109 protein-coding genes, 2 tRNA genes and 1 pseudogene (2 of these 112 only partly in view) are annotated in these 112,975 nt (G+C 61.8%); 46 read left to right on the top strand and 66 right to left on the bottom strand.

What is annotated here, in order from left to right:
• Positions 1-53: the beginning of a LacI family DNA-binding transcriptional regulator gene (locus EN852_RS01705; protein ID WP_127874668.1), read on the bottom strand. Its footprint begins 991 nt before the window's first position; 53 of the gene's 1,044 nt are visible here — the first part of the coding sequence; its start codon is at positions 51-53; its stop codon lies off the left edge, out of view.
• Between the two features lie 241 nt (positions 54-294).
• Here EN852_RS01705 and EN852_RS01700 point away from each other — a divergent pair, with 241 nt between their 5' ends.
• From EN852_RS01700 to EN852_RS01670, 7 genes are all read left to right on the top strand, one after another.
• Positions 295-1,449, top strand: a complete 1,155-nt coding sequence (locus EN852_RS01700; RefSeq protein ID WP_127874667.1) for a dihydrodipicolinate synthase family protein — start codon at positions 295-297, stop codon at positions 1,447-1,449.
• A gap of 99 nt (positions 1,450-1,548) precedes the next feature.
• Positions 1,549-2,517: a GDP-L-fucose synthase gene (locus tag EN852_RS01695; protein ID WP_281407768.1), complete on the top strand. Its 969-nt coding sequence runs from the start codon at positions 1,549-1,551 to the stop codon at positions 2,515-2,517.
• On the top strand, positions 2,504-3,934 hold the full coding sequence (locus EN852_RS01690) for a hypothetical protein (RefSeq protein ID WP_246694141.1): 1,431 nt from the start codon (positions 2,504-2,506) through the stop codon (positions 3,932-3,934). Before EN852_RS01695 ends, EN852_RS01690 begins: the two co-directional genes overlap by 14 nt.
• Before the next feature lie 133 nt (positions 3,935-4,067).
• Positions 4,068-4,265, top strand: a complete 198-nt coding sequence (locus EN852_RS01685) for an SDR family oxidoreductase (RefSeq protein ID WP_127874665.1) — start codon at positions 4,068-4,070, stop codon at positions 4,263-4,265.
• Between the two features lie 28 nt (positions 4,266-4,293).
• Positions 4,294-4,587 carry a DUF1330 domain-containing protein gene (locus tag EN852_RS01680; RefSeq protein WP_189545655.1) on the top strand — a complete coding sequence of 98 codons (294 nt, stop codon included), beginning with the start codon at positions 4,294-4,296 and terminating at the stop codon, positions 4,585-4,587.
• Positions 4,588-4,848: 261 nt separating this feature from the next.
• Positions 4,849-6,057, top strand: a complete 1,209-nt coding sequence (locus EN852_RS01675; protein WP_246694163.1) for a site-specific integrase — start codon at positions 4,849-4,851, stop codon at positions 6,055-6,057.
• Between the two features lie 168 nt (positions 6,058-6,225).
• Positions 6,226-6,828 (top strand): hypothetical protein, encoded by a 603-nt coding sequence (locus EN852_RS01670; protein ID WP_127874662.1) that lies wholly within the window; start codon positions 6,226-6,228, stop codon positions 6,826-6,828.
• A gap of 25 nt (positions 6,829-6,853) precedes the next feature.
• Here the strand turns inward: EN852_RS01670 and EN852_RS01665 are convergent, their stop codons facing one another.
• Positions 6,854-8,533 (bottom strand): DUF262 domain-containing protein, encoded by a 1,680-nt coding sequence (locus tag EN852_RS01665; protein WP_210238216.1) that lies wholly within the window; start codon positions 8,531-8,533, stop codon positions 6,854-6,856.
• A 605-nt stretch (positions 8,534-9,138) separates the two neighbouring features.
• Here EN852_RS01665 and EN852_RS01660 point away from each other — a divergent pair.
• Together EN852_RS01660 and EN852_RS01655 are read left to right on the top strand one after the other, a co-directional pair.
• The gene (locus EN852_RS01660; RefSeq protein WP_127874660.1) at positions 9,139-9,753 is read left to right on the top strand and encodes a hypothetical protein; all 615 of its coding nucleotides are present in this window, start codon (positions 9,139-9,141) and stop codon (positions 9,751-9,753) included.
• A gap of 74 nt (positions 9,754-9,827) precedes the next feature.
• Complete coding sequence (locus tag EN852_RS01655; RefSeq protein ID WP_210238215.1) at positions 9,828-10,190, top strand: DUF3768 domain-containing protein; 363 nt, start codon at positions 9,828-9,830, stop codon at positions 10,188-10,190.
• A gap of 44 nt (positions 10,191-10,234) precedes the next feature.
• On the opposite strand, the gene EN852_RS01650 is transcribed toward EN852_RS01655, so the two are convergent.
• Positions 10,235-10,501, bottom strand: a complete 267-nt coding sequence (locus EN852_RS01650; RefSeq protein WP_127874659.1) for a helix-turn-helix transcriptional regulator — start codon at positions 10,499-10,501, stop codon at positions 10,235-10,237.
• Positions 10,502-10,607: 106 nt separating this feature from the next.
• Here EN852_RS01650 and EN852_RS01645 point away from each other — a divergent pair, with 106 nt between their 5' ends.
• Together EN852_RS01645 and EN852_RS01640 are read left to right on the top strand one after the other, a co-directional pair.
• Positions 10,608-10,970, top strand: coding sequence for a hypothetical protein (locus EN852_RS01645; RefSeq protein ID WP_127874658.1), 363 nt, complete (start codon positions 10,608-10,610; stop codon positions 10,968-10,970).
• Complete coding sequence (locus tag EN852_RS01640) at positions 10,967-11,587, top strand: hypothetical protein (protein ID WP_127874657.1); 621 nt, start codon at positions 10,967-10,969, stop codon at positions 11,585-11,587. The genes EN852_RS01645 and EN852_RS01640 overlap by 4 nt, the downstream gene beginning before the upstream one ends.
• A 71-nt stretch (positions 11,588-11,658) precedes the next feature.
• On the opposite strand, the gene EN852_RS01635 is transcribed toward EN852_RS01640, so the two are convergent.
• From EN852_RS01635 to EN852_RS40700, 4 genes are all read right to left on the bottom strand, one after another.
• Positions 11,659-11,904: a hypothetical protein gene (locus EN852_RS01635; protein ID WP_246694140.1), complete on the bottom strand. Its 246-nt coding sequence runs from the start codon at positions 11,902-11,904 to the stop codon at positions 11,659-11,661.
• 23 nt (positions 11,905-11,927) lie between these two features.
• On the bottom strand, positions 11,928-12,113 hold the full coding sequence (locus EN852_RS01630; RefSeq protein ID WP_127874656.1) for a hypothetical protein: 186 nt from the start codon (positions 12,111-12,113) through the stop codon (positions 11,928-11,930).
• A 35-nt stretch (positions 12,114-12,148) separates the two neighbouring features.
• Positions 12,149-12,331 carry a hypothetical protein gene (locus EN852_RS01625; RefSeq protein WP_127874655.1) on the bottom strand — a complete coding sequence of 61 codons (183 nt, stop codon included), beginning with the start codon at positions 12,329-12,331 and terminating at the stop codon, positions 12,149-12,151.
• Positions 12,332-12,475: 144 nt separating this feature from the next.
• Positions 12,476-12,775 carry a hypothetical protein gene (locus tag EN852_RS40700; protein WP_189545653.1) on the bottom strand — a complete coding sequence of 100 codons (300 nt, stop codon included), beginning with the start codon at positions 12,773-12,775 and terminating at the stop codon, positions 12,476-12,478.
• Between the two features lie 38 nt (positions 12,776-12,813).
• Here EN852_RS40700 and EN852_RS01615 point away from each other — a divergent pair, with 38 nt between their 5' ends.
• Positions 12,814-13,662, top strand: a complete 849-nt coding sequence (locus EN852_RS01615) for a hypothetical protein (RefSeq protein ID WP_127874653.1) — start codon at positions 12,814-12,816, stop codon at positions 13,660-13,662.
• Positions 13,663-13,680: 18 nt separating this feature from the next.
• On the opposite strand, the gene EN852_RS01610 is transcribed toward EN852_RS01615, so the two are convergent.
• Positions 13,681-14,382: an SOS response-associated peptidase gene (locus EN852_RS01610; RefSeq protein ID WP_127874652.1), complete on the bottom strand. Its 702-nt coding sequence runs from the start codon at positions 14,380-14,382 to the stop codon at positions 13,681-13,683.
• Between the two features lie 80 nt (positions 14,383-14,462).
• Between EN852_RS01610 and EN852_RS01605 the strand changes: the two genes are divergently transcribed.
• Positions 14,463-15,242 (top strand): hypothetical protein, encoded by a 780-nt coding sequence (locus EN852_RS01605; protein WP_127874651.1) that lies wholly within the window; start codon positions 14,463-14,465, stop codon positions 15,240-15,242.
• 24 nt (positions 15,243-15,266) lie between these two features.
• Positions 15,267-15,848 (top strand): GIY-YIG nuclease family protein, encoded by a 582-nt coding sequence (locus tag EN852_RS01600; protein ID WP_127874650.1) that lies wholly within the window; start codon positions 15,267-15,269, stop codon positions 15,846-15,848.
• Here the strand turns inward: EN852_RS01600 and EN852_RS01595 are convergent.
• Both EN852_RS01595 and EN852_RS01590 read right to left on the bottom strand, forming a co-directional pair.
• Positions 15,842-16,396: a hypothetical protein gene (locus EN852_RS01595; RefSeq protein WP_127874649.1), complete on the bottom strand. Its 555-nt coding sequence runs from the start codon at positions 16,394-16,396 to the stop codon at positions 15,842-15,844. The genes EN852_RS01600 and EN852_RS01595 overlap by 7 nt on opposite strands.
• A 33-nt stretch (positions 16,397-16,429) precedes the next feature.
• Positions 16,430-16,996 (bottom strand): hypothetical protein, encoded by a 567-nt coding sequence (locus EN852_RS01590; protein ID WP_127874648.1) that lies wholly within the window; start codon positions 16,994-16,996, stop codon positions 16,430-16,432.
• A 480-nt stretch (positions 16,997-17,476) separates the two neighbouring features.
• On the opposite strand from EN852_RS01590, the gene EN852_RS01585 reads away from it, so the two are divergent.
• From EN852_RS01585 to EN852_RS01565, 5 genes are all read left to right on the top strand, one after another.
• Entirely contained in the window at positions 17,477-17,944 is a 468-nt protein-coding gene (locus tag EN852_RS01585; RefSeq protein WP_127874647.1) for a MucR family transcriptional regulator, read from the top strand.
• Between the two features lie 15 nt (positions 17,945-17,959).
• Positions 17,960-18,241 carry a hypothetical protein gene (locus EN852_RS01580; RefSeq protein ID WP_127874646.1) on the top strand — a complete coding sequence of 94 codons (282 nt, stop codon included), beginning with the start codon at positions 17,960-17,962 and terminating at the stop codon, positions 18,239-18,241.
• A 148-nt stretch (positions 18,242-18,389) separates the two neighbouring features.
• On the top strand, positions 18,390-18,674 hold the full coding sequence (locus EN852_RS42130) for a hypothetical protein (RefSeq protein ID WP_348643421.1): 285 nt from the start codon (positions 18,390-18,392) through the stop codon (positions 18,672-18,674).
• Positions 18,675-18,770: 96 nt separating this feature from the next.
• Entirely contained in the window at positions 18,771-19,478 is a 708-nt protein-coding gene (locus EN852_RS01570) for a TIGR02594 family protein (protein WP_127874644.1), read from the top strand.
• A gap of 81 nt (positions 19,479-19,559) precedes the next feature.
• The gene (locus tag EN852_RS01565) at positions 19,560-22,100 is read left to right on the top strand and encodes a caspase family protein (protein ID WP_127874643.1); all 2,541 of its coding nucleotides are present in this window, start codon (positions 19,560-19,562) and stop codon (positions 22,098-22,100) included.
• A gap of 46 nt (positions 22,101-22,146) precedes the next feature.
• Here the strand turns inward: EN852_RS01565 and EN852_RS01560 are convergent, their stop codons facing one another.
• The 6 genes from EN852_RS01560 to EN852_RS01535 all read right to left on the bottom strand — a co-directional run bounded on the left by EN852_RS01560 (position 22,147) and on the right by EN852_RS01535 (position 30,435).
• Positions 22,147-22,722, bottom strand: coding sequence for a recombinase family protein (locus EN852_RS01560; RefSeq protein WP_127874642.1), 576 nt, complete (start codon positions 22,720-22,722; stop codon positions 22,147-22,149).
• 159 nt (positions 22,723-22,881) lie between these two features.
• The gene (locus tag EN852_RS01555; RefSeq protein WP_127874641.1) at positions 22,882-24,846 is read right to left on the bottom strand and encodes an AAA family ATPase; all 1,965 of its coding nucleotides are present in this window, start codon (positions 24,844-24,846) and stop codon (positions 22,882-22,884) included.
• 535 nt (positions 24,847-25,381) lie between these two features.
• A complete protein-coding gene (gene hxsC, locus EN852_RS01550) occupies positions 25,382-26,542 on the bottom strand; it encodes a His-Xaa-Ser system radical SAM maturase HxsC (protein ID WP_127874640.1) in 1,161 nt (386 codons plus the stop codon).
• A gap of 1 nt (position 26,543) precedes the next feature.
• Complete coding sequence (hxsB, locus tag EN852_RS01545; RefSeq protein ID WP_210238214.1) at positions 26,544-27,962, bottom strand: His-Xaa-Ser system radical SAM maturase HxsB; 1,419 nt, start codon at positions 27,960-27,962, stop codon at positions 26,544-26,546.
• A 363-nt stretch (positions 27,963-28,325) separates the two neighbouring features.
• The gene (locus EN852_RS01540; RefSeq protein WP_127874638.1) at positions 28,326-28,586 is read right to left on the bottom strand and encodes a hypothetical protein; all 261 of its coding nucleotides are present in this window, start codon (positions 28,584-28,586) and stop codon (positions 28,326-28,328) included.
• A 145-nt stretch (positions 28,587-28,731) separates the two neighbouring features.
• A complete protein-coding gene (locus tag EN852_RS01535) occupies positions 28,732-30,435 on the bottom strand; it encodes a RecQ family ATP-dependent DNA helicase (protein WP_246694139.1) in 1,704 nt (567 codons plus the stop codon).
• 142 nt (positions 30,436-30,577) lie between these two features.
• Here EN852_RS01535 and EN852_RS01530 point away from each other — a divergent pair, with 142 nt between their 5' ends.
• Positions 30,578-31,060 (top strand): hypothetical protein, encoded by a 483-nt coding sequence (locus EN852_RS01530; RefSeq protein WP_127874637.1) that lies wholly within the window; start codon positions 30,578-30,580, stop codon positions 31,058-31,060.
• A 44-nt stretch (positions 31,061-31,104) separates the two neighbouring features.
• On the opposite strand, the gene EN852_RS01525 is transcribed toward EN852_RS01530, so the two are convergent.
• The 6 genes from EN852_RS01525 to EN852_RS01500 form a co-directional block, all read right to left on the bottom strand.
• On the bottom strand, positions 31,105-32,142 hold the full coding sequence (locus EN852_RS01525; protein WP_210238213.1) for an HNH endonuclease: 1,038 nt from the start codon (positions 32,140-32,142) through the stop codon (positions 31,105-31,107).
• A 151-nt stretch (positions 32,143-32,293) separates the two neighbouring features.
• The gene (locus EN852_RS01520) at positions 32,294-33,916 is read right to left on the bottom strand and encodes a DUF927 domain-containing protein (protein WP_127874636.1); all 1,623 of its coding nucleotides are present in this window, start codon (positions 33,914-33,916) and stop codon (positions 32,294-32,296) included.
• Between the two features lie 113 nt (positions 33,917-34,029).
• Positions 34,030-34,938 carry a hypothetical protein gene (locus EN852_RS01515; protein ID WP_127874635.1) on the bottom strand — a complete coding sequence of 303 codons (909 nt, stop codon included), beginning with the start codon at positions 34,936-34,938 and terminating at the stop codon, positions 34,030-34,032.
• Positions 34,935-35,273: a helix-turn-helix domain-containing protein gene (locus EN852_RS01510; RefSeq protein ID WP_246694138.1), complete on the bottom strand. Its 339-nt coding sequence runs from the start codon at positions 35,271-35,273 to the stop codon at positions 34,935-34,937. Before EN852_RS01510 ends, EN852_RS01515 begins: the two co-directional genes overlap by 4 nt.
• 361 nt (positions 35,274-35,634) lie before the next feature.
• Positions 35,635-35,709, bottom strand: a tRNA-Val gene (locus EN852_RS01505).
• Between the two features lie 231 nt (positions 35,710-35,940).
• Positions 35,941-36,303, bottom strand: a complete 363-nt coding sequence (locus EN852_RS01500; RefSeq protein WP_006199474.1) for a response regulator — start codon at positions 36,301-36,303, stop codon at positions 35,941-35,943.
• Between the two features lie 150 nt (positions 36,304-36,453).
• Here EN852_RS01500 and EN852_RS01495 point away from each other — a divergent pair, with 150 nt between their 5' ends.
• Together EN852_RS01495 and hisN are read left to right on the top strand one after the other, a co-directional pair.
• The gene (locus EN852_RS01495; RefSeq protein ID WP_127874634.1) at positions 36,454-37,410 is read left to right on the top strand and encodes an N-formylglutamate amidohydrolase; all 957 of its coding nucleotides are present in this window, start codon (positions 36,454-36,456) and stop codon (positions 37,408-37,410) included.
• Between the two features lie 357 nt (positions 37,411-37,767).
• On the top strand, positions 37,768-38,541 hold the full coding sequence (gene hisN / locus EN852_RS01490) for a histidinol-phosphatase (protein ID WP_127874633.1): 774 nt from the start codon (positions 37,768-37,770) through the stop codon (positions 38,539-38,541).
• A gap of 27 nt (positions 38,542-38,568) precedes the next feature.
• Here hisN and EN852_RS01485 read toward each other — a convergent pair whose 3' ends face one another.
• A complete protein-coding gene (locus tag EN852_RS01485) occupies positions 38,569-39,525 on the bottom strand; it encodes an alpha/beta hydrolase (protein ID WP_127874632.1) in 957 nt (318 codons plus the stop codon).
• A gap of 513 nt (positions 39,526-40,038) precedes the next feature.
• Between EN852_RS01485 and EN852_RS01480 the strand changes: the two genes are divergently transcribed.
• On the top strand, positions 40,039-40,506 hold the full coding sequence (locus EN852_RS01480; protein ID WP_095806478.1) for an Hsp20 family protein: 468 nt from the start codon (positions 40,039-40,041) through the stop codon (positions 40,504-40,506).
• 102 nt (positions 40,507-40,608) lie between these two features.
• On the opposite strand, the gene EN852_RS01475 is transcribed toward EN852_RS01480, so the two are convergent.
• On the bottom strand, positions 40,609-41,502 hold the full coding sequence (locus EN852_RS01475; RefSeq protein ID WP_127874631.1) for an MBL fold metallo-hydrolase: 894 nt from the start codon (positions 41,500-41,502) through the stop codon (positions 40,609-40,611).
• 21 nt (positions 41,503-41,523) lie between these two features.
• Positions 41,524-42,573, bottom strand: coding sequence for a low specificity L-threonine aldolase (locus EN852_RS01470; RefSeq protein WP_127874630.1), 1,050 nt, complete (start codon positions 42,571-42,573; stop codon positions 41,524-41,526).
• 489 nt (positions 42,574-43,062) lie between these two features.
• Between EN852_RS01470 and gltB the strand changes: the two genes are divergently transcribed.
• Positions 43,063-47,799: a glutamate synthase large subunit gene (gene gltB / locus EN852_RS01465; protein WP_127874629.1), complete on the top strand. Its 4,737-nt coding sequence runs from the start codon at positions 43,063-43,065 to the stop codon at positions 47,797-47,799.
• Between the two features lie 191 nt (positions 47,800-47,990).
• The gene (locus EN852_RS01460; protein WP_127874628.1) at positions 47,991-49,445 is read left to right on the top strand and encodes a glutamate synthase subunit beta; all 1,455 of its coding nucleotides are present in this window, start codon (positions 47,991-47,993) and stop codon (positions 49,443-49,445) included.
• 155 nt (positions 49,446-49,600) lie between these two features.
• On the opposite strand, the gene EN852_RS01455 is transcribed toward EN852_RS01460, so the two are convergent.
• Together EN852_RS01455 and EN852_RS01450 are read right to left on the bottom strand one after the other, a co-directional pair.
• The gene (locus tag EN852_RS01455) at positions 49,601-50,809 is read right to left on the bottom strand and encodes a DUF459 domain-containing protein (protein WP_127874627.1); all 1,209 of its coding nucleotides are present in this window, start codon (positions 50,807-50,809) and stop codon (positions 49,601-49,603) included.
• Between the two features lie 114 nt (positions 50,810-50,923).
• Positions 50,924-52,144, bottom strand: coding sequence for a lytic murein transglycosylase (locus EN852_RS01450; protein WP_127874626.1), 1,221 nt, complete (start codon positions 52,142-52,144; stop codon positions 50,924-50,926).
• A 239-nt stretch (positions 52,145-52,383) separates the two neighbouring features.
• On the opposite strand from EN852_RS01450, the gene galU reads away from it, so the two are divergent.
• Positions 52,384-53,289, top strand: coding sequence for a UTP--glucose-1-phosphate uridylyltransferase GalU (gene galU, locus EN852_RS01445; RefSeq protein WP_127874625.1), 906 nt, complete (start codon positions 52,384-52,386; stop codon positions 53,287-53,289).
• 265 nt (positions 53,290-53,554) lie between these two features.
• Here galU and EN852_RS01440 read toward each other — a convergent pair whose 3' ends face one another.
• The 3 genes from EN852_RS01440 to EN852_RS01430 form a co-directional block, all read right to left on the bottom strand.
• A complete protein-coding gene (locus tag EN852_RS01440; RefSeq protein ID WP_127864253.1) occupies positions 53,555-54,373 on the bottom strand; it encodes an alpha/beta hydrolase in 819 nt (272 codons plus the stop codon).
• A gap of 112 nt (positions 54,374-54,485) precedes the next feature.
• Positions 54,486-55,016: a TetR/AcrR family transcriptional regulator gene (locus tag EN852_RS01435; protein WP_245519474.1), complete on the bottom strand. Its 531-nt coding sequence runs from the start codon at positions 55,014-55,016 to the stop codon at positions 54,486-54,488.
• 219 nt (positions 55,017-55,235) lie between these two features.
• Positions 55,236-57,035 carry an outer membrane beta-barrel protein gene (locus tag EN852_RS01430; RefSeq protein ID WP_127874624.1) on the bottom strand — a complete coding sequence of 600 codons (1,800 nt, stop codon included), beginning with the start codon at positions 57,033-57,035 and terminating at the stop codon, positions 55,236-55,238.
• Between the two features lie 173 nt (positions 57,036-57,208).
• Between EN852_RS01430 and EN852_RS01425 the strand changes: the two genes are divergently transcribed.
• Positions 57,209-58,210, top strand: coding sequence for a KpsF/GutQ family sugar-phosphate isomerase (locus EN852_RS01425; protein WP_127864816.1), 1,002 nt, complete (start codon positions 57,209-57,211; stop codon positions 58,208-58,210).
• A gap of 153 nt (positions 58,211-58,363) precedes the next feature.
• On the opposite strand, the gene EN852_RS01420 is transcribed toward EN852_RS01425, so the two are convergent.
• The 10 genes from EN852_RS01420 to EN852_RS01375 all read right to left on the bottom strand — a co-directional run bounded on the left by EN852_RS01420 (position 58,364) and on the right by EN852_RS01375 (position 68,976).
• The gene (locus EN852_RS01420; RefSeq protein WP_127874623.1) at positions 58,364-58,828 is read right to left on the bottom strand and encodes an NfeD family protein; all 465 of its coding nucleotides are present in this window, start codon (positions 58,826-58,828) and stop codon (positions 58,364-58,366) included.
• A 29-nt stretch (positions 58,829-58,857) separates the two neighbouring features.
• Positions 58,858-59,808, bottom strand: coding sequence for an SPFH domain-containing protein (locus EN852_RS01415; RefSeq protein ID WP_127874622.1), 951 nt, complete (start codon positions 59,806-59,808; stop codon positions 58,858-58,860).
• Between the two features lie 134 nt (positions 59,809-59,942).
• Entirely contained in the window at positions 59,943-61,007 is a 1,065-nt protein-coding gene (gene hemH, locus EN852_RS01410) for a ferrochelatase (protein WP_127874621.1), read from the bottom strand.
• Between the two features lie 142 nt (positions 61,008-61,149).
• Positions 61,150-63,162: a bifunctional UDP-sugar hydrolase/5'-nucleotidase gene (locus EN852_RS01405; protein WP_127874620.1), complete on the bottom strand. Its 2,013-nt coding sequence runs from the start codon at positions 63,160-63,162 to the stop codon at positions 61,150-61,152.
• Between the two features lie 188 nt (positions 63,163-63,350).
• On the bottom strand, positions 63,351-63,725 hold the full coding sequence (locus EN852_RS01400) for a hypothetical protein (RefSeq protein ID WP_127864260.1): 375 nt from the start codon (positions 63,723-63,725) through the stop codon (positions 63,351-63,353).
• A gap of 86 nt (positions 63,726-63,811) precedes the next feature.
• Positions 63,812-65,257 (bottom strand): homospermidine synthase, encoded by a 1,446-nt coding sequence (locus tag EN852_RS01395; RefSeq protein ID WP_127864261.1) that lies wholly within the window; start codon positions 65,255-65,257, stop codon positions 63,812-63,814.
• Between the two features lie 132 nt (positions 65,258-65,389).
• Entirely contained in the window at positions 65,390-66,325 is a 936-nt protein-coding gene (locus EN852_RS01390; protein WP_127874619.1) for a DUF3445 domain-containing protein, read from the bottom strand.
• A gap of 39 nt (positions 66,326-66,364) precedes the next feature.
• A complete protein-coding gene (locus tag EN852_RS01385) occupies positions 66,365-67,027 on the bottom strand; it encodes an aminotransferase class IV family protein (RefSeq protein WP_127874618.1) in 663 nt (220 codons plus the stop codon).
• Positions 66,976-68,121, bottom strand: coding sequence for an aminodeoxychorismate synthase component I (locus EN852_RS01380; RefSeq protein WP_127874617.1), 1,146 nt, complete (start codon positions 68,119-68,121; stop codon positions 66,976-66,978). The genes EN852_RS01385 and EN852_RS01380 overlap by 52 nt, the downstream gene beginning before the upstream one ends.
• Positions 68,122-68,274: 153 nt before the next feature.
• The gene (locus EN852_RS01375; RefSeq protein WP_127874616.1) at positions 68,275-68,976 is read right to left on the bottom strand and encodes a proton-conducting membrane transporter; all 702 of its coding nucleotides are present in this window, start codon (positions 68,974-68,976) and stop codon (positions 68,275-68,277) included.
• Between the two features lie 45 nt (positions 68,977-69,021).
• On the opposite strand from EN852_RS01375, the gene EN852_RS01370 reads away from it, so the two are divergent.
• Positions 69,022-69,261, top strand: a complete 240-nt coding sequence (locus tag EN852_RS01370; RefSeq protein ID WP_127874615.1) for a hypothetical protein — start codon at positions 69,022-69,024, stop codon at positions 69,259-69,261.
• 65 nt (positions 69,262-69,326) lie between these two features.
• Here EN852_RS01370 and EN852_RS01365 read toward each other — a convergent pair whose 3' ends face one another.
• Positions 69,327-71,165, bottom strand: a complete 1,839-nt coding sequence (locus EN852_RS01365; protein ID WP_189545650.1) for a M3 family oligoendopeptidase — start codon at positions 71,163-71,165, stop codon at positions 69,327-69,329.
• Positions 71,166-71,321: 156 nt separating this feature from the next.
• Here EN852_RS01365 and EN852_RS01360 point away from each other — a divergent pair, with 156 nt between their 5' ends.
• The 3 genes from EN852_RS01360 to EN852_RS01350 all read left to right on the top strand — a co-directional run bounded on the left by EN852_RS01360 (position 71,322) and on the right by EN852_RS01350 (position 75,215).
• Positions 71,322-72,869 carry a sigma-54 dependent transcriptional regulator gene (locus EN852_RS01360; RefSeq protein ID WP_127874614.1) on the top strand — a complete coding sequence of 516 codons (1,548 nt, stop codon included), beginning with the start codon at positions 71,322-71,324 and terminating at the stop codon, positions 72,867-72,869.
• A gap of 327 nt (positions 72,870-73,196) precedes the next feature.
• A complete protein-coding gene (locus EN852_RS01355; RefSeq protein ID WP_127874613.1) occupies positions 73,197-75,053 on the top strand; it encodes a DUF882 domain-containing protein in 1,857 nt (618 codons plus the stop codon).
• A gap of 88 nt (positions 75,054-75,141) precedes the next feature.
• Positions 75,142-75,215 (top strand) — tRNA-Gln (locus EN852_RS01350).
• Positions 75,216-75,304: 89 nt separating this feature from the next.
• Here EN852_RS01350 and EN852_RS01345 read toward each other — a convergent pair.
• A complete protein-coding gene (locus EN852_RS01345; RefSeq protein ID WP_127874612.1) occupies positions 75,305-76,198 on the bottom strand; it encodes an AraC family transcriptional regulator in 894 nt (297 codons plus the stop codon).
• Positions 76,199-76,452: 254 nt separating this feature from the next.
• On the opposite strand from EN852_RS01345, the gene EN852_RS01340 reads away from it, so the two are divergent.
• Positions 76,453-77,202 (top strand): SDR family oxidoreductase, encoded by a 750-nt coding sequence (locus EN852_RS01340; RefSeq protein ID WP_127874611.1) that lies wholly within the window; start codon positions 76,453-76,455, stop codon positions 77,200-77,202.
• Positions 77,203-77,211: 9 nt separating this feature from the next.
• On the opposite strand, the gene EN852_RS01335 is transcribed toward EN852_RS01340, so the two are convergent.
• Positions 77,212-77,850, bottom strand: coding sequence for a 2-dehydro-3-deoxy-phosphogluconate aldolase (locus EN852_RS01335; RefSeq protein WP_127874610.1), 639 nt, complete (start codon positions 77,848-77,850; stop codon positions 77,212-77,214).
• Between the two features lie 145 nt (positions 77,851-77,995).
• On the opposite strand from EN852_RS01335, the gene EN852_RS01330 reads away from it, so the two are divergent.
• The 3 genes from EN852_RS01330 (at position 77,996) to EN852_RS01320 (ending at position 80,770) form a co-directional block, all read left to right on the top strand.
• Positions 77,996-78,925 (top strand): rhodanese-related sulfurtransferase, encoded by a 930-nt coding sequence (locus EN852_RS01330; protein WP_127874609.1) that lies wholly within the window; start codon positions 77,996-77,998, stop codon positions 78,923-78,925.
• A gap of 111 nt (positions 78,926-79,036) precedes the next feature.
• The gene (locus EN852_RS01325; protein ID WP_127874608.1) at positions 79,037-79,768 is read left to right on the top strand and encodes a tellurite resistance TerB family protein; all 732 of its coding nucleotides are present in this window, start codon (positions 79,037-79,039) and stop codon (positions 79,766-79,768) included.
• A 240-nt stretch (positions 79,769-80,008) separates the two neighbouring features.
• Positions 80,009-80,770, top strand: coding sequence for an SDR family oxidoreductase (locus tag EN852_RS01320; protein WP_127874607.1), 762 nt, complete (start codon positions 80,009-80,011; stop codon positions 80,768-80,770).
• Positions 80,771-80,782: 12 nt separating this feature from the next.
• Here the strand turns inward: EN852_RS01320 and EN852_RS01315 are convergent, their stop codons facing one another.
• Positions 80,783-81,967, bottom strand: coding sequence for a pyridoxal phosphate-dependent aminotransferase (locus tag EN852_RS01315; RefSeq protein ID WP_127874606.1), 1,185 nt, complete (start codon positions 81,965-81,967; stop codon positions 80,783-80,785).
• Positions 81,968-82,049: 82 nt separating this feature from the next.
• Between EN852_RS01315 and EN852_RS01310 the strand changes: the two genes are divergently transcribed.
• From EN852_RS01310 to denD, 4 genes are all read left to right on the top strand, one after another.
• Positions 82,050-82,736, top strand: a complete 687-nt coding sequence (locus EN852_RS01310; protein WP_127874605.1) for a GNAT family protein — start codon at positions 82,050-82,052, stop codon at positions 82,734-82,736.
• An 88-nt stretch (positions 82,737-82,824) separates the two neighbouring features.
• Positions 82,825-83,805, top strand: coding sequence for a cation diffusion facilitator family transporter (locus EN852_RS01305; RefSeq protein ID WP_127874604.1), 981 nt, complete (start codon positions 82,825-82,827; stop codon positions 83,803-83,805).
• Positions 83,806-83,847: 42 nt separating this feature from the next.
• Complete coding sequence (locus EN852_RS01300; RefSeq protein ID WP_127874603.1) at positions 83,848-84,054, top strand: hypothetical protein; 207 nt, start codon at positions 83,848-83,850, stop codon at positions 84,052-84,054.
• Positions 84,055-84,056: 2 nt separating this feature from the next.
• Positions 84,057-85,031, top strand: a complete 975-nt coding sequence (denD, locus tag EN852_RS01295) for a D-erythronate dehydrogenase (RefSeq protein ID WP_127874602.1) — start codon at positions 84,057-84,059, stop codon at positions 85,029-85,031.
• Between the two features lie 35 nt (positions 85,032-85,066).
• On the opposite strand, the gene EN852_RS01290 is transcribed toward denD, so the two are convergent.
• From EN852_RS01290 to EN852_RS01275, 4 genes are all read right to left on the bottom strand, one after another.
• Complete coding sequence (locus EN852_RS01290) at positions 85,067-86,260, bottom strand: nickel/cobalt transporter (RefSeq protein WP_127874601.1); 1,194 nt, start codon at positions 86,258-86,260, stop codon at positions 85,067-85,069.
• Between the two features lie 7 nt (positions 86,261-86,267).
• Positions 86,268-86,936 carry a DUF1007 family protein gene (locus tag EN852_RS01285; protein WP_127874600.1) on the bottom strand — a complete coding sequence of 223 codons (669 nt, stop codon included), beginning with the start codon at positions 86,934-86,936 and terminating at the stop codon, positions 86,268-86,270.
• Positions 86,937-87,070: 134 nt separating this feature from the next.
• The gene (locus EN852_RS01280; RefSeq protein ID WP_127874599.1) at positions 87,071-87,970 is read right to left on the bottom strand and encodes a LysR family transcriptional regulator; all 900 of its coding nucleotides are present in this window, start codon (positions 87,968-87,970) and stop codon (positions 87,071-87,073) included.
• A 2-nt stretch (positions 87,971-87,972) separates the two neighbouring features.
• Positions 87,973-89,169 carry an amidase gene (locus tag EN852_RS01275; RefSeq protein ID WP_127874598.1) on the bottom strand — a complete coding sequence of 399 codons (1,197 nt, stop codon included), beginning with the start codon at positions 89,167-89,169 and terminating at the stop codon, positions 87,973-87,975.
• Positions 89,170-89,710: 541 nt separating this feature from the next.
• Between EN852_RS01275 and odc2 the strand changes: the two genes are divergently transcribed.
• Entirely contained in the window at positions 89,711-90,844 is a 1,134-nt protein-coding gene (gene odc2, locus EN852_RS01270) for an ornithine/lysine decarboxylase (protein WP_127874597.1), read from the top strand.
• A gap of 101 nt (positions 90,845-90,945) precedes the next feature.
• A complete protein-coding gene (locus EN852_RS01265; protein ID WP_246694137.1) occupies positions 90,946-91,659 on the top strand; it encodes an N-acetyltransferase in 714 nt (237 codons plus the stop codon).
• Positions 91,660-91,775: 116 nt separating this feature from the next.
• Here the strand turns inward: EN852_RS01265 and EN852_RS01260 are convergent, their stop codons facing one another.
• The 4 genes from EN852_RS01260 to EN852_RS01245 all read right to left on the bottom strand — a co-directional run bounded on the left by EN852_RS01260 (position 91,776) and on the right by EN852_RS01245 (position 93,815).
• Positions 91,776-92,060: an SCP2 sterol-binding domain-containing protein gene (locus EN852_RS01260; protein ID WP_112126551.1), complete on the bottom strand. Its 285-nt coding sequence runs from the start codon at positions 92,058-92,060 to the stop codon at positions 91,776-91,778.
• 195 nt (positions 92,061-92,255) lie between these two features.
• Complete coding sequence (locus EN852_RS01255) at positions 92,256-92,786, bottom strand: hypothetical protein (RefSeq protein ID WP_127874596.1); 531 nt, start codon at positions 92,784-92,786, stop codon at positions 92,256-92,258.
• A 31-nt stretch (positions 92,787-92,817) separates the two neighbouring features.
• A complete protein-coding gene (locus EN852_RS01250; protein ID WP_127874595.1) occupies positions 92,818-93,237 on the bottom strand; it encodes a hypothetical protein in 420 nt (139 codons plus the stop codon).
• Positions 93,238-93,245: 8 nt separating this feature from the next.
• Positions 93,246-93,815, bottom strand: coding sequence for a rod-binding protein (locus EN852_RS01245; protein WP_245519480.1), 570 nt, complete (start codon positions 93,813-93,815; stop codon positions 93,246-93,248).
• Positions 93,816-94,086: 271 nt separating this feature from the next.
• Between EN852_RS01245 and EN852_RS01240 the strand changes: the two genes are divergently transcribed.
• Positions 94,087-94,521: a 4-hydroxyphenylacetate 3-hydroxylase C-terminal domain-containing protein gene (locus tag EN852_RS01240; RefSeq protein ID WP_246694136.1), complete on the top strand. Its 435-nt coding sequence runs from the start codon at positions 94,087-94,089 to the stop codon at positions 94,519-94,521.
• A 47-nt stretch (positions 94,522-94,568) separates the two neighbouring features.
• Here the strand turns inward: EN852_RS01240 and EN852_RS01235 are convergent.
• From EN852_RS01235 to EN852_RS01225, 3 genes and pseudogenes are all read right to left on the bottom strand, one after another.
• Positions 94,569-94,688: pseudogene (locus EN852_RS01235) on the bottom strand (IS6 family transposase); the annotation flags it as partial.
• Between the two features lie 284 nt (positions 94,689-94,972).
• On the bottom strand, positions 94,973-95,881 hold the full coding sequence (locus EN852_RS01230) for an SDR family NAD(P)-dependent oxidoreductase (RefSeq protein WP_127874594.1): 909 nt from the start codon (positions 95,879-95,881) through the stop codon (positions 94,973-94,975).
• A 32-nt stretch (positions 95,882-95,913) separates the two neighbouring features.
• Positions 95,914-96,825: an alpha/beta fold hydrolase gene (locus tag EN852_RS01225; RefSeq protein WP_210238212.1), complete on the bottom strand. Its 912-nt coding sequence runs from the start codon at positions 96,823-96,825 to the stop codon at positions 95,914-95,916.
• A gap of 261 nt (positions 96,826-97,086) precedes the next feature.
• On the opposite strand from EN852_RS01225, the gene EN852_RS01220 reads away from it, so the two are divergent.
• Positions 97,087-97,908, top strand: coding sequence for an AraC family transcriptional regulator ligand-binding domain-containing protein (locus EN852_RS01220; protein ID WP_210238211.1), 822 nt, complete (start codon positions 97,087-97,089; stop codon positions 97,906-97,908).
• A gap of 398 nt (positions 97,909-98,306) precedes the next feature.
• Here the strand turns inward: EN852_RS01220 and EN852_RS01215 are convergent, their stop codons facing one another.
• From EN852_RS01215 to flhA, 3 genes are read right to left on the bottom strand one after another with little or no spacing between them, the layout of a single operon-like run.
• Positions 98,307-98,690 (bottom strand): hypothetical protein, encoded by a 384-nt coding sequence (locus tag EN852_RS01215; RefSeq protein ID WP_127874593.1) that lies wholly within the window; start codon positions 98,688-98,690, stop codon positions 98,307-98,309.
• A gap of 5 nt (positions 98,691-98,695) precedes the next feature.
• The gene (fliR, locus tag EN852_RS01210; protein ID WP_127874592.1) at positions 98,696-99,448 is read right to left on the bottom strand and encodes a flagellar biosynthetic protein FliR; all 753 of its coding nucleotides are present in this window, start codon (positions 99,446-99,448) and stop codon (positions 98,696-98,698) included.
• Entirely contained in the window at positions 99,445-101,532 is a 2,088-nt protein-coding gene (flhA, locus tag EN852_RS01205; RefSeq protein ID WP_127874591.1) for a flagellar biosynthesis protein FlhA, read from the bottom strand. The genes fliR and flhA overlap by 4 nt, the downstream gene beginning before the upstream one ends.
• A gap of 121 nt (positions 101,533-101,653) precedes the next feature.
• Here flhA and EN852_RS01200 point away from each other — a divergent pair, with 121 nt between their 5' ends.
• The 3 genes from EN852_RS01200 to EN852_RS01190 all read left to right on the top strand — a co-directional run bounded on the left by EN852_RS01200 (position 101,654) and on the right by EN852_RS01190 (position 105,307).
• The gene (locus EN852_RS01200; protein WP_127864314.1) at positions 101,654-101,953 is read left to right on the top strand and encodes a putative quinol monooxygenase; all 300 of its coding nucleotides are present in this window, start codon (positions 101,654-101,656) and stop codon (positions 101,951-101,953) included.
• A 137-nt stretch (positions 101,954-102,090) separates the two neighbouring features.
• Positions 102,091-103,872, top strand: a complete 1,782-nt coding sequence (locus tag EN852_RS01195) for a chloride channel protein (protein ID WP_127874590.1) — start codon at positions 102,091-102,093, stop codon at positions 103,870-103,872.
• A 49-nt stretch (positions 103,873-103,921) separates the two neighbouring features.
• Positions 103,922-105,307, top strand: coding sequence for an FAD-binding oxidoreductase (locus EN852_RS01190; protein ID WP_127874589.1), 1,386 nt, complete (start codon positions 103,922-103,924; stop codon positions 105,305-105,307).
• Between the two features lie 12 nt (positions 105,308-105,319).
• Here the strand turns inward: EN852_RS01190 and EN852_RS01185 are convergent, their stop codons facing one another.
• From EN852_RS01185 to flgK, 8 genes are all read right to left on the bottom strand, one after another.
• Positions 105,320-106,963 (bottom strand): MFS transporter, encoded by a 1,644-nt coding sequence (locus EN852_RS01185; RefSeq protein WP_127874588.1) that lies wholly within the window; start codon positions 106,961-106,963, stop codon positions 105,320-105,322.
• Positions 106,964-107,113: 150 nt separating this feature from the next.
• A complete protein-coding gene (gene asnB / locus EN852_RS01180) occupies positions 107,114-108,979 on the bottom strand; it encodes an asparagine synthase (glutamine-hydrolyzing) (protein WP_127874587.1) in 1,866 nt (621 codons plus the stop codon).
• Positions 108,980-109,121: 142 nt separating this feature from the next.
• Positions 109,122-109,388 carry a flagellar biosynthesis protein FliQ gene (gene fliQ, locus EN852_RS01175; protein WP_040989996.1) on the bottom strand — a complete coding sequence of 89 codons (267 nt, stop codon included), beginning with the start codon at positions 109,386-109,388 and terminating at the stop codon, positions 109,122-109,124.
• Between the two features lie 128 nt (positions 109,389-109,516).
• Complete coding sequence (gene flgD / locus EN852_RS01170) at positions 109,517-109,924, bottom strand: flagellar hook assembly protein FlgD (RefSeq protein ID WP_095817139.1); 408 nt, start codon at positions 109,922-109,924, stop codon at positions 109,517-109,519.
• A 1-nt stretch (position 109,925) separates the two neighbouring features.
• Positions 109,926-110,363, bottom strand: a complete 438-nt coding sequence (gene flbT / locus EN852_RS01165) for a flagellar biosynthesis repressor FlbT (RefSeq protein WP_127864319.1) — start codon at positions 110,361-110,363, stop codon at positions 109,926-109,928.
• On the bottom strand, positions 110,360-110,707 hold the full coding sequence (gene flaF, locus EN852_RS01160; RefSeq protein WP_042640513.1) for a flagellar biosynthesis regulator FlaF: 348 nt from the start codon (positions 110,705-110,707) through the stop codon (positions 110,360-110,362). The genes flbT and flaF overlap by 4 nt, the downstream gene beginning before the upstream one ends.
• Before the next feature lie 31 nt (positions 110,708-110,738).
• Complete coding sequence (locus EN852_RS01155) at positions 110,739-111,788, bottom strand: flagellar hook-associated family protein (RefSeq protein ID WP_127874586.1); 1,050 nt, start codon at positions 111,786-111,788, stop codon at positions 110,739-110,741.
• A gap of 3 nt (positions 111,789-111,791) precedes the next feature.
• Positions 111,792-112,975 carry the 3' portion of a flagellar hook-associated protein FlgK gene (gene flgK, locus EN852_RS01150; protein ID WP_127874585.1) on the bottom strand. 268 nt of this gene lie beyond the right edge of the window, so 1,184 of the gene's 1,452 nt are visible here — the last part of the coding sequence; its start codon lies off the right edge, out of view; the stop codon is at positions 111,792-111,794.

The raw sequence follows: 112,975 nt of genomic DNA, 5'->3' as shown, positions 1-112,975 counted from the left end.
ACGCCGGCCTCCCGGGCAATGTCCAGGATCGTCGCCTTGGCCCGGCTGGCCATCCTCGTCCCGTCCTCCACGCTTTTGAACAATTCTATTGGAACGTTCTAATCACTGTCCGAAATCAGAGTCAATCGTGATTCTTGTGACAAGGCCAAAATTGATTGGAGCGGTTCAAATCTTTCGATGGCGCAAGGGTTTCGCATCGCGGTGCAGCAGCCGACCGGCTCGGATCTCTTGAATCATAAAGCTTCTTGATTTATTGGAACGTTCCATTTATAGGAGCCGCGACGGGAGAGTTCGATGGACATCATCTTGCCTGCGGAGAACGGCGACCGGGTCAGCTACCGGCTCGTCGGCAAACCGGTTGCGCCGAGTGAAGGCGCGCGTTTTTCGCGCATCGCCTATGCCGCCGCCCATGTCGTTGCAGACCCCATCGCCATGACCAATCCGTGGTCGCGGCCGGCGGTCGACTGGGACAGGACCATGGCGTTCCGCCATCATCTGTGGCGGCTCGGCTTCCGTATCGCCGAGGCCATGGACACCTCTCAGCGCGGCATGGGCTTCGACTGGACAAGCGCCAAGGAACTAATCCGCCGCTCGATCGCCGAGGCGCGCGCTGTGCCAGGCGCCGACCTTGCTTCAGGAGCGGGGACCGATCACCTGGCGCCGGCGGCGGCCAAGACGGTCGATGACGTCATCCGCGCCTATGAGGAACAGTTCGCCTTCATCGAAGGCGAGGGCGGCAAGGCGATCATGATGGCGAGCCGCGCGCTGGCAGCGGTGGCCAAGGGGTCGGAAGACTATGCCCGCGTTTATGACCGGATGCTGTCCCAGGCCTCCGGCAAGGTGATCCTGCACTGGCTGGGCGACATGTTCGATCCGGCGCTCAAGGGCTATTGGGGCAGCAACGATTTCGACGCGGCGCTCGACACGGTCGTCGCCATCATCGAGCGGCATGCGGACAAGGTCGAGGGGATCAAGATATCGCTGCTCGATGCCGGCAAGGAAGTGCAGTTGCGCGACCGGCTGCCCGAGGGCGTCGTGATGTTCACCGGCGACGATTTCAACTATCCGGAGCTGATCGCCGGCGACGGCAGGCGGCATTCGCATGCGCTGCTCGGCATCTTCGATGCCATCGCGCCGGTCGCCAACGCCGCGCTGGCGAAGCTGGCCGATGGCGATCGTGCCGGCTACGACGCGCTGATGGCGCCGACCGTGCCGCTGTCGCGAAAAATCTTCGAGGCGCCAACCGAATACTACAAGGCCGGCATCGTCTTCATGGCCTGGCTGAACGGGCATCAGGACCATTTCACCATGGTCGGCGGCATGCAGTCGGCGCGCGGCATATGCCACTATGCGGACGTGTTCCGCCTCGCCGACCAGGCCGGCCTGCTGGCCGACCCTGATCTTGCCTCTGCCAGGATGAAGACCCTGCTGGCGACGGCCGGCATCTGAGCCGGTCCCCGCAGGGAGGATTTGCGTTCCGCCGGCAAATCTGTATTCGCTTGCCGGAAATGAGCGCGGACGAATATGGCAATGGCGGAAGGTTGCCGGGTGGACCAGACCTTCGACCTCGAAGGAAAGCGCATTTTCGTCGCCGGTCATCGTGGCATGGTCGGCTCGGCGGTGGTGCGCCGCCTGGCAAGCGAGGATTGCGAGATCGTGACCGTCGCGCGCAGCGAGCTCGATCTTCTCGACCAGGCCGGCGTGCGCCGATGGATGCAGGACCGCCGGCCGGACGCGGTGATCATGGCTGCCGCCAAGGTCGGCGGCATCATGGCCAATGACAGCTTCCCGGTGGATTTTCTTTACGAAAATCTCGTCGTGCAGACCAACGTGATCGAAGCTGCCTTTCGCAGCGAGGTGCAGAAACTCCTGTTCCTCGGCTCGTCCTGCATCTATCCGAAACTCGCGCCGCAGCCGATCCCGGAAGACGCCCTGCTCACCGGTCCGCTCGAACCCACCAATGAATGGTACGCCGTCGCCAAGATCGCCGGATTGAAGCTCTGCCAGGCTTACCGGCGGCAATATGGCGCCAACTACATCTCGGCAATGCCGACCAATCTCTACGGTCCGGGCGACAATTTCGATCTAGGCAGCAGCCATGTCATTCCGGCGCTGATGCGCAAGGCGCATGAGGCGAAGCGCACCGGCCAAAAGACCCTGCCGGTGTGGGGGTCCGGCCGGCCGATGCGGGAATTCCTGCATGTCGACGATGCCGCCGACGCCTTTGTCTGGCTTTTAAAGACCTATGCGGACGATGGCCACGTCAATGTCGGGAGCGGCGAGGATGTCACCATCGCGGAGCTCGCCAGCACTGTCGTATCCGTCGTCGGCGCCGCCGCCTCGATCGAACTCGATCCGACGAAGCCCGACGGCACGCCGCGCAAGCTGATGGATGTGTCGCGCCTCTTCGCAACCGGCTGGAGACCGGCATATTCGCTTCGACGTGGATTGGAACAGACCTATGCGTGGTTCCTTGAACATGTCGAGGGAGGCGATATCCGTCTTGGCCCTGCATGATCCTCAGTCGAAACTCATAGCGGCGACCAGGGAGGACGGTCTGGGCGGCCGCCTTCTGGCCATGGTCAACGCCAAGGCCCTTGCCGACACGCTTGGCTATCGCTTCGGCTTTACCTGGTGGCCGATGCATGACGACGAATTTCACTCGGTCGAGAAGGTCGACAAGATATTCTCCGCCGACTTTATCGAGAAGCACTGGCTGGGGGAGAGGGTCGAACCAACGGGTTTCGAAGTTCTCGAGGAGGTGGCCTTTACCCGTGCCAGTCTCGATGCCGCGGCGGGACGGCGAAGTCTTCGCGGCTGGATCTGCAACGAGTTCAAGATACTGGATTTTTTTCGCGGCGGACCCGAACTCGTCCGGCGATCGGAGACATTGCGAGGCTTCGGCTTTTCCCAGGCCGTGAATCAGGCGTTCGATGCCGCCGACAGGCGCCCCTTTCCTGGGCCGACCGCGGCTTTGCATCTTCGCAGCGGCGACATTGTCCGCGGCAAATATCGCTTCATGCTGGATTTCAGCGACAAGGTGGTAGCCTCGACCCTGGTCAAGTCCATCGCCTCGGAGCTTTCGTCGAAAGGCCTGACAACCCTGCTGATCGGTCAGGATCGCGCGACGCTCGAATATCTGCGGTCGCAAACCGGCGCATTGCTGAGCGATGATCTGGGATCGGCGGAATTCGAGGATGAGACGCTCAGGGCATTCTTCGAAATGAGGCTGATGGCGCGCTGCCGGACAATCTATGCAGGCAGCAGCGTCTATGCATCCGTGGCATCGACGATGGGCGATATCGCCCTCATCCACCCGAAGACCTTGTTCGGCGGTTCGAAAGCCGCAGAAATGATCCTGGGCGAACTGAGCCGTCATCAGGGCGACTACCACCCGCTCGAGGCCGCCTTCGGCTATCAAAGCGCATTTCTCGACCTCGAAGGCCAGATCAGCCCGACGCGGGCAAAAGACATCCTCGGAAAGGCTTACGCGCTGGATCCCGAGAACGACATCTATCCGCTCAAAATCGCGGCAGCGTTCTTTCGCGACTGTGATTACCGGTCCGGCGAGGCCGTTTTGAAGGGGCTCATGACCAGGCAGTTCGAAGCCTCCTCCGCAATGCCGTTGCGCGCGATTGGCGTTCTGGTCGGCAGGTCGTGGCTCGGCCATGTCATGTCGAAGGATTTCGAATTCTTCTTCGCGGCGGCCGCCGATGGGCATCCCTATGCGGCAGCATGCTCGGCGCATATCCTCCATGTCGTGTTCGGAAAGCTGGAACCGGCCCGCCGGATGATTGCGATGTCGCTGGAGGCGGAACCGGACAATGCCCTGTTCAAGAGGATCAAACGCCACATACGGCCATTGGTGACGCCTCAGTCCGGTCTTCTGGCGAAAGCGCGGCTGCGGCTCTGGAAAGCCGGGATTCGAATCTAAAGCGCGTCGCGATCCTTCGGATTCGCTCCATACGCTTTAGGTTTTTTGATTTACGCATGTCTTTATCCCGAAACCGGTTCCCACTTTCGGGAGACATGCTTTAGGGCTGCGGCCATGACCGGGTGCCCCGCGGTTGCTGGACACGGACAGGAACGCGGCCTGGTATCCCAATCTCGTGGAAACCTACGAGCACGTGAAAGCCACGGTGCCGTTAAGGGCATTGGGGACGGCCGAGGACGTCGCCAATGCCTGCCTCTATCTCGCATCGGACATGGGCAAGTTCGTCACTGGACATTTGTTGCACGTCAACGGCGGCGAGTTCATGGTGTAGGCCGGCAATCATTAGGGAGCGCTTCAGCGTGAAGGGATACTGGCTCATCGTCGGAACCGAGATTTCGGACCAGGAGGCGCAGGCCGAGTACGCCCGGCTCTGGAAGCCAATCGGCGAAAAATACCAGGCACGCACCAACACGACGAAACAGCCGCCGCTGCTCGTCGAGGCGCGTGACGCCAAGCGCATGGTGCTTGTGGAATTTCCGTCGCTGGAGATCGCCAAGGCCTGCTATGCCGACCCGGCCTATGCGCAAGCCATCCGCTTCGCGCTGAAGGCGTCTAATCGCACGCTTGTGATGTTCGAAGGGGATCTCGGGTAGCGGTGCCGCCAGACGCCAAACGCAGGAGATTTGTGCCGGCCAAGTCTCTGAGTTATGAGAAGGATGGTGGGCGTGACAAGGATTGAACTTGTGACCCCTGCAATGTCAATATCAGGCTTACAATTCCCGGCTGTACCGTCACCATCCCGCCGCTACTGAAATCATTGAAAAAACTGTCACTCTCCTACCCGCAAGAGCTGTACTTTTCCCTTCAATTTGATTACCACACGATTGCTGAATTGGGGGCCAGTTGCAGTGAAGATGCGAATTTCGAAGCGTTCCGTCGATGAATTGGTCGCCGGAGAGAAAGACACCTTTTGGTGGGACGATGCGTTGAAGGGGTTTGGTGTCAAGGTAACGCCATTGGGGAAGAAGGTGTTTGTTCTCCAATATCGTGTAGGCAAGTCCGGTACCCCTCGACGCATAACAATTGGAGAGTACGGTCAGCCTTGGTCGCCGGATCGCGCACGAGACGAAGCCATGCGCCTACGCGGGATAGTGGCCTCTGGGGTCGATCCAGCAGACAGGCCTCCCGACAAGGTTAGCGTTACGGTCAAGCAGCTCTGGGAAAAATATCTCGAGCAGGCTTCCGCCCATAAGAAACCAACCACTCTGGCACGGGATCGTAGCTCGGCAATTCGCCACGTCATTCCGCTCATCGGCGAGAAGGACGTTCGCACTCTTACCAAACCTGATATCCAGTCCTTCTTTTCCTCTGTGAAGGCTGGGAAAACCGCGACCGATGAGAAGACCGGTCCGAGGGGTCGAGCGATCGTGAAGGGAGGGCCGGGGACCGCCAATCGAACCCTAGACCTTCTATCCTCAATGATGACATTCGCCATTGAGTTGGGCATCCGGCAAGATAACCCGACGAAAGGGATCAAGAAGTTTTCGCTCCGGACCCGCGATCGATATCTCAATTCTGAGGAGCTCAAACGGCTTGGGGAGGCCCTTGTGGCCGAACAGGCGTCAGGTACGAACCCCGTGGCGCTGGCGGCTATTCGGTTCTTATCCCTCTCCGGGTGCCGCAAGAGCGAAGCTCTTGGCCTTAAATGGAGCTGGATAGATCTGGAAAACTCTTTGGTTTCGCTGCCTGACAGCAAAACAGGTGCGCGCCAGCTTCATCTTGGAAGCGCTGCCAAGGACTTGCTGATGAATATGCCCCGGTTTGCAAACTCCCCTTGGGTTTTTCCATCGGCAAGGGGGGAGGGGCCGGTGGTTGGCATTCGAAAAATCTGGGACGCTGTACGCATTCGGGCCGGTCTCGGTGATTTTCGCTTACATGATCTGCGGCACAGCTTCGCGAGTTCCGCGGTATCGGCTGGTCAGAGCCTCTATGTGGTTGGCAAACTTTTGGGTCATAGCCAAGCGCGCACCACCCAGCGCTACGCGCATCTTGCCAAAGGGCCGGTTCAATCAGCTGCCGATGCGATTTCGGATGAAATCGCTAAGAAGCTCGCGGCGAAGTGAGACCGGCGTAGCCGAACGCGTTCACAGGCGTTCTCGTTCCGAGCGGCTACTTCGCACTCATATACTCCAGGTCAAGATCGGCGAGCCTCGATAGGCGATCTACGCATGTACTATTGACATGTGTCAAAAATAGATGTATATGTGACACATGTAAAATGGGAGAGTGAAATGAGCAATGATCTAGGTCAACTCCGCTATGTGCCGCAGAATTTTCGCGACCTCGCAGAAACCGAACTCGGGAAGGAGCTTTGGTCGTTTCTCAAGCACCGTGACAACCTCATCAGGATGGAAACGGCCACTCTTTTGGACAGGGCAGCCGTTGAGCCCTTGGCCGCAGGCCTAGTGGCAGAGTTCGGCGAGGAGGTCTCGGATGATCGTGTAAAACAGATGATCGGTCACATGGTCAGGCAAGTTATGGCGGCAATGGGGTACGAGACGGATCGCTCAGCTTTGCGAATAACGCGGCCGAGCCTGTTCACCAGCGGGACCACCTATCGCCCAGCGGGGAGCGGTCCTCGGGAAGCCATGAAAATCACGAAAGAACAGCGCGACGCGTGGATAAAAAACACGAAGAATAGCGCGTTCAATACGTGGCTGAATAAGCAGGTTAGGGACGAGAATGGCGTCCTTCTCCTTGAACAGCTCTACGCGGTTGCCAGAAAGTACGGAATCGAGAAGCGTTACGACAATCTCAATCCCGGCCAGCAGCGCATGAACATTGGCGTTCAGCTCCGCAAGCTGGTCGACCCAAAAGAATATGAATCTACGTGAAGATCAAGGCCGAGCCTAGGTAGCGCTACAGCTTCTTCAGTGCAGTGGCGATCAGCTCGGCTCGCTTCTTCTGAAACTCCTCGAAGGCATCAAATCCATACACCGAAAGGTCAGGTATCAGATGCCGCGCTTTGAATGCCGACTCTCGGGTTTTGAGCCACTCGTCAAACGGCGTGGCATTCTTCGACAGGTTCTCCGATTCTGTCAGAAGCTGGAGGTTCACAAGCGTGTTGAATTTGCTCAGGTAGAGTTGAGCCTTGGCGTCGTCAAATCCCCTATTCTTCAACTTGCTTGTCTGAAACTCGGTTTTCGGGAAGACGTGGTCTTCGTGGAAGGCCGCATCCTTCCAGTCGCGATCGGGGTACAAAAGGGAAAGGGCAAGGTTTGTGTATCTCTCTTGGTAGCCGTATTCCAAAATGCGAGCGATTTCCGTCTCACTCAAACTTGGTTCGATACCCAGCGATTTATAAAGCGAACTAGCCGGGAATGGGGTCGTCGCGTTGCAATCCTTCAACAACTCTCGCAAGCGCGTCAGCGTCGTATCCGTTGATGAACCAAACGCATTCTTCAGCGTCGAAAACACGAACCATTTGCGGATTGTCACTTGGGCTTCGGCGTCCTCAACGCGTGACGAGGTATCAAATGACCAGTTGCCGCGCTTCCTGATATAGAGCGCAATAGGGAGCAGCGCCAAAGGAGCCACCACGTTCTTGCTGTTGAAACCGAACCGAGAAATCAGCCTTACTGTTGTTGAAAGCGCCTTTTTGATGTTTTCCCAGTTGGCCTCGATCAGGCGAAGGTTTTGTCTTGTGAAGTTCTTCACCTTGTACTGAATTGGAAGGCCGTCAGTCAGGTACAGGCTTGCCTTAAGGACGAAGTCTTTCCCGAAGCTGTACCCCGTTCCAATGTCATTAAGTGAATCGGTAAATTCGTGGATTTCGCTCCGCGCATCGAGCGATTCCCATTTAGCCGTTGCCGTTGCAAGGAGTAGGTCGGAATATTCTAGGGGCTGACCGCCAGAATTTGCCCGGACGAATACCTGTAGCACCTTGTCATAATCTTGAGACTTCTCTTCATAGTAGTTCCCTATGAGGGTCGTATGGACGCGGTTATGCAGACGTCCGATCAGTCTTTGGGCATTGTCGCGCTGCTCCTCGCCAAGGTTGGCTAACCGGGCTTTCATATCTCCTTTGGCGTCTTCGGCGTCTTCGAAATCCAGGATTCGACCGACGGGATACCATAGCTGGGGTTTCTCACCTTTCGGCTCATCGTTTTCCCTGAAGGCGAAGCCATAGGTGAGTTCCTCGGGGTTGTCCTCATTGGGCGTCGGAGCCTTGAGCAGATTCATGTATAGTTTCTCTTTACGCCACCGGTAGTGAAAATATCGATATGAACCACAAAGGCCAATGAAGAGGGATGTTATTCTTTGCTGGCCATCTAGTACCAGCGTGACGTCCTTGGTGATTCCAGACATATTGGCTGCGGGATTGTGCGGATCTTCATCGTCGAAGTCTCGGATAAATTCGTAGACCGGCCACTCGTCTTTGTTCTTCTGCTCCAGTCTCCAATATAAGAATGAACCGATTGGAAAATCGGACATCATCGAATCAAATAAGCGTTCGATCCGCTCCGGTCTCCACACAAACTCCCTCTGGATGGCAGGCAGGTACAGATCACGATTCAATTGTCGAATCAGGTCTCTCACGCGAACCGGTATATACTCCATACTTGCCCCCATCCTGGCTGAAGTTGTCTACGTCAAGAAAGAAGCAGCGCGGCCTGCGCCAACGATGCTTCCAAAGAAAACTGCCCTCCGGCCGGTTCGCGATGTTGTCCGTGAAAGTCCCAAAAACAGGGATGGCAGGTAGAATCGAAAAGTCGCTTCAACGGTAACTGCCAGCAGCATCCAAGGCAACGCCTGAGGCTGACAGCTGACACTTCAGCCTTTCCTAATGTGTACTCGACTGAGGCCGCTTGATGGGATGGAAGCGGAAGGCTCCGCCTGCCGGGGCGGGTAGCCGCAGACATTTCGGCTGCTCTGTCTGGCCTGGAAATACTCAGCTAACAATGCCCTGCTGAGGCAATCGTCGAGCGGATCTAAATAGCTGATCTTCCACGGCTTCTTGACAATAGGAAAATATTCCTGTATACTATTGGCGGCGAGCTGTGTCGATTGACGCGGCTAGGCCAGCACTTAACAGGAGCTATCACGATGCCTTTCACAGACCGACCCGGCACCTTGTGTCGGCAGCCAGCAAAGCACACCGAAGGGGGCCGAAAGGCCCCTTCTTCATTTAAGGAGGCAGGTCGATGAGTGTCGCCTCCGAAACCACCCCCTCATTGATCGTCTTTGGAAGGGATGAAACCTACAAGCCCCATGCATCGAAATTCCTGCTGGCCGACGTCGAGGCGGCCGAGGGTGCGGCGAAGCTGATGGGGATGCACTCGCACCGTATCGAGCCCGGAGAAGTGGCCGATGTCGTCATGCGGCTGCCTCTGGGCAAGCTGTTCGACAGCGGTAAGGCGTTCGTGCCGTTCTGCAAGGGCGATCTGTATACTCGCATCGCGGCCCTAGCAGGCGTCGCTGACGAGCCGCGACGGGCCTCGACCGGCACCGATGACCCCGAAGCCGCCGAAAACGCTTCAGCGGGCTCGCCTGAGGCCGGAAAAGGCCATGCCGACGACGGCCAAGGGGCCGGTTCGGGCGATGATGGCTCACCCGACCCGTGGGCCAAGCTGACGGTTGGTGACTTGGTTCTGGCATCGGAAGGCCCCGACGAGGGATATTTCGAAGCCCGCATTACCAAAGCCAAGGCCAGAGGCATATTCACTTTGAAGTTCCGTGATTACCCTGACTCCCCTTCGATCGACCGCAGCTACTACCAGCTCGGCCTGATCCACCCGCGGCAACTGGCCAAGAAGTAATCCGGCCTTGCGACGGGCTGGGTTCGCCCCGGCCCGTCACCGTTCAAGCAAACATCCACCCAAGGAACCAAATCATGACCTGCTCAACAGAGCGCGTCGATCGTGTCGCTGCCGACAGGAAGATGCGCATTCGAACCCTCAACGATCAACTGCGGAAGACCGGCGTCGGCGGCCGCATGGTGATGACCGCCGGTGTCGCCGCGCTGCCTGCGCATGACATCGCTGCCATCCTGCTGGCGGTCGCCAACTTCGACGCCTTCGATAACAACAACGATCCTTGGGGCGAACACGATTGCGCGCTCCTTCATGTCGGCGAGCGGCAGCTGTTCTTCAAAATAGATTGCTATGATCGGAATCTGGCGAACCTATCGCCGGACCCGGCCGACGCTGCCGTCACCATTCGCGTCATGACGGTCATGCTGCCGGAGGAATACTGATGCCGTCTGCTGCACAGGGCACACGGGCACAACTGCCCTTTCTTCTAACCCGCTTTTGGCTTTCTGCCCGACGCCAACGGCGCAGGCTCGCGCGCATCCTTCGGCGGCTCGATCAGAAGCTCGGCAGGAGGGACACCAAGTGCTTCTGCCAGAGCTGCCAAGGTATCGGTCGTGACGTTTTCCGAACCGCGCTCGATGCGCCCAACATAAGCGCGATCGATATCTGCGGCCAATGCGAGCCGCTCTTGCGACAAGCCGCGCTCGACACGGAGCTTGCGGAGATTCCAGCCAATGATCTTGCGGACGTTCATTGTCCGCAAGAAAGCAATACGAACGGCTTGACAATCGACGGACCAATAGTCCCCTATTTCAATGGTAGGGGCCTGCACGAGTCATGTGCACTTCGGGGGAAATGAAATGAAAATCGCAGTTGGAATAATTGGAATTTTGCTTGGCTTGGTTTCGATGCTGCAGTCCTGTGCAGTGGCGACCGGCGGAAGCCTCACATCGAACCACGACCTCGCCGGAGCCGGGTCGGTAGGTTTGTTGGTGGGCCTGTTGTTTTTCGTTGGCGGTGCCTTTGCGTTCGGCCTGCCACTCGTCTCCGCCATCATTTTCGTCGTGGGCAGCCTGTTCGCCTTTATCGCCGCCAGCACCTTTACCGACATGAAGATTTGGGCCTTCGCCGACCTCATCCTGGCCGCCATGGCGTTCTTCGCATGGAGAAACGCTCGCCGTCTCCGAGCCGGATCGGGTTCAACGGAGGCCAAGACGAAATGAATAAGGCCATATGGAAGTTCGCTCTAGTTGCTGCGGCTAGCCTTTGTTCGCTCGCCTCTGTCGCAGCGGAGCGGCCGTCAACGGAGAATTCAATAGTTGCTCAAGCGACCGATGAGGCTAGCGCCGATGCATCGTCCTTCCGTGGCATCCAGCTCGGAATGACCGAGGCGCAACTTAGTCAAGCCCTGGATCATTCGTTCGCCCTTAAAAGCCAGATTCCCACACCAGAGGCCTTGGGGGTACGAACTGATGGTGGTCCGAACGTGCTCGACGCGGGTCCGGGCTCGCTCTTTATAATGAAAGATCAACAGCTGTGCGGAACTGTCGCTTTTCAAAACGGACGGGCTGAGCGTTTGGATCTCGACCAATGCTTCTTCGATATCGAAGGCCTGATGGCGCTGCAGGATTTCGCGCAGCAACTGGTTGACAGCTACGGGCTCGAAAACGGCATGGAGGCGCGGTCAGAGTTGCGAAGCCAAGGTTCTGCCCAGTTCGAGTTCGTTTGGTATGTTGGGGTGAAACAGGCGGCAGCGGAACGATTTACGGCTTCCGCCAGCGCATGGGATGGAAAATTAAACCTCAAGGTCGAACGAGTACCGCAGGTCAAATTCAACTAGCGCCCCATAAACGAACTATCCGACAGCGGGTGGACTAGGCATTGCCGTCGGCCGGGCTTTCTTCGTCTAGTTCACACGGCACCGTTGGCCGTCAACCAGTCGGCTAGTATCGTCTCGACCAGATCAAGCTTGGGCTTGCCCATCTCGGCCGCCAGCTCATTGAGGATCTCGTCGGTGCCCGGCTCAATCGCGAGCCCGCCAACGTTTCGCAAGAGCAGCGCAGCACGGCGCAGCAACACCTGCAGATCGGCTCGCGAGGCATAGCCGATGTGGTCGGCGGCTTGTTCCAACTCTTGCACGAACTGGTGGCGCGACATCGATGTGGCTTTCTTTGACGGCGCTATCTACGCAGCTCCTGGCCGAGCGCGTTGAGAGCTTTCGTGATGACATCCACCGCCTGCAGATTGATGGCAATTTCGAGGTCTTCCCCTAAGGTTTCCAAGGTCAGCACCCCAACCTTTTCTTGACCGTCACTGATCATGCCGATTGAAACTCCGGTCGGCATATGAGGGGGTTTCTTGAGCATTTGCTTTCTCCTTCACCCACGTTCGAGGCGCGCGGTCACGCAAGCCGCTTCTGGGTAGGTCGTGACAGCGCATCAAGCCGCTGCTGAAGATGCCCGTTGAGCACGATCATCTCCTTAAGTGCCTTCACCGCGTCGCCCTTATGGAGGGCAATGAATTTATCCGCCGCGGTTTGAAGCGCGGCCTCTTGGCGGCTATCGAGCCGGACAATCTGGTCCATTTCATTGACTCCTAATGGTCCATGTCCACAGTGAACAAAATGGGAACAAAATTGTCAAGGTCGAATTGACTCGGCGAGGAATAGGTTCCTATCCGTTGGGCTATGCCGGAGCCCAGCAGCAGAACTCGACGCGTCGTTCAGACGTTAAACCGTGCCCACGAGATCGGGCAGTTGATCCGCGTCCGGTGCATCAATTGCAACATCACGCGGCACTATCTGCCCGGTGATCTGGCCAAGTTGATGGGGGACATTCCGTTTTGGGACGTCGAGCGGCATGAGCGCTGTCGCCGCCGCGAGTTCGATGTGGACATTTTGCTGCCCAGCGCTGCACAGGGCGTAAAGATACGGGTTAGGCGGCTTGTAGGGGTCCGTATGGTCCGTCGCGTGATCTGGAAGGACGACCTTTAGACGAGCGGCTTTGCAGTCCACTATTGACTTATTCATGGGCATACGCGTGGATTGTCTAAGAGGGGGAAGCTCAAATGAAGAAAGCAATAGCAGGCTCTCTTTGCTTTTTGCTCAGTTTTGCACCCGCATCATCTGCAGAATGGTGGCAAGACGCATTCCTTTCTGATCAAAGCACTACCGCTTGCCTCACCAGCGACACCCGAGTGACCTTCACTGCAAATGCGGTTCACTATTGGGAGCAGCCGGGTTGTCCCATCAAAAGAACCACAGCATTGAAAGGTCTGGACGGCGTAATTCTCGATATGAGTTGTCCCCAAGAGGACGGAACCCGCACGGCAGAACGACAACTTTTGCTGCGTTTAGGGAACGGAAAGATTGCCAGTTTTCCGCCGCTACAAGTCCTAAAGCGTTGCGATGCTGTCAACCTGAGCCAGCCACAATCAACGCCGGGCTCACAGCCCCGAGCAGCTTCAGGGACCGATTGTCCCTTCAACTCAAGGCTCTATCGCTCGCCCCTTTACGAAGACACGAATGCAGCGTCATTCCAGGAGTTGCGGTTCACTGACGGCGACACGCAAGGAAACGTTATGCTGACCGAACAAAGGGCGGGCAAACAGGTCTGGGCTGCACACGGCGAGTTCACCTGCTCAAATGGGTTCTCAATATGCAGCGTAACCTTCCCGTTGGCACCCAGAGGCGACGTCGAACTTCCTTATGAGACGACCGGTGACATCAATGCATCATCGGAAACGGTGGTAATCCCGGCATTTAGACAGGAGGCCTATCAGACTGGCCAATCTGCCGATCCCGCCAAAGGCGAACACGGAGGCCTAGTTGCCGACCTACTTGGTGGCTTTACTCCAACAGATGATGAGGTGATCGCGCCCTATAATTCGTATCGCTACGCCGATTGCGCCAGATAGAACGCTGCCCGGGCACGGCTAAAAGAGCGACCCTTGAGTTGGAGCCTGCGGCGGGAACTTGATCTGGGTGACCGGCTTTTCGACAATCACCAACGCATCGTCCGGGGCTGTCCGCTGCAGGTGTCTTGCTTCCGACCATGGCGCTGTGAGCCACATGTCCACCTCGTCCTTCGTGGTCAGGATCACTGGCATGGCCTTCTCGTGGATCGGTCTGATCAGAGCGTTGGGCTCAGTTGTCAGAAATCCGTAAACCTCGTGGTCGGCCGGGCCATCTTTCAATTTGCGCACCCCGTGCCAAGCGGTCCACAGGCCAGCAAAGAAGAACAGCGGGCGGTCCTCATTCAGAGCGAACCAGTAGCTCTTTTTGATGCCGGTCTCGGGGTCTTTCACATCTACCGGGCTAGGCTCCGCGAAGCTCGTAACCGGCACCACGCAGCGGTGCTCGATCCCAAGATACTGCTGCCAATGGAAGTAGTTGGTCTTGCGAACGTTCGTGGTCCCGTAGTCGGCCTTGCCTTTCACGCGTTCGGGCGGTGATGGCATCCCCCACAACAGATTTGCAAGCTCGCGCTGGCCGCCAGATGCGTTACGCACCACCGGGGCGGGCGTGTTGGGATAGATATCAATTGATGGCTCAAGATTGCCCGCGATGTCTCGCAGCGCGCGAGTCCACTGACGGATGGCTTCTTGACTGGTGGTGATGTTGTAGAGATTGCACATAGTTCGCAATCTGCAACATCGCCGAGCCTTCCGCCAGATATCCGCGTTGCCTCCCGTTGGGTACGAGCTATAAGGCGAACATGTCTGCTAAGCTCGCCCTCTACTCTTCGGTCATCCGCTCAACCCACGAAGCTGCCCTGCGATCTGATGTGACGCTTGGCGGGAGACTATTGTTGGAGCGTTCGGGAGACCTTGTTATCAGCTATGCGCCTTTCGAGCACATCGAGCGCGAAGCGCGCGTTGTCATCGTCGGCATTACACCGGGTGCGCAGCAAGCTGGCAACGCACTCATCGAGCTACGTCGAAGACTGATGGCAGGAGACACCGAGGAGTCGGCTTTGGCCGCCGCTAAGGTATTCGCATCGTTCTCTGGCTCGATGCGCACCAACCTTGTGGCGATGCTGGACCACATTGGGTTGGCAGAATGGCTGGGCATCACCTCAACCGCAGCTCTGTGGTCAACCCAAAAGCGATTGGTACACTTTACCTCGGCGCTGCGATATCCGGTGTTTGTAGGATCGACAAACTACAACGGCCAGCCGCCTATGACATCGCATCCGTCGCTAAGGCGCATGATCGACGAGTTCTTGCGCGAAGAGGCCGCAGCGCTTCCGAAAGCTGTATGGATACCGCTTGGGCCTAAGGCGGGGGATGGAGTCAACCACCTTGTGAAATCCGGGGCGATTGCGCGGTCTAACGTTTTGGACGGACTACCCCATCCGAGCGGCGCAAACGCGGAACGCATCGCCTACTTTCTCGGTCGCAAGCCTCGAGAGGCGCTGTCCGCCAAAACCGATCCCACCACCCTTGACGCGGCGCTCAAGCGCCTCAAGGGCATGGTATCGCAGCTTCCTGTTTGAGACGTGTCACGCGCCACTGCCAACATGAGCAAGTCTGAGAAAATCCGCGAATTGGCGAAATCTGGCATGAGCACGGCAGAGATAGCTCGTACTCTCGGCATTCGCTATCAATTCGCTTACGGAGTGCTCCACGCCGCTCGCACTAGCGTTGGAGATAGGCCTATCTCCAACGCGGTTTCGGCGGCGGCAAAACCAAGCAAACCACCGCTTCTGGTGAGCGATCTCAGAACTGCTGGCTTCGAGCACGTCGGCAGTTGGATACTTTCGGCGGAGCAGCGCCTCGTCCTCGACAGAGAGCTGCCAAAAGCGGTGGGCGTGTATGCGTTCGCGAAAGGCGATGCCGTCCTGTATGTTGGCGTGGCAACCATGGGACTCGCCAAGCGCCTCTATTTCTATGGTCGCCCGGGCGTCTCCCAGCGCACTAGTCTTCGGATTAACGCGATTATCATCGACGAATTGGCGAGGCACCCCAAGATTGATGTCTACGCTGCGTTTCCACCAGATCTGGAATGGAACGGTTTGCCGGTCCACGGAAGCGCGGGGTTGGAACTGGGTTTGATCAAGAAGTTCGCCCTGCCGTGGAATATGCGGAGCGCGGGTCAGTAGCCGTTTGGATACGCTTCGATGACCTTCGCTGCTTCTGAGTGATAAATTACTCTCTCGAAGTTCTTGAGCCTCGGATCGGATGCTGTCTCCGAACCGCAGAAGATCACGGTTGTCCAGTCATGGTGAGCGTTTAGCGTCTTGCGGCTTGGGTAGGTTTTGGCGAAGCAGGCGGCGCGAAGCGGGTATGCTTCAGGCTGGCCGTAGCCAAAGCGCTCTCCCGGATGCTTGAACTCGACATGAACCGCGAGAACACGCTCCGCGGAATTTCGAAAGAAGAAAATGGCGTCCGACTCGAGCCCCTTGCTGTCGGGAACTCGGCACGTGCAACGGCTGTCTAAGCCACACCAATAGTTCGCCCAAAAAGGCTGCTTCGTGGGTCGTGTCTGCCAGCGCTGAGCGCGTTGTTCCTCAATCAGGACGGAGCTTCCGGTATAGTGGGACGCAGCGGGGGTGCCTTTGATCAGCCAGTCCCTGACGAACCCGGACGCAAAGACGCTCTCTGCAATGGCATCCAAGTAGGGCTGAGCTTTTCCAGAATACGCAGGCATCAGAATTGCCCATCTTTGCCGCCATCGACACGATCACAAGACTATCAGCTCTGCGATATCGTCAATCGAGCCGATGCAAATGTCCAGTGGCCCAAGTCGCGGGTTAGCCGGTTCGGGAAGCCAACAGAATCGGTATTCATCCTGATAGCTGTAACCGAAAGGCTTGCTCAGAGGCACGAAAATCTTCGGAGTCTTCGGCAGGAGCGGATCAACATAGATAGCTGCTCCTTCCCTCATGGTTGCATTGCTTGTTGCATCGCGCGCACTTTCGATCAGTCGTTTGCGGAATTCGTCACGGTGCCGGACAAGGACACAGGCCTCTGCCTCAAAGTCTACAACGAGTCTCGGCTCAACGGACTGCGTTACGCAGTACATCCAAAAATCAGCCGAGGATGAAAATTCGATGTCAAGACGATGTTCCGAGACCGACTCAGGAACGTCCTGCGGATTTGCCACTAGAGCTTTCAACTGTTGCTTCGTAAGGGAAAATGACAGCGGCAGGCTCAATTCGTCATCGCGAACAGCTTGGTTTAGCTCGGGGCGTGAGAAGAAACTTGCGGGTTGCAGCCTGAGCTTACCGAGATTGAAAAGATCCTCCATGTAAACTCGCCTTCCGAGTTTCAGAAAGACCGAACCCCGACGAAGGCCTAAGGACGAAATTCGAGATGCTGCCTTTGCCGCAAGCTCCGACGCGTAATTCGGCAATGGCTCCGAGTGTAGGACGTCTTGATCAAATCCGTCGGGGAAAGGACCATACCGAAAGACCATCTCCTCAAGTACATGTGTCCACTTCATCCACCAGATGCCGTTATCGTTATCTACAGGTGGCACCCCAACCTTCGCGTCTGGCGTCAATCTAAGTAAATTGAGGAAAATATCCCTTATCCGCTTGTTAAGTTCACGCCGGTTAAGGTGTCGGGCATAAGGCCAATGCCGATATTCTCTTCGCCAATGTTCATGGAGTGACACTTTTGAACGTTGCGTCAACGTGGCGATCCCCGCAAAAGTTAACACACACCGATTGGTTGCGTCGCATAAGGTTCACGAATAAACAACACGATGGCAATGAGGAGAGAGAGTATGACGGTCGAAATTAACAACCAAGAAAGCGCGAATCTTTTGGGATTGACTGCAGATATTGTGGCAGCATACGTTCAAATGAACGCGGTGCCAGCGACAGGTCTTCCAGACCTTATCGCAAGCGTCAATTCTGCCTTAAGGGGAATCGGACGGCCGTCGAAGGCGACGGAGCCCGAGCTCATTCCCGCGGTCAATCCCAAGAGATCCGTGTTTCCCGACTACATTGTCTGCTTGGAGGATGGGAAAAAGTTCAAATCGCTCAAACGGCACCTCAGCGTCCACTACGGGCTGACGCCGGAGGAATACCGCTCCAAATGGACCTTGGCTCGAGACTATCCAATGGTGGCACCCAATTACGCCGCCCAGCGATCAGCTCTTGCGAAGTCGTCGGGCCTCGGACGCAAGGCGGGCGTGAAAGCCTCTAAGCGAGCGACCAAGCGCGCTGCCGTTCGGCGGCCGAAATCCTGAGTTAAGGTCAAGCCAATGATCAAAGCTGCAGCGTTTGCGATGATCGTATGGCTGGGATTGTGGGTCTCGCCCACAATGGCCCAGCAGACCTTCGAGGGCTACGATTGCACCGCGGACTGCTCGGGGCACCAAGCAGGATACGATTGGGCGGAACGAAATGGTATTTCGGACGCCACCGACTGCGACGGCAACAGCCAGTCCTTCAATGAAGGCTGTCAAGCCTATGTTGACGAGCAGCAGCCAGCGCCAGACGATGAGGTCCCCGCCGACGAAGGTGGCGAGGACAGTTCAGAATAGGCCGACGTGCCTTCTTCCTTCTCTAGACTCTTGCCCCAGACGGAAGCATTCCTCGTCGCGGGAGAGAGGGTATGGGGAAGCCTATACAACTATGGGCTCACCGGCGCGAAGGCCATTGTGGCGTTCGCTTCTTCGGGCTCGCTTTCCGATTTCTCTAGCGCTCCTTGGCACGGTGTCCCTCGCGTACGTCGCGACAGACACCCGGCACCTGCTTCCAAGTGTTCATTATCCCGGCACATCATCGACTCGGAGCGAGGCGCGCAGAGTGGGCTGTGACATCAAGGGGAATATCAATGATCGCGGCGAGCGCATCTATCATGTGCCCGGTCAAGAATATTACTCGGCGACACGCATCAACCCGGCTCGCGGCGAAAGATGGTTCTGCTCCGAATGGGAAGCGTGGTGGGCTGGGTGGCGGAAGGCCAAGGTCTAGGGAGGTTAGGGTGGCGAGCGAGTAAATCTGCATTGACTCGAAGGCAGCGCAGTCTTCATATTATATCCCTCTAATGGAGAAAGACGGAGGGCAGTAATGCTCACACGACGAGGCCTCATGCTAGGCGCGGCGGCCCTTAGCTTCTCATCGTCGAAATCGGCTGCAAGTGTCGATTGGAGAACTGACTTAGACGAATGGCTGAGCGAAAACGAAAATCAAGGGAAAACACTCGGTCCCAAACTTCTCCCAAAAGACGATGAGAGGTGGGAACAGGCACAAGCTGTGATGGACGCCTCGCCTTGGGGTGTCACACCCATCGAGGTCGCAAAATACTTTGTTGGCGATGTCGCTCAGAAATGGATACGAGCGTGGCCGACCGAATATGCGAATCCCATCATCGTGCTTTTTTTCGCCGCCACTCATGACAAGAGCGCAGGCGACACGACGCCTTGGTGCGCGGCATTTCTCAATTGGTGCTTGCAAAGATCCGAAATGGAAGGGACCCATCACGCTGGGTCCCAGAGTTTCGTGGACTGGGGAACAACAGTGTGGGCCGATCAGGACGGGGCATCGCTCAGTGACGCTAGGCAAGGCGACATAGCCATCTTCCGGCACAAGTCCGATCCCGTACATGGCCATGTGGCATTTTTTGAGAGCGTTAGCACGACCCAAGCCAATTCCGTTGTCGTGCTTGGCGGAAATCATATCGCAGGAAAGACGCATTTGATCCAGGAGAAAACGCTTCGAACCAACGCAGACCTCCAGCTCATCCGAATAGCCACAAAAAAGGGGTTGCACAGGTAACAACTGCTAGAGGTCTAAGGAGTTTGCTGTTGATCGAAAAAACCAACCGGCCAAGACTGAACTATAGAGAAGTCAACTAAAATGCGATTGTCGAAAGCAGTTAAATCAGCAGCGGGCCTGATAATTGCACTTCTGCTGACGATAGATAACGCCGCATGTCTGGAATGGACCGTGCCGCCAGCGTACGAAAGCCCGCCGAACTTAACAAAAGATCTATCGTTTTCTATCCTAGATAATCAGGGAGTAAATCACGTATTATATGACAATAGCAATGCTATAATCATCATTGAGGGGAACTACACAGATGGCGCGTGGGATAGCATTTCTTCCGAGGCCGATACGGCGCAGAAGCTTCTTGTCGAACCCCTAGAGAGGCGTGGTTTTAACGTTCATGTTTGGAGAGATCTCAACGGTCGGAATCTGCGCGAAGTTTTACAGCAGTTCTTCGCCAAGTACGGGTATGACCAGACAGGGCGGATACTATTCTACTATTATGGCCATGGCTATCAGATAGGAGACATTGGCGATGAGGGCGGGCCGAGGGCGTTTCTGGTTCCAACGGATTCGCCTAACCCAGTCACGAAGGAGGGTGACTTTTATGCTGTCGCGATGCCGGTGACACAAATCACTGAATTTGCTAGACAAATAACCGTCAAACACGCATTTTTCGCACTGGAAGCCTGTCGAGCTGGTCTAATCATGACCCAGCTAGACGGACCGACGCCACCCGATCCAGATGATATACTATTTACCCAGCAGCTGAACCGGCCGTCGCGGCAGATAATTACCGCAGGCTCCGTTGGAGCGGAAGTTGCAGCGAATCTAGCCTTTACCCGTCTGTTTGCTGCGAGTCTGGACTCCGGTGATAGCAACGGCGACGGGTATGTGACCGGCACCGAAATCTCTACCTTTATTAGGGACAATCTGTCGATCAACTCTCATAAGACTCAGATCCCTGAGATAGGAAACATAGAATTACTCCCCGGCAACATGGTTTTCGGGCCGGTCAAATCTGCAGACGGCACACCGCGGAATCGGAATGCTGTCGATTTTCTCTTGATTGCGGATGACTCATCTACGATGGAGGCTGAGCAGAAGAAATTGGCAGCGGCGATGGAGGGCTTTGTTAAAAGTCTTGATGGAACAGATATAGACTATAACGTCTGTCTTTTGACGACTGATATAGGATATTATCAGGGAAATAGAGTTGATTTTGGAACAAAACTTAATGGTTATTTTGCCAAAGAGCAAAGAGTCATATCTAGGCGCGTTTCCAACGGCGCAAAGCTACTAAAAGAAACCATCCTAAACATCGGATTTGAATGGAGTTCAGATGAGCGCGCGATAGCTCAACTTTCTTTGCACGTCGCTCGTAAAGATAGCTGTATAAGAAATGGCGCAGCATTGTTTGCGATTGTTGTGTCAGACGAAGACGAAAGAAGTACCGGAGGTAGAGCGGAAGAAAGTAGCGAGCAATTCTTTGCTCTTGAGGACATCGATAGAACGAATCACTTAATCAATCAAGTTGAAGCAAGGTGGCCAAAGAAAAAATTTGTCTGGAATTCGATCATAGTTATGCCAGGAGACGTAAAATGTGAGGCCGTGCAGGATAATCAGATTTTTCAGGACACACAGACGAAGGCAGGATCATTTTTCGGCTTGATGTATTCGGAACTTTCTGCGCTTACGGGGGGCAAAGTCTTTAGTATCTGTGAGAAGGATTATACCCCGTTGTTGACTAGCGTGGTAGAGTTAGCCGCTCGGACCGTGGCTGGGGTGGGGGATCAAGCGAATAGTAATAACCAGAACTCGATTATCCCCTACCAAGAGTGCGACCGGGTCTATCCCTACGGAGCCCACGCTGTTTCTCTCTTTGGTAGCGTAGTTCGACTTGTTTTGACGGGCCAGCAAGCTATCGATTCATGCACAGAGGCTGTTTCAAAATTCCCAAGCGAACCGCGATTTTCTCGGAATTTGGGAATTGCGCTTCTCGGAAGTGACCGGAGAGTTGAGGGAGTGAAGCTATTAGAGGCTGCAGCCAAGCGGCAGGATTCGATCGGAATGGTTATGCTCGGAAGCGCTCTATTCGACACGGATCCAAAGAGAACGTTGGGGCTCTTCGAAGCAGCAGCGAAGTTGGGAAGTGGCGATGCCGTGGCCGGACTCGGGGCACTTGCCGAGGAAGGCATAGATGGAAACGCAGACAAGGAGAAAGCCGCGAGACTTTATCGGCTTGCAGCAGAGATCGGAGATGATTGGGGAATGAACCTGCTCGCGAAGAAGTATGAGACCGGTGACGGCGTTCCGAAAAATGGAGAGTTGTCCAGAATTTGGCTTGAGAAGGCATCGAAAGCGGGCAATTCGGATGCGTCAATGGCGCTCGCTTTGCGACTGGAAGAGGCAAATCCGAAGCGAGCGGCAGAATACCTCTTACTAGCAGTAGCCCAAGACCCGGGTGCCCATTCAGGGGATCGTTTCGAGGGCCTGTCGATTGAAACCCGAAAATCGGTTCAGGAAATATTGACTAAATCCGCTGGCTATCATGGAAAAGTTGACGGGAAAGTTGGTGCTGCAACTCTCGAATCAATTCAGGAATTTATAGCGGGCTTAGGGATGAACTAGTCTAATTTGCGATGTAGCCACGTTGCCGATGGCGTTGGCCAAGACGTCACGTGGTATGGTCAGTACTAGCTATATGATCGGACAACCTTAGAACTCGGTAGACCTGCATACGCGAGCATCCGATCGCCCTTGCAATGTCCGACACGTTGATACCCTTCTTGTGCATCTCGACGATGTGTAAATGGTCGATACGTGCTTTCCCACCCCTATAAAGGCCAGCATTCTTGGCCTTGTCGATTCCCTCCCGCTGACGCTCCTTAATGAAGCGGCGTTCCATCTGAGCGACCATGCCTAACACGGTCATCACGATGTGGCCCATCTCGCCACGGGTCGAGACATGCGGGTCCAAGACCGTCACGAAGGCCCCGCGTTGCTCGCACTCGTGGATCAGGTTCAGAACGTCGCGCGTGTCCCGGCCGAGCCGATCCAACCGTGTCACGACAAGCTCATCCTCGGGCCGCAGAAAGTCGATGATGGTCGCTAGTTCGGCCCGGCCGTCCCGGCTGGCTCCAGATGCCTTCTCCGACCGGATGATGCTGCACCCTTCGGCCTTTAGCTTGGCGATTTGAGTGTCAAGGTCCTGATCGACCGTGCTAACGCGGGCGTAGCCTATCCGGCTCATGTGGTGTCACCTCAAGGTTTAGGCTTGAGGCTACCTTGTCACAAATAGTCGCTGTCAACTCCAATGTTACGCATGAATGCCTGACGCTGGTTACGTCACGCCGGGGTATACCCTGATGTACATCAAAACCTCCCCGCCGGTCGGTGTCGGCGGGCCATTCTATTTCAGCAGCCCGTTCAAATGCTTGAACGCCGCCTCGAAGCGATCCTTAGTCGCGTCGGACACCTTCGGCCACAAGGCGGTGAGATTGTCCGAGAAATAGCGGGCTGGCCGATAATGCCCGAATGCGCCGGACTTCATTGGGTTGTCGGCCAGCCAAGCCTCGATGGCCCGCAGCGTCCGCGGCTCGTTCGCATTTAGCTTGGTCAGGGTGATCTTTGCCTTGAGCTGCCCGCCGAATTCGTCGTTAACGAGCTGCAAGTAGAAGTCGCGGTCGAACATGTCCTCCACATCGGCCTCGGGGGTGCTGGTGAAGTCGGCGTACGTAGAGACCTGCTTCTTCGTGAGCAGTTTCTTCTTATAAAGGTCCTCGATCATTTGCTTGTCGCTGCTCTGGATGTCCAGCAAAGTGGCGACATTGAGTCCTGTCTGCGAGCCAAGTAGCGAGACGAACGTGGGCACCTTGCCACTGCCGCCGACTGGCGTGACGACCCACGCCTCGGACAACCCAATCCGCCCCTCGCGTTCCAACTGAGCGGAAACGGCGCGCAAATATAGCATGTCCGCAACCCCCTCCACGATGAGTGAGTTCGGACCGATGAACAGAGTCTGCTGAATTTCATACCCAAGCGCCCCCTGCAAGGGAAACAGGCTGTCGTCGGTGGCGTCGAAAATATTAGCCAGCACCTTGGTGCCGTCCTTATCCTTGGGCAGTGCTTCGGTAGCGTCGATACCCCGGTCCTGAACGATGCGAACGCGCTCGAACTTTGTCGGATCGATCATGAACGGTGAGTGAGTGGTGTATAGAAGCTGATGGCCAGACAGCTCGGCGTCGAAGTAGCGCAATAGATCTGCCTGCGCGCGACCGTGGAGTGAAAGACCGGGCTCATCGAGCAGCAAGATGACGTTCTGCTTCTGGCGTTTCACATCCTCGTACCATGCCAAGAACGAGAAGAACCAAACGAAGCCGCGAGAGCGGTTGCGCAGGGGCGTTGTAGCCCAGTGAACGGTGTCATAGACCTCACCCCATACGTTGACCCCTTGCCGCATCCCCTCGGGGTCCTCGGGTCGGGCGTCACGCACGTCGAACCGCATCTGAATGTGTCGGTTCTGGGACCAGTACTTGACGATGCGCTGGGTCAAGTGGTTGCCAGCGCCTTCCAGCTTGTTCTTGAGTTCGGTCGTGTTCTTGGTGGTCACGAGCTTGCGGTGATCCAACCGTGCTAGGTTGATGAGGCCGATCAGCGGATAGTCGGAGTCCTCAAGCTGGTCGTTGTCTTCGCGGGCGATGAGGGCGTCAAGATTGGCCTGCCCCTCCATCTGGTAGTACTCGTCGAAGTACAGATACTTGGGCGCGCGGGGCCAAATTAGCGAATTGAAGACGAAATGGTCCAGACCGTTTTCCTGGACCTTGGCGACAAGCTTCTTCAGTTCGTTGACGGCCTCGGTGGCTTCGGCCTCATTCAGCGCAGTTGCGAATGCTGACCAGTCGGCGGCATTGTCCAAAGAGGCCTTGAGTTCGTTTGACAGGCCGGGATTGCTGGCCAAGTGCTTGCGCGCCGCTGCTTGGTCGCAGGACATCCAGAATTTGTTGTTGGCCTTTCCGTAGTAAGTCTTCCGAGTAAACGTCTTGCCCTTGAGCGCCTTGGGCCCGAACACATCTTCGACCGCGAGCAAGTCGTCCGCATCGAGTTCATATAGGCACTCCACAACGACGGCCTCTTCTCGCTCTCCTTTCTCGACCGAGAAGCGGTAATCCTCAACCTCGCGCTTCGGGTAGTCGTAGGTTTCGTCAAATGCTGCGTCGCCCTTTCTGATCGGGTTGGTGCGATAGAGTGCGTCGAGAATGGTGGTCTTGCCCGCCTCATTCTTTCCCACGAAGCAGGTCGTCTGGCCATCGACCTTGATCGGCCCAGAGTCCCAAATACTCCGGAACTCGCGAACCCTGAATTCCTTAAGCTTCATTTCAAGCCCGCCCTGTTTGCCTCTGTACTCATCGAATGCCCAATGCATCTATGGCGGAACAGAAGTCGAACGGCAAGACTTACGAGCTGCTTACCTGTGGTCAATGGAGTGAAAAGATTGGAGGGAAACCCTCGCAAGTCCTGGTACGAATAAATCAAAGTCTCTTTTCGATAGGGTGTCACAAGAAGCGCTAACGGCATAGGGAGCACAGTCCAACCCGCCGAACGGAGAGTTTTGCAACGTCATGCAGACCTCGTGTGACTACTGCTGCTGCCGTGTGCGAGCGGCGCGACCTTGTATTGGCAAACGGTCGGGAATCCTGTTTTGACGCGGAGCGACAAGCGCATCAGGCATGGCGTTGGCAACGCCATGCCTGATACGCGAGTCAGATCCTAGGTCTGGCCTGTCTAGCTTGATGCCCAGATCGCGCGTCCGAGGGAGCCCCTCGTGCTTGACGTGAACGCTTCTGGCACCAGAGCTGATGTCGCTGGCTGTCAGTGCTCCGATCAAGGCACCGCCTCACCAAAGTCCTAGATTATTGAAACGCCGAGATATGAGAGCTTCGCGCGAGGCTGCTTGACGAAAAGAAGCCACCGCACTCGTCACGTCGGGAGCATCGCGTACACTCGTCGACATACTCATTTTTCCAATCGCTGATCGACCGCTTTGCGTATCCGTGGAGGGACCTATCAAGAAGACAAAGCTGGTGATTGTAGACGGAGACGTTGATCCTTGCTGCAGCCAGATACTGCACGGCCGCCCGCAGTTCATTGCGATAGTCATACGGGTCCATCCAGAGCTTATCCATGTTTGCTCTGGTGAACCCGGTGATCTCAAGGCCCATAAACGTCACGTGATCGACAAAGGTCAGGTTTCTGAAAATGAAATCCGATAGATCGACGAGCCCTTCGTAGGTCTGCTTGTGAACCACAACCCGTATCTCGACTTCAGCTCCGACGGCCTTCAGGTTCATGATCCCGCGGATAGTCTCATCGAACGCGCCCTTGGATTGAACGACAAAGTCGTGGACCTCTGGGTCTGCGGAATAGATCGGTATGCCCACCGAGAGACGTGGGTGTCCAATCGCTCTATATCTCTGTGCGAAGGCCCTGTCCTTGAATGTCCGCCCATTTGAAAGAATGTGGATTGGTGTGGAGGGCAGGTGGTCGCGGGCACAGGACAAAATCTCGAAAAAGTCCTCGCCGACAAGCGTTGGCTCTCCGCCGGTGATGCCAAGAAACGGTGTAGTCGTAGGCAGCAGCGGCAGTACATCTACGATCTCTCGCGCCAGCCAGTGATCATCAACATCCTTTGGCGGCTGAGAGCACATCAAGCAGAGATGGTTGCACCGCTCGGTCACAAGGAAATAGTTCGCGTTGGCTTCCTTGCGAAAGAGGACGCGCACCGCCTTTCGATCCGGCCCAAAGCGGATAACGTCCCCGTCGCTAAGATAGGAAAAGTATTCAGGCAGAACAATCAGCTCTCGGTTTGGGAAGATCTCCTCAGCCTCGGCCTGATGCTCTTCAAAGGTCACGACCCATCGGCAGTCAGGAGCAGATTTGTCACCCCGGAAAAGATAGGCGTCATGGTCTGGATTCGGTGCCTGACCTGTTGGTGCAGTCACAAGCCGCAGTGCCGATCGAGGGGCGGACGGGTCGATGTTGGCTGACGAGGCAAATCCGCTCAAACGTAGCATCTTAGTTCGCCCAGCTCAGAAACAGCTCACGAATAGCAACGTCGCTTTCCATCAGCGCAATCAGTCTTTTGAAGATTGACATGTTACGGTTGCAGAAGCCGGAGCGGGTCTTGAGGCCAACGAAGTCGCCATGCGTTGCGGTGTGGAACACCGGGTCGGAACCACAAAACGGCTCGTAAGCGCACTCGGAACACATTGGGACTGAACCCGCGAAGGATAGCTCGATCGGGTCCAGTAGAGCATCGGCCCCAAAGATCTCCGAATAGGTGTTTTCGTGAACATTCCCGAGCAGGAACGTTTTGTCGCCCATTTCAGCCAGCATCCGAGCCTCGTCAGAGGCGTATACGCTGGCGTCGTAGTTGTAGACCACGGCTGAGATACCGATGCCAGCTGGGCTCATAAGGTCCACGTATCCGGGCTCGAACGGCGTCAGCATCTTCGTGAGGATTGTCGCCGCATAAAATTCCTTGAAAGGAATGCCATTCCGATTCAGTTCAAGGATGTAGTTCAGCCCTTCGAAATAGAAATCGAGCCAGCGGTCCACGTCGTAGGCGGCATAGAACTTCGTCTTGACGGCGAAACCGTATGGAGAAAGCGGTCGAAGGAAGATCCCGGGGAACTGCAAGCCAACATACTCGTCGATGATCGTGCGGACTTGCGAGAGGCTGGCCTTGGTAGTGGTCATCAACGCGCTGACGCGCTCATGGCCGAGGACGTCTCTAGCCTTGTGAATGCCTGCGACGGCCAACTCGTAGCTGTTTTTTCCGGGACGGGGGCGGTTGGCGTTGTGAAGGGCAGCGGGACCATCGAGCGATGTGGAGATCAGGATGCTGTGCTGGCGGCAAAACTCTAGGATTTCGTCCGTCACGACGGCGAGGTTTGTCGTGATAACGAACTGCAAGGATCGCCCGGCCATCTGATTGATCTCTTCAGCACGGCGCACCACATGCTGGATCAAAGGGAAGTTTAGGAGGGGTTCGCCGCCTTGGAATTCGATCTTGATCGCCGGACTGGGGGATTGAAAAATCAGGGCCAACGCCTTCTCGGCAGTCTCCTCCGACATGTCGAAGGCCGAGCGATCCTCGCTTTGACGAGAAACCTGACAGTACGGGCAGGAATGTTCGCACCGCAGGGATACGACCATGATGTGAAGCGACGTGAAGTTCTCAAGCCGCTTTGCCTTGGTGCGAACCTTCAGCGCTAATAGGTCTCGCCCCAAATTTGACGAGGCATCGAACAGAAATTGTCTGCTGCGAAGACGTGAGTACGCCGGGTGAGCGCTTGGCAGTTCGTGCTTGACAAAAGAAGCCAGCACGGCGCGCGGCAGCACCAGATATTCACCGGCTTGGTTAGTCAGGACATAACGTTCGTCATCCAGCGGCGAAAAACGGAAGTAAGCCAGCTGGTACGTGTCGTCCACTGGGCGGCGAAAGTCGCTCGCCGGAGCAAACCTAGTCATCCGCCTGTAGGCCCGATCTCGAGAAGGCCAATGCCAATATCGCGTTCCTAACTGAAGCTGTTTCGGCTGCGATCGTCCCTCGCAGGTCTTGGTCCAAGACTTCGAGCCGCAGCCTCTCTATCGCTTCGTCGGCCGAAGCTCGCCCGACCGCCTTGCTGAAGTTGATCGTGCAGACTGCGAAGCCTCCTTCGATAGCGATCTCGACGGCAGCGTTGCCGGTTACCCGGTAAGCTGCGCGCTTCACACAGTCGAGGCCGAAGACAGACAGATCAAACTTGGCTTGGGCAGTCCGGACGAGCTCGCTATCGCGAGGAGTGTCCGCCATCAGCAATAGCTGTAGCCAGAGCAGTGAGACCCGTGACTAGCATGGCTCGAATGGCTGGTATGGTACGCCATGATGACGTCAGTGCCATTTGAGCGGTCGAGCACTTCACCATAGCCGAGGTTCGCCGGAACAGTGCCAGCTTCTGCCAGCTTGGTCGAAGGCTGATTTGCCGATTCGACAAGCGGTGCGGCCTGCACTTGGCCGCCAAGAATCATCGTGGCCGACAAGGCCACTGGCGATAGAAAACTACGTTTTGACATTATCCAAACCCCCGTTTGCACGGATTCATTAGCAAGGCCGGTCAATCTGGGCAAGTACCAATTGCGCAGAAGTGCTTAAGCTTCCACTAATATGATTGTTCAATACTGTATTGTGTCCGTAGACGGCTCGGTCCCACAACTCCGCTCACCGTCGGCTACGTCCCGGAAGTTCACCTCCCACGACCCATGCAAGATAGGCGGCTGTACCGTGCCTCTTAATCAATTCAGCGTCGCAGCTATCGCAGCAGGCCGTCCGGCGCATCTTTGGTGCGCCTGTTCCAAAAACCCAATCAAGGATACGTTCGGAAAGGGTCAGTCTTCGCCGGATTACGCCGTCACCGAAATAGCCACTGACCGATTTCCGAAAACAGGAGGTCGAACGAAGCATGGCAGCCACTTGATCGATGTTTCGGTTCCGCTGGTTCAGCATGACCGCTCTTTGCTGGTCGTCTCCCGGTGCGTTCGAGACCGTCAACTCAGCCATGTATCTGAGCCGTCCCGTGTCACCCCGGCCCGGGCCATCGTGGAAAATGACCGACGCCGACGGCTTACGATCTCGTCCAGCGCGACCGAACTCTTGCAACAAGTCCTCAACGGAGGCTGATTGCTGCCAATGTATCACAAGCCGCACATTCGGGACGTCGAGACCCATGCCAAAGGCGTTGGTGCAAATAATTTGATCGGCTACTGGGCGGCTCTGCCCCAAAAACCGCTTCACGAGTTCCTGCCGTTCCCAAGCGTTGCCGAGCTTGGAATGATAAAATGGGACATCCAGCCCTAGAGCGGACAAGGCAGCCTTGACTTCATCGCCCACTTTGACCGTAGGGACAAAGACCATCGCCTTCTGCCCTTTCAACTGAGGCAGCGAGAGCATGGAAGCTATTTCCAGCGCTCGCTGATCAGCCCGACACTGCCGCCGCAGCAGCGCGATGTTTGGCCTGTCCACGTCGCGAACGAATACCTTTGCGTCGGGGATGCCGAGGGATGCAAGGATCCGATCCTGCATTTCCTTTCCCGCGGTGGCTGTGAACGCCAGGACAGGTGGGGCACCGAGCTTTTCCCTGACCTCGCGCAACCGTCCGTACTCAGGACGAAAATCTTCACCCCAGCGGTCAACACAATGGGCTTCGTCAATGACCAGAAAGGACGGCTCGCTGCGCTTGATCTGGCTGCGCTCGGCGTCGCTACGAACGAAAAAGCGCTCCGGCGCGACATAGAGCAGCTTTATGGCCTTCTGGCTAAGCAGCGAGAATCGGATCGCCTTCTCCTCGCGGCTAAGATCACTGTTGATGAATGTAGCCGGTATCTTCTTCGCCAGAAGGTCGGAGACCTGCTCCGCCATCAGTGCCTTCAACGGAGATACAACTAGGGCGACCCCACGTCTCAGGACCGCAGGAAGCTGAAAACACAGGGTCTTTCCGGAGCCCGTAGGGCTGACAACCAATATGGATTTTCCGGAGAGAGCCGCCAGAACGATTGGGAGCTGCCCGTGACGAAATCGTTCAAGGCCAAACAGCCTGAGAGCAGGTCCGAAGTTGCCCGCCGCTTCGGTCACGACTCCTTCGCGGTCCAGCCATTTGGCGAGGCGCACTGCCCATCTTTCAATCGCCCGTCTTGCGAGGCCACCGGCCAAGTTGGGGTGGTGGCGCGCGTGGCAGCCGTCGCAGAGCGAGACCAAATTCGATAATTCGTCGGTCCCGCCCATTGAGCGGGGCAGCAAGTGGTGAACGTCCGCGTCTGCTGATTTGAGTTGGACGCCACAAGAGACGCACCGATAGCCGTCCCGTTGCAAAACCTGCTGCCGAATCATGGGCCAGCTGGTTGGCACGTTCACATCAAGCCTTTCCATGTAACCCGCAGCTGCGGGGCGTTCCTCGAAGCATTCAAGGCCGGAGAGAATATGAGAAACCTACGTTAAGACCGAGTGTAGGGCCGTTGACACCCTCGGCGGCCGCAGGCATCTCCTTGTCGATAAGGAATTGGACAGTCCGATGAAACTAACTTTCGCGCTATTAGCTGCCATTCTGCTCGGTATCTCACCGGCTGCGGCAGATCCAAAATTCAGCGACTATCCAACCAAAATGTACCTCAAGGGGAAGCCAGTCCTGCCAAAGTTTGCGGGCTCCGCTGCCCAATTCAAGACGAGGATTCGGAACGGAATGAAGTCCGGCCCGAACTACGGCGGCCATTTCTCCGTGATCGAAATTGGCTGTGGCACGTCTTGCATCTTCGCGTTTCTGATTGACGGCCGCGATGGCAGGTTGGTCGATTTCCCCCTCGGCGGCGAGGACAACTACCAGCTTCAACTCCACTATGGCATCGACAGCACTCTCCTGCAGGCTGACTGGATGGACACGAGCAACGGCAAATATGACACGTGCGTCCGGCGCTTCTACGATGTCGGATCGGGGAATCTGACGAAGATTTCAGAGGCCACGTATACGATCGAACCATCCTCGTTTTGCAGCCAGTGAGCGCGGCGGGCGGGTGGTGGGCACTTCGCCAATCTTTCTCGGGTTCAACAGGTCTCAGGGCGGGCTGCCGTCGGTCTCTGGTTTAACAGCATCCTGAGTTGCGTAACCGATAGCCAAGGTTTGCGACGGTGGATCATCCGATGGCAGTTTGCGCAGACCAACGCTAGGTCGCTCACAGCCGTCTTGTCGCCCTCACGCAGCGTGTGGAGAGGACGAAGGTGATGCACCTCGATGAAGCCGTCGCCATGCGGGCCATACCGGTCCGCGAAGGACAGGTCGCAAGCTTCGCAACGAAGCTCGCGCGTCTCGTCCAGCGCCTTCTGCTTGCGAGCTTCTACCAGCTTTCTGTTACGTTCTCTTCGTTGGTGCAGGACCGTGAGAAGGCGGCCTTCTTCCGCTTCTTCTATGTAGTCGAAATCAGGCGGGGACGTGTGTAGCGTTTCCCCGTTGATGGCGGCTCGGATTGCGGTCGCGACGGAGCGCAACAGGTCAGGAGTTTGGGAGAATTCCCTCCAGACGAGCTCTTCCTCGCGTCCACCATGGCTCAAGCCAGATTTGCCTGCGGTCGCGAACGTAGGATCAAAACGCCGAAAGTTCATTACCTTCATGTAGACGCCGTTTGGGTTGCGGAATTGCCCATCACCCGAAACACCAAGGATCACGGCCAACTTGTTCAGGTCTTCCGAGAGCTTAGCGATCTTGCTGCTGGTCTTGCCCGGTGGAGAGGCTGGGTTCTCCATATAGAAATCGAGAGCGAGGATCAGCTCATCACGGGTCCAAGTCGGATTGCGTGGCTTCGGTTCTGTGGAGCGCACGGCAAAGCCGAGATTGCCCAGCACGTGCGCAACTGTGTTCTCCCCGCCTGAGAAATCGATCGAGCGCAGCGGCAAATGCCGCCCGGGAAGATAACCATGGGCTGCCCCGGCAATGGCTTTTGAGTGATATTCGCGATTCCCAATGACCAGAAAATACTTTCGGGCTTTGGCGAAGCCATATTTTTCCAGAAAGCGCTCGGGACCGATTTCGTCGTACTCGGCTATGGCCAGTTCGACGGCGGACCGCGTGAGATCAGATAGGCTCATGTGTACCCCCAAAAAAAGACGCCGCCCAGCGTCCCAGATTTGATGGCAGCGTCCTGCGGCTTCGGTATTGACAGTTATATCAACTAATATTTGCAAAATGGGACCGGCAGGCTGTTACGAATATTTTCTATAGTGACACCCAGACCAGCTCTCACAGCGTGATGCAATAGACCCGCTGGCCGCCCACCGGCACGAAAGTTGGGGCTTTGATTGAGAGCTTCGGCTTGTTGCCCCCTTCGGACTTGAGCTTGCCATCCGCTCTGAGTCGCTGAAGAACCCGCTGGCAGTCCGAACCCAATGCCTGCTGAAGGTTCTCGGTGGGGACATAGTAGGTCACCACCTTATGGACACTTTTGCGATAAGCAAACGGCGGCTCCCAGAAGATGTGAGCAGCCTTTCCTTCGTTCAAATCCCTTGTGCGGGTGGCATACTTCTGAAGCACTGATTGTGTGCGCTCCAAAGCCCACTCGATGTCCTTCGATTCGGATGCCGTGGCTGGGCTGGCCAGATCAAAAATGGTTCGAACGGCCTTGGCAATGGTCTGTTCAAAAGCGGGAAGCACTCCCCATGCGCGGGCGAGCCGACCTGCGGCGTACGTGAGCGCGAAGGCATTGACGACACGGGCGGGTGCCTCTTTGGACGAAACCTGAGACCGGAAATCGCTCATCAAAAGCTCAATTCTGTCACCAAGAGCTTTCGCTCCACTCTCCTTGACTTGCTTGGCCACCGCTTGGACGAACTTGCGACCCGCAGTGCCGTACTGCACATCACAAAACTTTCTCAGGCCATACATGGCCTTCTCCGGATTAGAGAATCCTTCGGGGCATACCGTCATTATCGGTCCTTTAAACGCGATCGTGCAGGTTCGACTTCCGGCGGCGGCAACAACGTCCGCTTTGCCTTGCATCGCGTCCTTCGAGGCCTCGTTCGCTGTTGATAGTAGAGCTACCTTGATGCCCTGTTCCGGCGGCTGTCCTAGCCTGCGTCGGCCTGAAGAGGATGATTGTTTAAAGGCCATTTTGCCTGACGTTCTTAACGCCAGATCCATCTCGTTCTGTTCGTCAACAAAGAGCATTGAGTCCTGAAAATGCTTCCGGACGTCATCGAATGCTTGTTCGGTCATGTTCCATGTCTCACCACCCCCTACATTGCTATTGGGGTTTCCGGCGTAGGCACCTGCCGCCATGATCGCGAATGTGGTTTTGCCACATTCCGGCGGCCCCACAAGCTCAACGAACGGGTTGGTCAAATAGGATGGGGCAAAGCGTAGCAGCGGACCGACGAAGGCGTAGGACAACAAGAAGGCGGCCAGCGCCTCGCCCCCAACGATCCGGCTAATACCGGCCTTCCATGCTTTGATTTCCCCTACCGGCGTAAACCGAGCGTCATGCTTAAAGGCAATTAGAATCTCGCTGTCGAGGCCGTCCTCTCGGACCACCGCGCCGTCACCGAACACGTAGATATCGTCGCTCAGCCACCCCGGTCTGATGGCTACGAGCGCATCGCGGACGCTCGAATGTTGATCCAGCGCGGTCAAAAGGGCCGTTCGTGGCTTTGAGGAAAGGAAGGCGAAACCGGCGTCCACCAGATCGGCGAAAACGGCCTTGTCATCCCTGACGAGATCGGCGGCGGAAAACCAGATCGCAGCCTTGTCGGTCCCGTATTTGAAGTGGATGCGACCTTCTTGGTCCCGCACCTTATCGAGAACGCACGGACCGTTTGCCAATTGTTCAGATCCGGGCATTTCCCGACCCGACGACATCTCTTTTCCCACCTTCCCCACCTTTCCCACCTAGTTACGCACAGCGCCAAAAAATTGGCGTTCGCCATCATCGGCCACCGGTTGCAGTTATTCAGGTCTCACCTTCAACATGCCCCTTGAAGGCCTCAACCACGCCCCCGACGCCGTATTCCGAGGAATTTGCGAACTAACTCGCGCAAATCGGCAGCCATGAACTGCTTCATCAAACCCGGCTGGAAGCCCCTGAGAATCATGAGTTCGGCCATGCCGTGGCGCGCGTACCACTCAAGCCACTCAGCGCGCTCGGATGCTTGCATCCTATTGCGCTGCCGACCTTGGTTGCCGCGGCTATCCTCGTAGCCGGACCGTTCTTCAGGTTCGAACTTGGTGAAGTACAAGCCGGAGCCCCCGCTATGGTAGACCGACTCCATTTTAGAGTTGTGGCGAGGGCGACGGGGGACCACCGCCGATAGCTCCTCGTAGGTCGGACCCCTGATGATCATGTGGACATGCGGCTCGTAGAGCAGCCGACCGTCCACATCGATCAGCGACACCTCCACGATGCCGAAGACCTTGGAGGAGACCCCGGCGTTGCGCAGCTTTCCATGGATCGTTTTGACCATCCCCAAGGCGGCCGTAGGCCGAAACTGGTCAAGTGATCCCACCGGCTGCCGGTGGCCGATCTTGGCCAGCGCGACCGTATGCACATTCTCGCCGTCGGCGAACAACGGTGCGATTTTCGTCAAGACCGTCAGCCGAGCGCGGAAGCGCTCATAGACGCAGGCGGCGCTTTTCGCAGGACCCCGGTGGAGACTGTCGAAACCCTTGTGTATGGCATCCTTGTAAGCCCGAACGTCGAGACCAGCGGCCCTGACGTCATGGACGGCGTTGGCCTGCCTTCTCGCCAGCCCATCAACGGAAAACCTGACAGAGGATACGTTGCCCTTATGGCGACGCCCGGCCGCTTCCGCCGCAGCCGCAGCTTCAGGCACGATGCCCTTCAGGCGATCGCGAACATCCGATTCATGGTCGTAGATGAACTTGGAAATCGTCACGCAACGAAGCTCCCGCGATCGGACGTGCTTGTGCGCAGCCCCGCATCGACAAAAGCGCGAAGGTCTCCGACCATATACGATACCGTGCCCCCGATACGGGCATAGCGAGGGCCGTTGCGGGAAGTGCGCCAGTTCTGCAGTGTCTTCGGTTTGACTCGCAAGAAATCGGCAGCGGCGCGGGTGTTGAGGAAGTCGCTGTCTCGGTAGGCAGATCGGTCCAGTTGCTTGCCGGGTGAGAGGGCAGACAACACATCAAAGCCCGGCGAGAAAAAATTCGGCGTAGCCTGCAACGCTTCATAAATGTTGACGAAGATTTCATCACCGTAGCTGCTCATCGGATCCATCCTTCAGGAAGGGATGGACAGCTCGCTGAATGCGGACTCGCTGACCATCCCCAGTGTTGAGTTGGGGTTGTTCAGGCGGACCCGCTTGGACGGTGGGGGCAGCTCCCTCTGGATCCTCGGCATGTTAGCCGAGACTCGTGCCTTCAGTGGCGGTATTCCCGCTTCTTCTTCTTACGCTGCGGACAATTACATATGACTGATCGTTTCGGGTTGCAACAGAGCCGCAAAAAAATCCCCGAAGTACCCGGATTTGCCTGCCAGGATGATTGCTGTGCGATTGCTGGCTCGAATGCCTTTACCAACCGCTTAACGGTCAATCGGGTAAAAATCGCTACTTTTCAAAGGGTTCGGATGGTGGGCGTGACAAGGATTGAACTTGTGACCCCTGCAATGTCAATGCAGTGCTCTCCCGCTGAGCTACACGCCCATCCGACGCCGCGCATACACCACTTTTGATCCGGCGCGTCAATAGCAGGAATGTGGAAAGACGGCTTCCGTTTGTCGCATCGGCGAAGCGCCTGCCGATGCAAGGCCCGATATGGGCCGGAGGCGGCTAAAGCGCGTCGCGATCTTTCAGATTCGCTCCATGCGCTTTAGCTTTTTTGATTTTGCGCATGTCTTCGTCCCGAAACCGGTTACCACTTTCGGGAGACATGCTTTAGGCCGCCTGCAGCATCTTCTCGACCTCGTTGACGAGATCGCGCAGGTGGAAGGGCTTCGACAGCACCTTGGCGTCCTTGGGCGCCTTGGAATCGGGATTGAGCGCGACGGCGGCGAAGCCGGTGATGAACATCACCTTGAGGTCGGGATCGATCTCGGTGGCGCGGCGGGCGAGCTCGATGCCGTCCATTTCCGGCATGACGATATCGGTCAAAAGCAGCGAGAAGGGTTCTTCGCGCAACCGCTCATAGGCGCTGGCGCCATTGTCGAAATCGCTTACCTGGTAGCCGGCGCGTTCCAGCGCCTTGACGAGGAAGCGGCGCATATCGTCATCGTCTTCCGCCAGCAGAATGCGTGCCATCATATCCCGTCCGAATCACCCGCCCCAAGCCTGCCGCCGGGCAAGACCGTTAACCATCCCGTATATGAGATGGAGCCGGTAAACATCAAGTGAATGAAGGGCATGCCAGATGCGGTTCGAGGCGCGGTTTTGCCGCCTGAAACGCTGGACATGCCGCACGCAAGGTGGCAAGTTTTGCGTCATGATGCAGTGCTTCATCCTGGTTCGCACAAATTGAAGACGGCAGCCGAGGATTTTTCGGTCGTTCCACCCTTCGAAATCCGATCGGGCGCCGAGCAGCGCGTCCCCTTCCTGTTCAACTCGCCGCATAGCGGCCGCCATTATCCGGAGCGGTTCCTGGCCATGGCGCGGCTCGACCGCAACGCCATCCGCCGGTCGGAGGACTGCTATGTCGAGGAACTCTTCGGCGGCGCCGTGCCGCTCGGCGCGCCGCTGCTGGCAGCGAACTTTCCGCGCGCTTATCTCGACGTCAACCGCGAGCCCTGGGAGCTCGATCCACGCATGTTCGCGGAGCCGGTGCCGTCCTTCTGCAACATCCGCTCGGCGCGCGTTGCCGGCGGGTTGGGCACGGTGCCCAAGCTGGTCGGCGAAGGGCTGGATATCTATCCCGGCCGGCTGCCTTTGGCCGAGGCAGTGGGACGCATCGAGGCGGTATACAAACCTTATCACGAGACGCTGAAGCGGCTCCTGACCAGGACGCATGCCAGGTTCGGCTACGCCGTGCTGATCGACTGCCACTCGATGCCGGCCTCGATCCGCGTCGGCGACAATGGCGCGCGGCCCGACTTCATCATCGGCGACCGGTTCGGCATCTCGGCCTCGCCGGCGCTCACCGAGATGGCGATCAGCCTGCTTGTCGGCATGGGGTATACGGTCGCGCACAACAAGCCCTATGCCGGCGGGTTCATCACCGAGCATTACGGCCGACCGGCGCGGCATCTGCATGCGCTGCAGATCGAGGTCAATCGCGGGCTTTACATGGATGAGCGGACATTCCAGAAATCGGCCGGTTTCGACGCCCTGGCCTGCGACCTGACCCGCTTCTCGGCCGACCTGATGTCGATGCCCGACTATCATTTCGTCGATTTGCCGCTCGCGGCGGAATGACGGCGCGGTCGGCGCGCTCGAGTTCTTTTTAAACGCAATTCCAGACGGAAAACGCTTCACGCTTTTTCGGGAATTGCCCGAAAAAAAGACCGCATCGTTTTCACGACACGGTCGAAGTCTAGGGAGGAAACGCCCAAGGAGGGCATGGACAGGAAAACCTGTCCGATGACAAAATTATTGTGCGGCGCACAAATGTCAATCGACAGCAGGGTTTTTTAATTCAATATGATGTGGAAATTCCGCTTCGACGGTTCAGATGTGACATTAGGGCAACAGAAAACGGGCGCCTGACCATCGTCAGCGCGCCTGTTCTACCGAGAAAGAGCGGCTGGCAAAGGCCGCGACGGGGAGAGTGAATTGGATATCAGCACCGATTTCATGCGGCGCATAGCGCATGCCGCCGCCGCGGAAACCTTGCCGCGCTTCCGCAGCCAGGGGGCGGTCGCCAACAAGGAGGCGGGAAGCTTCGACCCGGTCACGGAGGCCGATCGCGAAGCCGAGCGCGCGATCCGGGCGCTGATCTCCGCCGAATATCCCGAGCACGGCATCCTCGGCGAAGAGCATGGCAGCCAGAACATCACCAACCGGCATGTCTGGGTGATCGACCCGATCGACGGCACCCGCGCCTTCATTTCCGGCCTTCCGGTCTGGGGAACGCTGGTCGGGTTGACCGCCGACGGCGACGCGGTTGCCGGCATGATGTCGCAACCCTTCACCGGCGAGCTGTTCTATGCCAACGCCTTCGGCTCGCACTATGAAGGACCGGGCGGCCCGCGCAGGCTCTCGACCCGCAAGACGACCGAGCTCTCGCAAGCGACACTGTTCACTACCACGCCCGCCCTGTTCAAAGGCGAAGCGCGCAAGCGCTACGACCAGTTCGAGGCGAAGGTCCAGCTCGCCCGCTACGGAACCGACTGCTACGCCTTCGCCATGGTGGCCGCGGGCTGTGTCGACATCGTCGCCGATCCGGGCTTGAAGCCCTACGACATCGTCGCGCTGATCCCGATCATCGAGAAGGCCGGCGGTGTCGTCACCACTTTCGAAGGAGGCCCGGCGGAGAAGGGCGGCGATATATTGGCCGCGGCGACACCGGAGCTGCACGCCGCGGCAATGGCGGCGCTGCGCGGTTGATCCGCCGCGGCCTGGTTGCGACCGCGATCAGGGGGCGTCGCCGGTGCCCGGAATGAAGGCATCGAAGGCGGCGAGCAGCTGCTCGCGGTAGATATCCTTCTCCTGCAGGAGTTCGTGCTCGGCGCCGTCGATCATCAACAGCGAGCCGACGCGCAGTTTCCTGGCATAGGCTTCCACCGCCTTGGTCGAGACCACCCGGTCGGCGCCGGCGGCCACGATCAGCATCGGCACCCGGACCCTTGCCATGAAATCCGGATCGCTGACGGCTTGCGCGGCGGCGGCCGCGGCCTTCAGCCAGCGGATGGTCGGACCGCCGAGCGCGAGCTGCGGCCAGGCTTCATAGATTCCGACATTGCGGCGGTAACGCGCCGGGTCCGAGGTCACCTTGTTCACCTCGAAAGGCGGCGGCACTTTCGGTCGCGGACCGATCGCCGCGTAGAGCCAGCCGAGGCCAAGCGCGCAGAAGATCGCGCAGACGCGCCGCACCGTGGCTATCGAGACCGGCATGTCCGGCACCTCCAGAAAAGGCGCCAGCAGCACCATGCGCCGCACCCGATTGACCATGGACGGCGAGGCAAGCAGCGCAATCACCGCCCCGGTCGAGTGGGCGAGGATGTAATAGGGGCCGCGGCAGTCGGGCAGCACGATCTCTTCGAAAAATTGCTCCAAGTCGCGCGTATAGTCGCGGAAGCTGCGGACATGGCCGCGCTGACGGTCGCGCAGCAGACGGCTGGAATCGCCCTGGCCCCGCCAGTCGAGGATCGCGACGCCGAAGCCGCGATCGGCGAGGTCGCGGATGGTCTCGAAATATTTCTCGATGCACTCGTTGCGTCCGGTCAGCAGAACCACCGTGCCCAGCAGCGGGCGGGCGACCGCTGCGAAGACGCCGTAGCGGATCTTCTTGCCGTCACGCGTGGTGAAGAAGCCGCCCGCCGCGTTCTGCGGCGCGAGATTGTCCTCGGTCAGATGGAAAAGATCCGTCATTCGGCGCGTCGTTGCCTGTTCTTTGCCCGGACGGGCGAGGCGTTGGCATGGTGATAGACGGCCGGGCGGCAAAAGCAAAGGCGTCGCGAGGCGTTACGCGGCAACTCGCAAAGGGAAGGCCGGAAGTGCCTGCGGCGCACTTCCGGCCTCTGTCGATCCGGGAGGAAGGGACGTTGCACCCGGTTCGGCCTCGTCGCGGTGCCGGGATCAAGGCGCCGCTTGTCTCTTTGTCTTGACGCAATTCTGCGGAAAGCGCCTCGCGCTTTTCCCGAATTGCCTGACTTGACCGAAACCTAACAAAGCCCGGGTGAACGGATGCCGAAGCCTGAGTTCATCCGCCGTTCATCAACATGGCGGTTTTGCGTCGATCAAAAAGCCTTGAAATGGCTTTCTCCGCTTCCCAAATGAAGTTTGCGGCCGCCGATGTCGGGGCCGCTGGCCTATCCGGAACGCCTTTCGAGGGTTTCGCACCAGGTCATACGCAAACCATGTTGCTCAACAGGAGAACACCTCATGCGTCACGTTGATTTTTCCCCGCTTTATCGTTCGACCGTCGGCTTCGACCGGCTGTTCACCATGCTCGATTCGCTCGGCCAGCCCGAGACCGCGCAGACCTACCCGCCCTATAACATCGAGCGCACCGGCGAGAACGCCTATCGCATCTCGATGGCCGTTGCCGGCTTCTCGGAAGACGAGATCTCGATCGAAGCTCACCGCAACGTGCTGACCGTCAAGGGCGAGCGCAAGGAAGAGGGCAATGGCGAGGGTTCCGAGCTGCTCTATCGCGGCATTGCCTCGCGCGCCTTCGAGCGCCGCTTCCAGCTCGCCGACCACGTCGAAGTGGAAGGCGCCACGCTGAAGAACGGCCTGCTCTTCGTCGACCTCAAGCGCAACATTCCCGAGGAGCTGAAGCCGCGCAAGATCGCGATCACCTCGTCCTCGGACAAGGCCAAGCAGATCGAAGCCAAGGCCGCCGCGTAATCCGCGGGCTCCATCACAGACAACGTCTCCCCCCGAGACGGAAGCGGCGCCGAGAGGCGCCGCTTTTCGTTGTGCCAACCGGCAACGGACCGTTCTGGCACATTACCGGCGCTTTGCCGCGACAACGGCCTCCACGTTCTGTCGGTGCACGGGTTCATAAGGCGCAAAATATTCAACCGCCGTCGTTGAAAACATGTCGGCGCCGAAGGTCTTCAGATCCTGTTTCGCCAAATCGGGGTCTTGCCGGCAGGCAAGCAGCTTTCGCACATAGGCTTCCGTCGCCGTGATGAAGCTTCTGTCATAGCCACCGGCCTTGATTGTCTCGAAGGAACCATGATTGGGCAGGATCCGATCGAATCCCCAACCGGACATGCGCTCGAGGTCGATCAAGTGCTCCTCCAGACGCTCTGGCTCAGAGACATAGGTGATGGAATCCTCCAGCGTGTCGCCGGCCAGCAGCAAGCCGGCATCGGGCATCAGCAGCACCGTGCCGTCATGGCTGTGGATTTCCACCTGGCGCAGTTCGATCGCGATCGCTCCGACCCGCAGGCTCAGGCTGTTGTCGAATATCCTGTTGGGCAGCACGAGCGGCTTGATCGGCGGATTGCCGCCCTCGATCTCGGCGCGGCCGCGTTCAAGCGCCGATGCGGTGAGGCTATTGGCGATGATCTCGCAGTCCTGGAACACTTCGTTGCCGGCGATATGGTCGTCATGCCAGTGGCTGAGCACGACGCGTATCGACGTCACACCCATCTCTCCAAGCGTGCGCCGGATGAAGCGGGCATGGGCGAGCGAGATATGCGTGTCATAGACGAGCGCCTGCGATCCGTCGACGATCGCATAGGTGCAGATGCCGAGCGTGTAGGCGCCGTCGTCGAGCCAATTCGGCTCGTCCGACCAGATACGAACCCGATCGACGCGGCCGTCGTAGAAGCCCAGCACATTCGGCGCCGGACGAACCAGCCGCATTGTCGAGCCGAGAGGCGGCTTGGTCATCCGAAAGCCCTCGACCTTCGATCAGCCAAGCAACTCGCCGAGACGGTCGATCTCTTCCGTCGTGGTCGCGAAGCTGGCGACGAAGCGGTAGATCGCTTCATTGTCGCCTAGGTGCCCGTCGAACCCCGAAGGCACGCCCCATTCGTAGAATTTGGCGCCTGCCGTCCGCAGCTTCTCGGCTGTCTCGCGGTTGAGGATCGCGAACACCTCATTGGCCTGCGGCAGCCAGGCGAGCCTCCCTGCCGGCGCATCCTCGACGGTCTCGGCCAGGTGGGCGGCCATCTGATTGGCGTGGCCTGCCATACGCAGCCACAGATCGTCGTTGAAATAGGCTTCGAACTGGGCCGAGATGAAGCGCGCCTTGGAAAAAGTCTGCCCGGCGCGCTGGCGCAACAGGCGCAATTCCTTGCCGACATCCGGATTGAGGATCACCACCGCGTCGGCCATCCAGCAGCCGTTCTTGGTGGCGCCGAAGGAGATGAGGTCGACGCCGCTCTTCCAGGTCATCTCGGCCGGGCTGACACCGGTCGCCGCGATCGCATTGGCGAAGCGCGCGCCGTCCATGTGGAGCGGCAGCTTGTGGCGGCGGCTGACCTCAGCGATCGCCTTGACGTCGTCGACGCTGTAGACCGTGCCGACCTCGGTCGCCTGGGTGAGGGTGACCGCCATCGGCTGGCCGGCGGGAGCAAGGTCCTGCGAATAGCGCCTGATGGCGCGGTCGAGCGCCTCCGGGTTCATGCGCCCCAGCGGTCCGGACACCGGCGCCGTGCGCGCGCCGCCGGTGTAGGAACCCATCGCGCCGAACTCGTCGACATTCATATGCGCTTCGGAGTGGCAAAGCGCGATGCCGCCGATGCGGTTCAGCCCGGCCATCGAAAGCGCATTGGCCGCGGTGCCGGTCGCGACGAAGAAGACCTGAACCTCGCGCTCGAAGATCTCGTTGAAGCGGCGATAGACGGCGCGGTCCAGGTCGCCGTCGCCATAGGCGGTGGCCGTGCCGGCGGCGTGGCGGGAGAGATTGGCCGAAATGTCGGGATGCACGCCCGCCCAGTTGTCGGATGCAAAGAACATCGAGAGGTCCGTATTGTGGTTGCCAAAAGCGGCGGGACTTGACCGCTTCGGCGGAAGAAGCGCAAGGGCCAATCGCCGGCAAAGCGGTGAAGCCAGCGCATCACCTCGAAAGGCCCGGACCAAAGCTTGCGTTTGCCGCACTCGTCACGAAATTTTGTGTCGCGGCACGCCCAAGTTTTTTGTGAATCGGTCTTGTATAGGTCCCTGATTTCTGCCATAAAAATTTAGGACAGTAGTGCTGTCTTATTTTGTCGCACAAAACAGGCTGGACTGGCGTATCATTGCTGCCATTCCGGCCATTGTCGCGAGCGGCGGGTAGACGGCCCGGCTCTAGCCTGTACGATACCGGATGCGAACCGGGCGTATAGCCGTATGGTTCGGTAGATTTCGCGAGACGTGCAGCAGGATGAAGGGGAAGCCTTGTGCTTCCCAAGGCAAACCAGCGCCCTCAGACAGTCAGGGCCAAGGTGGAGAACGGAGGATAGGACGATGACGGAACTGACGCCATCTGCGATCTACGGCCAGGCCGCGCAGACGAAAGCGGCAGCCGTTAAAAATACCGTCCTGACCAAAGCCGGCCGAACCACCAACGGCCCTGCCGCCCAGGGCCTCTATGATCCGCGCAACGAGCATGACGCCTGCGGCGTCGGCTTCATCGCCAACATGAAGGGCGTGAAGTCGCACCGGATCGTCGAGGACGGTCTGGCGATGCTGGAAAACCTCACCCATCGCGGCGCCGTCGGCGCCGACCCGCTGGTCGGCGACGGCGCAGGCGTGCTGGTGCAGATCCCGGACGCCTTCTTCCGCGAGGAAATGGCCGCCAAGGGCGTCGAGCTGCCGCCGGCCGGCCAGTACGGCGTCGGCCACTGGTTCATGCCGCAGGACGCGGCGCTTCGCGCGCATATCGAAGAAATCATCGCCGAATCGGCGCAGTCGGAAGGGCTGCCGCTCATCGGCTTCCGCGACGTGCCGGTCGACAATTCGTCGCTGTCCAAGGCGCCCGATATCGTGGCTTCCGAGCCTTTCCACCGGCAGGTGTTCATCGGCCGCACGGCCGACATTCCGGATGACGAGGAATATGAGGCGCGGCTTTATCTGCTGCGCAAGGTGATCTCTGGCCGCATCTACGCCGAGAACGACAACAAGGACATCGGCGCCTATTGCGTGTCGCTGTCGGCGCGCACCCTTGTCTACAAGGGCATGTTCCTCGCCTACCAGGTCGGCGCCTACTACAAGGACCTCAAGGATCCGCGCTTCGAAACGGCGCTGATCCTCGTTCACCAGCGCTTCTCGACCAACACTTTCCCGTCGTGGAAGCTGGCGCATCCCTACCGCATGGTCGCGCACAACGGCGAGATCAACACCGTGCGCGGCAACAACAACTGGATGGCGGCACGCCAGGCCTCGGTCGATTCCGAGCTGTTCGGCAACAACATCTCGAAGCTGTGGCCCATCTCCTATGAGGGCCAGTCGGACACGGCGTGCTTCGACAACGCGCTCGAGTTCCTGTTCCAGGGCGGCTATTCGCTCACCCACGCCATGATGATGCTGATCCCGGAAGCCTGGGCCGGCAACAAGCTCATGGACGCCGACCGCAAGGCTTTCTACGAGTACCATGCGGCGCTGATGGAGCCGTGGGACGGACCGGCGGCGGTGGTGTTCACCGACGGCCGCCAGATCGGCGCCACGCTCGACCGCAACGGCCTGCGCCCGGCGCGCTATATCGTCACCGACGACGACCGCGTGATCATGGCGTCGGAAGCCGGCGCGCTGCCGGTGCCGGAGGAGAAGATCGTGCAGAAGTGGCGGCTGCAGCCCGGCCGCATGCTTTTGATCGACCTCGCCAAGGGCCGCATTGTCTCCGACGAGGAGATCAAGTCGGAGATCGCGACCAGGCATCCCTACAAGACCTGGCTCGCCAACACGCAGCTGATCCTGGAGGACCTGAAGCCGGTCGAGCCGCGCGCGCTGCGCAAGGATGTCAGCCTGCTCGATCGCCAGCAGTCCTTCGGCTACACGCAGGAGGACACCAAGCTTCTGATGGCGCCGATGGCGACCACGGGCCAGGAAGCCGTTGGCTCGATGGGCACCGACACGCCGATCTCGGCGATGTCGGACAAGTCGAAGCTGCTCTATACCTATTTCAAGCAGAACTTCGCCCAGGTCACCAATCCGCCGATCGACCCGATCCGCGAGGAGCTGGTGATGAGCCTGGTGTCCTTCATCGGGCCGCGGCCGAACATCTTCGACCTGGTCGGCACGTCGCGGCGCAAGCGGCTCGAAGTCCGCCAGCCGATCCTGACCAATGGCGATCTGGAAAAGATCCGCTCCATCGGCCACACCGAGGACCGTTTCGACACCAAGACGATCGACATCACCTACGGCTCGAACGAGGGCGCTGCCGGCATGCAGGGCGCCATCGACCGGCTCTGCGAGCGGGCCGAGGCGGCGGTCGCCGGCGGCTACAACATCATCATCCTGTCGGACCGTCAGGTCGGGCCTGACCGCATCGCCATTCCAGCCCTTCTGGCCACGGCGGCGGTGCACCACCACCTGATCCGCAAGGGGTTGCGCACGTCGGTCGGCCTCGTCGTCGAATCCGGCGAGCCCCGCGAAGTGCATCATTTCTGCTGCCTCGCTGGCTATGGCGCCGAGGCGATCAATCCTTATCTTGCCTTCGACACGCTGCTCGACATGCACAAGCGCGGCGAGCTGCCGGCCGAGGTCGACGAATACGAGGTGGTCTCGCGCTATATCAAGTCGATCGGCAAGGGCATCCTCAAGGTGATGTCCAAGATGGGCATCTCGACCTACCAGTCCTATTGCGGCGCGCAGATCTTTGACGCCATCGGGCTGAAGTCCGATTTCGTCGAGAAGTATTTCACCGGCACCGCGACGCTGATCGAAGGCGTCGGCCTGGACGAGATCGCCACCGAGACGCTCAGCCGCCACTCGGACGCCTTCGGCAGCGATCCGGTGCTGCGCAACAGCCTGGAGGTCGGCGGCGAATACATGTTCCGCATGCGCGGCGAGGCGCATATGTGGTCGCCGGATGCGGTCGCTACCTTGCAGCATGCCGTGCGGCAGGGCTCCTGGGACACGTTCAAGGAGTATTCGGCGCAGATCGACAGCGCGACCGCGCGGGCACAAACCATCCGCGGCCTGTTCAAGATCAAGCTGGCCGAAGAAACCGGCCGCAAGAAGGTCGCGCTCGAGGACGTCATGCCGGCGGCCGAGATCGTCAAGCGCTTCTCGACCGGGGCGATGTCGTTCGGCTCGATCTCCAGGGAAGCGCACACCACGCTGGCGCGCGCCATGAACCAGATCGGCGGCAAGTCGAACACCGGCGAGGGTGGCGAAGAGGCCGACCGTTATCTGCCGCTGCCTGGCGGCGGCAAGAATCCGGAGCGTTCGGCGATCAAGCAGGTCGCTTCGGGGCGCTTCGGCGTCACGGCGGAATATCTGGTCAATTCCGACGTCATGCAGATCAAGGTGGCGCAAGGCGCCAAGCCCGGCGAGGGCGGCCAGCTGCCCGGCCACAAGGTCGACGCCACCATCGCCAAGGTCAGGCACTCGACGCCCGGCGTCGGCCTGATCTCGCCGCCGCCGCATCACGACATCTATTCGATCGAGGATCTGGCGCAGCTGATCTACGATCTGAAGAACGTCAACCCGGCGGCCGACGTCTCGGTCAAGCTGGTGTCGGAAGTCGGCGTCGGCACGGTCGCGGCGGGCGTCGCCAAGGCGCGCGCCGACCACATCACCATCTCCGGCTATGACGGCGGCACAGGCGCTTCGCCGCTGACCTCGCTCAAGCATGCCGGCAGCCCATGGGAAATGGGCCTTGCCGAGACGCACCAGACGCTGGTGCTCAACGGCTTGCGCAGCAGAGTCGCGCTGCAGGTCGATGGCGGCTTGCGCACCGGCCGCGACGTCATCATCGGCGCGCTGCTCGGCGCCGACGAGTTCGGCTTCTCGACCGCGCCGCTGATCGCGGCCGGCTGCATCATGATGCGCAAGTGCCACCTGAACACCTGTCCGGTGGGCGTGGCGACGCAGGACCCGGTGCTGCGCAAGCGCTTCAAGGGCACGCCGGAGCACGTCATCAACTTCTTCTTCTATGTGGCGGAAGAGGTGCGGGCGTTGCTTGCCGAAATGGGCTTCACCCATCTCGACCAGATCATCGGCGACAGCGACCTCCTGGAAAAGCGCGACGTGATCCAGCACTGGAAGGCGCGCGGGCTCGACTTCTCGAAGATGTTCTTCAAGCCCGATGCGCCGCATGAGGCGCTGCACTGGACCGAACGGCAGAAGCATCCGATCGACGACGTGCTCGACCGCAAGCTGATCGAATTGGCCAAGCCGGCGCTGGACGCCAAGCAGGCCGTCACTATCGAGCTGCCGATCCGCAACGTCGACCGCTCGGCGGGCGCGATGCTGTCGGGCGAGGTCGCCAAGCGCTTCAAGCACAAGGGCCTGCGCGAGGACACGATCCAGGTGAAGCTCACCGGCACGGCCGGCCAGTCCTTCGGCGCGTTTCTCGCGCGGGGCGTTTCGTTCGAGCTGGTCGGCGCCGGCAACGACTATGTCGGCAAGGGCCTGTCGGGCGGCCGCATCGTCATCCGCCCGCCGGAAGAAGCCAAGATCGTGGCTGCCGACTCGATCATCGTCGGCAACACGGTGCTTTACGGCGCCACCGAGGGCGAGGCTTATTTCGCCGGTGTCGCCGGCGAGCGTTTCGCCGTGCGCAATTCCGGCGTGGCGGCTGTCGTCGAGGGTGTCGGCGACCATGGCTGCGAATACATGACCGGCGGCATCGTGGTCGTGCTCGGCAAGACGGGACGCAATTTCGCGGCCGGCATGTCGGGCGGCGTCGCCTATGTGCTGGACGAGAAGGGCGATTTCGCCGAGCGCTGCAACATGGCGATGGTCGAGCTCGAGCCGGTTCCGGAAGAGGACGATTTGATGGAGAAGCTGCTCCATCACGGCGGTGACCTCGACCATAAGGGCCGCGTCGACGTGTCGGGCGACATGACCAGCCATGACGAGGAACGGCTCTACCAGCTGATCTCGAACCACGTGCATTACACCGGCTCGGTGCGCGGCCGCGAGATCCTGGACGACTGGCAGAACTTCCGGCCGAAATTCCGCAAGATCATGCCGGTGGAGTATCGCCGCGCCTTGATCGAGATGGAACGCATGCGCATGAGCGTGGCGGCGGAATAAGCATCGGGCATGGCCGGAAAGACGTCTTTCCGGCCGGCATCCTCACCAACAATCCTGACCCCGAGAGCATGACCCCGAAAAGTGGGAACTCGGCGAAGGTCATGCTCCAACAAGGTGCGGTTGCCATGGCGGCCTTATGGGGTTAACGGGTGCGCGACAAAAGCGTGCCTTCGGACAGCAGGGACTGGACTATGGGCAAGGTAACAGGCTTTCTCGAGATCGACCGGCAGGTGCACAAGTACCAGCCTGCCTCGGACCGCATCCGGCATTTCCGCGAATTCACGCTGCCGATGTCGGACAGGGAGGTCGAGAAACAGGCCGCGCGCTGCATGGACTGCGGCATTCCGTTCTGCCATGGGCCGACCGGCTGCCCGATCCACAACCAGATCCCGGACTGGAACGACCTCGTCTACAATGGCGACTGGGACAGCGCGATCCGCAACCTGCATTCGACCAACAATTTCCCGGAATTCACCGGTCGCATCTGCCCGGCGCCCTGCGAGGAAGCCTGCACGCTGAACCTCGAGGACATTCCGGTCGCCATCAAGACGGTCGAGCAGGCGATCGCCGACAAGGCCTATGAAACCGGCCATATCCGGCCCTATCCGCCGGAGAAGAAGACCGGCAAGCGGGTTGCCGTCATCGGCTCCGGACCGTCGGGCATGGCGGCGGCGCAACAGCTCGGCCGCGCCGGGCACGACGTGCATGTCTATGAGCGCGAAAGCCGCCCCGGCGGGCTGATGCGCTACGGCATCCCCGACTTCAAGATCGAGAAGCACTATATCGACCGGCGCATCGAGCAGATGCAGGGTGAGGGCGTGACCTTCCATTGCGGCGTCAATGTCGGCGTCGACATGAAAGTGACCGACCTCGTCGAGGAATTCGACGCCGTGCTCTATTGCGGCGGCTCGGAAACGCCGCGTCCGGCCGGCATTCCGGGGGCCGATCTCAGCGGCGTCTACGACGCGATGCCTTATCTGGTGCAGCAGAACCGCCGTGTCGGCGGCGAGCCGATCCAGTCGGTGGCATGGCCCTCGCATCCGATCATCGCCGGCGGCCAGCATGTCGTGGTGGTCGGCGGCGGCGACACCGCGTCCGACTGCATCGGCACCGCCTTCCGCCAGGGCGCGGTGCGCGTCACTCAGCTCGACATCCGTCCGCAGCCGCCCGAGAAGGAAGACAAGCTCTCCGTATGGCCCTATTGGGCGACCAAGATGCGCACGTCCTCCTCGCAGGCCGAGGGCGCCGAGCGCGAATTCCAGGTTGCGACGCTCGAGTTCATCGGCGAGGACGGCCAATTGACCGGCGTGCGCTGCTGCGAGGTGGACGAGAAGCGCAAGCCGATCGCCGGCAGCGAATTCGTCATCCGCGCCGACCTCGCCTTCATCGCCATCGGCTTTGCCGGCCCGGCGGGCGACAGCCTGATGAAGGAGCTGGACGGCAAGATCAAGGTCGTCACCGACAGCCGCCGCTCGCGGAATGTCGAGGCCAACGATCGCGACTACAGGACCAGCGTCGACAAGCTCTATGCCGCGGGCGACGTGCGCCGCGGCCAGTCGCTGGTGGTCTGGGCGATCCGCGAAGGCCGCCAGGCGGCGCGCTCGATCGATGAGGCATTGATGGGGTCGACGGTACTGCCGCGCTGAGACCGTTTCAGAAATTCTACTCCTGCGGCCAGCTGATGGCGTTTTCTGCGCTTCCGGTGCTCACGTACGACAACGTACGCTCCGCTCCGGTTCTCGAAAACACCACCATCTGACTCACAGGAGCGAATTTCTGAAACGGTCTCCGAGCCGATGAGCTACTGATTGATGCCCGTCGTCGTATCGGGCTGAGCGGCGGCGGTCGGCTTCGGCGGCCAGGAAAAATCGTCGGCGCGGCCGGGCGAGGCCGTGGGAGCCTCGCCTTCCAGTATCAGCTTTTCGCCGGGCAGATTCGGATCGGCCCTGGCAGGCTGCGCGGCACCCAGCAGTTCGGTGCCGCCGTCGAGCGCCGGGTCACCGAGCAGCATCGGCGCGGTGCGGTCGACGATGACGGGCGCGGCGGCGGGCTTCGGCGCCTCGACCGGAGCGCCGGCCGGCGCCGACACGGTGGTGATGCTTCCCGGCGCCGCCAGTCCGAGAATCTTGGCCAACGGCTTTTCCGTGTAGAAGGCCAGCTTGCGCTTGCCGGCCTTGGTGACGTTGATGCCGTCGTCGGAACGCAGGCGCACCGGCTGGCCGTTGATGTCCGGGCCTGAGGTGACGAACGCGCCATTCTCGTCGACGAAGCCGTCCCAGACATCGACGAACTCGCCGCCGTGGCTTTGCGCGGCCGAGTGATAGATGTCGTTGAAGGCGAGCATGTCGGAGTTCATTTTGGACACACCGAAAGCCGGCATGCCGACCCACAGGAACGGCACCTTGGTCTCCTGAAGGGCCTTGCCCAGCGCATCGGTGCGGCGCTCATATTCCTTGGTCCAGTTCTCCGAGCGCGGCTGCTCGCGCACGTCGCCGACCTTCATCTGCTGGCGGTCGTTGGAACCGAGCATGATGATCACAGCCGCCGGTTTCTCGGTTTCGATCAGCGCTTTTATCTGGGCTGGCCAATTGTAGACATCGTCACGAACGAATCCGGACGAACCGTTGGAGCGGGCCACGATCCTGACGGCGGGATTGTCGGCAAAGGCCGTGTCCAAGCCCTCCGCCAGCCCGCCCGCCAGAAAATCGCCGACCACCAGCACGACGCGGGCGTCGTTCGTCTTCTCGACGATCGGCGTCTCGGGCTCCGCCGGCGGGCGCGGCTTGGGCTTCTTCTTGGGTTTCGACCTTGGCTGGACTTCGATGGGCGGTTCGATGCGTTCGCTGCGCCGCGGAAACAGAAGGTCGCGCAGCGACCAGCCACGGCTTTCCTCCTGCGCGAACGCAGGGGCGTGGAAAGCGCCGGCGGCGGTGACGACAAGCACGGCAAGGGCAAGAATCAGGACGGGCGCCCGGCGAATGCTCTGCCTGATACGCGCAACCGACACCAAACAACTCTCCATCCCTTGGCGCATGACCAGGCAGACGCGGGAAAGTCATGCGCAAGCCGAAGCGCTACAGCATCCTTGCCGTCTTTGAAAGGATGCCTGGCGATTCCGCGGGTTCTACTGCTTGCGGAGCCATTTGAGCACTTCAAGGCTCGGATAGCCATCCTGCGTCAAGCCAACCTTGGCCTGATAGGCCATGATGGCGGCCTTCGAGCTATCACCGATCTTGCCGTCGAACTTGCCCTCATAATAGCCGTGCTCGTAAAGCCGCTTCTGCAGCTCCTGCCGCTCCTCGAAGCTGAGCTTGGTGAAGGGGCGTTGCCAGTCCTGCACCAGGCCGGTGCCGCCGGCGATCTCGTCGGCGAGCAGGCCGACGGCCAAGGCGTATTTGTCGGCATTGTTGTAGGCCTTGATGACCGAGAAATTCCGGATCATCAGGAAGGCGGGGCCGCCCCGGCCGTCCGGCACTTTCAGTGTCGCCTTGTCGGTCAGGTTCTTGAACGGCTTGCCGCTGGCCCGGACGACGCCGAGCGCCTGCCACTGGGCAATTGTCTTTGCGCCGCCGGGCAGCTTGCCGTCCGGAATGGTGACCTCGTAGCCCCAGGTCTTGCCTGCCTGCCAGCCATTCTTCATGAGCAGATTGGCGGAGGTCGCCAGCGCATCGGGGATCGAGTTCCAGATATCGCGCCTGCCGTTGCCGTCCATGTCGACGGCATAGCGCTGATAGCTGGTCGGGATGAACTGGGTCTGGCCCATCGCGCCGGCCCAGGAGCCCATCAGATGGCTCTCGTCGATGTCGCCGGTCTGCAGGATCTTCAGCGCCGCGATCAGCTGCGTGCGGGCATATTTCGAGCGCTTCGCGTCGCCATAGGCGAGGGTGGAAAGCGAACGGATGACATTGCGCATGATGTCGTCGCGCTTGAGGATCTCGCCATAGTTCGATTCCATCGACCAGATGGCCAAAAGGATGTTGCGGTCGACACCGAACCGCGCCTCGATGCGATCGAGCCAAGGCTTCCATTTCTTCGCCATCGTGCGACCATTGGCCACCGACTGGTCATGCACGCGATTGTCGAAATAATCCCAGGCGGGGGCGGTGAATTCCGGCTGGGTGCGGGCCTTTTCCAGCACGACCGGATCAGGCTCGATACCTCTCATGGCCTGATCGTAGACGGCGCCCGAAACGCCGCCTGCCACCGCGGTGGCGCGGAAGCCGGCAACCCACTGGCGGAATCCGGCATCGGCGAAAGCGGGTCCGGCAGGCATCAGCAGGGCCAATGTCAGGCCGGCTGCGGTCGCCAGTGCCGTCAGGCGCCTCGCGGTGTTGCGAACGGACATCATTTCCTCCTTCGTCAAATCAGGAAGGATCATTCAACGCCGAACCGGGTTAGTATTTAGTTTACCATAGGTGCCGCCGGGAACGAAAAGAGGTGTCGCGGCTTTTAGCTCTCACATTCAACCTGGCCGTTCGGTAGCCCAACATTCCGGCGTGAAAATGATTCCGGCGTGGAAATGTTTGGGGGGATTGCGGAGCGTGCCGCCGAGCGGATAATTGGCCGAAAAGCAGGGGTGTCAGCATGAAGCGCGTTCGCAAGGCAGTTTTCCCGGTCGCCGGCCTCGGCACGCGGTTTCTCCCGGCCACCAAGGCCATTCCGAAGGAAATGCTGACCGTCGTCGACCGGCCGGTCATCCAGTATGTGGTCGACGAGGCGCGCGAGGCCGGCATCGAGCATTTCATCTTCGTGACAGGGCGCAACAAGGCGGTCATCGAGGACCATTTCGACGTCCAGTTCGAGCTCTACGACACGCTCGCCCAGCGCGGCAAGGACGACCAGCTCGCCCGCCTGCAGCGCCTGCAGCCGGCGCCGGGGCAAACGAGCTTCACGCGCCAGCAGGTGCCGATGGGCCTCGGCCACGCCGTCTGGTGCGCTCGCGAGCTGGTGGGCGACGAGCCTTTCGCGCTGCTTCTGCCCGACATGATCATGCAGTCGGAAAAGAGCTGCATGAAGGACATGGTCGAGCTTTACGCCGAGACCGGCAACAACATCATCGCGGTGCAGGAATGCGATCCGGCCGAGGCGCATAAATACGGTATCGTCGGCCGCGGCGAGGACACCCATCACGGCTTCCGCATCACCGGCATGGTGGAGAAGCCGAAGCAGGGCACAGCACCCTCCAATCTTTACATCAACGGCCGCTACATCCTGCAGCCGGAAATCTTCGGCATCCTGGAGAGCCAGGAACGCGGCGCCGGCAACGAGATCCAGCTGACCGACGCGATGCTGAAGCTGGAGAAGAAGCAGCCCTTCTACGGCTACCACTATAAGGGACGCACCTTCGACTGCGGTTCGCCGGAAGGTTTCGTCGAGGCCAATGTCGCCTTCGCGCTGTGGCGCAGCGACATGAACGCAAGCATGGCCGGCGTCATCCGCACGCTGCTGGACGAAGTGCGGCCGGTCGAGCGCCGCGGGGTCGCTTTCTAGGAGGTGTGGGCAAATTCCGCATACCACCGTAGCCCCGAGCGCCCCTTGGGGCCGGCAGGGAGCAGGGCGCGAGGCCGACGACGGAGTGGACTCAAGGCTTCGCAATGACGCGAGGGCCGCTGCTTCGATAGGGGCCTTGGCCGACGAATTTTCGAAGAGGGTTTGAGCTTCTTGTTCGTTCCTTCGTCACGACGCCGAAACCCAAACCCTCCTCAATTCACAACCCGAAATGTTTACCATAGACGATGATGGACGAGAGATGTCGTCAAGACCTGATGAACGAGAGCAGGTCGGGGTTGAGGACATCCGCATGCGTGGTGAGCATGCCGTGGGGATAGCCGGGATAAGTCTTCAGCGACCCGTTCTTCAGCAGGTTGACCGCACGCGGCACTGAACTTGCGAACGGGACGACTTGATCGGCCTCGCCGTGCATCACCAGCACCGGCACGGTGATCTTCTTGAGGTCTTCGGTATAGTCTTCGAGCCAGGAGTCGACAGTCGCGTAGTGAGCGAGGGCACCGCCGGCCATGCCTTGGCGCCACCAGTTCGCAATGATTGCCTCCGAAGGCTTGGCCCCATCTAGGTTGTAGCCGTAGAACGGATTCTCAGGAACGAAACGGTAGAACTCCGCCCGGTTAGCCAGCACGCCTGCCCGGATCGCTTCGAACCACTCCGGCGGTTGACCAGCCGGGTTGTCCTCGCTCCGGTACATGTTCGGCGTCAGTGAAGCGACCAGCACCGCCTTCGCGACGCGCTCCTGGTGGCGAGCGACATAGCGCGCCACCTCACCGCCACCTGTCGAGTGCCCGATATGGATCGCGTCGCGAAGGTTGAGGTGTTCGGTCAGGGCCGCGAGGTCGGCAACCCAGTGGTCCATGTCGTTGCCGGTGCTGGGCTGGTCGGACCGGCCGTGGCCGCGCCGGTCGTGGGCGATCACCCGATACCCGTGATGAAGGAAGAACGTCATCTGGGCATCCCAGTCGTCCGCTGTCAGCGGCCAACCGTGGCTGAAGACGATCGGCTGACCTGAGCCCCAGTCCTTGTAGAAGATGTTCACGCCGTCTGTAGTGGTGATCGTAGGCATTGTTCAGTTCCTTTCGATTGGCCGCGGATGAGAGTCATCGCTCGCTGGCGCGGCGTTCCAGCGATGATCAGTGACTTAAGATGACCAGTCGTCTATTAATTGCCCAAAATGTTTAAGTCAGCAAAGAGGGCAAAACAAAGCGCTCGAAGCTGTCGAAGGGCGCCCGGCTACGTTCAACCTTGGCCCGCATGACCGCCCCTTCGAACGTGTCGATCAGCGCGACGGCAAGCTGCCCTGGATCCTTTCCGGCCGACAATTCCCCATTCTCCTGCGCTTCCCGCAGGCATGAGGCAAGCGCGGCCGACCACTCGCGATAGATCGCCGCAAGCTTGATCCGCACATCCTCGCTCGTTGGCGTGACCTCCAGCGCCATATTCCCAATCAGGCAGCCGACCGCATAGCGGCGGCGCTCGTGAAACTCGGCAAGCCCGGCGAAATAGCGCGTGATGCGCGACAAGGGTGGCGTTTGGCCTTGATTCAAAATGGCCCCAAACTCAGCGACAACCGCCTCCCAATATTCGGTCAGTACCGCGACGGCGAAGGCTTCCTTGCTGTCGAAGTAATTATAGAACGAACCCTTGGGCACGCCGGCTGCCGCGGTGATCTCCTGCACGCCGGTGGCGTTGAAGCCGCGGGTGCTCACAAGGTCTCCCCCTTTTTCCAGGAGGCGCGATCGCGTTTCGGGATTGGCTGGTCTAGGCATGGGTTAATATATGACCGGTCGTCTTATTATCGTCAAGCGGTTTTTTTGGCGCTTCCGGTGCTCACGTATCTTAAGTAAGCTCAGCTCCGGTTATCGGAAGCCGTTGCTCTCGACTCGGCCCGACCTGAATCTCGGCATGGGCTTGGCCGTCGCTACCGCTCAGCGCTGGACCTTCAGACCGAGATAGACGCTGTTGGCCGTGTAGTCGCGGCCGACCAGGTTGCTGGTCAGCTTCTCGGTCCTGACGCGGGTGGTAAGCCCGGCATAGCGGTTGAGCCACCAGGTCAGTCCGGCTTCGGCGCTCAGGATCAGGTCGTGGCCGTCGGAGCCGGTATAGTCGCGCCAGTCGAGGCCGAGCGCGGTGTTCGCCGTCAGGTTGGCGCGGATTTGGCGCTCGCCGGTCAGACGGCCGGAGTAGAGGATATCGCCGCTCTCGCCGGCGTTCGTTGTCGTCTCCACGCTGGTCTTGCCGGTTAGCCCGATCGTGGTGCCGCGCTCGGGTGACCATTTGAGGTCGGCATTGATGCTTGGGCCGGCCACCGCCGGCAGGCGGCTGTCATCGATCGCTTCGCGCAGCCAGCCGACGGAGAACTCGCCGGACAGCTTCTCGCCCATGTCGAGCTCGAGGCCGGCGCGCGCGCCAAGCCTGGTCGAGGACCTTTGGAAGCCGTCGGTGTCGGTGCGCAGGTCATAGACGCGCCGGCCGGCCTCGACCTCCGTGAAGGGCGTCAGCGCGGGCGAGACCTCGTAACCAGCGCGCAAGGTCGCGGTGTAGAGCGTGGAGTCGCGATCCTTCTGCGACACGGTGGTGCCGTTGGAGAGCTCGGCATCGCCGTAGAAATCATGCGAAACCGCCCCGGTCAGCGCATAGCGCATCTTGCCGACAGTCTTTTCGAGACCGAGGCTGCCGTCCACGGTCTGGCGCAGCGGCTGCGAGGTGACGCCGGCGATCGCATCCGGCGAGGAAGCCGATTCGGGCGCCGCCTCGTAACCTAGCTTGGCGATGGCGCGCAGCTCGTTGTCGAGATCGACATTGAGCTGGCCTTCGATGCGGCCCTGCGCGTCGTTGATCTTTTGGCCCGAGACGGTGTTGCGGAACTGGCCGTAACCGGTGATCAAAGCCGAATTCTCGCGCCAGTCGGAGGTCGCGGTGAAACGCAGCGCAGTCTCCGACAGGACGGCCGATTTGCCGGTGCTGCTGGAATCGGCATTGGATGTCGCGGTGAAGCCTTGCTCGAGCGTCGGCCGGAACAGAAACGTGCCGATCCTGACGCCGGGAGCAGCGAACGGATCTTCCTCCGGCTTGACCTTCTGTCCATCGATCGATCCGGTACGCTCCTGGCCCGGGTCGAGCTTCTGCTTGTCGACGCTGTCGATGGTGACGGCGCGGCGGTTGCTGCTGTCGTCGTCGACCGCTGCCGCATCAGCCTTGTCGCCTGCGGAAGCGGTCGCGGCAGTGGTGGTGCTGTCAGTGGCCTCGCCCGCTTTCTTCTTGGCCTTCTTCTTGTCAGCGGTCTTGGTGTTCGCCTTGGTGTCGGTCTTGGCGTCCTGAGCGCGCTGCCTTGCCGTCGAAGGCCGGCGCGGCTTTGTTGGCGCTGTCGTGTCGGCCAGTGGATCGGTGGCTGCCTGCGGCTGGTCGAAGATGCTGTCCGACGCACCCGCCGTCTGGTCGTCATCGGGAACGGCGCCGGGGCTTGCCGGTTGGTAGGTCGTCGACGCCGTGTCCTGGACGGCCGCGGCGGGAGCGTTCTGATCCTGCGACCCTTGCGCCCGCAATTGCCTGGCCTTGCGCTGCTGGTCGGCAAGTATCGCCGATTCGGAAACCTCGCCGCGCAGCTCGGTTTCCTGCGAAAATGCCGGCGCCGGACGCAGCAAGGCAAGCGCGCTCGCCGTCAGCAGCAGTGCTGCGACGGCAATGCCCCTCCGACCGATTTTCGCTTCAGGCTGGCCCCCGGACATCGTCACCACTGCTTGCGCGGCGCGGTTGCGCCATACTTACCGAACCGTAAATGCGGATGGTTAACGGAGGGTTGAGAGAGCCCCCTCGAAAGCCTTCCGAGGGGCGGCTCAAGGCAATTCTGTTGGACAATTCTGTTGGACAGGGGCGCGGCAAAGCGCTAATCGCTTCGCCCATGCATGCGGGGTCCCCAGAAAGAAAGCAGCCCAACAGGCAGGCTGCGATCGAATCGGCGCTGAGAACGGTGGCGACGGAGCAGGCCGGCATGGCGGCCCTGGCCGCCGGGCTCGCAAACGGACTGGCCGAGCCCTTTGCGGCGGCCATCGACCTGATTTCGCGGATTGACGGCCGCGTCATCGTCACCGGCGTCGGCAAGAGCGGCCATATCGGCTCCAAGATCGCCGCCACGCTGGCCTCGACCGGCACGCCAGCCTTTTTTGTCCATCCGGCGGAGGCCAATCACGGCGATCTCGGCATGATCGCCCGGGACGACGCCATCATTGCCATGTCCTGGTCGGGCGAGAGCAAGGAATTGATGGGCATCGTCGCCTATTCCAGGCGCTTTTCCATCCCGCTGATCGCCATCACGTCGGGCGAGAGCTCGGCGCTGGCGCGGGCCGCCGATGTCGTGCTGCTGCTGCCGCCCGTGCCCGAGGCCTGTCCGCACGGGCTGGCCCCCACAACCTCCGCCCTGCTGCAGCTCGTCATGGGGGATGCCTTGGCGATCGCGCTGCTCGAGGCGCGCGGTTTCACGCCGGACCATTTCCGCACCTTCCATCCTGGCGGACAGCTCGGCGCCAATCTGACCCAGCTGCGCGAGATCATGCATGTCGGCGAAAGGCTGCCGTTGGTGCCTTCAGGCACCGGCATGCAGGAGGCGATCCTGGAATTGTCGCGCAAGGGTTTCGGCTGCGTGGCGATCACCGGCGCCGACGGCGCGCTGGTCGGCATCGTCACCGACGGCGACATCCGCCGCCACATTGCAAGCGACCTCCTGACGATGAGCGTCGATCAGGTGATGACCAGGAAGCCGAAGACGGCCAGCCCGGACACGCTGGTGGCGACGGCGCTGCAGACCATCAACACATCCGAAATCACCAGCCTCATGGTCGTCGAAGGCGGACGCCCGGTCGGACTGGTGCATCTGCATGATCTGCTGCGCATCGGCGCCGCCTAGGATTCATTGATATTCAGGTGAGGCCGGCCTGCAAATGGCGGCTTCCTGCGCTTCCGGTGCTCACGTACTTAAGTACGTTCCGCTCCGGTTCTCGGAAACCGCCATTTTCGACTCGGCCTGACCTGAATCTCAATGCACCCTTGGAAGCTCGGCTCAGATAGCCTCCACGGTCAACTCCAGATCGGTGTCCGCCGCCCCGGTCACACGCACCTGCGTGCCGACCGGCAGGTCGGGTCCGGAGACGCGCCACAGCGTGTCGCCAAGCCGGATGCGGCCGCGGCCGTTCTTGATCGGCTCGGACAGCGTCGCCGTCCGGCCGACCATCTGGGCGCCGCGGCGGTTGAGCAGCGGCTGGTCGATGCTGCCTTGGCGCGAGACCGCGATCTGCCTGCCGATATAGGCCGAGACTACTGCCAGCACGAGGAAGGCCAGGACCTGGACCTGCCAGGTCCAGAAGGCGGCGTCCCAGATCGCCAGCGACACTGCCCCGACGATCAGCGCAGCGATGCCGATCCACAGCATGAACACGCCGGGCGCCACGACTTCCATCACAAGGAGCACGATGCCGAGAACCATCCAGTTCCACGGGCCGAGTTCCGAAACGATGCGGTCGATCATTGATGTTCTCCCACCCAGACGGCGTCACATCAGTTGTCGCTGGGCTTGACGACCGGCGGGCGGGATGCCTGCCGCTGCGAGCCCGAAGAGCCATCGCCCTTGAAGACTTCCTTGGCGATTTCGCCGATGCCGCCGAGCGTGCCGATCAGCGAGGAGGCCTCAAGCGGCATCAGAACGATCTTGCTATTCGTGGCCGAGCCGATCTTGGTCAGCGCCTCGGTGTATTTCTGGGCGACGAAATAATTGAGCGCCTGAACGTCGCCCTTGGCGATGGCCTCCGATACCACCTGTGTGGCCTTGGCTTCGGCTTCGGCGGAACGCTCGCGCGCCTCGGCGTCGCGGAAGGCGGCTTCCCGGCGGCCCTCGGCCTCGAGGATCTGCGATTGCTTCAAGCCCTCGGCGGCCAGGATCTGGGCGCGCTTGTTGCGCTCGGCCGTCATCTGGCGGCCCATCGATTCAATAAGGTTGGCCGGCGGATTGATGTCCTTGATCTCGACGCGTGTTATCTTGATGCCCCAGGGATGCGCCGCCTCGTCGACGACGCGCAAAAGGCGCTCGTTGATGGCGTCGCGATTGGAGAGCAATTCGTCGAGGTCCATCGAGCCCATGACGGTACGGATGTTGGTCATGGTGAGGTTGAGGATGGCGTTCTGCAGGCCTGAGACCTGGTAGGCGGCCTGCGCGGCATTGAGGATCTGAAAGAAGGCGATGCCGTCGACGCCGACGATGGCGTTGTCACGGGTGATGATCTCCTGCGTCGGGACATCGAGCACCTGTTCCATCATGTTCATCTTGGCGCCGATGCGCTCGACTATCGGGTTGAGGATGTTCAGGCCGGGGGTCAGTGTCTTGGTGTACCGCCCGAAGCGTTCCACTGTGTAGTTGTAGCCCTGCGGCACCGTCTTGATGCCCTTGAAAAGGAGGATGACGACAAAGAAAACAAGAACAATGATCGAGATGCTGAAACCGCTAAAGCCCATTTCGTTTCTCCCTCAAAAGGCGGCGACCTCACGGAATCACTTAAGTGTGTTTCCGTAGCGTTACAATCAGGTGATCGCCAATATTGGTTAGCGGCGGGTTTTGCGCACCGCTTTCGAGCTGTCGATGAAGCCGGTCACACCCAGCCGGAAAGCTCACGCCGCACCAGCGCCTCGATGACCGCCATGCCCTCGGCGCTGTCATTGAGGCAGGGGATATGCGCGAAGTTCTTGCCGCCGGCATGATGGAAGGTCTCGGCTCCCTCGCGGCCGATCTCGTCCAGCGTCTCGATGCAGTCGACGGAAAAGCCCGGATTGACGACGGCGATCGACTTGATGCCGTCCTTGGCCAGTTTCTCGACCGTGACGTCGGTATAGGGCTGCAGCCATTCCTGTGCGCCGAAACGCGACTGGAAGGTGGTGATGAGCTTGTTCTCGTCCCAGCCGAGCCTTGCCCGCAATAACCGGGTCGTCTCCAGGCAATGCGTCTGGTAGGGGTCGCCCTTGTCGGAATAGGGTTTCGGGATGCCATGATAGGAGGTGATCACCACTTCCGGCACGAAATCGAGCGCTGCGATATGCTGCTCGATCGAGCGGGCGAGCGCTTCGATATAGACCGGTTCGTCATAATAGGGCGGCACGCTGCGGATCGCCGGCGCGTTTCTGATCTTCATCAGCGCGCGGAACAATTGGTCGTTGGCGGTCGCCGTCGTCGTTGCGGAATATTGCGGATAGAGCGGGAAGGACAGGATACGGTCGCAGCCCTGCTCGACCAGTCTTTGCGCGACGCTTGCGGTCGAGGGATTGCCGTAGCGCATCGCCCAATCGACCACCACATCGGGCAGGTCGGCGAGCGCTGCGGCCAATTTCTGTCCTTGAGCGCGGGTGAAGGTGCGCAGCGGCGACTCGTTCTTCTCCCGGTTCCAGATCCTGGCATAGTTCGCGCCGGATTTTTTCGGCCGGGTGGTCAGAACCAGGCCGTAAAGAATCGGGTACCAGATCGCCTTGTTGAGCTCGATGACGCGCGGGTCGGAGAGGAATTCCCTGAGATATCGCCACATTGGCTTGAAGTCGGTGCCGTCCGGCGTGCCGAGATTGACCAGCATGATGCCGATCCTGCCCGGCCTGACGGGTGCGGCGTCGGCGGACAGCGGACCGACAGCCTTGGCGGCTTTGGCATCGGCGGGGCTGGCAAGCGTCATGAACGGTCTCCGGTAGCGCCGCGGAAATTAGCGATGCCCCGCCGGTTTTCAATGCTGCGTCTGGCCGCACCTTATCGTGTCTGGCAGCGAAAAAGGAACACCCGCCCGCTTTCGGGCGGTGTCGTGAATTTCGGGCGGCCGCTTATTTCGCGGCCGGCGGGATGGTCAGCGTCGCGCCGAGCGGCAGGCGGCGCGGCTTGAAGTCTTTGTTGGCCTCGGAGATGAGCTTCCATTTGGTGGCGTCGCCATAGGCTTTCCTGGCAAGGTCCCAATAGGTATCGCCGGCGGCGACGGTGTGGCTGGTTTCCGCCGGCTTGGTTTCAGCGGGCTTTGCCGGCTCGGCGGCGGGAGCAGGGGTCGCCGGGGCTGCCTCGGCGGGAGCGGCCAGGGCGGTTTCAGCCGGAACGGCCGGTGGTGTGCCGGCTATGTCGCTGGAACCGGAAGGCATGGCCGGCATTGCAGGCTCGGCAGCGGGCGCCTGGGTGGCGGTCTCGGCGGGCTTCGCCGGTTCCACAGGCTTGGCCGGCTCAGCCGCTGCAGTCGTTGCCGCAATCTCGGTGATGCGGCCGTCAAGCTTCGGCGTGTATGGGCGATGGGCGCCGAGATAGTCGGCCACCACCTGCTCCAGGCCTGGGCCGTAGTCATAGGCGTCCGTGGCCTTCTCGGCGAAGACCTTGTAGCCGTCGCCGCCCTGGCGGACATAGTTGTTGGTGGCGACGAGATACTGCTTGTCCGGGTTGATCGGCGCCCAGGCGCCGTTCTCCATCACCTCGACCGATTTGACGCGGCCGGCATTGGGCGCGGCGGATTTGTCGAAAGAGTATTTCAGGCCGGCAACCTGCGGGAAACGGCCGGCGCCGTCCTCGACCTGGCTGAGACCGTTTTCGAGGCCCGCGACCAAGTCCTTGCCCGAGATCTTGAAGGTCGCCAGCGTGTTCTGGAACGGCAGCACGGTCAGCACCTCGCCCATGGTCACCGTGCCCTGGTCGATCGAGGCGCGCAGGCCGCCGCCATTCGAGATGACGATCTCGACGCCCTGGCCCTTGGTGCGGTCGAGGATGGCATCAGAAACGAGATCGCCCATCTCGCATTCGCGCGCGCGGCAGTTCTCGCGGCTGCCGTCGATCGCCTTGGTGGTCTCGGCCACCTCTTTGTTCTTCAGCGCCTCGATCGGCGCGCCGAGCTCCTTGATGCGGGCGAGCACGGCGGGATCGGGCGTGATCGACTTGTCGAGATAGATCGGGGCGCCGCTGGCTTCCTTGACGACACCGTTGTCGTCGAACACGACCTTGAACTCGCCGAGATATTTCGAATAGGACGCGGCCTGCACGACCGGCACCTTGGAGCCGTCGGGGTTGTCGACCATCGTCGGGTAGGGGCCTTCGGCCTTCGGGTCGGTGTTGGAAAGAAGCGTGTGGCTGTGGCCGCCGACCACCACGTCGATGCCCGGGATCTTGGCGATCACGTCGCGTTCGCGCCTGTAGCCGATATGAGTGACCGCGATGATCTTGTTGATGCCTTGCGCCTTGAGCTTCTCGACCTCGGCCGTGATCGATTTGACGTCGTCGGCAATAGTGATGTTCGGGCCGGGCGAGGCGAGTTCCGGCGTGTCGTTGGTGACGGCGCCGACGATGCCGATCTTCTGGCCGCCGACCTCGACGACGATCGACGGCTTGAACTTGCCGGCGGCGCCGGACTTGTCGTTGGGCACGACATTGGCGCTGACGACCGGGAACTTCGCCTTGTCGAGGAAAGGCACCAGTGCTGTCTCGCCGTCATCGAATTCATGATTGCCGAGCGTCACCGCGTCGGGCTTGATCTGGTTGAGGAATTCCTCTTCCACGGCGCCCTTGTAGGTGGTGTAGAACAGCGAGCCCTGAAAACTGTCGCCTGCATTGAGCAAGAGCACGTTCTGCCCTTCGAGCTTCTTACGCTCCTCAGCGATTGCGGTGATCAGCCGGCCAGCGCCGCCGATGCATTCGCCCTTGGTCTCCTCTTCGGCGGAACAGGTCGACTCGTATTTGTTGTTGCCTTCGATGCGGCTGTGCCAGTCGTTGAAATGAAGGATGTTCAGCGTGTAGTCGGCAAAGGACACGCCGGCCGACAGGCCAAGCGTCGAAGCGGAAAGGGCTAGGATGGCGGCAATCTTCTTCATCTTCGTCTCCCGGTAAATTGACTTCGACAGTGCTTAACGCCTTCGCTTGACTGGAAAATAACAGTCAGCCTCGGGTCATGTTCACATCGGGTCCCGGTCGATGCAAGCACAAATCGGGGAGATATTTGCCGGCACAAAAAAGGACGGCGGCTCGCGCCGCCATCCTGTCGGATTGATGTCTGCGAGCCTCAGGCCCGGCGCGTCAGCACGAAATTCTGGCCGCTGGCGCTGGTGCAGTTGAGCTGGCTGATCGAAACCATCAGGCAGTTGAAGCTGACGGGCGTCTGGCGGATCAGCGAGGTGCCGTGGATCTCGACCGAGGTCGGTCCGGTCATGGTGTAGCTGCCTTCCGACAGCTTCTGGCCGGTGTCGGTGGCGACCGTGGTGAAGTTGCCGGCCGCGAAGGTCGACAGGCCCGTGCCCTTGGCGTCGATCCAGTTGCCCTCGACGCCCTTCGGCGCGGCGGAGGCCGGTGGTTCCGATGGGCCGGTGGTTGTGCAGGCGGCGGCGGCCAAAAGGCTTGCCGCGGCGCCCAGCGAAAGCAGTTTGCGCGCAATGGTCATTCTTGAAAATCCTCTCCTCGGTCCGCTCCCTTCAATCGCCCGATTTCCGGGCGATTGCAAGGCGGTGAGGGTCGTCAAGCCGCCTGCTATCGGACCAGAATGTTGCGGAACTGCCACGGGTCGTCTTTGTCCAGGTCCTCGGGGAAGAGTCCCGGGCGGTTATCCAGCGGCGTCCAGTCGGTGTAGTATCCCCTGACCGGCCCGAGATAAGGCAACTGCACTTCGAGGCAGCGCCGGTAGTCCATCTCGTCGGCTTCCACGATGCCTGCCGCCGGGTTCTCCAGCGCCCAGACCATGCCGGCGAGCACCGCCGAGGTGACCTGCAGGCCGGTGGCGTTCTGGTAGGGGGCGAGCTTGCGCGCCTCGGCCAGAGACAATTGCGAGCCGTACCAGTAGGCATTCTTGTCGTGGCCGTAGAGCAGCACGCCGAGCTCGTCGACGCCGTCGACCAACTCGTTCTCGTCAAGCACGTGGTGGACCGGCTGCGGCTTGCCGGCGGCGCCGAACATCTCGTCCAGCGACAGCAAGGCGTCGTTGCAGGGATGGTAGGCGTAGTGGCAGGTCGGGCGGTATTGGACCTTGCCCTTCTTCGAGCGCACGGTGAAGAAGTCGGCGATCGAGATCGACTCGTTATGCGTCACCAGCAGGCCATATTGCGCGCCCGGCGTCGGGCACCAGCTGCGCACGCGCGTGTTGGCGCCGGGCTGCTCCAGATAGATCGCCGCCTTGGAGCCGTGCTTGTGCTTCTTGCCGTTCTTCGGCATCCAGCTTTCATGCGTGCCCCAGCCGAGCTCGGCCGGCTGCAGGCCTTCCGAGATGAAGCCTTCGACCGACCAGGTGTTCCAGAACACATTCATCGGCTTCGGCTTCTTGGTGCGCTGGGTGTCGCGCTCGGCGATATGGATACCCTTGACGCCGGCCTTCCTCATCAGCTTGGCCCAGCCCTCGCGGTCTTCCTGCGCGGGTTCCGAAAACTCGAGGCCAAGGTCGGTGGCGAGGTTGACCAGCGCCTTCTTGACGAACCACGAGACCATGCCGGGATTGGCGCCGCAGGTGGAGACCGCCGTCGGGCCGCCGGGCTTGTCCTGCTTTTCCTTGATCATCGCCTCGCGCAGCGCGTAGTTGGAGCGGCTGGCATTGTCGGCCTCGGGGTCGAAATAGAAGCCCAGCCACGGCTCGACGACGGTGTCGATGTAAAGCACGCCGAGCTTGCGGCACAATTTCATCAGGTCCACCGAACCCGTGTCGACCGACAGGTTGACGCAAAAGCCCTGGCCGCCGCCATTGGTCAGAAGCGGCGTGAGCAGCTTCTTGTAATTCTTCTCGGTCACAGCGTCCTGCTTGAAAGCGATGCCGCGCTCGTCGAGCAGCTTGCGGTCGGTGTCGAGCGGGTCGATGACCGTCATGCGCGACTTGTCGAACTTGAAATGGCGCTCGATCAGCGGCAGCGTTCCCCGCCCGATCGAGCCGAAGCCGATCATCACGACGGGACCGGTGATTTCACCGTAAACGGGCCAGTTTTCATTCGCCATTTTTTCGCACACTCCTTCAAACACGCGCAAAACCGGGCGCTTTTGGCCCGACGGCCAAGCGCTACACCACAGATCATTGTCATAAACCAGCGAAAAGCGCCAACCGCCGGCTAGGCCAGCCTGGCGCCTTGGTTAAGGCGTGCGGGCCATGCCGCCGAGGAATTCGACTAGCCGGTCGCGGTCGGCGGTCAGGCCCTTGTAGTCGAGCTGTTGCTGGTCGAGGGCCAGGAGCTGCTCCGCGAATGAGGCCGCCAGTGCTGCCCGGTCCGGATGCGCATCAAGCACCTTGAGCGGATCGAGGTGGATGCGGATGGTAAAGAGGATGTCGCGCGACGCAGGCAGCTTGCGCAGCGTCTGGCGTTCGACGCGGATGAAGGCATGGGCTTTGACGTCGCCGTCGGGGAAGCGGCTCGGACGGTTGGTGGCGCGGTCGATGCGCTCGACGTTGGAGAGTGGATGATAGAGCCTGTCATTCGCCTGGATCGACCAGTTGAAGCGCTCGACCGCCTGGCCCTGCAGTCCGTCGAACATGCGGTTGATGAGCTCGGCCGGCCGCGTGCCGGGGCCGAAGCCCGGCACCGGCTGGTGGATCTCCTGCAGCGGCTTGCCAAATTTCTCCCGCAGCGACCAGGATGAAGGAAAGCACAGCGAGCCGGCGGCGAGCCGCCAGCCGTGCTCGTCGCGGCGCATCAGGATCAGGTCTTCCTGAACGAGCAGCGAAGCCTTTGCCAGCGGCGCCTCGCGCAAGGCGGGGGGCAGTCTGTCGCTTGCCCCATCGAAACCGACCGGCTCGAGATCGGCTCCGTTGCGGCGGTGCGTGTCGGGATGCGCGGCTTCGAGATGGGCGACGAGCAGGTCGAGCACTTCGCGCTGAGCGTCGCTTGTACCGTCTTCCTCGACAAAGACCCTTTCCGGGATTTCCGTGTAGAGCCGCTGCTTTTCGGCCAGATGCGGCAGCAGGAACTCATCGACCTCGATCCAGCGATCGAATTCGAGCGGCTTCAACCCGATGGTGAAGAGCTTCGAGGATCCGTCATAGGGCGTATGGGTCGGGTGGCGGACGGTCATGCCTGTTTGGTTGTTATCCAGTTTATGTCTCCAGCCCGGTCAGCCAAGCCGCGCCGGGATCAGCCCGCGCAGCGAGTTGCCGACGAAGATCGCCTTCGCCGCCTTCAAGTCGTCGAAGCTGTAGATCGCTTCCACGGCGCGGCCTTCGTCCAGAAGCTCGCCGCGCAATATTCCAGGCAAAAGGCCGCAGTCGAGCCGGGGCGTGGCGAGCGGGCCGTCGCCGAAATCGGCGAAGAGATTGGTGATGGTGCCCTCGCAGAGCTCGCCGCGCTCGTTGGCTAAAAGCACTTCATCGGCGCGGGTGGCGAGATATTCCGCGCGGGCATGCGTGTAGACCTGACGCAGGCTGGTCTTGTGGCGCAGCAGCATGTTGGTGGAATCGAGCCGGATCCGCGCCAGCTGCAGCCGCCAGACCTTGTCGGCGGGCAGCGGTTCATAGGCTTGAGCGGCAGCCGTCGCTTCGCCGTTGTGCTGCAAGGCAAGGCGCACGCGCAAAGCAATCAGCTGTCCGTCGACGGCGTTCGAAAGCACTTCGCCGATGCGTTCGGGATCGCAGGCGAAGCCGAGTTCGGCGGCGGACGCATAAAGCCTGGCGAGGTGTCGCTCGAAGCGCAGGAAGCCGGAACCAGGCTCCCAGCGCATGGTCTCGATCAGCTCGAAGCCGGCACCATTCCCGTCGCGAAGCGCGCTTTCAACAGACACTCCCGATACTCCTCCTCGGCGGTGGAATCGAAGACGACGCCGCCGCCGACATTGTAGACCGCCTCGCCGTCAGCAAAGAGCGAGATGGTGCGGATCGCCACCGAAAAACGCATCCTGCCGCCCGGCGCGATCCAGCCGATGGCGCCGCAATAGACGTCGCGCGGCGCGTCTTCCAACTCGTGCAGGATTTCCATGGCGCGGATCTTCGGCGCACCGGTGATCGAGCCGCAAGGGAAGAGCGCGGCGAAGACCTGGCGGATGCCGATGTCCGGCAGAAGCTTCGCCCGCACGCGGCTGACCATCTGGTGCACGGTCGGATAGGACTCGATGCGGAACAATTCCGGCACGTCCAGCGTGCCGACTTCGCTGATCAGCGAGATGTCGTTGCGCAACAGGTCGACGATCATGCGGTTCTCGGCCTGGTTCTTCTCGTCGTTGCGCAGGAAGGCCTTCAGCCGGGCATCCTCGGCCTTGGTCGCGCCGCGCGGAGCCGTACCCTTCATCGGGTGCGTTTCGATCATGCCGTCGGCGTCGATTTCGAAAAACAGTTCGGGCGAGCGCGACAGAACGACCGGATCGCCGAGCGAGATCAGCGCGCCATATTTGACCGGCTGGCGCTCGGTCAGCGCGTCGAAGGCGGCAAGCGGATCGCCGGACCATTGCGCATGGACCGGGAAGGTAAGGTTGCCCTGGTAACAGTCACCCTTGCGGATGTGATTGTGAAGGCGCGCGAAACGGCCGGCATAGTCCTCGGCGGACCATGTTGCCCTCGCATCGAAGATCGGGCCGTTGCTGGCGGGCCCGGCGCTTTGCGGCACCGCCTGGTCGACAGGCGCATCGAAGATCCCGAGGCAGACCAAGGGCGCGCGGCGGCCCTCGGGCAGCAGCGGCACCAGTTTCGGCTCGAGCAGGTAGCCGGCCTCGTAGGAGAAATAACCCGCCAGCCATTTGCCGGAGTCGGAGGCGGCCTGGGCTCGCTCGAGCGCCGGCACGAACTCCTCCGCAGTGCGCGCGAGAATGATCTCGTGCGGCCGGTCGAACACCAGCTGACGCGCGCTCTCGTCGTTGCGGAAAATGGCTGCGGGCAGGGACATGAGCCTTGAAAGCGGACAATTCAGTCGATCGCTCTATATGGGGGACCGGCGAGGCGCAATCGAGGGAGCGGCGTCGGGCGGCGCAAAGGCGTCCGGCCCCAAAACAAAGACGGCGCCCGTGCGGGCGCCGCCTGCGGCCAATAGGCTCGTTCATCACGTGTTATTGGCGGTTCCAGCCGTCGGGAACTGCCTGGCGAACCCGGCCTCGTCGCCGGCGGCAAGCAATTTCGCCTGCTCGATCCATTTCTCGCGCGCGATGCGGCCGTCGAAATTGAGCACCTCCTCGATGCGTTTGACGTCGGCGTCGGTCCAGGCGGCGATCTGGGCATAGGTGGTGACGCCCAGGCCCTTGAGCAGCCTCTCGTTGACCGGGCCGATGCCGATGAGGCGGCGCAGATTGTCGGCCTTGGCTGTCGCGGCCTTCGGCGCGGCGGTCTTCTTGGCGGGAGCTGGCTTCTTCGGCGCGGCTGCCTTGGCTGCGGGCTTCGCTGCTGCAGTTTTCGTGGCTGCCGGCTTCTTCGCGGCGGCCGGCTTCGCCGGCGCGGCCTCTGCCGAAGTCGCGGCCGTCGGTGTCGAGACCAGCGCCGCCGGGGCCGGCGTGGCGGCCTTGGCGGCGCCTGCCTTGGCGGCAGGCGCTCCGCTTAGCCGGCTTTCGAGATCGGCGCGGGCACGGCCGCAGGCATCGAGCTCGCCCTTCAGCCGGTCGCTGTCGGCCTTCAGCCTGTCGCGTTCGCTTCGCGTGCGATCGAGATCGCCGCGCAGACTGTCGAGCTCGCCGCGCAGGCGGCCCCAGATGAACCAGCCAACCAGGATACCCACAACGAACGCCAGGAGCATGTAGAAGAAAGTGCTCATTTCCCTCTCCAGTCCGATCCGTCGGCCGCGGCTGGGAGGGCACGCTTGCCGCCAATGATCGTCAAAGGTTCCGTGTTCGGTGGAACCGCCGGCTTCAATCGAGCCATCGGCGTTTCGGTCTTGTCCGGACCGACGGCCATCATCGCATTCGCCGTAGCGGAGCGGCAGGCATCTCTGGCCTGCGCGATGCGTCCGGCTGAGCTTGAGGCCGGACGCTATCATATGGCTTGTCGAAAGCCAGTTGAAAATGCGCCGGAGAGTTATTCAAGAACAGCTATTTACTAAGAATAGAGTCCGGCTAATATGCGTCTCGGCTAAACTATAGCTATCGATGCACGCTTCGTTGCTGTTCACTCGTCCAGCGCTTCCAACTCGTCGATCAGCGAACCGATCACGCCAAGGCCGATCTGCCAGAACGCGGGATCGGTGGCGTCGAGGCCGAAGGGCGCCAGGAGTTCGGAGTGATGCTTCGTGCCGCCGGCGCGCAGCATCTCGAAATACTTCTCCTGAAAGCCGCGCTCGGCATTTTGGTAGACTGCGTAGAGCGAGTTCACCAGGCAGTCGCCGAAGGCATAGGCATAGACATAGAAGGGCGAATGGATGAAGTGGGGGATATAGGTCCAGAAGACCTCATAGCCCTCGCGCAGCTTGATCGCCGGCCCCAGGCTCTCGGCCTGCACCTCCAGCCAGAATTCGCCGAGCCTGTCCGAGGTCAGCTCGCCGTTCTTGCGCTCGGTATGGACCTTGCGCTCGAACTCGTAGAAGGCGATCTGGCGCACGACCGTGTTGATCATGTCCTCGACCTTCTGAGCGAGCATGGCTTTGCGCTCGCGTCTGTCACTGGTCTGCTCGAGCAGCGAGCGGAAGGTCAGCATCTCACCGAAGACGGAGGCAGTCTCGGCCAGCGTCAGCGGCGTCGAGGCCATCAGGGCGCCCTGGCCGGCGGCCAGCACCTGATGCACGCCATGGCCGAGCTCATGCGCCAGCGTCATCACGTCGCGCGGCTTGCCCATATAGTTGAGCAGCACATAAGGATGCGCCGACGGCACGGTCGGGTGGGCGAAGGCGCCGGGCGACTTGCCCGGCCGCACCGGCGCGTCGATCCATCTGCGATCGAAGAAACCGCGCGCGATTTCGGCCATGTCGGGTGAGAAGCGTTGATAGGCGGAGAGCACCGTGTCCCTGGCGTCATCCCAGCGGATCACCGCCTTCGGCGTCTCCGGCAGCGGCGCGTTGCGGTCCCAGTGGTTCATCACTTCCATGCCGAGCCAGCGCGCCTTCATCGCGTAGTAGCGGTGCGACAGCCTGGGATAGGCCTCACGCACGGCCGCCGCCAGCGCGTCGACCACGTCGCGCTCGACGCGGTTGGCGAGGTGGCGCGAGTCGGCGATATCCTGAAAGCCACGCCAGCGGTCGGAGATTTCCTTGTCCTTGGCTAAAGTGTTGGTGATGAGCGTGAAGGTGCGCAGGTTCTTGCGGAAGGTTGCCGCGAGCGCCTCTGAGGCGCGGCGGCGCACTTCGCCATCCGAATCCTGCAGGCGGTTGAGCGCCGGCTCAAGCGTCAGTTCCTCGCCGTCGACGTCGAAGCGCAGGTCGGTCATCGTCTCGTCGAACAGGCGGTTCCAGGCGCCGCGACCGGTGACCGACTTTTCGTGAAACAATTGCTCGACGCGATCCTCGAGCTGGTAGGGCTTGTCCTTCCTGAGGTCGAGTACCCAGGGCCGGTAGTGGCCGAAGGCCTTGTCGGCGGCCAGAGCGCTCTCGATCGCCGCATCATCGATCAGGTTGAGCTCGAGCGCGAAGAACAGAAGATGGGCGCTCGCGTCCGTCATCTTTTCCTGGACGTCGCCGTAGAGCTTGGCGCGCTGCGGATCGGCGGTGTTGCCGGCATAGACGAGGCCGGCATAGGAGACGATGCGGCCGATCAGTTCCTCGATCGCCTCATAGGCTTGCAGCGCCTCGCCCAGCCGGCCGGCGCCGCCGCGCCCGGCTTCCGCGGCCAGCGTGCCTTTCCAGCGGGTCTCGAAGGCGACGGCGTCGCTGGCCGCCTTGGCGATGTCGCGCTTCAATTCGGGCGCTTCCATGCCGGAATAGAGATCGGCGAGATTCCACTCCGGCAGATCGCCAAGCTCCGCCGCGCCGTGTCCGGACGCTGTCGCCACAAGCCGCTGACCAAACTCCATGCGCATCAGCAATACCTTCTTTGAATCGATGCCAAATCAGAGGGAAGGAGGAAGCCGGTCAAATCCTAAGGAATTCGTTCACCGGGTTTTTTGAAACCTTATTTAGAACCCTGTGCCAAGATGATCCATGGGGATTTCCTCGGGCGGACAACTCGAACAGTCATGACAGGTTCCATACTCATAGTCGATGACGATCCGGTGCAGCGCCGGCTGGTCGAGGCCGCGCTGACAAAGTTCGGCCACAGCGCGATTGTCACGGATGGCGGCGAGGCTGGGCTCGACGTGCTCGACGGGCCGAACGCGCGCGAGGTCTCCGTCGTCATTCTCGACCTCATCATGCCCGGCCTCGACGGCATCGGCGTGCTGAAGGCTATGCGCGAGCGCGCCATCAACATTCCCGTCATCGTGCAGACTGCCCAGGGCGGCATCGAGACGGTCGTCTCGGCCATGCGGCACGGCGCCTTCGACTTCGTCGTCAAGCCGGCGTCGCCCGACAGGCTGCAGACCGCGATCTCCAACGCGCTCAAGGTGGAAGCCGTCGAGGACGAGATGAAGCGCGCGTCGCGGCGTCGCGGCGGCGGCCATCTCACCTTCAAGGACATGATCACGCGCAGCCCGGCAATGGACCGGGTGATACGCCTCGGGCAGAAGGCGGCGGCCTCCAACATCCCGATCCTGATCGAAGGCGAGTCCGGCGTCGGCAAGGAACTGGTGGCGCGCGCCATCCAGGGCAGCGGCGATCGCCGCTCGAAGCCCTTCGTCACCGTCAATTGCGGCGCCATCCCGGACAATCTCGTCGAATCGATCCTGTTCGGCCACGAGAAGGGCTCCTTCACCGGCGCCACCGAGAAGCATACGGGCAAATTCGTCGAGGCGAATTCCGGCACGCTGTTCCTCGACGAGATCGGAGATCTGCCGCTCGACGTCCAGGTCAAGCTGCTGCGCGCCGTGCAGGAGGGCGAGGTCGATCCGGTCGGCGGCCGCTCGACCGTCAAGGTCGATATCCGCCTGATCTCGGCCACGCACCGGAACCTTCTGCAGCAGGTCAAGGACGGCAAGTTCCGCGAGGACCTGTTCTACCGCCTGAACGTCTATCCGATCTTCGTGCCGCCGCTGCGCGATCGTCGCGACGACATTCCCTATCTGGTCCGGCATTTCATGGAAAAGGTGGCGCCTACCGATCCGCGCCGCCGCCTTGCCGGCATATCGGCGCCAGCGCTTGCGATGCTGCAAGCCTATGACTGGCCGGGCAACATCCGCCAATTGGAGAATGCGGTCTTCCGCGCGTCGGTGCTTGCCGAGGGCGACGTGCTGACCGAGGAGGAGTTCCCGCAAATCCGGGCCCAGGTGGAAGGCACCGTCAATCTGGGAGCGGAAACGGCATCCGCCACAGCCGAAACGGTTGCGGATGGGGCAGGACAAGCGGACGAGGCGGCTGCAGAGACAACGAGATCTGTCCTGTCGGACGACGAAACGTCGGCCAGGCCGCAGCCACGGTTCGGAACGCTTCGTGCTCTCGACGAGCGCGGCAATGTGCGGGCGCTGGCCGATGTCGAGCTCGAGATGATCAAGCTGGCGATCGACCATTACAATGGCCAGATGAGCGAAGTCGCGCGCCGTTTGGGCATCGGCCGCTCGACTCTCTACCGCAAGTTGAAGGAATATGGCATTGATCCCGAAGCTGGTCGCGTCGACCGGCTTGCCTCATGACAGGCGAGCCTCGAACTAGCTTGCGCGCCTAAAATCCGAGTCAAAGGATCACGCATTAACGCTAACGGTAACAGATCGTGTTCTGGCGGAGGCCGGATTCTTGATCTAAACCAGCGGTTTACCACGAAATGCTGTGCATCATTTTTGACGGGATATCGCCACGGTGTTACCGCATTTCGGCTTCAATAAACGATGATTAACCATTAGGATCGATACTCGGATGTGAGAACCACGCATCCGTTTGGTCAAATCCGGGGACAAACGGCAGCCTGAAAGCCATTTGATTTGAACAAAGTCGAACGACATACAAACGGGCGGCATTTTCACATGAGCGTCTGGCCGAGGTGGCTGACGTTTGTGATTTTGGCTGTCGGGTTTTTGTCCGCGGCAATGTCGGGCGCCAGGGCTGAGGTTCGTACGCTCAAGCTCTATCACCTGCACACGCATGAGAAGGCCGAGATCGTCTACAAGCGCAATGGCCGCTACGATCCGGAAGGCCTGCGCAAGATCAACATCATCCTTCGCGACTGGCGCCGCAACGAGCCGACCAAGATGGATCCGCGGCTGCTCGACCTCGTCTGGGAAGCCTATCGCGAAGCCGGCGCGACTGACTATATCCAGGTCGTCTGCGGCTATCGTTCGCCGTCGACCAACGCGATGCTGCGTTCGCGCAGCCGCGGCGTCGCCGAGAAGAGCCAGCACATGCTGGGCAAGGCGATGGATTTCTACATCCCCGGCGTGCCGCTGAAGAAGCTGCGCAACATCGGCCTCAAGATGCAGGGCGGCGGCGTCGGCTACTACCCGACTTCCGGCTCACCCTTCGTGCACATGGATGTCGGCAATGTGCGCCATTGGCCGGGCATCAGCCGCCAGGAGCTGGTCAGCCTGTTCCCGAACGGCAAGACGCTGCATGTGCCGAGCGACGGCAGGCCGCTGCCCGGCTATGAGCAGGCGCTGGCCGCCTATCAGTCGCGCAAGGGTGCAGGCACCCCGAACATCGAACTGGCCAGCGCCGGCGGCTCGACCAAGCGCTCGGGCGGATTGCTTGCCGCCTTATTTGGCGGCGGCGCCGACGAGGCTGACGATGATGCCGATACCGGTGACGGCGGCGGTGCGCCCCAGGCGAATGCCGTGAAGCAGGTCCAGGTCGCTACGGCGCGCAGCAGCAATCTTCCGGGTATCGCGATTGTCTCGCCGAAGGACGCGAAGCGCGCCAACGTCCCGCAGATCGCGGATGACAGCGCCGACGACTCGCAGCAGCCGCAGCAGGATACGCCGGAGACGATCATCGCCGCCTTGCCGCCCAAGGAAATCCCGCTGCCCGATTTCGCGCCGCGTCCGAAGGTCGATGTCGGCCAGCAGACGCCGCAGAACGTGCCGTTCGCCATGGCGGATGCCTCGGCGACGACCGAGCAGGCGGTTTCGACGGCGCAGGCGCCCTTGCCTGACAAGGTTCCGTTCGGCGCTGCCAGCGCGGCCGAGGCCGCGGGCACCGATCCGGCGCAGGTGGCGGTCAACAACATTCCGCTTCCGACCTGGCGCCCCGACCGCTCGACGCCAGCCGAGCTGGCGTCGAAGGATAAGAACGTGCTTCTGGCGCTGGCCGAAACGGCTTCGCAGGACAAGAGCGCGACCGACGCGTTCTCGGTGCTGCCGACCGCCCGGCCGCAGCCCGGCAAGCAGGATGAGGTCAAGGCCGTTCTCGAACAGGCCAATGCAACCGTCGAGGTTGGCGGCGCCGGCGCCGAATACCAGCTTGCGTCGCTGACGCAACCGGAGCCGCGTTCGGCGTTCAACGATCCCTCGGATGCGGATGCGGCCTCGCCGCGCAAGGCCATCGCCGCCCTTCCGGCAGGGACCGATCCTTCGCAGGCGATCGGCGGCAGTGTAAAGACGACAGCCAAGGAAGCCAGGGCGTCCGCCCACGATCTGAAGCCGGGACCGAAGGCCGTGGTGGTGGCGGCAGCGCCGCAGGCCGCGCGCTGGGCACTGGGCAGCGGCGTGAACATTGCTTCGGTTTCCGATCCGACGACGGCTCCGCGTTATGCCTATAACATCGTGCATACGCCGCCGAGCGAAGTGTACACTGCGGGCTTCCAGACGGATGGCGGGATGCAAGATGCCAGCCGTTTCAGCGGCAACGCGGTCAAGTTCTTGTCGGTCGCCCGTTTCCAGACGAAATAGCGATCCCGCTGGACACCGGAGAAGCCGCGTTGCAGGACAACGCGGCTTTTGTTTTTCATCCCTGAAGGCCTGTTCGATCGCCAGGTCTTCCCGCTTCGTCTAATGGTAGGACAGCGCCCTTTGAAGGCGTGAATCGTGGTTCGAATCCATGAGCGGGAACCAGCCCTCGGTTGGCGTTATTTGGCATTGCGCGAGCTGCATCGGCTTGAACTTCCCGTGAGGAGGTGGGCGCAAGCCGGCTGGTTTCTTGCTCAGTCGACTTCCAGCGTGGGCGCTTCACCCTTGGCAAGAAGCCGCGCGGCGTCGCGCGCGGGCGGCAGGCCGAACTGGCGCGCATATTCGCGGCTGAATTGGGAAGCGCTTTCGTAGCCGACGCTGAAGGCGACCTGCGCGGTGTTGCCCGGTTGCGCGATCAGCAGATGGCGCGCCTCCAGCAGGCGGAGCTGCTTCTGATACTGGATCGGGCTCATCGCCGTTGCCGCCTTGAAGTGGCGATGAAAAGCGGCATTGCTCATATGCGACAGCGCGGCCAGTTCGCTCACATCGATCGGCTCGTTGTAATGCGCCCGGATCCAAGCCGTGGCGCGGCGGATCCGCGACAGGCGCCCATCGGCGAGCGCGAGCTGGCGCAGCTTTTCGCCCTGCGGGCCCTGCAAGAGCCTGAAGGCGATCTCCCGTTCGAGCATGGGCGCGAGAACCGGTATCTCGGCCGGCTTGTCGAGCAGCCGCAACATCCGGCGCCAGGCGTCGAGCAGCAAGTCATCGACCTGATTGGTCGCGAAGCTATCGCCGTCGATCGCCGGCTTGTGGTCGATGAGCAGGCCGGCGATCAGCTCGGTATCGAGCGAGAGGGCGATGGCCGTGTAAGGCTGCGCGACGCTGGCCTCGACCAGTTGGCTGGTTGCGGGTGTCTCGACTGCATAGACGAAATAACTGCCGGCGCTGTAGGCGAGCGTGCGGTCTCCCAGCAGCACCGTTTTGGTGCCCTGCAGAACGAACAGCGTGGTCGGCTGGCAAAGCTCCGGCAGCGGCGGCGTCGGAACCTCGCTGCGGCCGATCGTGACGCGTGGAATGGCCGTCTTCGTGCGCCGTCCGCGCGCATGGCGGCCGGCGATGGCGATCAATTCCCGAAGCGCTTCGTTCATCGTTTCAGCATTGCCGATCCATCGCGGCCAAGCAACCAAGCGAGGCGCTGACGCGCCCGCGTAGACGCGCACCTGGTGACGCGAAGACGCGCACCTGGGTGACGCGAAGACGCGCACCTGGGTGACGCGAAGACGCGCACCTGGGTGACGCGAAGACGCGCGCCTGAGAGGATCAGGCAAGAGGTTGAGAGCTTTTGGCGCGCGCAGCGAGCCGGTTCAAGTCATCTCTAGGTCACCGAACAGGAGACATGGATATGACGACGCGAAAGAACGCGCTGGTGACCGGCGCCAACAAGGGCATCGGCCGTGAGACGGCCCGCCGGCTGGCGGCACTGGATTACAAGGTGTGGCTCGGCGCGCGCGACGCCGAGCGTGGCGAGACCGCTGCTCACGCGTTGCGCGGCGAGGGACTGGACGTCGAGTGGCTCGAGCTCGACGTCGCCAGCGACGACAGCGTGACGGCCGCGGCCAAAGCCGTCGCGGCGCGGGCGCCCGGCCTGGACGTTCTGGTCAACAATGCCGGCATCGCTCCCGGCTATGTCGAGGCGCTCGGCCCGGACGGCCGCTACGAACGGCCGCCGAGCCGCGAGAGTCTCGCTGACATGAAAGCGACCTATGACGTCAATGTCTTTGGTCCGGTGCGGGTCACGCAGGCATTCCTGCCGCTGCTCCTGGCATCGCCCGCTTCACGCATCGTCATGGTGAGCAGCTATCTCGGATCGCTGGCGCGCGCGGCCGGCAACAGCCAGTCGCCCAATGTCATGGGCTATGGCAGCTCGAAGACCGCGCTCAACGCCGTTACGCTCGCCTTCGCCAGGGAACTCGCGCCGCACGGCATCATGGTCAATGCGGCCGCTCCCGGCTACACCGCGACCGACCTCAACGCGCACAAAGGCGGCCGCACGGTGCAGCAGGCGGCCGAGATCATCGTGCGCCTGGCGACGTTGGAGCCAGGCGGGCCGACGGGCGGCTATTTCGATGAGAACGGCACGCTGCCCTGGTGAAAGCGCTGATTACGTCTTGAGCTTGCTCGCCTCGCGCGCCAGCACTTCGATCTCGTCCCACTTGCCGGCCTTGATGAGATCGTCGGGCGCCACCCAGGAGCCGCCGACGCAGATGACGTTGGGCAAGCTGAGATAGTCCGCGGCGTTCTTGGCCGTTATGCCGCCGGTCGGGCAGAATTTCACGTCGGCGAGTGGCGAGGCGAAAGCCTTCAACGACGCGATGCCGCCGGACTGCTCGGCCGGGAAGAATTTCAGGAAGCGCAGGCCGGCTTCGCGCGCGGCCATGATTTCGCCGGGCGTGATGGCGCCCGGCAGCAGCGGCACGGGGCTGTCCTTGGCCGCGTCGAGAAGCTGGCTGGTGATGCCCGGGCTGACAATGAATTTTGAGCCGGCGCGGGCTGCTTCGTCGAACTGCCTGGCATCGAGAATTGTGCCGGCGCCGACGACCGCGTCCTCGACTTCGGCTGCCACGCGACGGATCGCTTCCAGCGCGTCGGCGGTGCGCAGCGTGATCTCGATGGCCCGCAAGCCGCCGCGCGACAAAGCACGGGCAAGCGGCACGGCATCGGCGACATTGGCGATCTTGAGCACCGGGATAACCGGCTGACCGTTGAGGAGCGACAGGAGCTTTTCGGTCTTGCTGGTCATGTGCTGGTCTCCATTTCGATCGTTTTAAACCGATTAGCAGAAGGAATATCCCAAGTCCACGAAGGGTGGCGTGTCGTGATGCCGCGTGGCCAGTTGCATATTGGTTGCCTTGAAAGCGCTTTCAGCACGGTCTAGTGGCATTGCCATGACAACAGCCACGGAAGTCCAGCCAATCCGCGTCGCCGCACTCTACAAATTCGCGCGGCTCGACGGATACGAGGCCCTTCGCGCGCCGCTCGCCGCTTTCTGTTGCGGGCGCGGCATCAAGGGCACGCTGCTTCTGGCGCATGAAGGCATCAACGGTACCGTCGCCGGCTGCGAGGAGGCGATTGCCGCGCTCATTGGCCATCTGCAGGCCATCGAAGGCCTTGCCGGGCTGGAAGTCAAATACAGCAGCTCCGCCGAGATGCCGTTCCACCGCATGAAGGTGCGGTTGAAGCGAGAGATCGTCACCATGGGCGTCGAGGACATCGATCCGGCGACCAGCGCCGGCGCCTATGTCGCGCCGGCCGACTGGAACGCGCTGATCTCGGATGCCGACACCGTCGTCATCGACACGCGCAACGCCTATGAAGTCTCGCTCGGCACGTTCAAGGGCGCGGTCGACCCGAGGACCTCCAGCTTCCGCGAGTTCCCGGCCTGGGTGGAAGAGCACCGTGAAGAGCTCGAGGGCCGCAAGGTGGCGATGTTCTGCACCGGCGGCATTCGCTGCGAGAAAGCGACGGCCTATGTGAAGTCGCTTGGCCTCGAAAATGTCTTCCATCTCAAGGGCGGTATCCTGAAATATCTCGAAGAGGTGCCGGCCGAAGACAGCCTGTGGCAGGGCGAGTGTTTTGTGTTCGACGAGCGGGTGTCCGTCTCGCATGGGTTGGCCGAGGGCGAGGCGGAGCTCTGCCGCGCCTGCCGGCATCCGCTGACGGTCGAGGACCGGCTGTCGCCGAAATACGCAATCGGCGTCTCCTGCCCGCATTGTTTTGGAACGCGCTCCGACGAAGATCGAGCGCGCTATGCCGAACGGCATCGCCAGGTGGAACTTGCGCAGGCGCGCGGCGGCAAGCGCCATATCGGCAGCTAGAGCCTCACGCAAAACCCGCCTTGTCATTGTAATGTCAAAGCGCGGGGCCTACCTCTTGCCGGTCCGAAACCTGCCCGGGCGCATTCGGCCGGGCCAATTCTGGAGGCATTGATGCTCGACCCCAAGAAGCTGCTCGACGACCTTCTCGGCTCGCAAATTCCCGGGACCGGCTCGACCGTCCGCGACAAGGCGGGGCAGGCGGTGCAGATGGCGAAGGACAATCCGCTTGCCGCCGGCGCGCTTGCCGCCGTGCTGCTCGGCACAGGCACCGGGCGGCAGGTGACGGGCGCGGCCATCAAGCTTGGCGGCCTGGCGGCGATCGGCGGCCTCGCTTACAAGGCCTATCAGAATTACAAGGCCGGCAACGAGCCGGCGCAGGCGCCCGCGTCCGGCGAGCCTGAACTGCTCCCGCCGCCGGCCGATACCGCTTTCGATCCCGCGCAGGCGCCGCAGGGCGAGGCCGAGTTCACGCTGACGCTGGTCCGGGCGATGATCTCCGCGGCGAAGGCCGACGGCCATGTCGACGACGAAGAGCGCAAGAAGATCGCCGACAAGCTCAAGCTCGCCGGCATCGGCGCGGAAGCCGAAAAATTCCTGCTTGCCGAACTCGACAGACCGCTCGATCTCGACACGCTGGTCGCCGGCGCCAAGACCGATGCACAGAAGCTGGAACTCTACACCGCCTCGCGTCTGACCATCGATCCCGACACACGCGCCGAGCGCGGCTATCTCGACCTGCTCGCCGGCCGGCTCGGCCTGCCGGATGGTCTGGTCGATCATGTCGAGGCGACGGTTTCGGCGGCCAAGGTGCCGGCCGGCAGCGCGCCTAACTCGCCGTGGTGAACCACGTTGGTAAACGCCGCTGCGCACCGCCTTGCCGGTCATTAATCTCTCGTTAACTCAGCAAGCGCATCATTCTAATCAGTCGGACCGGCTTTTCCTCCTCCCAAGCGCGGTTCAGATCGGGGCGGTCGCCAATGGCCGCCCTTTTTGTTGGCCCTTTCTTTATCGCCAATAGCGGCTTGCCTTGATCCCTGGCATTTGCGATGCCACGTCTTTCCATGCATGACCGGGAGGACGGCGATGACCGCCATAGCAGAGAAGACCGCTATCGTGACCGGCGCCGGCACCGGCATCGGCAAGAGCGTCGCCACGGCGCTGCTCCAGGCGGGCTGGAACACGGTGTTCTGCGGCCGGCGCAAGGCGGTGCTGCAAGAGGCGATCGCCGAGGCGGGAAAGACCCAGGCCAAGGCATTGGCCGTCGCCTGCGACATCAGCAAGGCGGCAGAAGTCGACGACATGTTCGAGACCGTGCTCGAGGCCTTCGGCCGCGTCGACCTGCTCTTCAACAATGCCGGCATGGGCTACAAGTCGACGCTTATCGACGAGATCCCGGTCGAGGTCTGGAACGACGTCGTCGGCGTCAATCTCACCGGATCGTTCCTGTGCGCCCGCGCCGCCTTCGGCGCGATGCGAAGGCAAAAGCCGATGGGCGGACGTATCATCAACAACGGCTCGGTGTCGGCCTATGCGCCGCGGCCGGGCTCCGTGCCCTACACGGCGACCAAGCATGCGATCACCGGGCTCACCAAGACGCTGGCGCTCGACGGCCGGCCCTTCGATATCGCCTGCGGCCAGATCGACATCGGCAATGCGCTGACCGAGATGGCGCAGCCGATGACGGTTGGCGTGCCGCAGGCCAACGGCTCGATCGCCGCCGAGGCGGTGATGGATGTGCAGCGGGTCGCCGACGCAGTGCTGCATATGGCCAGGCTGCCGCTCGACGCCAATGTGCTGTTCATGACGGTGATGGCGACGAAGATGCCGTTTGTCGGGCGCGGATAAGCGCCTGACAGCTCACTTCTTCAGAAACGCCTCGACCCGCTCCAGCGCGCGCAGGATGTTTTCCTCGGAATTGGCGTAGGAAAGCCGGATATAGCCTTCGCCAAGCACGCCGAAATCCGGGCCTCCGATGAGCGCCACGCCGGCTTCCTCCAACAGCGCCGAGGCAAGCTTCTTCGCCTTCCAGCCGGTCTTCGACACATTGGGGAAGGCGTAGAAGGCGCCTTTCGGCGTGATGCAAGAAATGCCGGGCAGCGCGTTCAGCCCCTCGACCACGATCTTGCGGCGGTTGTCGAAGGCGCGCATCATCTTGTCGACATCGTCCTGCGGGCCGTCGATCGCGGCGATACCGGCAAACTGGCTCGGCGCATTGACGCAGGACCAGCAGTTGACCGCCAGCTTGCGCACCTTGTCATAGAGATGGGCGCCCTTGTCGCCGTTCGGCCAGATCGACCAGCCCATGCGCCAGCCCGTCATCGCCCAGGTCTTCGACCAGCCGTTGAGCACGATCAGCCGGTCGCGGATTTCGGGGAAGTTGAGCAGCGAGCAGTGCTTCTCGCCGTCATAGGTCATGACGTCGTAGATCTCGTCCGACATGACGGCGACCTCAGGATGCTTCTCCAGGCCCTTGACCAGCTTCTCGATTTCGGCGCGCGGCGTGACGCCGCCGGTCGGATTGGCGGGCGAGTTGAGGATCAGCAGCCTGGTCTTCGGCGTGATCAGCGCCAGCGTCTCGTCGGCCGAGAAGGCAAAGCCGTTCTCCTCGCGGATCGGCACCGGCACCGGCGTCGCGCCGGTGAACTCGATCATCGAGCGGTAGATCGGAAAGCCGGGATCCGGATAGAGGATCTCGGCGCCGGGTTCGCCGAACATCAGGATCGCGGCGAACATGGTCGGCTTGCCGCCGGGCAGGATCATCACATTCTCGGGCGAAACCTCGACGCCGGTGGTGGTCAGCGTGCGGCGCACGACCGCCTCGCGGGTGGCGAGCAGACCGTTGGCCGGCGTGTAGCCGTGGTGGCCGTCGCGCAGCGCCTTGATCGCCGCCTCGACGATGTGCTGAGGCGTCTTGAAGTCGGGCTGGCCGATGCCGAGGTTGATGATGTCGCGTCCCTGATGGGCAAGCGCGGTGGCCCTCGCCAGCACCGCGAAGGCGTTTTCCTCGCCGAGACGATCGAAGGCCGCGATCGTGTGGAGCATTTTTCCCGTCCCTGTGGTTCTTTCTGTGAGCGAGCGTTTTTGTGACCGTCCGCTGGGAAAAGTCAACGGATTGGAGTGGTCGGTGTCGGAAGATCTGAAGAATTGGCAGCCGCGCCCACGGCCGGAACGCAAGGCGATCGAGGGACGCACCGTCAGACTCGAGCCGCTGAGCGCCGCAAAGCACGGCGACGGCCTCTACGAGGCCTCGTCGGTTTCGGATGTCGGCGGACGTTTCGCCTGGCTGCCCGATTACCCGCCGGAGACCCGCGCCGCCTTCCAACCGTGGCTCGACAAGGCGGAAGCGAGCGAGGATCCGCTGTTCTTCACCGTCATCGACAAGGCGAGCGGCAAGATCGCCGGGCGCCAGACGCTGATGCGTATCGACGCCGTCAACGGCGTCGGGGAAATCGGCAACATCTATTGGGGTCCGCTGATCTCGCGCAAGCCGGCGGCTACCGAGGCGCAGTTCCTGTTTGCGAAATATCTTTTCGACGATCTCGGCTACCGCCGCTACGAATGGAAATGCAACAATCGCAACGAGCCCTCGAAGCGCGCCGCCGAGCGCTTCGGTTTCAAATTCGAAGGCATCTTCCGCCAGCATCTTGTGGTGAAGGGTGAAAACCGCGATACGGCGTGGTATTCGATCATCGACAAGGAATGGCCGGCCTTGCGCAAAGCCTATGAGGGCTGGCTCGATCCGGCGAATTTCGATGGCGAAGGCGTCCAGAAGCGGCGGCTGGAGGATTTCCGCTACGACTTTGGCGCGTAAACCATGATCCCGAAAAGTGGGCAACCGGTTTTTGCTGCGCTGACCTTCGGTTCGGATAGGATCATGGTCAGTAACGAGGAGTTCCGCGATGGCGCATGACCACGGTTCGCATGGGCACAACCATGGCGCCGGCCATGTGCACGGCTCGACCGACAAGAAACGGGTGCTGATGGCTACTTGCCTGACAGCTGGCTTCATGGTCGCCGAGGCCCTCGGCGGTTGGCTCACCGGATCGCTGGCGCTTGTCGCCGATGCCGGCCACATGCTGGCCGACGCCATCGCGCTCGGTCTTGCCTGGTATGCCTTCCATCTCGCCGGACGCCCGGCAACGGGCCGTCTCACCTATGGCTTCGGCCGGGTGAAGACGCTGGTCGCCTACACCAACGGCATCGCCATCTTCGTCATCGCGCTGTGGATCGTCTACGAAGCCTGGGGACGACTGATGCACCCGGCGCCCGTGCTCGGCGGGCCGATGCTGGTCGTGGCGGTGGCTGGCCTCCTGGTCAACATCGCCTCCTTCTTCGCGCTGCATGGCGGCGACCGCGAGAGCCTCAACATGCGCGGCGCCATCCTGCATGTGCTGGGCGACCTGCTGGGCTCCGCCGCGGCCATTGTCGCTGCCATCATCATCCTGGCAACGGGCTGGACTCCGATCGATCCAATCCTGTCGGTGCTGGTGTCGCTGCTGATCCTGTCGACGGCGTGGTCGCTGATGCGCGAGGCCGCGCATGTGCTGCTCGAAGGCGTGCCGGCGAGTCTCGATCGCGACCTGATCGCCAAGGACATCGAAGGCGCGGTCAAGGGCGTGCGCGAGGTGCACCACATGCATGTCTGGTCGCTCGACGGGACCTCCAACATGGCGACGTTGCATGCCTGCCTGAACGATGGCGTGAATGCGTTTGTGGCGGTAAGCGCCATCAAGAAACGGCTTGCCGCCAAGCACGGCATCGATCATGCCACGGTCGAACCGGAATTCGGGCAATGCGCCGACAGCCATGACATGCACGACCACCACCACGATCACGATCATGCGCGTGGCGCGCCCGCCGATCGCCGGCACTACCACTGATCACCATTATGCCTAACAGCTCGAAGCCAGGAAAGCCTGCTGATGGATCGTGACACACGCAACGCGGCGATCGCTGCGGCTGTGATACTGCTCGTGTTCGGTCTCGCCGCCTATTTCCTGCCGGCCATCATGCTGGCCGCGGGCAAGGTATCGACGGTGCTGGCGGCCGTCATCGCAGCGGTCTTCATGATCGGGCTGTTCGTCGTCCTGTGGCTGCGCGGACGCAGCCAACGCAAGAAAGGTCTCTGAAGATGAGAATTCTGATCACGGGCGCGGCCGGCATGGTGGGCCGCAAGCTTATCGCGCGGCTGGCCAAGGACGGCGCCTTGCGCGGGCGCAAGATAGCGGCGCTCGACCTGCATGACATCGTGGCGCCGCAGGCGCCGGCGCTCGCGGGCGTCGATGTGTCGATCCATACCGGCGATCTTTCCGCGCCCGGCGCCATGGCGGCTCTCGTGGCTCCGCGCCCGGACGTGATCTTCCATCTGGCCGGCATCGTGTCGGGCGAGGCCGAAGCCAATTTCGATCTCGGCTACCGGGTCAATCTCGACGGCACGCGCGCTTTGTTCGACGCGGTGCGGCTGGCGTCGTTCGCGCCGCGTCTTGTCTTCACCTCGTCGATCGCCGTGTTCGGCGCGCCGTTCCCGGATGTCATTCCGGACGAGTTCCATCCGACGCCGCTCACCTCATACGGTACGCAGAAGCAGATGAGCGAAGCGCTGCTCGCCGATTACACGCGGCGCGGCTTCTTCGACGGTATCGGTATAAGGCTGCCGACGATCTGCGTGCGCCCCGGCAAGCCGAACAAGGCGGCCTCCAGCTTCTTCTCCGGCATCATCCGCGAGCCGCTCGCCGGGCAGCAGGCGATCCTGCCGGTGCCGCGCTCGGTGCTGCACACCCACGCCAGCCCGCGCTCGGCGGTCAACTTCCTCATCCATGCGGCCGAGATCGACGGCGACAAGGTCGGACCGCGCCGCAACCTCACAATGCCTGGCGTCGCCGTCACCGTCGGTGAGCAGATCGAGGCGCTGGAGCGCATTGCCGGCGCCGAGGTCGCGAAGCGGATCCGCGAGCAGCCGGACGAGACCATCTGGGCAATCGTCAAGGGCTGGCCGACGCGGTTTGAGGCGAGGCGCGCGCGGGAGCTCGGCTTTGCCGCCGAGAGCAGCTTTGACGAGATCATTCGGGCGCATATCGAGGACGAGCTCGGCGGGAAGATAGCGTAGGGCTATTCGGCGCTGGGCGGCGAAAATTCGGGCGGTCAGGCGCCGCCCGACAGACTCGCCGACAAAAGCAGCAGGCCGACCAGGAAGATGAAGGCGGCGCCGCCGATCTCGACGATGGAGTGGATGCGGTTGCCGATGCGGCCGTCGCCGGCGAAGTAGACGGCCCAGTTCTTGGCCGTCACGGCGATCGTGGCCAGCGCCGAGACGGTGATCGCGGTGCCGATCGACATCGCCAGCACCGACAGCAGCCCGCCTAGCCAAAGTCCGTTGAGCAGCGCGAAGCTCAGCACGATCAGCGCGCCGGAGCAGGGGCGGATGCCGACGGCGGCCACCGCCGACCAGGCGGTCTTCCAGTCGAAGCGGTCGCCCGAGAGCATCGCCGGATCCGGCGCATGCGAATGGCCGCAGGTCTCGCAGACCTCGCCCGGGCCATGGTCGTGGTGGACGTGGTCGTGCGCGGCGTGATGGTGGTGCTCATGCGCGCCATGATCATGGGCGTGGGCATGCGAATGGTCATGATGATCATGATCGTTATGCACATGCAGCGCATGGGAATGCGCGTGGGCATGCGCATGGGAATGGCCGGCATGGGCATGCGCGTGAGCGTGGGAATGCCCGCCATGCGAATGGCCGGCATGCGCGGCCGACAGGCTGTAGGCCGGCGTCCTGCCGAACAGGCGCAGCACCGACGGACCGAGCTTGCGCCAAAGCAGCCAGGCGCCGAACAAGGTGACCAGCACAAAGCTGGAGATTTCGAGGAACCAGGCTGCGTCGGTCATCGAGATCGCGGTGCCGCGCAGCACGAAATAGGCAAGCATCATCACCACCACCGCCGTAAGGCCCTGCAGCAGCGCCGAGACGAAGGAGAGCATGATGCCGCGCCTCAGCGCGACTTCATTGGCGACCATGTAGGATGAGATCACCGCCTTGCCGTGGCCGGGGCCGGCGGCGTGGAAAATGCCGTAGGCGAAGGACAGGCCGATCAGCAGCCAGAGCTTGCTGCCGTCCTGGCGCATGGCCTTCATGGCGGCCGCCAGCGAATGGTAGAATTCCTGCTGCCTGAGATTGATCCACATCAGGATATGGGCGAACGGACCCGTCGCGGTCGGCGCCATGCCGTCATTGGTGCCGATGCCGAGCGAGCTTTGCGCATGCGCGGCGCCCGGCAGGTGGGTGATTACCAGGATGGCAGCCAGCAGGCCAAGCGCCAGGCATAACGAAGGTTTCATCACCAAATCATCCTTCCGGCGGGCAGTCCAATTCGAGCTTGGTGGCGAAGATCTTGCTCATGTCGGTGCCTGTCGGATCGTTGAAGAACGCGTCCGTCAGGGTCTTCTGGTTTTCCTTGATCGCCTCATCCGGATCCGGGCGGATGACCTTCTTGGTGCAGGTCGAGGGCAGGCCTTCGACCGTGAGGTTGGCGTCGTCGGTGAAGTCGATCGCGGTGTAGAAGGTCGGGTCGTACACGCCGATATCGATCTTGCCGGCGAGCTTGATCGACGTCTTGGGCTGCGATTCGAACAGGATGATCAGCTGGTCGTTGTCGAAATTCGCCATCAGGTGCGGCGGCGGCACCATGGGCACGTCCTTGCCGTCCTGGGTGACGAGCTGGAAGTAGTTGAACTCGGCCAGCGAGGAATGGACGGTGTCGGCCACTTCCTTGAGCTCTTTGTCGTCAAGTTTCAGATCGGAATTCTTGTCGAACTCCATCATCACTGTACTCGAAAACAGGTCGTCGAAGCGCCAAAGGTGGCGCAGCGCCGTCACACTTTGGTGATCCTGGCTGAGGATGACGTCGAGCCGGGCTTCGGCAAAGACATGCGGATGGACTTCAGCCTGCTCGACCGAGGCCAATGTGGCCGCAAGGGCCGAAGCCAGCATGGTTGCTTGCCGTTTCAGATGCATTCCGTGCCGCGATTCCTTTGACATTGTTTTGCGCAATTCCGGACGGAAAACCGCTACGCACTTTTCCTGGAATTGCTCTAGGGAGCGAGCCCGAGGGTTGACATAAAGCAGGCGAAATTGGGACGCTTGCTTAATCAGACTGTGTCGCGCGTCCGGAACCAGTGCACCAGGAAGTCGACGAAGACCCTTACCTTGGCCGGCAGATAGCGGCGGTGCGGGTAGACGGCGAAGATGCCGGTGCCCGACAGGAGCCGATCGTCGAGCGCTGTGACCAGCTTGCCGGACGCGACGTCGGGGGCGGCGATGAAATCGGGCAGCATGGCGAAGCCCAGGCCGGAGAGTGCGGCGGCTCTCGCCACGATCGGGCTGTTGACCTCGATAGGCCCGGAAACGGCGACGCTCATGGATTCCTCGCCTTCGCCCTTGAAGCGCCAGTTGGCCAGCGAGCGGCCATTGGTGTCGACGATGCAGGGCATGTTGGCGAGATCCTGCGGCCTGGTCGGCGCGCCATGCTTGGCGATCAGCTCCGGCGACGCGCAAAGCCTGACCGAGAACGGCGCCAGCCGCCTGGCGATCAGCGAAGAGTTCTCCAGCCGCGAGATGCGCACGGCAAGGTCGAAACCTTCCTCGACAAGGTCGACGAAACGGTCGTCGAGATGGATGTCGAGCACAATGTCGGGATGCTGCCTGGTGAAATCGATCAGCGATTGGCCGATCGGCGCGTCGGCGAAGGTGCGGGCGGCCGACAGCTTGATCCTGCCGCGGACGTCGCCGGAAGACTGGCGCACCGTCTCGGCCAGGCTGTCGACCTCGCGCACGATCTCCGAGGCGCGCTGATAGTAGGTGTGGCCGGCTTCGGTCAGCGAGAACTGGCGCGTGGTGCGGTTCAAGAGCAGCGCGCCGAGCTCGTCCTCCAGCTCGCGCACATATTTCGACAAAAGCGCCTTGGAGCGGCCGATCTTGCGCGCCGCGGCCGAAAAGCCTTCCGCCTCGACCACGTCGATGAAGGCGCGCATGCGGGTCAATGTATCCATGGTCAGACCTTTCGTGCCGCGTCGAGAATCCTGCGGCCGAGCCGTATCAGGGCAACGTCGCTGCCGGAAGGGCCGAGCAGCGAAAGGCCGAAGGGTGCGCCGTGGACGGAACCGATCGGCAAGGTGATCTGCGGAAAGCCCGAAAGGCCTGAAAGGCACAAGAGATGCAGCGCCCTTTCGCGATAGGCCTGGAACTGTTCCGGTGTGCTGGCGGCGAGCGGTGCCGCGCCGGGAACGGTGGGCAGGACCAGAAAGCCGTTGTTGCCGAGCAGGGCGCCAAGCTCGGCCCGGAACGCCAGCCGCCGCGCCGCTTCGGCGGCGGTGGTCTTGGCATCTATGGTGCGGCCGAAGGCAAAACGCTCCTCGACGCCCGGGCTGAGGCGGCCGCCGGCCGAAATCCACGGGCCATGCTCGCGCCAGGCCTCGAAGGCCTGCAGGCGGCGAAAGCACCAGTAAAGCTCGTCGGGGAATGAGGCGAAGGCGTATTCGGTCTCCACCGGCTGGCCGATGACAGAGGCGGCCAGCGCCTTCATGCGCGCATATTGCACGGCCTCCGCCTGACCCATGACGAAGGCGTCCAGCCAGCGGATCGACAGCGGGCGGCTGAGCGGGTGCTGGTGCGGGTCGCGGCCGAGCAGAAGCTTGCCGACCGTCTCGTAGGTCTCGATGTCGTCGGCGAACCAGCCGAACGTGTCGAAGCTCGATGCCAGCTTCATCGCGCCGTCGAGGGAGATGCGGCCATGGGTGGTGCGCAGCCCGATCAGGCCGCAGAAGCTCGCCGGGGCGCGGATCGAGCCGCCGGTGTCGGAGCCGGTGGCGATGTTCGCCAGCCCGCCCGCAACGGCGGCCGCCGAGCCGGAGGAGGACCCGCCTGCGACGCGATCGGGCGCGGCGGGATTGACCGGGTAGGGGAAATGCGCGTTCTGGCCGAACAGCGAGAAGGCCAGCTCATCGGTCTGGGTCTTGCCGACGAATCGCGCGCCGGCATCAAGGATCGCCTGCACCGCTTCAGCCGTACGCGAGGCGGCATGCGCCTCCTCGAATTTCTGCGGGTTGCCGCAGCCGGTGCGGTAGCCGGCGACGTCATAGATGTCCTTGACCGCGAGGCGCAGGCCAGCGAGCGGGCCCAATTCCGCATGCGCCACAGGCATCTGGCGCAGATCGAGGAAGGCGTTCAGCGGTCCTTGAGTTCCTGGCATCGTTCGATTTCCGGATACGGTGCGACCAACATTGTTCGATGCCAGAAATTTTACAACCTGGGCTTACGATTTTTATTGATTGTGAAACCCTTCGCCCCTATATCGCGCTTGCCCAAAGTCGCACGTGCCTGTGGGTGTCCGCCGATCCTCGAATGGTGAGGGCAATCGGTAAGGTAACTGGAGCCAACCACTCCAGTCGGTCAGTGGCCAACCACAAGATCGAGGACACCTTGAAGCAACGACGGTGCGGGCCTTTCTGGTTCTCTTCCGGTCGTCCAAAGACCGGGGTTACTAAAGAGGCACACCTTCATTGCCGGCAGTGCGGACGGGGTCTCCCATCCAAGCCAAGGCAGACAAAGCGAACCGAGGCCGGGCAAGGCCAAGGTTCATCGCCGCGAGACGGCATTTCATGGTTCCGGGGTCTCCACCGGCTGGTTCCATGGATTTGACGTCCCGCCTTTGTTTGACCGCGAGTTCGCGAGGCTGAGCGCCCGCGTTTCGCAGCCTTTGTGCGCGCCGAAAGGCGTTATGGAGAGACCCGATGGCCACCCAGCGCATCCTTGACTTCCTCGCCACCCGACGTCCGAACGGTCCCTGCCTCGTCGTCGACCTCGATGTCGTGCGCGACAATTTCCGCGCCTTCGAGAAGGCGTTGCCCGATTCCAAGATCTATTATGCGGTGAAAGCAAACCCGGCGCCGGAAATCCTGCGCCTCCTTGCTGCGATGGGCTCGTCCTTCGACACCGCATCGGTTGCCGAGGTCGAGATGGCGATGGACGCGGGCGCGCCCGCCGACCGCATTTCCTTCGGCAACACCATCAAGAAGGAGCGTGACATCGCACGCGCCTACCAGCTCGGCATCCGCCTCTACGCCGTGGACTGCGTCGAGGAGGTCGAGAAGATCGCCCGCGTCGCGCCCGGCTCGCGCGTGTTCTGCCGTGTGCTCACCGACGGCGAAGGCGCCGAGTGGCCGCTGTCGCGCAAGTTCGGCTGCGTGCCGGCGATGGCCGTCGACGTGCTGCGCCATGCCAAGGGCCTTGGCCTCGACGCCTATGGCGTGTCGTTCCATGTAGGCTCGCAGCAGACCGATCTGACGGCTTGGGACCGCGCGCTCGGTGACGCCAAGAACGTCTTCGCGACGCTCGCCGACGAAGGCATCGTCTTGAAGATGGTCAACATGGGCGGCGGTTTCCCGACCCGTTACCTGAAGGACGTGCCGGTGGCGCAGGCCTACGGCCAGGCGATCTTCTCGGCGCTGCGCAAGCATTTCGGCAACGCGCTGCCCGAGACGATCATCGAGCCGGGCCGCGGCATGGTCGGCAATGCCGGCGTCATCAAGTCGGAAGTCGTGCTGATCTCGAAGAAGGCCGACAACGACAATGTGCGCTGGGTGTTCCTCGACATCGGCAAGTTCGGCGGTCTCGCCGAGACGATGGACGAGGCGATCCGCTATCCGCTGGTCACCCGCCATGACGGCTCGGAGACGGCGCCTTGCGTGCTCGCCGGCCCGACCTGCGATTCGGCCGACGTGATGTACGAGAAGACGCCTTATCCGCTGCCTTTGTCGCTGACCATCGGCGACGAGGTGCTGATCGAAGGCACCGGAGCCTACACGACCACCTATTCGGCGGTCGCCTTCAACGGCTTCGAGCCTCTCCGATCCTACGTGATCTGAGCCGTTCGCAAGGACCGCTCAGATCGACCGGCGCGGGCGATTTCCATCGCCCGTCCGGGCTCGCTTGTGGAACAGATCTCCGCTCGTGAAGGATCGCGGACATGGAATACCTGATCAAATCGGCCATTGCGGCCACCGAAATTGCCCCCTCGTCCGGACCGTCGGCTGAGCTTTTCTCCGCGGGGGAGAAGAGTCTTTCGGCGGCGCTGGCGCCCTCCCTTGCACTCCGGGCACAGGCTGGCTCGCGCGGCGCGCCGGACGAGGGGGCCGCCCAGGTGCCAGCCTTCGTCATCGTGGGCGAAGGCGCCGGCGACGCCGCGGCGCGCGAAATGCTGCTCGACCGCGCCATGGGGCCGAAGCGCAAGAAGAAGTCGTCCGAAAAGCTGCGGCGCGGCCGCCGGCCCTCGGAGGGCCTGGCCTTCGTCGCCCGCGATGCGTCGGGCGTCGTCGTTGGCACGGTGCGGCTTTGGGATGTGAGGCTGGGCGAGGGCGGTCCTGCAGCGCTTCTGCTTGGGCCGCTCGCGGTCGAGCCTGGCTTGAAGAGCGGCGGCATCGGCTCGGCACTGATGCGGCATGCGGTCGCCGAGGCCGCGCGGCTCGGCCATGGCGCGATCCTGCTCGTCGGCGACGCTCCCTATTACGGACGGTTCGGCTTCTCGGCCGATCGCACCGGAGCGCTTGCCATGCCCGGCCCCTATGAGCGGCACCGGCTTCTGGCGCTGGAGCTGAAGGACGGCGCGCTGGATGGCGCCTGGGGCACGATCAAGGCCGCCGGTCGAAAGATCAAGGGACAGGCCCAGGGCTTCGTCGCCTGAAGGCTTTGTTTTCACGCTATTCCGGACGGAAAACCGCTACGCACTTTTCCTGGAATTGCTCTAAGTTCGACAAAAAACAACGCCGCCCGATGGGCGGCGTTGTTTTTTGCGAATGATCAGCCGAGCAGCTGGCTGAGCGCCATGGCGACGGTCATGTCGCCTTCGACCTTGAGCTTGCCGGCCATGAAGGCCATCGTGGGATTGAGGTCGCCGGCGATCAGCGAATCCAGATCGTCGAGCGACAGCTTGACGGTGCAGTCGGTCGGCGCGTCGGTGGTCGAGACGGTCGCGCCGTCGATGACGATGACGCCGTCGCTGCCGGTGTCGAACTTGACCGAATGCTCGAAGCCGGCGCTTGCCACGCGCGACCTGATCCTGTCGGCAATCTCCTGAACGCCCATGGCGGTTCTCCTCATTGGTTGCGTTGACGCGCACCGGCCTGTCGAGCCGCTGGGCGAGGCGCCGCGCCCTGGCGCGGCCACCTGTCACCGGCGCATATAGCTTTGAGTTGACGTTAACGTCAACGCGGTCACCATGCGTCATCTCGCATCATGGGTAAGCTGGTTCAGGCATCCATGCCAACCTTGGCCGGACGATCAATGCTCCGGCGCGGTCTTGAACGCCTTGGTCATCGCCGCCGCTGTTTCGCCGGCGCCCCTGCGGCGGCGCAGCGCGTTGTCGCGGATATCGTCCTTGGAGAGGAAGTTGACCTGGTCGATCAGCACATCGTGCACCAGCTCGACGCCAATGCGGGTGTTGATGGTGTCGCGGATCGACTTGCGGAAGGCGTCGAGATCGATCGATTCCTTCTTGGTGAAATCGATCTGCGGATTGGAGTAGAGATAGGAATAGACCTGGTCGGTCATCAGCGCCTGCGCCGGGACCGACAGCTTCTTCATCTGTTCCGGCTCAATCGTGTAGACGAGCTTGGTGAGGAAATAGCCGTCGATCGTGCCATCGCGCAGCAGCGGCACCGAGATCATGTCGGTCTTGACGTAGTCGAGGCCGCCCAGCATCGGCTTCGGCGGTTCGGCCGCGCCGCGTTGGCTGGCCGCCTGGAAGGAATAGAAGACCGCGCCGAGCGTCACGGCGCAAATCCACAGCGCGGCGGCGATGAATTTTATCACCGGATCTGCCCTCGCGCCGTGATCATCGTCATCAGGCCCTGGCCATTCCAAACTCGCCGGCCGAATAGGTGCCGTCGGCGTCGGCGCGTTGGATGGCGTTCCTCAGAAGCGTGGCGACCTCGTTAACGGCGTTGAGATGGGCGAGGATCGCCGCTTCGTTCTTGGCCAGTTTCTGGCGCAGCCGCAAAAGGCCTTCGCGATGCTGCTCGAGGAATTCGATCTCGTTGGCGCCCTTCAAGGCGCGGTTGAGCTCGTAAAGATACCGGCTCTTGCGCGCGTTCGAGGACTTGAGGTCATAGGCCGTTCCACTGCGGATGCCGGCGGTCTCCTCGTCCACGACTTCCTCGATGCGGCCGATGATGGCGGCGAGGTTGCCGGGTCGTGCGGCGGCGGGCGCTTCCAATGCATTGGCGCGCGCGGGAAGGCTGGAAAGGTCCGTCTGGTCGGCCATGTAGGTCCCTAGATCTTGATGTCCGTTTTTATGGTTGTGTCGTCGCCGGTCATAGACCGTGCGGCCTTGCGCTCAAGCTCCTCGACCATCGAGGTCGAAAGCCTGGTCTGCTGGTCGATCTCCGCCTTCTGGGGTCCCCCGGCAACGGGGCCGACCGGCACCTTGTGCTTGCCGTCGAGATAGTGGTCGGCGAGCATGGATCGGGCGATGCCGATGCCGCCATGCGCGGCCATGACATCGGCAACCTTTTCGGCGAGCTGTGACTTCCACATGTCGCCGGCCAGGCCCTTGCCGTAAACGCCCTCGGTGTCCTTGGGCATCATGTTCTGGATGAAGGTCGTCAGCACCATCGCCTCGAAGCGCTGGAACTTCTTCGCGGGATTAGCGGCTTCCGCCTTGTCGGCGGTCGCACGCGAGAGCACGGAGCCGGCATCGACGGTCGCGGATGGGTCGACCGAGAAGGCGCCAGGCGCACCACCCGCGCGCCTGAGGAGCGCCGCGCGAGCGGCCTCGACATCGGCCGGCTCCGCTGCGCGGGCAACGTCCATGACGATGTCGCTGGGTGGGGATATGGCCAAGAAAGTCCGCCCTTTGCCGATTTTGTTATCCGCACAATGACTGAACAAGCTTGTGGCAGGCTTGCGGGAAACGGAGGCGGAATGCGGATGTATGGGTCGGCTGTCTGCTTCGCGCCAAAGGACTTTCGCGGCGTCCAGGCAGGCGTCGGCGAAGTCATCGCATGGCGCAACACCTTCCATGCGCTCGGCGACGCCATGGTCAAATCGCGGTTCCATGGGACGGTACCGACGGGTACAACCTCCCCAACCTCAATGCCGGGCTTGCTTACCCGTGCTGGCACCGGTGGCTTACCCCAGGATCAAGGAGCTTATCGAACGGCACGTCGCCAGCGGGCTGATCTACCTGCCGTCGAGTTCGGCCGATTTCGAGAGCGAGGCGATCCGGCCCTATCTCGACTGCTTCGTGCGCGGTTCGAACGGTTACGCAGCGCTCGACCGCGTCAAGCTGCTGAAACTGCTTTGGGACGCCATCGGAACCGAATTCGGCGGACGACACGAACTTTATGAACGAAACTATGCCGGCAACTATGAGAACCTGAGGATTGAAACGCTGAACGCCGCTGCCGCGACCGGAGATCTGGCTTCGATGCAATCGATCGTGAAGGACTGCATGAGCGAATATGATCTTTCCGGCTGGACGAGTTCAGACCTCATCAATCCGGACGACATCAGCCTCGTCGGCCGAGGCACCGTTCAGGCGGCGTAGGATGATGGGACCGTTCCCTCGTGGAGGAGCGGTCCCAACCTTCCTCTCAGCAGCCCGGAATCGACCGATGCTTTGATCGCGGATGGGAATGTGTTGGCGCCGTCCGTGCCAATCTTTTCTGGCGAAAGCAGTAGTTCGTCCTTGGGCATCTTGCGGAAGAAGCGTTCACGCTGATCATGGATGCTTTCGATCAGTCTGCAAAACGAAAGCCAGATCTGGTCGAAGTTACCGTCAGACCGGAACTTATTCTGCCCTTCGAGAGCACCGAAAATGGGGTGCCGACCACCGCGCGTCTGAAATTCAGTTCGTCATGGTCCGCGAAAGCCCGGGAGTGGGAAATGAGGGACGCCGGCAGCGATGATCGCCTTGGTGCGCAGCGCAGAGGCTAACGCGCGACCCAGTCCGCCAGTTGAGCCGGTGATGAGGATCGTGCGGTCGTTGAGGTCAAAAGTCACGCGGAAATCCATTCATCCGTTGGCCGTGGCTCCTGTATGGCAGGCACCCGCGAGCGAGCAGGCTGTTGCGCTTCCAGCTCGCGCAATAGTTCCTGGAAGCGCGCGTGCCGCCGCAAGTGCCAATCCATCACGGCGTTGAACACGCCACGCAGCAAATTGATGGGCGCCCAGCGGCCCGGCGCGATGATGCGGGGACTGCGCGACTCGATTCCCTTCACGATCGCCCGCGCCATCTGTTCAGGCTGGATGGGGCGACGCAGAGGGCTGGGGAGCACAACCTCGCTCATCCGTGTGGCGAGAGCGTTTCCGCCGAAAGCGGGCTTGGCGATCGCCGTCGCGGTCCAGCCCGGATAGACAACGCTGGCCGTAGCCGTGGTGCCGCCGAGTTCGACCCGCAGCGATCGCGTCAGCATCTCCACCGCGGCTTTCGAGGCGGCATAGGGTGCATTGGCAACGCCGTTGAGGAAGGCGTAGACGGAAGAGGTTACCAAGATCTGGCCTTCGTTGCGAACAACCTCCGGCAGCGCGGCTCTGATGGTGCGCCACACGCCGAACAGGTCCACCTCGACGATGTGCTCGAACTCCCGCTCATCGCAGCCCATGATGGTACCGGGCGTGCCGCGCCAGGAGATCCCTGCATTGGCAAGGGCGACATCGAGACGCCCGAATTTCTCGATGGTCTTGCGCACGACTGCCTTCGTCGCGCCGGCATCGGTGACATCCAGCGCCAGCGGCAACACGCGCGCGCCATCGAACTCTTGGGCGAGGCAGTCGACTGCCGACTGCTGCATGTCGGTAAGCACCAGGGACGCGCCCCTCGCGTAGAGCTGCCGTGCGGTGGCCGAGCCGATGCCGCCGGCGGCGCCAGTTATTAAAACCACTTTTCGGTTGAGGTCATACGTCATTCGTGGGCACCTGGTTGGTGGCGTTTCGGAAACTAATTCGTGGGAACGGTGCGGCGCAGAAAGTCCAGTTGGTCACGGACCACTCGTTCGAAAGCCTTCCCCACGTAGATGTCGAAGTGACCGTCGACATACCGCTTGATCTCATGTCGGGGCGCGCGGCTGGCGTGGCGCAGCGTGGTTTTCGCCGGTGCGACCGAATCGGTGTCGCAAACGCAGAACAGGATCGGGCTGCGTATCTGCGGCGTCCGGCGACCCGGAAAGTAGCGGATGATGTCGAGCGCGAAACGCGCCGCGACATGGTTGGGGACGCCGCCGTCGGGTGGCATAATTCCGAGATACCCGTCGTAGGCGTCCGGCGCATTCATTAGGGCCGTCGTGCCCGGTCGGCCTGCCGTCGCGACCATTACCGGCCTGGCGCACAGCCACGACCCGATGCGGTCGCGCAGCGCCAGGACTGTGAGCTTCAGCAAGGTGACGGGATTCATGGCGAGGCTCGACGCGACACCGTCGGTGAAGGGACATTGGCAAATGACGGCCGCCAGCCTGGGGTCGTCGGCGGCGGTGGACAGAACATGGCCGCCGCCGAACGAGGAACCCCAGAGAATGATTTTCGCGGGGTCCACGTCATCGAGACTGCGTGCGTAGGCGACCGCGGCCTTCCAGTCTTCGAGCTCACGCCCGATGTCGAGTAGCTGGCGAGGCTCGCCCTCGCTGTCGCCGAAATGCCGATAGTCGAAGACAAGGCAGGCGTAACCGGCGGCCGCGAACTGCTCGGCGAACGCCGGCAGCCGCATCCGTTTCGTACCGCCGAGGCCGTGGCCCATCACAATGACGGGAAATGGCCCGTCGCCCAAAGGGCGATACAGCCAGGCGCTGCAGCTCAGGCCGCCCGAGGTGAACTGAACATCGGTCGGCTCCAGGATTTGTCTGGATTGCTGAGACATCGCGCTCCCCATCGAGTCGTCGGACCACAATTCTCGATGAGGCAGGCGGTGTAGTCTTGACACTACCCGACAACTCGCTTGACACTTTGCGCCACGATGACAATGCCAATCGGAATGGGAAAACCGTTGCACCGACGGGTGGTGCCCGAGACGTACGCCCAACTTCTCTACGAGTACCTGGAGGCTCACGGACATACCCCCGAGTCAGTGCTTGGGGAGCCCTGGCCGGAGCATGATCCGACCGGCCTGGGTGGAGTGGACGTGGATCGCTGGGAGCGGATGTTGGCGTGCGCCGAGCAGCACCTGGGCGACCCGCTACTGGGCCTGCATGTCGGCCAAACGATCACGGCCCGGCATCTTGGCATCCTTGGGCCGGTGCTGCTCGCCTGCGACAATCTCGGCGCTGCGCTTCAGCGGCTGGAACGCTATCAGCGGCTGATCTTCGATGTGGTTCCGATGTCCCAGCGGGCTGGCCCCGGTTGGGTTGACGTTGTTTGGGACATCAGCCGGTACCGTCCTGGGCGGTTGGTCACCGAGACGGGGTTCGCGGTTTTTACGCAGTTTTGCCGCAGCATAGTGCGCGGCGTCGCAAATCTGTCGGCGGTGGAGTTTGCGCACCTCGAGCCAACTGACATCCGACCCTACGAGGACTTTTTCGGGTGCCCTGTCAAATTCGAGCGACCTGAACCTGTCATTCGCGTCGGCCTCGACTTCCTAGCGTCGCCACTGAAGAGTCCCGACCCAGGCCTGATTCTGGTTCTCGAACAGCATGCAGACCGCCTGTTGTCACAGCTTCCGCAGGAGGCGGAAGTCATCGAACAGGTTCGCAAAGCGATCGCCCACCTGCTGCTCGAGGGAGAGCCGGATATCGGGAAGGTTAGCGTGAAGCTCTGTTGCTCCTCTCGAACCCTGCAGCGTCGCCTGAGGACCGCCGGCACCGGCTTTCGCGACGAGCTCAATTTCGTGCGATATCAGCTTGCCACGTCATATCTGCGGGATCCCGGCTGCAGATCGTCGATGTTGCTTTGCTCCTCGGATACTCCGAGCACAGCGCCTTCACTCGTGCGTTCAGGGAGTGGGTAGGCAAAACGCCGCAGCAAGTGCGAGAGGAATCACCGCAACGTCGCAGCAAGTCATAGTGTTCCGGGTTCCGGTGGTAACAGTTCGGTTGGAAAGAACCGATGACGCGTGAGCCCGGAATCCCTCCTCGCCGTGATAGGTTCCCATTCAGCAGGGACGGCCGCCAGATTCCGCTCGACCAGATTGGCCATTCCGAGATCCGCCTGGAAGAGCCGATCCTGAAGGGTCGCGACCGGACGCCGGTTATCTGGGCCTCTCGCGAACAAATGTCTACAAGCATCTCGGACTATGATCAGCGCCGCCGTCTGCTTAGGGGAGCGAGTGAGTTTGCTTGTACGACCGACATGGGGCGCATAGCGGTCGTGGTGTCGCCCGTAAATCACCTTCGGGTTGCTACCGAGCTACTCCTCGGCTCGCTTCTGCATGATCAGGTCGAGCCGCTCGCGGTCGGAGCGCTCGCGTTCGTCGCGGCGGCGCACGTCCTTATAGGCGCGCTCGACCATGTTGGTGCGCGCCGTCGCGGTGGCGATCAGCGCGGCTTCCTGCCTGGCATCTTCCAGGTTCTGTTTCTGGCGGCCGAGTGCGTCGGTGATGCGCTTGTGGTAGAGCGCGGGAAAGAGGCCTGCCAGCGATTTGTCGGTGTCGAAATGCTCGATCAGCTCCTTGGCCTCCGTTTCCGCCTTGACTGCGGCGGCGAGGAAGCCGGCATGGCGGGTCTCGTGCAACGCCTTCAATTGTTCCTGCACCTTGACCAGTTTCTTCAGGCGGTCTTTTCGCGTCGTCATGGCGCCTACCTTGCCAAGGTGAGGTCGACGAAGCCGTCGACGAACAGCGACAGCAGTGTGCCGACGGCGAAATAGAAGATGATCATGCCGCCGGCGATGACGAAGGGCAGCGAGATGAAATAGACCGGGATCTGCGGCGTCAGCTTGTTGACGAAGCCGATCGTCAGGTTGACCAGGATGGCATAGGCCACGAACGGGCTGCCGAGGCGGATGACCAGGAAGAAGGCGTCCGACACCGTGTCGGTGACGTCGACCAGCGCCGCCTGCGGGTTGAAGAAGACGTTGACCGGCGCGACTTGGTAGGAGGCGACGAGCGCCTTGACGATCTCGTGGTCGAAGTCGAAGACGAAGAGCAGAAGCAGCGCCGAGAAAGAGATGATGGCGGCAAGGGCCGCCTGCGGTTCCGGCTCCTCGATCGCCGGCCCGCCGGAGCCGCCATAGCCGATCAGCGTGGCGATGGCCGAGCCCATGAAGCGCAGCGCTTCCATGTAGAGCCTGGTCATGGCGCCGATCAGGCCGCCGACCAGCAGCTCGGAGACGATCATCGGCGCGAGCACCTGCGGGCGCGGATCGACGAAGGGGTAGATGCGGTCCCACAGGAAGGCGAGCAGGCCGCCGGTCGCGGCGATCGACACGAACAGGCGGACCTGCAGCGGCACGCGGGCGCTCGACAGGCCGGGCATCAGCATGAAGCAGGCGCCGATGCGGCAGAAGGCGAGGAAGGCGGCGATGACGACGCCTTGCGAGAGCGCGTTCACGAGATGGTTCCGAGCACCTTGATCTCGACGCCCTTGGCGATCTCGACATGGCTGAGCACGGGAAGCGTCGTGAACAGTCGCTCGATGATCATGCGCACATAGGGACGCGCGTCGGGCGCGGTTACGAGCACGAAGCGCTCGCCTGCCTCGAGATGCTTGCGGATCGCCTTGGTGGCGTCCTGGCCGAACTCCTCGAGCTGGCGCGGATCGATGTCGAACTCGCGCACCTCGCCCTTGGCGTCGCGCTTGAGGCTTTGATGGAAGGCGAGGTCCCAGCGGTTGCCGAGGCGCAGCACCTTGAGCGTGCCGCCTTCGGAGAGGTCGCCGCAGATCTGCTGCGCCATGCGGATGCGCACATGCTCGACGATCTGCTCGGTGCGGCGCACATGCGGCGCGATCTCGGCGATGGCCTCGATGATCAGATGCAGGTTGCGGATCGAGACGCGCTCGGCGAGCAGCAGCTTCAGCACCGCCTGCAGGCCGGGATAGGAGATATGCGAGGTGCAGATCTCGTCTGCGAGCTTGCGGTATTCCGGGTCGAGCCGCTCCAGCAGCGCCTTCATGTCCTTGTAGGACAGAAGCTGCGGCAGGTTGTTGCGGATCACCTCGGAAAGATGTGTGAGCAGCACCGACATATTGTCGGCGAAGGTGAAGTTCTCGCGCCTCAGATCCTCGGCGAAGGTTTCCAGCACCGAATAGGCGCGCATGCCGAAGGCCGGCTCGCGGATCTCCTCGCCGGGGATTTCCGGCACGCCGCGCGTGCCGAGCAGCACCATGATCTCGCCGACGCGCATCTGGTATTCGGCGACGACCGTGCCGTGCACCTTGATCTGGTAGCTCTTCGGCGGGATGGCGAAGTCGTCGGCGACGCGCACTTCCGGCACCACGAAGCCGTATTGCTGGGCGAATTTCTTGCGCATCTTCGACATGCGGAAGACCAGTTCCTGATGCGCCACCATCAGCCGGGTCGACAACTGCTTGCCGATCAGAAGCTCGATCTCGGCGGTGACGAGCGAGGCCTTGACCGAGTTCTTCTCCTCCTCGACCTTGTTCGCCTTCTCCTGCGTCTTCAGGGCTTCGGCGGCGGCAAGCGCGCGGTGCTGGCGCAGCGGGATGATGTAGCCCAGGCCGGCCATGCCGCCGGCGAGCGCGAAGAAGGGGAACAGCGGCAGGCCGGGCATCAGGCCGAGGATGACCAGCAGCGAGGCCGCGACATAGAGGGCGCGCGGATGCGCGCCGAGCTGGCCGAACACCGCCTGGTTGGCCGAGCCGCGCGTGCCGCCCTTGGAGACAAGCATGCCGGCGGCGAGCGAGACGATGAGCGCGGGGATCTGGGTGACGAGGCCGTCGCCGACCGATAGCTTGATGAAGACGTCCGCCGCCTGGCCGAGGCCCATGCCGTGGCGCAGATAGCCGATGGCGATGCCGCCGACGATGTTGATGGCGGTGATGATCAGGCCGGCGATGGCGTCGCCGCGCACGAATTTCGAGGCGCCGTCCATCGAGCCAAAGAAGGATGATTCTTCCTCCAATTCGCGGCGGCGCAACTGCGCGGTCTTCTCGTCGATCATGCCGGCGGAGAGGTCGGCGTCGATCGACATCTGCTTGCCGGGGATGGCGTCGAGGGTGAAGCGGGCGCCGACTTCGGCGATACGGGTGGCTCCCTTGGTGATGACGATGAAGTTCACCACGATCAGGATCATGAAGACGATGAGGCCGATGACGAAGTCGCTCGACATCACCAGCTTCGAGAAGCCGGAGATGACATAGCCGGCTGCATGCGTGCCCTCATTGCCGTGCGACAGGATCATGCGCGTGGTGGCGATGTTGAGCGACAGCCTGAGCATCGTGGCGATAAGCAGCACGGTCGGGAAGGACGAGAAATCGAGCGGCCGCTGGATCCACAGCGCCACCATCAGGATCAGCACCGAGAGCGCGATCGAGAAGGCAAGGCCGATATCGATGAGGAAGGCGGGGATCGGCAGGAACAGCACCGCCAGGATGACGACGATGCCGAGCGCGAAGAAGACGTCGCGGCCGTTCTTCGCCGCCAGGCCGGACGGGAGTGTTTCGCTGATCGCCATGTCGTCCCCAAATCAAGAACCGCCACGCACAAGGCAGGCCCTCGACCGTAACCCTCCAAGCTTGCGCGAAGGTGGGAGAGTGGCTACGGGACCTTGCCTCGGTCTTGCGAAGGGATGGCAAATGCTTCTGATCACCGGCACGATCCGGCTGTCAGCCGACAGGCTCGAACGGGCAAGGCCGGCGATGCAACGCATGATCCTGGCAAGCCGCGCCGAGCCGGGCTGCCTTCACTATTCCTACGCGCAGGATGTGCTGGACGCCGGGCTCATCCATGTTTCGGAAGCCTGGAGCGACCGCGCCGCGCTCGAAGCGCATTTCAAATCGGCGCATATCGCCGAATGGCGCGCGAGCTGGGCGGAACTCGGCATCGGCGACCGCAGGCTCATGCTTTACGAAACGGCCGGCGGCGCGCCGACCTGAACGTCCGAGGCATTAAGACTAATTCACGCAACGCCAAATTGGCGCCATAAGCGGCCGGCATTGCGGTTGCCACGCCTAGCCGCCGCGCGTATCAGGCACGACAGTTCTTTTCTTCCGCATACCGGCGAGCCGTTCCGTTGCCTGCCAGAAACGACCCACAAGTCTACGCCCGCCGGCTTCGCGCGGTGCTGATCAGCTCGATCCCCGTGCTCGAGGCACGCGGCATCGTGATCGTGCTGATGGCCGGCATGGTCGGCGTCATCGCGGGCGCGCTGGTCACCGGCATGAGCGCGCTGGTGCAAGGCATGCATTATGTGCTGTTCGATGTGCAGCCGGGCGGCCGGCTGTCGGCGATGTTCTCGCTCGCCGATCCGGTGCAGGCAATGTTCCCAGCCATCGGCGGTCTTTTGCGCGGCCTTTCTGTGATCTGGCTCAGACGGTACAAATTCCGCACGCCTGTCGACCCGATCGAGGCCAACGCGCTCTATGGCGGGCGCATGTCGCTGACTGACACCTTCATCATCGTGGCGCAGACGATGATTTCCTCGGGCTTCGGCGCCTCGGTCGGATTGGAAGCCGGCTACACGCAGATCGGCTCCGGCATCGCTTCCCGGCTGGCGCGAGCCTTCCGGCTGCGCCGCAACGACGTGCGCATCCTGGTCGGCTGTGGCGCGGCCGGCGCGATCGCGGCCGCTTTCGACGCGCCGCTGACCGGCGCCTTCTACGGGTTCGAGCTGATCATCGGCATCTACTCCGTCGCCAATGTGGCGCCGGTGATGGCGGCGGCGATCTCAGCCTCGCTGACGGCGGAAATGTTCGGCGGCGTGCCGTTTCCGCTGGAATTGTCGGGTCTGCCGACTTTGACCGCCGGCGAGTATGTGCCGTTCCTCCTGCTGGGCCTGCTCGGCGGCGCCGCCTCGATCGCGATCATGCATCTGGTGAGCATCGTCGAGAGCATCTTCGTGCGGCTGTCGATCGACGCCTCGGTCAGGCCCTTCATCGGCGGCATCTTCGTCGGCCTGCTCGGGCTGGTCACGCCGCAGGTGCTTTCCAGCGGGCATGGCGCGCTGCACCGCGAGTTCGCCATGAATTACGCGCTTCCGGTGGTTGCGAGCGTCTTCGTGATGAAGCTCGCGGCCTCCGCCATCTCGCTCGGTTCCGGCTTCCGTGGCGGCCTGTTCTTCGCTTCATTGTTCCTGGGCGCTTTGCTCGGCAAGGTCTTTGCCGGCGTCATGGCGATGACCGCGCCGTCGGCCGGCATCGACCCAGCGGTCGCCGCCGTCGTCGGCATGACCTCGCTTGCGGTCGGCGTCGTCGGCGGTCCGCTGACCATGACGTTCCTGGCGCTGGAATCGACCCGCGACCTGACGCTCACCGGCGTGGTGCTGGCGGCCTCGATCATGTCGGCGATCCTGGTGCGCGAAACCTTCGGCTACTCCTTCTCGACCTGGCGCTTCCATCTGCGCGGCGAGACGATCCGCAGCGCGCATGACGTCGGCTGGATGCGCAGCCTCACCGTCGGCTCGATGATGCGCAAGGACGTCCGCACCATTCCCGCCTCGACCACGCTCGCCGAATTCCGCAAGGAGGTCCCGCTCGGCTCGGCGCAGCGCGTCATCGCCGTCGAGCAGGCCGACCAATATGTCGGCATGCTGCTGGTGCCGGAACTGCACAGCGACCGCTCTGACGACGAGACGCCGGTGAGCGCGCTGGCCCAGTTCAAGAATGCGGTGCTGGTGCCTTCGATGAACGTCCAGACCGCGGCCGAGACCTTCCAGCGCACCGGGGCCGAAGAACTGGCTGTGGTCGAGGATTTCGACGAGCGCATCGTTCTCGGCCTGCTGACCGAAAGCCATCTGATGCGCCGCTACGCCGAGGAGCTCGACAAGGCGCGGCGCGACCTGTCAGGCGAAGGTTGACCCCGATCGACAGCCCGGCCAATAAGACGATCACCCCTGGAAGCCACCCATGCAAGTCAAGCGCAACGGCGACATCTCGTTCTGGTATGCGGATCTGGGCGCTATCCCCGCGCCGCGTCCGCCTTTGCCGGGCGACATCGAGGCGGATGTCGCGATCGTCGGCGCCGGCTATACGGGGCTGTGGACGGCCTATTATCTGAAGAAGGCCAGGCCCTCGCTGCGCATCGTGCTCATCGAACGCGAGTTCGCCGGCTTCGGCGCCTCAGGGCGCAATGGCGGCTGGCTGTCGGGCGGCTTCGGCTGGTCACGCGAGAAATATCTGAAGAATTCGACACGGCAAGGCGTCACCGCCATGCAGAAGGCGATGGCCGGCTGTGTCGACGAGGTGATCCGGGTGGCGACGGAAGAGGGCATCGATGCCGACATCCGCCGCGTCGATAATCTGACGGTCGCCACCAATCCGGCGCAGTTGGAGCGCGTGCGCGAGGAATGCGAGACGACCCGCTCCTGGGATGCCGATCCCGAACGGATCGAGCTGCTTGACGCCGAGGCGACGCGGGCGCGCATCAAGATCAAAAATGTCATGGGCGGCTTCGTCATCCACGGCCAGGCGCGCGTGCAGCCGGCAAAGCTGGTGCGCGGGCTGGCGGCGGCGGTCGAGCGCCTCGGCGTTTCCATCCATGAGAAGACGACGGTGACTGCGATCGCCAAAGGTGTTGTGACCACGGATCGCGGCGCGGTGCGGGCCGAAACCATCATCCGCGCGACGGAAGGGTTCACTGCCGGCATTCCGGGCGAGGAGCGCACCTGGCTGGCGCTCAACAGCGCGCAGATCGTCACCGAGCCGCTGTCGGAAGAGCTCTGGCGCCAGATCGGGTGGGAGGGCCATGAGCTTCTCGGCAATGCCGCGCATGCCTATTGTTACGCCCAGCGCACGCGCGAGGGGCGTATCACCATGGGTGGCCGCGGCGTGCCCTACCGCTACGGCTCGCGCACCGACGTCAACGGCCAGACGCAACAGGCGACGATCGACCAGTTGCATACGATCCTGACGACACTGCTGCCGCAGACAGCCGCATGCCGCATCGACCACGCCTGGTGCGGCGTGCTCGGCGTGCCGCGCGACTGGTGCACGACGGTGGGGCTCGACCCGGCGACGCGCATAGGCTGGGCCGGCGGCTATGTCGGGCTCGGCGTGTCGAGTTCAAATCTATCGGGGCGCACGCTGACCGATTTGGTGCTCGGCCGGGATACCGAACTCACGCGGCTGCCCTGGGTCAACCGCAAGGTGCGGCCCTGGGAGCCGGAGCCGTTCCGCTGGCTGGGCGTCCATTCGATGTATCAGCTCTACCGCGTCGCCGACGAGCGCGAGGCGGCCGGGCTCGGCCGCACTTCAAGGCTGGCCGCCCTTGCCGACAGCATCACAGGCCACTGATCGGCCGAGAGATCAGTGATCGATCGGGCCCTTGGGCGACACAAGCGTCGTGCCCGCGGTGGTCGGGCGCTCGATCATGCGGCGCACGCGCGGCGGGTTCTCGCCGCTGTGCAGCGCGCGGAGGCGTTCGCCGACCACGGCATCGGCATGGGTGGCGCGGCGGTTGTGGCGGATATACTCGACCCAGGTCGGCGTGTGGTAGTGCTCGATCCAGATGCCGGGATTTTCGAGATCCCGCGCGAGCGTCCAGTTGCGCGCGCCGTCACGGCGGCGGATGCGGCCGCGCTCGGCCATGGTTGCCAGGAACTCCGGGACGTCCTCCTCGCGGATGATGTACTCTATCATGATGGCGATCGGGCCGCTGCGCGGCTTGAGGTCGAGCGAAAGCATCGGCTCCTTGAAGCGGTTGAGCGGATCGAGGTTGAGCACCGTCTGCTTCGGCAATGGCAGGACGAAGCCGATCGCCGCGCCGGCAAGCATGGCGACCGCCGCCGCGATCAGCGCGATCTCGGCGCCATGCGCGTCGGCGACAACGCCCCAGATCCAGCTGCCCAGCGCGATGCCGCCGAAGGTCGCCGTCTGGTAGATCGACAGCACACGGCCGACCACCCAGCGCGGCGTCGACATCTGCACCGTGACGTTGAAATGCGAGAGCGCGATCACCCAGCAGGCGCCGCCGATGAGCAGGCCCGCCGACGTCTGCCAGGCATTGTGGCTGACGGCGGCGTTGAAGGCGCAGAGCGCGAAGCCGGCAAACGCCATGCGCACCATCACCTCGCTCGACAGCAATTGCCGCAGCCGCACGCTGATCAGCGCGCCGCCGACCGCGCCGATGCCGAAGGCGCCGAGCATGATGCCGTAGGTCAGCGCATCGCCCTTGACGACGTCGCGCGCCACCAGCGGCAGCAGCGCCAGCACCGCGCCGGCGCTGAAGCCGAAGGCCGAGCCGCGCACCAGCACCTTGGCGATGTTGGGCGACATGGCGACATAGCGCAGTCCGGCGCCCATTGCCGCGCCCAGCGACTCGCGCGGCAAGGTCTGCTCGGGCAGCGCCGGCTTCCAACGGAACAAGACGACGATCAGGCCGATATAGCTGACGGCGTTGGCGGCAAAGGCCGCAGCGGCGCCCGCGGCGGCGACGATGACGCCGCCAATCGCCGGACCGACGCTGCGGGTGATGTTGAAGCCCAGCGAATTGAGCGCGACCGCCGCCGGCACCTTGGCGCGCGGCACCATGTCGCCGACCGAGGCCTGCCATGACGGGCTGTTCAGCGCCGTGCCGCTGTCGATCAGGAAGGTGAAGGCAAGCAGCGTCCAGGGCGTCATCCAGCCTTGCCAAGTGAACAGGGTCAGCAGCGCCGAGACGACCAGCATGAAGGTCTGCGCCACCAGCATCACCTTGCGGCGGTTGAAGCTGTCGGCGATGGCGCCAGCGACGAGCGCGAACAGCATGATCGGCAAGGTGGTCGAGGCCTGGACCAGCGCCACCTGATAGGGCGAGGTGGCGATCGTGGTCATCATCCAGGCGGCGCCCACGCCCTGGATCAGGCCGCCGAAATTCGACACCAGGCTGGCCGACCAGACGGCGCGAAAGATGCCGTGCCGGAACGGCGCCAGCGCGGAGACGCGTTCGCTTTCCGGCTCGTCGTCGATCATGGTTGGGCCTTCGTCCGCTATTGAGGCTCGCCATGCCCGAAGAGGCCGGCGACTCGCCAAAGAGTGAGACCCAACAACAGGATGGCAAAGGCGAAAATGCGTCGGCGAAGCTTTAAACCAAGCATCTCGCCGGTCTGGACCAACCCCGGGCTATTTTTCGCCTCTCGTCTCGACGTGCAGGGCCTCGGTCAGGTCGCCTGTGGTGTCGCCGCGCATGTAGAGCCTGAGCAGCATTTCCATGCCGACGAGCCGCAGGCGCGACGTTTCCTGGCCCCTTGCCATGTCGATCAGGTCGTCCACTTCGGAGGACGACCATTTCATCGCGTCGCGGAGCAGACCGCCGCGCAGCAGCCCTTGCGTGCCGGCCGAAAAAGCATCGGCCATGTCGAAGCCGATCTTTGCCGCACGAATGTTTTCGCGCGGCAGATGGTGTTCGGCGACTTTCTTCAGCAGCCACTTGCCGGTTCCGTCGCGGTATTTCTGCCGGCGCGGCAGGTGAAGGGCGAAGTCGATGAGCCGGTTCTCGAGGAACGGCACCCTGAGCTCGACGGAAGCCGCCATGCTCAGCCGGTCATGCCTGTGCAGCAGGTCCTGCAGATGCGAGTAGAGGTCGTAGAAGCAGCTTGCCAGGAAGGCGCGGTCGTCGAGGGGCGTGACGCCGTCCAGCCTGTCGAACAGCTTCGTCTGCAGGAAATTCAACTCGGGCGACAGGGCTCTGAGCGCCATGCTGCGCTCGGAGGGCGAGCCGCGGCCGATCGAGTTGCGGAACGGTGCGCGGCGTAGTTCGGCGAATTTGCGGTCGCATCTGGCCTTCGAGCGGAACAGGCGCTGCAGCCAGGAGTGGCGCCAGAGCCGCATGGTCGATGCCTGCCATTTGTAGCCGCCGAAAAGCTCATCGGAGCCCTCGCCGGTGAGCAGCACCTTGACGCCGTCGGCGCGGCACTGCTCGGCCAGTGCCAGCAGCGCGGCGTGGCTGGCATGCCAGCCATCGGTTTCGAGATGCCAGACAGCGCGCGGCCAAAGCTCGAGGAACCGGTCCTTGTCGAAAGGAACCCTGCGCAGGCTGACACCAACATGGCGGCCGGTCCGCTCGGCGTCCTGCGCCTCGCTGCGGCCGAGCTTCGGGTCGACGACATAGCCGTGCAGCTCCGGCCTGAAGCGCTTGGCGAGCGCGGTGATCAGGCCGGAATCGACGCCGCCGCTGCAGGCGGTGGCAAGGTTGGCATCGGCGATGCAGTGCAGCTCGACACTTTCGTCGAGCAGTCTCTGTAGCGTCGCCATGTGTTCGGCGTCGGATGTCTTGTCGCCGGCGATGCGCGCCGTCTCGATTACATCGAGGACATGCCAGAAGCGGCGCTTCTCGATGCCATCCCCGGTGATCCGCCACAGGCCGGCCGGCGGCAGCCGCTCGATGCCGTCGAAGACGCTGTAGCTCGAATCGCGGCTCTGCCAGGCCAGCCGCAATGTCAGCTCGCGCGTGTCGACACGGCGCGCAAAGTCATGGCAGGCAAGGATCGCCTTGTCCTCGGAGGCGAACAGCAAGCGCTCGCCGGTTTCAGCGACCGACAGCGGCTTGATGCCCAGCCTGTCACGGGCAAGCCACAAGGCGCCGTCGCGGGCATCGAAATAGGCGAAGGAGAACATGCCGTCGAACAGCGGCACTGCCTTTTGCGGGCCCCAGTGATGCAAGGCCTGAAGCACCACCTCGGTGTCGGATACCGTGCGGAATGTCAGGCCTTCCGCCGCCAGCGTCTTGCGCAGCGCGCGAAAATTATAGACCTCGCCATTGTAGCACAGCACGCCGTCGCCGGGTCCGGTCAGCATCGGCTCGCCAGCGGCGGGTGAGGGGTCGATGATGGCCAGCCGTCGATGCCCGAGCGCCAGCCGGGCGTTGTTCCAGTTGCCGTGGTCGTCGGGGCCGCGATGCGCCAATGCCCGCATCATGCGGGCCACATCGGAAAGATCGCCGCTGCCGATCGGATCGCGCTTTCGCCAGACGCCGGCTATTCCGCACATGGCCCGCCGGCCGTTCTTGCCTGATGCATCGCTTCCAGAAAATCGCGTGAGACAACGACTTGCAATCTAGCTGCAACAAAAGTCGCTGCAAGCGATCTTACGGCCTGCAAAATGCCGCCTGACGCTCGCTTAACGCTTTGCGTCAGAAGCCGTGCTCGATGCGCTCGAAGATGACGTTGGTAAAGGCCGAGATCTGGCTGCCGATGAACGGGCCGGTCAGCGCCACCACGAGCATGATGGCGACGATCTTCGGCACGAAGGTCAGCGTGATTTCCTGGATCTGAGTCAGCGCCTGGATGAGCGCGATGCCGATGCCGACCACCATCGCCACCAGCACCACGGGGGCGGAAGCGGTGAGAACCGTCCACACCGCGTACTGGACGATATCGAGGGCATCGGCCTCATTCATACGGGCACACTCCCAGCGATCCGACTAAAGCGCGTCGCGATCTTTCGGATTCGCTCCATGCGCTTTAGGTCTTTGGTTTTACGCATGTCTTTATCCCGAAACTGGTTCCCACTTTCGGGAGACATGCTTTAGCTGGCCGGCTTGATCGAAACGCCGGCGCCGACCGGAACCTTGGTGCCATCCTGCAGCACGGCGATCAGGCCGTTGCTGGAGAGCGTAACCGAGGCCACCGTGCCGGTCGTCTTGCCGTCGGCCGAGGTGATCGAGCGGCCGATCAGCGCGTCGGCCTGCGAGAGCGCCGAGGATTGCATGATCTGGTCAAGCTTGGTGTTGGTCTGGACCGACTGCTCGACCTGGGAGAAGGTGGCGAGCTGTGCGACATATTGCGTCGAATCCATCGGCTTGGTCGGATCCTGGTTCTTCATCTCGGCGATCAACAGCTTCAGGAACGACTGGTAGTCCACCGCCGTCTTCGAGGTCTTCTGGCTGGCCTGGTTGGCGCCAACCGGGATCGTTGTCGTCATGTCGACGGCCATCTTATGCTCCTACAGCCAGTGCGCGGGGCGTCTCGGGAATGTCGTCATTGCCTTCGAGCGCCTTGCGCTCGAGTGGATAGAGCGCGCGGATCGCCTTCAGCGCCTCGTAGATCTCGTCCTCACCGACCATGCGGTCGATCTGCTTCAGGCTGTTGCAGATGTCCTGGTTGTCGAAGCTTGCGATCAGCATCGGCAGCGAGCGGCGGAACATGTCACGAGCCTCCGCGGCGCCCGCCGGGTTGATCAGCATGATCTGCACGATGAAATAGAGCTGCCTGAGCGGCGTCGAGGCCTGGTCGGCCTGGATCACATGGCTTTCGAGCAGGAACTGCACATCGTTCATCAGCTCGATGGTGACCTTGCGGTCGACGCGGATGACAGCGCCGTTGATGTAGATCTTCTCATTGGGCTTCAGCGAGATCTTCAGCGTGTTGGTCATTGGATGCCGTCTCGGATGATCTGAGAAACCTCGATCAATCCTTCGAAATTGTTGGTGCGGCCCTGGCGGATGTCCTCTGTCTCGCGCAGCAGCCACAAGCCGATGGAGATCAGGTTGGCGCGCAGCTCCTTGGGGAGCGCGTTGTCACTGGAGCCGAGATCCTCGACGAAGGTGGTCCAGATGCGGTTGGTGAAGTGCAGCGCCTCGACCGCCTCCATGGAGTCGGTGCCGACCGCGGCCGCCGCCGCCAGCATGTCGATCGAGCGCGTGAGCAACTGCCGCTCCCGATCCTTGGCATCGGCGACGGAGTCGGTCTGGATGTCGGCGTAGGAGAATTGATACATCGTCGGCGCTCTGGCGTTCCGGTTTACGTGTTCAAGTCAGATAGTTGAGCAGGCTGAGCTGCTGCAGACGCGCGGTCAAGGCAAAGGATGTCTCGATATGCTGTGTCAGGTCGGCCACGCGGGTCGCCGCTTCCGCGGGATCGACCCCTTCAAGATCAACGATGTGCTTCTCGAAGAGGTCGACCTGGGTCTTCATGCGGTCGCTGGCATCGGACACCCGCTGCTGCGCAATGCCGGTTTCGGCCCGTATTTGGGTGATGCCGCCGATGGCTTCGCCTACCAGCGCCTGCGCGCGGCTGACGACCGCGTTCTGCGCGGCCTCGCTGAAGCTGCCGGTCATCAGGCTGCTGACCATGGCGGCCGCCATGGCGAGCTTGCGGATGCCTAGGTCGTTGGCGCTGACCGAGGTCTGGGTGGTCTCGTTGAGCGAAATGCGGCTGGTGATCTGCTCGTCGGTGGCGCTTGACCAGTTGGCCTGCCAGCCGGAGCCCAGGAATTGCGGCTCGACCTGCGTGGTGATGAAGTTGTCCATCTGCGCGGCGGTGATGTTTGCTGCCGCCGGGGCTGTCTGGGAAAAGCCGAAATAGCTGGTAAAGGCGGCGTCGAACGCCGCCTTGGCCGGCGAGCCGGCGGCGTTGAAGTCGTCGATCGGCTTGACGTCGGTGTTGGTGCCGGCAAACAGATATTCGCCGTTGACGCTGGTGTTCAGGATGCCGGTCATCTGCTGCAGCGCCGAGGCGCCGGCGGTCCGCAGGATGCTGGTCGAAGAGTCGCCCGACACGCCGCTGGTCAGCGCCGACAGGAAGCTCTGCGCGCTGTTGGCGATCTGGCCGAGGGAATCCTGGGTCGATTTCAGGCGCGCCGTCACGAGCGCGTTGGAATCGACAATGCCGTTCAGCCGGTCGAGATCGCGCTGGAAGGTGACGGCCTGGGTCGTGCGGCTGCCAAGCGCCAGGCCGATATCGGCGACCGTGCCGGTCTGTGATTCCTTCGTCGCCTTGACGAGGTCGGCCTGCATCCTCGCCTGCTGGTAGCGCAGCGCGTTGGAAATGGCAGCTGAGGAAACGCCTGTCGCTTTCATGAATTATCCCACCGCGGCCAACAGGGAATCCAGCATGTCGCCTACCGTCTTCATCATATGCGCGGATGCCTGATAGGTGTGCTCGAGGTCGAGAAGCAGGGACATCTCCTGGTCGACATTGACCCCGGTGTCGTTGGACAGCGCCTCGGCCGTGCGTGCCGCCAGCGCCTGCTTGCTGTCGGCATTGGTCGAGGCCTGCTGGCGCACGCCTTCGAACCAGCCGATGGCATTGGCCGCGTAGTCGGAGACGCCCGAACTGACGGCGATGCCGGTGGAAGTATCGAAGGCCATCGGCTGATCCAGCTTGTTGCCGTAGCTGATCAAAAGGTCCGCATAGGATGCGCCGCCGGTGTTGACGACATAGGCCGCACCGTTGGCGCCGCCGTCGCGCAACAGCGCCGGGTTGCCGCCGGCGCTCGGATCGAAGGCGGCGTTGACGCTGATCGAGCCGGCGAGGCCATCGACCAGGGTGCCCGCTGCCGGAATTGCCGGCGCGCCGGACCATGTGAACAGGCCGGTCGCATTGGGTTGCGACGGCGCGGTCTCGGCAAATGCCGTGATCAGGCCGCGCGCGATTTCGTCGAGCTGGCTTTGCATGGTCGAGGCGACGCCGTCGCGCAGCTTCAACAGGCCCGCAAGCTTGCCATCGGCCGTGGTGTTGTCGCCGGTGCCGGCGGAAACCGGCACGTTGTCGATGTAGACCGTGTTGCCGGGCGTGCCGGCCGAATAGCCGGACGATGGCGTGAAGGTCACCGAACGCGGCACGGTCTCGAACAGCGTCGAGCCGTCCCTGGTGGTGATGACCATGTCGTTGTCGCCGCGCGTGAAGGTCGAGACCGGGACATATTCCGATATCTTCTTCAAAAGCGCGTCGCGCTGGTCGAGCGCGTCGGACACGTCCGTGCCCGAGCGGGTGCCCGAGATAACGGCCCTGTTGGCATCCTGGAACTGGCTCAGCAGCGAGTTGAGATCGTTGACGGCCGTGGCGATCTGGCTGTCCGCCTGGGTGCGGAAATCCTGGATCGCCTTGGTGCCGCTGTTCAGCGAATTCACCACCTGCTTGGCGGCGTCGACGACGCTGGTGCCAAGGTTCTGGTTCGACGGCGTTGTGGCGTAGAGCTGCAGGGCTTTCTGCAGGTTGGCGATTGCCGTCGAGGGCGACGACGCATTGTCGACCCCGTTGACCG

The sequence above is a fragment of the Mesorhizobium sp. M2E.F.Ca.ET.209.01.1.1 genome (assembly GCF_004010375.2).
Lineage (GTDB): Bacteria > Pseudomonadota > Alphaproteobacteria > Rhizobiales > Rhizobiaceae > Mesorhizobium.
The sequence above is the reverse complement of the archived record's forward strand: the minus strand, read 5'-3'. Positions and strand labels throughout refer to the sequence as shown.

Bases quoted from the DNA above. Each gene is read 5' to 3' on its own strand.
- EN852_RS01700 (WP_127874667.1), top strand. From the start codon at position 295: ATGGACATCATCTTGCCTGCGGAGAACGGCGACCGGGTCAGCTACCGG.
- EN852_RS01675 (WP_246694163.1), top strand. From the start codon at position 4,849: ATGCGAATTTCGAAGCGTTCCGTCGATGAATTGGTCGCCGGAGAGAAA.
- EN852_RS01670 (WP_127874662.1), top strand. From the start codon at position 6,226: ATGAGCAATGATCTAGGTCAACTCCGCTATGTGCCGCAGAATTTTCGC.
- EN852_RS01660 (WP_127874660.1), top strand. From the start codon at position 9,139: ATGAGTGTCGCCTCCGAAACCACCCCCTCATTGATCGTCTTTGGAAGG.
- EN852_RS01655 (WP_210238215.1), top strand. From the start codon at position 9,828: ATGACCTGCTCAACAGAGCGCGTCGATCGTGTCGCTGCCGACAGGAAG.
- EN852_RS01650 (WP_127874659.1), bottom strand. From the start codon at position 10,501: ATGAACGTCCGCAAGATCATTGGCTGGAATCTCCGCAAGCTCCGTGTC.
- EN852_RS01645 (WP_127874658.1), top strand. From the start codon at position 10,608: ATGAAAATCGCAGTTGGAATAATTGGAATTTTGCTTGGCTTGGTTTCG.
- EN852_RS01640 (WP_127874657.1), top strand. From the start codon at position 10,967: ATGAATAAGGCCATATGGAAGTTCGCTCTAGTTGCTGCGGCTAGCCTT.
- EN852_RS01635 (WP_246694140.1), bottom strand. From the start codon at position 11,904: ATGTCGCGCCACCAGTTCGTGCAAGAGTTGGAACAAGCCGCCGACCAC.
- EN852_RS01630 (WP_127874656.1), bottom strand. From the start codon at position 12,113: ATGCTCAAGAAACCCCCTCATATGCCGACCGGAGTTTCAATCGGCATG.
- EN852_RS01625 (WP_127874655.1), bottom strand. From the start codon at position 12,331: ATGGACCAGATTGTCCGGCTCGATAGCCGCCAAGAGGCCGCGCTTCAA.
- EN852_RS40700 (WP_189545653.1), bottom strand. From the start codon at position 12,775: ATGAATAAGTCAATAGTGGACTGCAAAGCCGCTCGTCTAAAGGTCGTC.
- EN852_RS01615 (WP_127874653.1), top strand. From the start codon at position 12,814: ATGAAGAAAGCAATAGCAGGCTCTCTTTGCTTTTTGCTCAGTTTTGCA.
- EN852_RS01610 (WP_127874652.1), bottom strand. From the start codon at position 14,382: ATGTGCAATCTCTACAACATCACCACCAGTCAAGAAGCCATCCGTCAG.
- EN852_RS01605 (WP_127874651.1), top strand. From the start codon at position 14,463: ATGTCTGCTAAGCTCGCCCTCTACTCTTCGGTCATCCGCTCAACCCAC.
- EN852_RS01600 (WP_127874650.1), top strand. From the start codon at position 15,267: ATGAGCAAGTCTGAGAAAATCCGCGAATTGGCGAAATCTGGCATGAGC.
- EN852_RS01595 (WP_127874649.1), bottom strand. From the start codon at position 16,396: ATGCCTGCGTATTCTGGAAAAGCTCAGCCCTACTTGGATGCCATTGCA.
- EN852_RS01590 (WP_127874648.1), bottom strand. From the start codon at position 16,996: ATGGAGGATCTTTTCAATCTCGGTAAGCTCAGGCTGCAACCCGCAAGT.
- EN852_RS01585 (WP_127874647.1), top strand. From the start codon at position 17,477: ATGACGGTCGAAATTAACAACCAAGAAAGCGCGAATCTTTTGGGATTG.
- EN852_RS01580 (WP_127874646.1), top strand. From the start codon at position 17,960: ATGATCAAAGCTGCAGCGTTTGCGATGATCGTATGGCTGGGATTGTGG.
- EN852_RS01570 (WP_127874644.1), top strand. From the start codon at position 18,771: ATGCTCACACGACGAGGCCTCATGCTAGGCGCGGCGGCCCTTAGCTTC.
- EN852_RS01565 (WP_127874643.1), top strand. From the start codon at position 19,560: ATGCGATTGTCGAAAGCAGTTAAATCAGCAGCGGGCCTGATAATTGCA.
- EN852_RS01560 (WP_127874642.1), bottom strand. From the start codon at position 22,722: ATGAGCCGGATAGGCTACGCCCGCGTTAGCACGGTCGATCAGGACCTT.
- EN852_RS01555 (WP_127874641.1), bottom strand. From the start codon at position 24,846: ATGAAGCTTAAGGAATTCAGGGTTCGCGAGTTCCGGAGTATTTGGGAC.
- hxsC (WP_127874640.1), bottom strand. From the start codon at position 26,542: ATGCTACGTTTGAGCGGATTTGCCTCGTCAGCCAACATCGACCCGTCC.
- EN852_RS01540 (WP_127874638.1), bottom strand. From the start codon at position 28,586: ATGTCAAAACGTAGTTTTCTATCGCCAGTGGCCTTGTCGGCCACGATG.
- EN852_RS01535 (WP_246694139.1), bottom strand. From the start codon at position 30,435: ATGGAAAGGCTTGATGTGAACGTGCCAACCAGCTGGCCCATGATTCGG.
- EN852_RS01530 (WP_127874637.1), top strand. From the start codon at position 30,578: ATGAAACTAACTTTCGCGCTATTAGCTGCCATTCTGCTCGGTATCTCA.
- EN852_RS01525 (WP_210238213.1), bottom strand. From the start codon at position 32,142: ATGAGCCTATCTGATCTCACGCGGTCCGCCGTCGAACTGGCCATAGCC.
- EN852_RS01510 (WP_246694138.1), bottom strand. From the start codon at position 35,273: ATGAGCAGCTACGGTGATGAAATCTTCGTCAACATTTATGAAGCGTTG.
- EN852_RS01500 (WP_006199474.1), bottom strand. From the start codon at position 36,303: ATGGCACGCATTCTGCTGGCGGAAGACGATGACGATATGCGCCGCTTC.
- EN852_RS01495 (WP_127874634.1), top strand. From the start codon at position 36,454: ATGCCGCACGCAAGGTGGCAAGTTTTGCGTCATGATGCAGTGCTTCAT.
- EN852_RS01485 (WP_127874632.1), bottom strand. From the start codon at position 39,525: ATGACGGATCTTTTCCATCTGACCGAGGACAATCTCGCGCCGCAGAAC.
- EN852_RS01480 (WP_095806478.1), top strand. From the start codon at position 40,039: ATGCGTCACGTTGATTTTTCCCCGCTTTATCGTTCGACCGTCGGCTTC.
- EN852_RS01475 (WP_127874631.1), bottom strand. From the start codon at position 41,502: ATGACCAAGCCGCCTCTCGGCTCGACAATGCGGCTGGTTCGTCCGGCG.
- EN852_RS01470 (WP_127874630.1), bottom strand. From the start codon at position 42,573: ATGTTCTTTGCATCCGACAACTGGGCGGGCGTGCATCCCGACATTTCG.
- gltB (WP_127874629.1), top strand. From the start codon at position 43,063: ATGACGGAACTGACGCCATCTGCGATCTACGGCCAGGCCGCGCAGACG.
- EN852_RS01460 (WP_127874628.1), top strand. From the start codon at position 47,991: ATGGGCAAGGTAACAGGCTTTCTCGAGATCGACCGGCAGGTGCACAAG.
- EN852_RS01450 (WP_127874626.1), bottom strand. From the start codon at position 52,144: ATGTCCGTTCGCAACACCGCGAGGCGCCTGACGGCACTGGCGACCGCA.
- galU (WP_127874625.1), top strand. From the start codon at position 52,384: ATGAAGCGCGTTCGCAAGGCAGTTTTCCCGGTCGCCGGCCTCGGCACG.
- EN852_RS01440 (WP_127864253.1), bottom strand. From the start codon at position 54,373: ATGCCTACGATCACCACTACAGACGGCGTGAACATCTTCTACAAGGAC.
- EN852_RS01430 (WP_127874624.1), bottom strand. From the start codon at position 57,035: ATGTCCGGGGGCCAGCCTGAAGCGAAAATCGGTCGGAGGGGCATTGCC.
- EN852_RS01425 (WP_127864816.1), top strand. From the start codon at position 57,209: ATGCATGCGGGGTCCCCAGAAAGAAAGCAGCCCAACAGGCAGGCTGCG.
- EN852_RS01420 (WP_127874623.1), bottom strand. From the start codon at position 58,828: ATGATCGACCGCATCGTTTCGGAACTCGGCCCGTGGAACTGGATGGTT.
- EN852_RS01415 (WP_127874622.1), bottom strand. From the start codon at position 59,808: ATGGGCTTTAGCGGTTTCAGCATCTCGATCATTGTTCTTGTTTTCTTT.
- hemH (WP_127874621.1), bottom strand. From the start codon at position 61,007: ATGACGCTTGCCAGCCCCGCCGATGCCAAAGCCGCCAAGGCTGTCGGT.
- EN852_RS01405 (WP_127874620.1), bottom strand. From the start codon at position 63,162: ATGAAGAAGATTGCCGCCATCCTAGCCCTTTCCGCTTCGACGCTTGGC.
- EN852_RS01400 (WP_127864260.1), bottom strand. From the start codon at position 63,725: ATGACCATTGCGCGCAAACTGCTTTCGCTGGGCGCCGCGGCAAGCCTT.
- EN852_RS01395 (WP_127864261.1), bottom strand. From the start codon at position 65,257: ATGGCGAATGAAAACTGGCCCGTTTACGGTGAAATCACCGGTCCCGTC.
- EN852_RS01390 (WP_127874619.1), bottom strand. From the start codon at position 66,325: ATGACCGTCCGCCACCCGACCCATACGCCCTATGACGGATCCTCGAAG.
- EN852_RS01380 (WP_127874617.1), bottom strand. From the start codon at position 68,121: ATGTCCCTGCCCGCAGCCATTTTCCGCAACGACGAGAGCGCGCGTCAG.
- EN852_RS01375 (WP_127874616.1), bottom strand. From the start codon at position 68,976: ATGAGCACTTTCTTCTACATGCTCCTGGCGTTCGTTGTGGGTATCCTG.
- EN852_RS01365 (WP_189545650.1), bottom strand. From the start codon at position 71,165: ATGCGCATGGAGTTTGGTCAGCGGCTTGTGGCGACAGCGTCCGGACAC.
- EN852_RS01360 (WP_127874614.1), top strand. From the start codon at position 71,322: ATGACAGGTTCCATACTCATAGTCGATGACGATCCGGTGCAGCGCCGG.
- EN852_RS01355 (WP_127874613.1), top strand. From the start codon at position 73,197: ATGAGCGTCTGGCCGAGGTGGCTGACGTTTGTGATTTTGGCTGTCGGG.
- EN852_RS01345 (WP_127874612.1), bottom strand. From the start codon at position 76,198: ATGAACGAAGCGCTTCGGGAATTGATCGCCATCGCCGGCCGCCATGCG.
- EN852_RS01340 (WP_127874611.1), top strand. From the start codon at position 76,453: ATGACGACGCGAAAGAACGCGCTGGTGACCGGCGCCAACAAGGGCATC.
- EN852_RS01335 (WP_127874610.1), bottom strand. From the start codon at position 77,850: ATGACCAGCAAGACCGAAAAGCTCCTGTCGCTCCTCAACGGTCAGCCG.
- EN852_RS01330 (WP_127874609.1), top strand. From the start codon at position 77,996: ATGACAACAGCCACGGAAGTCCAGCCAATCCGCGTCGCCGCACTCTAC.
- EN852_RS01325 (WP_127874608.1), top strand. From the start codon at position 79,037: ATGCTCGACCCCAAGAAGCTGCTCGACGACCTTCTCGGCTCGCAAATT.
- EN852_RS01320 (WP_127874607.1), top strand. From the start codon at position 80,009: ATGACCGCCATAGCAGAGAAGACCGCTATCGTGACCGGCGCCGGCACC.
- EN852_RS01315 (WP_127874606.1), bottom strand. From the start codon at position 81,967: ATGCTCCACACGATCGCGGCCTTCGATCGTCTCGGCGAGGAAAACGCC.
- EN852_RS01305 (WP_127874604.1), top strand. From the start codon at position 82,825: ATGGCGCATGACCACGGTTCGCATGGGCACAACCATGGCGCCGGCCAT.
- EN852_RS01300 (WP_127874603.1), top strand. From the start codon at position 83,848: ATGGATCGTGACACACGCAACGCGGCGATCGCTGCGGCTGTGATACTG.
- denD (WP_127874602.1), top strand. From the start codon at position 84,057: ATGAGAATTCTGATCACGGGCGCGGCCGGCATGGTGGGCCGCAAGCTT.
- EN852_RS01290 (WP_127874601.1), bottom strand. From the start codon at position 86,260: ATGAAACCTTCGTTATGCCTGGCGCTTGGCCTGCTGGCTGCCATCCTG.
- EN852_RS01285 (WP_127874600.1), bottom strand. From the start codon at position 86,936: ATGCATCTGAAACGGCAAGCAACCATGCTGGCTTCGGCCCTTGCGGCC.
- EN852_RS01280 (WP_127874599.1), bottom strand. From the start codon at position 87,970: ATGGATACATTGACCCGCATGCGCGCCTTCATCGACGTGGTCGAGGCG.
- EN852_RS01275 (WP_127874598.1), bottom strand. From the start codon at position 89,169: ATGCCAGGAACTCAAGGACCGCTGAACGCCTTCCTCGATCTGCGCCAG.
- odc2 (WP_127874597.1), top strand. From the start codon at position 89,711: ATGGCCACCCAGCGCATCCTTGACTTCCTCGCCACCCGACGTCCGAAC.
- EN852_RS01265 (WP_246694137.1), top strand. From the start codon at position 90,946: ATGGAATACCTGATCAAATCGGCCATTGCGGCCACCGAAATTGCCCCC.
- EN852_RS01260 (WP_112126551.1), bottom strand. From the start codon at position 92,060: ATGGGCGTTCAGGAGATTGCCGACAGGATCAGGTCGCGCGTGGCAAGC.
- EN852_RS01250 (WP_127874595.1), bottom strand. From the start codon at position 93,237: ATGGCCGACCAGACGGACCTTTCCAGCCTTCCCGCGCGCGCCAATGCA.
- EN852_RS01230 (WP_127874594.1), bottom strand. From the start codon at position 95,881: ATGACGTATGACCTCAACCGAAAAGTGGTTTTAATAACTGGCGCCGCC.
- EN852_RS01225 (WP_210238212.1), bottom strand. From the start codon at position 96,825: ATGTCTCAGCAATCCAGACAAATCCTGGAGCCGACCGATGTTCAGTTC.
- EN852_RS01215 (WP_127874593.1), bottom strand. From the start codon at position 98,690: ATGACGACGCGAAAAGACCGCCTGAAGAAACTGGTCAAGGTGCAGGAA.
- flhA (WP_127874591.1), bottom strand. From the start codon at position 101,532: ATGGCGATCAGCGAAACACTCCCGTCCGGCCTGGCGGCGAAGAACGGC.
- EN852_RS01200 (WP_127864314.1), top strand. From the start codon at position 101,654: ATGCTTCTGATCACCGGCACGATCCGGCTGTCAGCCGACAGGCTCGAA.
- EN852_RS01190 (WP_127874589.1), top strand. From the start codon at position 103,922: ATGCAAGTCAAGCGCAACGGCGACATCTCGTTCTGGTATGCGGATCTG.
- EN852_RS01185 (WP_127874588.1), bottom strand. From the start codon at position 106,963: ATGATCGACGACGAGCCGGAAAGCGAACGCGTCTCCGCGCTGGCGCCG.
- asnB (WP_127874587.1), bottom strand. From the start codon at position 108,979: ATGTGCGGAATAGCCGGCGTCTGGCGAAAGCGCGATCCGATCGGCAGC.
- fliQ (WP_040989996.1), bottom strand. From the start codon at position 109,388: ATGAATGAGGCCGATGCCCTCGATATCGTCCAGTACGCGGTGTGGACG.
- flgD (WP_095817139.1), bottom strand. From the start codon at position 109,924: ATGGCCGTCGACATGACGACAACGATCCCGGTTGGCGCCAACCAGGCC.
- flbT (WP_127864319.1), bottom strand. From the start codon at position 110,363: ATGACCAACACGCTGAAGATCTCGCTGAAGCCCAATGAGAAGATCTAC.
- flaF (WP_042640513.1), bottom strand. From the start codon at position 110,707: ATGTATCAATTCTCCTACGCCGACATCCAGACCGACTCCGTCGCCGAT.
- EN852_RS01155 (WP_127874586.1), bottom strand. From the start codon at position 111,788: ATGAAAGCGACAGGCGTTTCCTCAGCTGCCATTTCCAACGCGCTGCGC.